Source organism: Streptomyces smyrnaeus (assembly GCF_017676345.1).
Lineage (GTDB): Bacteria > Actinomycetota > Actinomycetes > Streptomycetales > Streptomycetaceae > Streptomyces > Streptomyces smyrnaeus.
This window is the reverse complement of the sequence record NZ_JAFFZM010000013.1, coordinates 1-115,343: the sequence shown is the minus strand read 5'-3', so window position 1 is coordinate 115,343 and position 115,343 is coordinate 1. Positions and strand designations below refer to the sequence as shown.

General features: G+C 70.4%; 91 protein-coding genes and 5 pseudogenes. 62 read left to right on the top strand and 34 right to left on the bottom strand.

Going from position 1 to position 115,343, the window contains the following annotated elements; all coding sequences use genetic code 11:
• Positions 1 to 18 precede the first annotated feature (18 nt).
• From JW613_RS21515 to JW613_RS36445, 5 genes are all read right to left on the bottom strand, one after another.
• On the bottom strand, positions 19 to 1,332 hold the full coding sequence (locus tag JW613_RS21515) for a lanthionine synthetase C family protein (protein WP_209212485.1): 1,314 nt from the start codon (positions 1,330 to 1,332) through the stop codon (positions 19 to 21).
• Positions 1,329 to 4,445 (bottom strand): lantibiotic dehydratase, encoded by a 3,117-nt coding sequence (locus JW613_RS21510; protein ID WP_245226067.1) that lies wholly within the window; start codon positions 4,443 to 4,445, stop codon positions 1,329 to 1,331. The genes JW613_RS21515 and JW613_RS21510 overlap by 4 nt, the downstream gene beginning before the upstream one ends.
• A 134-nt stretch (positions 4,446 to 4,579) precedes the next feature.
• On the bottom strand, positions 4,580 to 4,741 hold the full coding sequence (locus tag JW613_RS21505; RefSeq protein ID WP_099886165.1) for a class II lantibiotic LanA: 162 nt from the start codon (positions 4,739 to 4,741) through the stop codon (positions 4,580 to 4,582).
• A gap of 437 nt (positions 4,742 to 5,178) precedes the next feature.
• Positions 5,179 to 5,265: an MbtH family NRPS accessory protein gene (locus JW613_RS36845; protein ID WP_504739760.1), complete on the bottom strand. Its 87-nt coding sequence runs from the start codon at positions 5,263 to 5,265 to the stop codon at positions 5,179 to 5,181.
• Positions 5,266 to 5,391: 126 nt separating this feature from the next.
• Positions 5,392 to 6,045 (bottom strand): thioesterase domain-containing protein, encoded by a 654-nt coding sequence (locus JW613_RS36445; RefSeq protein ID WP_280635206.1) that lies wholly within the window; start codon positions 6,043 to 6,045, stop codon positions 5,392 to 5,394.
• 599 nt (positions 6,046 to 6,644) lie between these two features.
• On the opposite strand from JW613_RS36445, the gene JW613_RS21490 reads away from it, so the two are divergent.
• Positions 6,645 to 6,932, top strand: coding sequence for a hypothetical protein (locus tag JW613_RS21490; protein WP_245226066.1), 288 nt, complete (start codon positions 6,645 to 6,647; stop codon positions 6,930 to 6,932).
• Between the two features lie 102 nt (positions 6,933 to 7,034).
• On the opposite strand, the gene putP is transcribed toward JW613_RS21490, so the two are convergent.
• Positions 7,035 to 10,628, bottom strand: a complete 3,594-nt coding sequence (putP, locus tag JW613_RS21485; protein WP_209212583.1) for a sodium/proline symporter PutP — start codon at positions 10,626 to 10,628, stop codon at positions 7,035 to 7,037.
• Positions 10,629 to 11,299: 671 nt separating this feature from the next.
• Between putP and JW613_RS21480 the strand changes: the two genes are divergently transcribed.
• Positions 11,300 to 12,151, top strand: coding sequence for a DUF4132 domain-containing protein (locus JW613_RS21480; protein ID WP_245226065.1), 852 nt, complete (start codon positions 11,300 to 11,302; stop codon positions 12,149 to 12,151).
• A complete protein-coding gene (locus JW613_RS21475; protein ID WP_209212482.1) occupies positions 12,141 to 15,830 on the top strand; it encodes a hypothetical protein in 3,690 nt (1,229 codons plus the stop codon). The genes JW613_RS21480 and JW613_RS21475 overlap by 11 nt, the downstream gene beginning before the upstream one ends.
• Positions 15,831 to 15,983: 153 nt before the next feature.
• On the opposite strand, the gene JW613_RS21470 is transcribed toward JW613_RS21475, so the two are convergent.
• Positions 15,984 to 16,910: an NADP-dependent oxidoreductase gene (locus JW613_RS21470; RefSeq protein WP_209212481.1), complete on the bottom strand. Its 927-nt coding sequence runs from the start codon at positions 16,908 to 16,910 to the stop codon at positions 15,984 to 15,986.
• A gap of 153 nt (positions 16,911 to 17,063) precedes the next feature.
• Here JW613_RS21470 and JW613_RS21465 point away from each other — a divergent pair, with 153 nt between their 5' ends.
• The 5 genes and pseudogenes from JW613_RS21465 to JW613_RS35900 form a co-directional block, all read left to right on the top strand.
• Positions 17,064 to 17,744 (top strand): TetR/AcrR family transcriptional regulator, encoded by a 681-nt coding sequence (locus JW613_RS21465; RefSeq protein ID WP_209212480.1) that lies wholly within the window; start codon positions 17,064 to 17,066, stop codon positions 17,742 to 17,744.
• Between the two features lie 120 nt (positions 17,745 to 17,864).
• Complete coding sequence (locus JW613_RS21460; protein ID WP_209212479.1) at positions 17,865 to 19,181, top strand: aminotransferase class I/II-fold pyridoxal phosphate-dependent enzyme; 1,317 nt, start codon at positions 17,865 to 17,867, stop codon at positions 19,179 to 19,181.
• A 110-nt stretch (positions 19,182 to 19,291) separates the two neighbouring features.
• On the top strand, positions 19,292 to 20,191 hold the full coding sequence (locus tag JW613_RS21455; RefSeq protein WP_209212478.1) for a dihydrodipicolinate synthase family protein: 900 nt from the start codon (positions 19,292 to 19,294) through the stop codon (positions 20,189 to 20,191).
• 51 nt (positions 20,192 to 20,242) lie between these two features.
• Positions 20,243 to 21,574 carry an MFS transporter gene (locus JW613_RS21450; protein WP_307865982.1) on the top strand — a complete coding sequence of 444 codons (1,332 nt, stop codon included), beginning with the start codon at positions 20,243 to 20,245 and terminating at the stop codon, positions 21,572 to 21,574.
• Positions 21,575 to 21,696: 122 nt separating this feature from the next.
• Positions 21,697 to 21,930 (top strand): annotated as a pseudogene (locus JW613_RS35900) (DinB family protein); the annotation flags it as partial.
• 171 nt (positions 21,931 to 22,101) lie between these two features.
• On the opposite strand, the gene JW613_RS21445 reads toward JW613_RS35900, so the two are convergent.
• Positions 22,102 to 22,467 (bottom strand): darcynin family protein, encoded by a 366-nt coding sequence (locus JW613_RS21445; RefSeq protein ID WP_209212477.1) that lies wholly within the window; start codon positions 22,465 to 22,467, stop codon positions 22,102 to 22,104.
• A gap of 152 nt (positions 22,468 to 22,619) precedes the next feature.
• Here JW613_RS21445 and JW613_RS21440 point away from each other — a divergent pair, with 152 nt between their 5' ends.
• Positions 22,620 to 23,570, top strand: coding sequence for a LysR family transcriptional regulator (locus JW613_RS21440; protein WP_209212476.1), 951 nt, complete (start codon positions 22,620 to 22,622; stop codon positions 23,568 to 23,570).
• A 170-nt stretch (positions 23,571 to 23,740) separates the two neighbouring features.
• Here JW613_RS21440 and JW613_RS21435 read toward each other — a convergent pair whose 3' ends face one another.
• The 3 genes from JW613_RS21435 to JW613_RS21425 all read right to left on the bottom strand — a co-directional run bounded on the left by JW613_RS21435 (position 23,741) and on the right by JW613_RS21425 (position 26,944).
• On the bottom strand, positions 23,741 to 25,228 hold the full coding sequence (locus tag JW613_RS21435) for a carboxylesterase/lipase family protein (RefSeq protein ID WP_209212475.1): 1,488 nt from the start codon (positions 25,226 to 25,228) through the stop codon (positions 23,741 to 23,743).
• Positions 25,229 to 25,359: 131 nt separating this feature from the next.
• Positions 25,360 to 25,896 (bottom strand): SRPBCC family protein, encoded by a 537-nt coding sequence (locus tag JW613_RS21430; RefSeq protein WP_209212474.1) that lies wholly within the window; start codon positions 25,894 to 25,896, stop codon positions 25,360 to 25,362.
• A gap of 52 nt (positions 25,897 to 25,948) precedes the next feature.
• Positions 25,949 to 26,944 (bottom strand): MBL fold metallo-hydrolase, encoded by a 996-nt coding sequence (locus JW613_RS21425; RefSeq protein ID WP_245226064.1) that lies wholly within the window; start codon positions 26,942 to 26,944, stop codon positions 25,949 to 25,951.
• Positions 26,945 to 27,315: 371 nt separating this feature from the next.
• On the opposite strand from JW613_RS21425, the gene JW613_RS21420 reads away from it, so the two are divergent.
• Positions 27,316 to 30,162 carry a helix-turn-helix transcriptional regulator gene (locus tag JW613_RS21420; RefSeq protein ID WP_307865981.1) on the top strand — a complete coding sequence of 949 codons (2,847 nt, stop codon included), beginning with the start codon at positions 27,316 to 27,318 and terminating at the stop codon, positions 30,160 to 30,162.
• A 287-nt stretch (positions 30,163 to 30,449) separates the two neighbouring features.
• Here JW613_RS21420 and JW613_RS21415 read toward each other — a convergent pair whose 3' ends face one another.
• Positions 30,450 to 30,644 (bottom strand): hypothetical protein, encoded by a 195-nt coding sequence (locus JW613_RS21415; protein ID WP_209212473.1) that lies wholly within the window; start codon positions 30,642 to 30,644, stop codon positions 30,450 to 30,452.
• A 140-nt stretch (positions 30,645 to 30,784) separates the two neighbouring features.
• On the opposite strand from JW613_RS21415, the gene JW613_RS21410 reads away from it, so the two are divergent.
• Complete coding sequence (locus tag JW613_RS21410; RefSeq protein WP_209212472.1) at positions 30,785 to 31,234, top strand: GNAT family N-acetyltransferase; 450 nt, start codon at positions 30,785 to 30,787, stop codon at positions 31,232 to 31,234.
• Positions 31,235 to 31,579: 345 nt separating this feature from the next.
• On the opposite strand, the gene JW613_RS21405 is transcribed toward JW613_RS21410, so the two are convergent.
• Complete coding sequence (locus JW613_RS21405; RefSeq protein WP_209212471.1) at positions 31,580 to 32,845, bottom strand: DUF6973 domain-containing protein; 1,266 nt, start codon at positions 32,843 to 32,845, stop codon at positions 31,580 to 31,582.
• A 19-nt stretch (positions 32,846 to 32,864) separates the two neighbouring features.
• Complete coding sequence (locus JW613_RS21400) at positions 32,865 to 33,314, bottom strand: hypothetical protein (RefSeq protein ID WP_209212470.1); 450 nt, start codon at positions 33,312 to 33,314, stop codon at positions 32,865 to 32,867.
• Between the two features lie 573 nt (positions 33,315 to 33,887).
• Between JW613_RS21400 and JW613_RS35895 the strand changes: the two genes are divergently transcribed.
• Positions 33,888 to 34,220: a hypothetical protein gene (locus JW613_RS35895; RefSeq protein ID WP_245226063.1), complete on the top strand. Its 333-nt coding sequence runs from the start codon at positions 33,888 to 33,890 to the stop codon at positions 34,218 to 34,220.
• 382 nt (positions 34,221 to 34,602) lie between these two features.
• Here the strand turns inward: JW613_RS35895 and JW613_RS36840 are convergent.
• Together JW613_RS36840 and JW613_RS21390 are read right to left on the bottom strand one after the other, a co-directional pair.
• Positions 34,603 to 34,716 (bottom strand): annotated as a pseudogene (locus tag JW613_RS36840) (transposase); the annotation flags it as partial.
• Between the two features lie 18 nt (positions 34,717 to 34,734).
• The gene (locus tag JW613_RS21390) at positions 34,735 to 35,142 is read right to left on the bottom strand and encodes a RidA family protein (RefSeq protein ID WP_209212468.1); all 408 of its coding nucleotides are present in this window, start codon (positions 35,140 to 35,142) and stop codon (positions 34,735 to 34,737) included.
• Between the two features lie 82 nt (positions 35,143 to 35,224).
• On the opposite strand from JW613_RS21390, the gene JW613_RS21385 reads away from it, so the two are divergent.
• Entirely contained in the window at positions 35,225 to 35,881 is a 657-nt protein-coding gene (locus tag JW613_RS21385; protein WP_209212467.1) for a TetR/AcrR family transcriptional regulator, read from the top strand.
• On the top strand, positions 35,772 to 36,248 hold the full coding sequence (locus JW613_RS36835) for a transposase (protein WP_372447975.1): 477 nt from the start codon (positions 35,772 to 35,774) through the stop codon (positions 36,246 to 36,248). The genes JW613_RS21385 and JW613_RS36835 overlap by 110 nt, the downstream gene beginning before the upstream one ends.
• Positions 36,249 to 36,294: 46 nt before the next feature.
• Here the strand turns inward: JW613_RS36835 and JW613_RS21375 are convergent, their stop codons facing one another.
• Positions 36,295 to 36,765, bottom strand: coding sequence for a MerR family transcriptional regulator (locus JW613_RS21375; protein WP_307865980.1), 471 nt, complete (start codon positions 36,763 to 36,765; stop codon positions 36,295 to 36,297).
• 28 nt (positions 36,766 to 36,793) lie between these two features.
• On the opposite strand from JW613_RS21375, the gene JW613_RS21370 reads away from it, so the two are divergent.
• From JW613_RS21370 to JW613_RS21350, 5 genes are all read left to right on the top strand, one after another.
• Positions 36,794 to 37,564, top strand: a complete 771-nt coding sequence (locus tag JW613_RS21370) for a methyltransferase domain-containing protein (protein ID WP_209212466.1) — start codon at positions 36,794 to 36,796, stop codon at positions 37,562 to 37,564.
• Between the two features lie 168 nt (positions 37,565 to 37,732).
• Positions 37,733 to 38,341, top strand: a complete 609-nt coding sequence (locus tag JW613_RS21365) for a GNAT family N-acetyltransferase (protein ID WP_209212465.1) — start codon at positions 37,733 to 37,735, stop codon at positions 38,339 to 38,341.
• A 945-nt stretch (positions 38,342 to 39,286) separates the two neighbouring features.
• Entirely contained in the window at positions 39,287 to 39,613 is a 327-nt protein-coding gene (locus JW613_RS21360) for a PadR family transcriptional regulator (protein ID WP_209212464.1), read from the top strand.
• Positions 39,610 to 39,966 (top strand): DUF1048 domain-containing protein, encoded by a 357-nt coding sequence (locus tag JW613_RS21355; protein WP_209212463.1) that lies wholly within the window; start codon positions 39,610 to 39,612, stop codon positions 39,964 to 39,966. Before JW613_RS21360 ends, JW613_RS21355 begins: the two co-directional genes overlap by 4 nt.
• A gap of 1 nt (position 39,967) precedes the next feature.
• The gene (locus JW613_RS21350; RefSeq protein WP_209212462.1) at positions 39,968 to 40,294 is read left to right on the top strand and encodes a DUF1048 domain-containing protein; all 327 of its coding nucleotides are present in this window, start codon (positions 39,968 to 39,970) and stop codon (positions 40,292 to 40,294) included.
• A 258-nt stretch (positions 40,295 to 40,552) separates the two neighbouring features.
• On the opposite strand, the gene JW613_RS36830 is transcribed toward JW613_RS21350, so the two are convergent.
• Both JW613_RS36830 and JW613_RS21340 read right to left on the bottom strand, forming a co-directional pair.
• Positions 40,553 to 40,753 carry a SpoIIE family protein phosphatase gene (locus JW613_RS36830; RefSeq protein WP_209212577.1) on the bottom strand — a complete coding sequence of 67 codons (201 nt, stop codon included), beginning with the start codon at positions 40,751 to 40,753 and terminating at the stop codon, positions 40,553 to 40,555.
• 467 nt (positions 40,754 to 41,220) lie between these two features.
• On the bottom strand, positions 41,221 to 42,483 hold the full coding sequence (locus JW613_RS21340) for an MFS transporter (protein ID WP_209212461.1): 1,263 nt from the start codon (positions 42,481 to 42,483) through the stop codon (positions 41,221 to 41,223).
• 110 nt (positions 42,484 to 42,593) lie between these two features.
• On the opposite strand from JW613_RS21340, the gene JW613_RS21335 reads away from it, so the two are divergent.
• The gene (locus JW613_RS21335) at positions 42,594 to 43,190 is read left to right on the top strand and encodes a TetR/AcrR family transcriptional regulator (protein WP_209212460.1); all 597 of its coding nucleotides are present in this window, start codon (positions 42,594 to 42,596) and stop codon (positions 43,188 to 43,190) included.
• 967 nt (positions 43,191 to 44,157) lie between these two features.
• Here JW613_RS21335 and JW613_RS21330 read toward each other — a convergent pair.
• Positions 44,158 to 45,033 (bottom strand): hypothetical protein, encoded by an 876-nt coding sequence (locus tag JW613_RS21330; protein WP_209212459.1) that lies wholly within the window; start codon positions 45,031 to 45,033, stop codon positions 44,158 to 44,160.
• A 4-nt stretch (positions 45,034 to 45,037) separates the two neighbouring features.
• Complete coding sequence (locus JW613_RS21325) at positions 45,038 to 45,709, bottom strand: papain-like cysteine protease family protein (RefSeq protein WP_209212458.1); 672 nt, start codon at positions 45,707 to 45,709, stop codon at positions 45,038 to 45,040.
• A 188-nt stretch (positions 45,710 to 45,897) separates the two neighbouring features.
• Between JW613_RS21325 and JW613_RS21320 the strand changes: the two genes are divergently transcribed.
• Entirely contained in the window at positions 45,898 to 46,839 is a 942-nt protein-coding gene (locus JW613_RS21320) for a hypothetical protein (protein ID WP_209212457.1), read from the top strand.
• 53 nt (positions 46,840 to 46,892) lie between these two features.
• Here JW613_RS21320 and JW613_RS21315 read toward each other — a convergent pair whose 3' ends face one another.
• Complete coding sequence (locus tag JW613_RS21315; RefSeq protein ID WP_209212456.1) at positions 46,893 to 47,519, bottom strand: hypothetical protein; 627 nt, start codon at positions 47,517 to 47,519, stop codon at positions 46,893 to 46,895.
• Between the two features lie 116 nt (positions 47,520 to 47,635).
• Between JW613_RS21315 and JW613_RS36435 the strand changes: the two genes are divergently transcribed.
• The 3 genes from JW613_RS36435 (at position 47,636) to JW613_RS21305 (ending at position 49,723) form a co-directional block, all read left to right on the top strand.
• Positions 47,636 to 47,761: a hypothetical protein gene (locus tag JW613_RS36435; protein WP_280635205.1), complete on the top strand. Its 126-nt coding sequence runs from the start codon at positions 47,636 to 47,638 to the stop codon at positions 47,759 to 47,761.
• Between the two features lie 351 nt (positions 47,762 to 48,112).
• On the top strand, positions 48,113 to 48,553 hold the full coding sequence (locus JW613_RS21310; RefSeq protein ID WP_209212455.1) for a MarR family winged helix-turn-helix transcriptional regulator: 441 nt from the start codon (positions 48,113 to 48,115) through the stop codon (positions 48,551 to 48,553).
• Between the two features lie 84 nt (positions 48,554 to 48,637).
• Entirely contained in the window at positions 48,638 to 49,723 is a 1,086-nt protein-coding gene (locus tag JW613_RS21305) for an FAD-dependent oxidoreductase (protein WP_209212454.1), read from the top strand.
• Between the two features lie 190 nt (positions 49,724 to 49,913).
• Here JW613_RS21305 and JW613_RS21300 read toward each other — a convergent pair whose 3' ends face one another.
• Positions 49,914 to 52,733 (bottom strand): ATP-binding protein, encoded by a 2,820-nt coding sequence (locus tag JW613_RS21300; protein WP_307865979.1) that lies wholly within the window; start codon positions 52,731 to 52,733, stop codon positions 49,914 to 49,916.
• A gap of 124 nt (positions 52,734 to 52,857) precedes the next feature.
• Here JW613_RS21300 and JW613_RS21295 point away from each other — a divergent pair, with 124 nt between their 5' ends.
• The 4 genes from JW613_RS21295 (at position 52,858) to JW613_RS21280 (ending at position 55,641) form a co-directional block, all read left to right on the top strand.
• On the top strand, positions 52,858 to 53,205 hold the full coding sequence (locus JW613_RS21295; protein ID WP_209212452.1) for a nuclear transport factor 2 family protein: 348 nt from the start codon (positions 52,858 to 52,860) through the stop codon (positions 53,203 to 53,205).
• Positions 53,206 to 53,280: 75 nt separating this feature from the next.
• Positions 53,281 to 53,922 carry a CatB-related O-acetyltransferase gene (locus tag JW613_RS21290; protein WP_209212451.1) on the top strand — a complete coding sequence of 214 codons (642 nt, stop codon included), beginning with the start codon at positions 53,281 to 53,283 and terminating at the stop codon, positions 53,920 to 53,922.
• On the top strand, positions 53,919 to 54,812 hold the full coding sequence (locus tag JW613_RS21285) for a Vgb family protein (protein ID WP_209212450.1): 894 nt from the start codon (positions 53,919 to 53,921) through the stop codon (positions 54,810 to 54,812). The genes JW613_RS21290 and JW613_RS21285 overlap by 4 nt, the downstream gene beginning before the upstream one ends.
• Positions 54,813 to 54,969: 157 nt before the next feature.
• On the top strand, positions 54,970 to 55,641 hold the full coding sequence (locus tag JW613_RS21280) for a DUF5701 family protein (RefSeq protein WP_209212449.1): 672 nt from the start codon (positions 54,970 to 54,972) through the stop codon (positions 55,639 to 55,641).
• A gap of 155 nt (positions 55,642 to 55,796) precedes the next feature.
• Here JW613_RS21280 and JW613_RS21275 read toward each other — a convergent pair whose 3' ends face one another.
• Positions 55,797 to 56,225: a MarR family winged helix-turn-helix transcriptional regulator gene (locus JW613_RS21275; RefSeq protein WP_209212448.1), complete on the bottom strand. Its 429-nt coding sequence runs from the start codon at positions 56,223 to 56,225 to the stop codon at positions 55,797 to 55,799.
• Positions 56,226 to 56,354: 129 nt separating this feature from the next.
• Here JW613_RS21275 and JW613_RS21270 point away from each other — a divergent pair, with 129 nt between their 5' ends.
• A complete protein-coding gene (locus JW613_RS21270) occupies positions 56,355 to 57,239 on the top strand; it encodes an MBL fold metallo-hydrolase (protein WP_209212447.1) in 885 nt (294 codons plus the stop codon).
• Positions 57,240 to 57,441: 202 nt separating this feature from the next.
• On the opposite strand, the gene JW613_RS21265 is transcribed toward JW613_RS21270, so the two are convergent.
• A complete protein-coding gene (locus tag JW613_RS21265; protein ID WP_245226061.1) occupies positions 57,442 to 58,707 on the bottom strand; it encodes a pyridoxal-dependent decarboxylase in 1,266 nt (421 codons plus the stop codon).
• Between the two features lie 360 nt (positions 58,708 to 59,067).
• On the bottom strand, positions 59,068 to 66,783 hold the full coding sequence (locus tag JW613_RS21260) for a non-ribosomal peptide synthetase (RefSeq protein WP_209212445.1): 7,716 nt from the start codon (positions 66,781 to 66,783) through the stop codon (positions 59,068 to 59,070).
• Between the two features lie 546 nt (positions 66,784 to 67,329).
• Here JW613_RS21260 and JW613_RS21255 point away from each other — a divergent pair.
• The 6 genes from JW613_RS21255 (at position 67,330) to mnhG (ending at position 73,596) form a co-directional block, all read left to right on the top strand.
• A complete protein-coding gene (locus JW613_RS21255; RefSeq protein ID WP_209212444.1) occupies positions 67,330 to 70,188 on the top strand; it encodes a Na+/H+ antiporter subunit A in 2,859 nt (952 codons plus the stop codon).
• Positions 70,185 to 70,643, top strand: coding sequence for a Na(+)/H(+) antiporter subunit C (locus JW613_RS21250; RefSeq protein WP_209212443.1), 459 nt, complete (start codon positions 70,185 to 70,187; stop codon positions 70,641 to 70,643). The genes JW613_RS21255 and JW613_RS21250 overlap by 4 nt, the downstream gene beginning before the upstream one ends.
• Positions 70,640 to 72,202 carry a Na+/H+ antiporter subunit D gene (locus JW613_RS21245; protein WP_209212442.1) on the top strand — a complete coding sequence of 521 codons (1,563 nt, stop codon included), beginning with the start codon at positions 70,640 to 70,642 and terminating at the stop codon, positions 72,200 to 72,202. The genes JW613_RS21250 and JW613_RS21245 overlap by 4 nt, the downstream gene beginning before the upstream one ends.
• Positions 72,199 to 72,807, top strand: coding sequence for a Na+/H+ antiporter subunit E (locus tag JW613_RS21240; protein ID WP_209212441.1), 609 nt, complete (start codon positions 72,199 to 72,201; stop codon positions 72,805 to 72,807). Before JW613_RS21245 ends, JW613_RS21240 begins: the two co-directional genes overlap by 4 nt.
• Before the next feature lie 130 nt (positions 72,808 to 72,937).
• Entirely contained in the window at positions 72,938 to 73,204 is a 267-nt protein-coding gene (locus JW613_RS21235; RefSeq protein ID WP_209212440.1) for an MrpF/PhaF family protein, read from the top strand.
• Positions 73,201 to 73,596: a monovalent cation/H(+) antiporter subunit G gene (mnhG, locus tag JW613_RS21230; protein ID WP_209212439.1), complete on the top strand. Its 396-nt coding sequence runs from the start codon at positions 73,201 to 73,203 to the stop codon at positions 73,594 to 73,596. The genes JW613_RS21235 and mnhG overlap by 4 nt, the downstream gene beginning before the upstream one ends.
• Positions 73,597 to 73,874: 278 nt before the next feature.
• Here mnhG and JW613_RS21225 read toward each other — a convergent pair whose 3' ends face one another.
• Positions 73,875 to 74,615, bottom strand: a complete 741-nt coding sequence (locus JW613_RS21225; protein ID WP_209212438.1) for a FadR/GntR family transcriptional regulator — start codon at positions 74,613 to 74,615, stop codon at positions 73,875 to 73,877.
• Positions 74,616 to 74,688: 73 nt separating this feature from the next.
• On the opposite strand from JW613_RS21225, the gene JW613_RS21220 reads away from it, so the two are divergent.
• From JW613_RS21220 to JW613_RS21205, 4 genes are all read left to right on the top strand, one after another.
• Complete coding sequence (locus JW613_RS21220) at positions 74,689 to 76,149, top strand: Nramp family divalent metal transporter (protein ID WP_209212437.1); 1,461 nt, start codon at positions 74,689 to 74,691, stop codon at positions 76,147 to 76,149.
• Between the two features lie 49 nt (positions 76,150 to 76,198).
• Positions 76,199 to 77,935: an IlvD/Edd family dehydratase gene (locus tag JW613_RS21215; protein ID WP_209212436.1), complete on the top strand. Its 1,737-nt coding sequence runs from the start codon at positions 76,199 to 76,201 to the stop codon at positions 77,933 to 77,935.
• Between the two features lie 41 nt (positions 77,936 to 77,976).
• Entirely contained in the window at positions 77,977 to 79,173 is a 1,197-nt protein-coding gene (locus tag JW613_RS21210; protein ID WP_209212435.1) for a fumarylacetoacetate hydrolase family protein, read from the top strand.
• A gap of 258 nt (positions 79,174 to 79,431) precedes the next feature.
• Positions 79,432 to 80,676: a hypothetical protein gene (locus JW613_RS21205; RefSeq protein WP_209212434.1), complete on the top strand. Its 1,245-nt coding sequence runs from the start codon at positions 79,432 to 79,434 to the stop codon at positions 80,674 to 80,676.
• 30 nt (positions 80,677 to 80,706) lie between these two features.
• Here the strand turns inward: JW613_RS21205 and JW613_RS21200 are convergent, their stop codons facing one another.
• The gene (locus JW613_RS21200) at positions 80,707 to 81,981 is read right to left on the bottom strand and encodes an NAD(P)/FAD-dependent oxidoreductase (RefSeq protein WP_307865978.1); all 1,275 of its coding nucleotides are present in this window, start codon (positions 81,979 to 81,981) and stop codon (positions 80,707 to 80,709) included.
• An 83-nt stretch (positions 81,982 to 82,064) separates the two neighbouring features.
• The gene (locus tag JW613_RS21195) at positions 82,065 to 83,315 is read right to left on the bottom strand and encodes a M24 family metallopeptidase (RefSeq protein WP_209212432.1); all 1,251 of its coding nucleotides are present in this window, start codon (positions 83,313 to 83,315) and stop codon (positions 82,065 to 82,067) included.
• Positions 83,316 to 83,670: 355 nt separating this feature from the next.
• Here JW613_RS21195 and JW613_RS21190 point away from each other — a divergent pair, with 355 nt between their 5' ends.
• The 4 genes and pseudogenes from JW613_RS21190 to JW613_RS21175 all read left to right on the top strand — a co-directional run bounded on the left by JW613_RS21190 (position 83,671) and on the right by JW613_RS21175 (position 86,479).
• Positions 83,671 to 84,693 carry a LysR family transcriptional regulator gene (locus tag JW613_RS21190; RefSeq protein ID WP_209212431.1) on the top strand — a complete coding sequence of 341 codons (1,023 nt, stop codon included), beginning with the start codon at positions 83,671 to 83,673 and terminating at the stop codon, positions 84,691 to 84,693.
• Positions 84,694 to 84,808: 115 nt separating this feature from the next.
• Positions 84,809 to 85,045: pseudogene (locus tag JW613_RS21185) on the top strand (SDR family oxidoreductase); the annotation flags it as partial.
• A gap of 32 nt (positions 85,046 to 85,077) precedes the next feature.
• The gene (locus JW613_RS21180) at positions 85,078 to 86,163 is read left to right on the top strand and encodes a type I phosphomannose isomerase catalytic subunit (RefSeq protein ID WP_245226060.1); all 1,086 of its coding nucleotides are present in this window, start codon (positions 85,078 to 85,080) and stop codon (positions 86,161 to 86,163) included.
• Positions 86,164 to 86,200: 37 nt separating this feature from the next.
• Entirely contained in the window at positions 86,201 to 86,479 is a 279-nt protein-coding gene (locus JW613_RS21175) for a hypothetical protein (RefSeq protein WP_209212429.1), read from the top strand.
• Positions 86,480 to 86,759: 280 nt separating this feature from the next.
• Here the strand turns inward: JW613_RS21175 and JW613_RS21170 are convergent, their stop codons facing one another.
• Complete coding sequence (locus JW613_RS21170) at positions 86,760 to 88,313, bottom strand: glycoside hydrolase family 32 protein (RefSeq protein WP_209212428.1); 1,554 nt, start codon at positions 88,311 to 88,313, stop codon at positions 86,760 to 86,762.
• Between the two features lie 158 nt (positions 88,314 to 88,471).
• Here JW613_RS21170 and JW613_RS21165 point away from each other — a divergent pair, with 158 nt between their 5' ends.
• Genes JW613_RS21165 through JW613_RS21150 form a run of 4 tightly spaced genes read left to right on the top strand, consistent with a single transcriptional unit; the run spans position 88,472 to position 93,104 of the window.
• Positions 88,472 to 89,875, top strand: a complete 1,404-nt coding sequence (locus JW613_RS21165; protein WP_209212427.1) for an extracellular solute-binding protein — start codon at positions 88,472 to 88,474, stop codon at positions 89,873 to 89,875.
• Positions 89,872 to 90,828 carry a carbohydrate ABC transporter permease gene (locus tag JW613_RS21160; protein WP_209212426.1) on the top strand — a complete coding sequence of 319 codons (957 nt, stop codon included), beginning with the start codon at positions 89,872 to 89,874 and terminating at the stop codon, positions 90,826 to 90,828. The genes JW613_RS21165 and JW613_RS21160 overlap by 4 nt, the downstream gene beginning before the upstream one ends.
• A gap of 15 nt (positions 90,829 to 90,843) precedes the next feature.
• Entirely contained in the window at positions 90,844 to 91,698 is an 855-nt protein-coding gene (locus tag JW613_RS21155; protein WP_209212425.1) for a carbohydrate ABC transporter permease, read from the top strand.
• A complete protein-coding gene (locus tag JW613_RS21150; RefSeq protein ID WP_209212424.1) occupies positions 91,695 to 93,104 on the top strand; it encodes a glycoside hydrolase family 32 protein in 1,410 nt (469 codons plus the stop codon). The genes JW613_RS21155 and JW613_RS21150 overlap by 4 nt, the downstream gene beginning before the upstream one ends.
• Here JW613_RS21150 and JW613_RS21145 read toward each other — a convergent pair.
• Together JW613_RS21145 and JW613_RS21140 are read right to left on the bottom strand one after the other, a co-directional pair.
• Positions 93,064 to 94,134: a LacI family DNA-binding transcriptional regulator gene (locus JW613_RS21145; RefSeq protein WP_209212423.1), complete on the bottom strand. Its 1,071-nt coding sequence runs from the start codon at positions 94,132 to 94,134 to the stop codon at positions 93,064 to 93,066. The two genes, JW613_RS21150 and JW613_RS21145, sit on opposite strands and share 41 nt — an antisense overlap.
• 75 nt (positions 94,135 to 94,209) lie before the next feature.
• The gene (locus JW613_RS21140) at positions 94,210 to 96,585 is read right to left on the bottom strand and encodes an Orn/Lys/Arg family decarboxylase (RefSeq protein WP_209212422.1); all 2,376 of its coding nucleotides are present in this window, start codon (positions 96,583 to 96,585) and stop codon (positions 94,210 to 94,212) included.
• Between the two features lie 391 nt (positions 96,586 to 96,976).
• Here JW613_RS21140 and JW613_RS36430 point away from each other — a divergent pair.
• The 4 genes and pseudogenes from JW613_RS36430 to JW613_RS21125 all read left to right on the top strand — a co-directional run.
• Positions 96,977 to 97,174: pseudogene (locus JW613_RS36430) on the top strand (helix-turn-helix domain-containing protein); the annotation flags it as partial.
• A gap of 66 nt (positions 97,175 to 97,240) precedes the next feature.
• A complete protein-coding gene (locus JW613_RS36425; protein WP_307865993.1) occupies positions 97,241 to 97,546 on the top strand; it encodes a cupin domain-containing protein in 306 nt (101 codons plus the stop codon).
• 225 nt (positions 97,547 to 97,771) lie between these two features.
• Positions 97,772 to 99,247, top strand: coding sequence for an NAD(P)/FAD-dependent oxidoreductase (locus tag JW613_RS21130; protein WP_209212420.1), 1,476 nt, complete (start codon positions 97,772 to 97,774; stop codon positions 99,245 to 99,247).
• 66 nt (positions 99,248 to 99,313) lie between these two features.
• On the top strand, positions 99,314 to 100,789 hold the full coding sequence (locus JW613_RS21125; protein WP_209212419.1) for a peptide MFS transporter: 1,476 nt from the start codon (positions 99,314 to 99,316) through the stop codon (positions 100,787 to 100,789).
• Positions 100,790 to 100,949: 160 nt separating this feature from the next.
• Here JW613_RS21125 and JW613_RS21120 read toward each other — a convergent pair.
• Both JW613_RS21120 and JW613_RS21115 read right to left on the bottom strand, forming a co-directional pair.
• Positions 100,950 to 101,252 (bottom strand): annotated as a pseudogene (locus tag JW613_RS21120) (GNAT family N-acetyltransferase); the annotation flags it as partial.
• A 107-nt stretch (positions 101,253 to 101,359) separates the two neighbouring features.
• Positions 101,360 to 102,850 (bottom strand): alpha/beta hydrolase, encoded by a 1,491-nt coding sequence (locus tag JW613_RS21115; protein ID WP_209212418.1) that lies wholly within the window; start codon positions 102,848 to 102,850, stop codon positions 101,360 to 101,362.
• 151 nt (positions 102,851 to 103,001) lie between these two features.
• On the opposite strand from JW613_RS21115, the gene JW613_RS21110 reads away from it, so the two are divergent.
• The 11 genes from JW613_RS21110 to JW613_RS21060 all read left to right on the top strand — a co-directional run.
• Positions 103,002 to 104,258, top strand: coding sequence for an ATP-grasp domain-containing protein (locus JW613_RS21110; protein WP_209212417.1), 1,257 nt, complete (start codon positions 103,002 to 103,004; stop codon positions 104,256 to 104,258).
• Positions 104,255 to 105,103, top strand: coding sequence for a Rossmann-like domain-containing protein (locus JW613_RS21105; protein ID WP_209212416.1), 849 nt, complete (start codon positions 104,255 to 104,257; stop codon positions 105,101 to 105,103). Before JW613_RS21110 ends, JW613_RS21105 begins: the two co-directional genes overlap by 4 nt.
• Complete coding sequence (locus tag JW613_RS21100) at positions 105,100 to 106,188, top strand: PLP-dependent cysteine synthase family protein (RefSeq protein ID WP_209212415.1); 1,089 nt, start codon at positions 105,100 to 105,102, stop codon at positions 106,186 to 106,188. Before JW613_RS21105 ends, JW613_RS21100 begins: the two co-directional genes overlap by 4 nt.
• Complete coding sequence (locus tag JW613_RS21095; protein ID WP_209212414.1) at positions 106,185 to 107,246, top strand: dipeptide epimerase; 1,062 nt, start codon at positions 106,185 to 106,187, stop codon at positions 107,244 to 107,246. The genes JW613_RS21100 and JW613_RS21095 overlap by 4 nt, the downstream gene beginning before the upstream one ends.
• Positions 107,230 to 108,507: an MFS transporter gene (locus JW613_RS21090; RefSeq protein ID WP_209212413.1), complete on the top strand. Its 1,278-nt coding sequence runs from the start codon at positions 107,230 to 107,232 to the stop codon at positions 108,505 to 108,507. Before JW613_RS21095 ends, JW613_RS21090 begins: the two co-directional genes overlap by 17 nt.
• Before the next feature lie 14 nt (positions 108,508 to 108,521).
• Entirely contained in the window at positions 108,522 to 109,340 is an 819-nt protein-coding gene (locus JW613_RS21085) for a class I SAM-dependent DNA methyltransferase (RefSeq protein WP_209212412.1), read from the top strand.
• A 78-nt stretch (positions 109,341 to 109,418) separates the two neighbouring features.
• Positions 109,419 to 111,014: an ABC transporter substrate-binding protein gene (locus tag JW613_RS21080; RefSeq protein WP_209212411.1), complete on the top strand. Its 1,596-nt coding sequence runs from the start codon at positions 109,419 to 109,421 to the stop codon at positions 111,012 to 111,014.
• Positions 111,011 to 111,964 (top strand): ABC transporter permease, encoded by a 954-nt coding sequence (locus JW613_RS21075; protein ID WP_209212410.1) that lies wholly within the window; start codon positions 111,011 to 111,013, stop codon positions 111,962 to 111,964. Before JW613_RS21080 ends, JW613_RS21075 begins: the two co-directional genes overlap by 4 nt.
• Complete coding sequence (locus JW613_RS21070) at positions 111,961 to 112,836, top strand: ABC transporter permease subunit (protein ID WP_209212409.1); 876 nt, start codon at positions 111,961 to 111,963, stop codon at positions 112,834 to 112,836. The genes JW613_RS21075 and JW613_RS21070 overlap by 4 nt, the downstream gene beginning before the upstream one ends.
• Positions 112,833 to 114,404, top strand: coding sequence for an ABC transporter ATP-binding protein (locus JW613_RS21065; protein ID WP_209212408.1), 1,572 nt, complete (start codon positions 112,833 to 112,835; stop codon positions 114,402 to 114,404). The genes JW613_RS21070 and JW613_RS21065 overlap by 4 nt, the downstream gene beginning before the upstream one ends.
• Positions 114,405 to 114,669: 265 nt before the next feature.
• The coding region (locus tag JW613_RS21060) for a hypothetical protein (RefSeq protein WP_209212407.1) at positions 114,670 to 115,343 on the top strand (674 nt) is incomplete at its 3' end.

Sequence of the window (115,343 nt, the reverse complement as noted above, 5' to 3'; positions counted from 1 at the left end):
GCGGGAGGGGGGCGGCCCTCAGGCCAGCAGCAGGGCCATGTCCCAGTCGGTCGTGGTGCGGCCGTCCGCGTAGGCGTCGAGGGCCAGGGCCGTGCCCGCGGCGCCTTCCAGGAACGCGGGGACATCGGTGCCCTGCGGGGCGCTCGTGAGGGTGGCTCGGAACCCGAAGCGGTATTCGGGACGGAACTCGGCGAGGGTTCGGGCCGCCATGCCGTCGACGAGGTCGGACAGACGCTTGTCGCCGATGGGCTCGTTCAGGACGGCGAGCAGGTGCATCATCCCGCCCCACCCGTGGCACAGGTTGGAGTTGTCGATGCTCCAACTGTCCGGATCGGTGGCCAGCAGCGGCAGCAGGGAGCGGTGGGCCAGTTCGAGCCACTCGGCACGGCCGAGTGCGAGCCCCGCGAGCTGTACCGCGCGGGAGATCCCCGGGGCGCCGTAGCACCAGGACGGTCGCTGGCGCGGCGGGGGGATGTCCGGACCGGCCACCCAGCGTTCGAGGGTCAGGTGCGGGGGCCACAGCAGTCCGCCCTCGCTCTCGTACGTCCACTGCTGGAGGAGGCGGACCAGTCGCTCGATGGCCTCGCGCTGCCCGTCGACGACCGCGCCCTGCTGCCAGGCCAGCGAGAGCAGGGCGAGCGGCCCCGCCACCCCGTGCGAGAGCCCGAGGTTCAGATGCCCGTCGGGCATCTCGACCTCCTGCCCCAGCTTGGGCGCTGCCCACGTCCACCAGCGGGGCACCTGATGGCCCCGGTGGGTGATCTCGCCGTGCGCCATGCGCGTCAGATACGTGAGGACGAGCCGCAGCTCCTCCTCGCACTGCTCCCGGCGCGCCAGCAGGTAGCGGCCGACGCCGCTCATGCCGCGGACCACCTCGAACTCACCGTTGGTCGTCGTCGGGGTGTCACGGACCTCGGGAAGCGCACGGTGGACCAGGCGGCGCTGATGCTCGTCGAGCCGGCCGAGGGCGGAGCGGTAGCCACCGGTGGCGCGGTGGGCGACGAGGACGGCGAAGGCCACGGCGCCCGCGCCGGTGTAGATGCCGCCCGGGGCGTGGGCGGTGGCGGCCGTGGCCCGCATCGCCCGCACGAGGTAGGCGTGCGCTCGGGCGGCGTCTTCGGGCCCAGGGGTGCCGCGGCCGGTGAACGCCAGGGACACTCCCGGATGGCCGCTGGAGAGGGCCAGGTCCTGCCAGAGGGGCTCGCGCAGGCTGATGTGCGAGGCGTCGCCCGGAATGCGGGTGTCGGCAGCGGTGGCGTCCGGATCGGCGAGCCGGTCGAAGACCTGCCGGGCGACGTCCCGGGCCTGGTCCGCGTGACGCGGGGCGGTCATCCGGTCTCCTTCCCGTCCCTGGCGTGGGCCAGGCGACCCTGGTGGTCACGGGCGACACCGCGCAGCACGGCGTAGCCGGTGTCCTCGCCGGTCCTGTCGATGCCGAGCAGACGGTTGTGCTGCATGTGCAGCAGCGCCATGACGGCTTCGGCGTGCTGTTCGGTACCGGGCGCCCGTCCTCCGTCGGACAGCAGCAGCGCACCGTACTTCCCGGTCTCGGGTGTGGTGCTCCACAGGGCCGCGAGGGGGGTGCCCAATACGGGGGCCGCGCTCTGTGCGGTACGCCCGGGCACGATCAGCGCTGTGGCCTGCTGCTGGTACTTCCGGTAGGCCGCGTGGGCGGGCCCCTTGGGCAGAGCGCGGCTGATCCAGGCCGACCAGTCCCAGTCGCCGAGCGATTCCAGCAGCAGCGCGTGGTTGACAGCGGCGAGCACGGGCGCCGGCACGGCCAGAGCGCCCCGCGCCCGCATTCCGAGCTGGGCCAGTGCCGACTGGCTGTCCACGCAGAACATGCGCTCCGCGTGGGCGAGGGCGTCGGGCCCGCCGTAGCGGTCGGTTTCGGGCCGGTAGGTGTCCAGGACCATGCCCCGGATCAGCCCTGTCTCCTGCCAGTGCCGGCTCACCGCCGCGAGCCGGGGCAGCGTCGTGGTCCGCAGGGTTTCGGCCTCGCCGTGCAGGCGGAGACGGATGTGGGGCTCGGGGTCGCGGTACCGGATGTAGTGCCAGCTGTGCAGGTCGTCTCCGACCTCGCGCACGAGCGTGGGCAGGGCGTGCAGCAACTCGTCGTGCGTGTCCTGGGTCGCGTAGAACTTGGCGTAGAGCCATTCCTCACCCGGCAGGTGCGCAGCGGTGTGGTCCGTGGGCCGGGGCGCGGTCACCGGGCGGCGCGGCCTGCGGGCGGATTCTCGTTGCCGGTCTTGTGCGGCCTCTTGGCGCCGGCCTTGTGCGGCTTCTTGGTGCCGGCCTTGCGCGGTTTCTTCGTACTGAACCTGTGTGGTGGCGGACCGGGCGAGCGGAATGACGACTTCGGTGCTGTGTCCGCCGGACCAGCCCAGTCCGCGTCCGCCGTCCGTGAGATCCTCCATGATCACCAGGGAGCCGCCGCCGCGGACTTCCTGGCGGAACACCTCCCGGCGCCAGGGGTCGGTGAGGTCCACCCGGTACATTCGGTCCCACCTGGCGAGGTTCACCTCGTCCGGTACGCGGTAGCGCTCCCGCCAGGCCTCGACCGCCTCCTCCCACCCGGATGTGCCGTCCGCCGCCGCGCGCAGGTGCCGGTCGGGCAGCCAGCGCCGGGGGAAGATCGTGACGCGGCCGTACGTGATACGGGGGAGGTAGGGCAGCCCCTCCAGCCCGCACCAGTTCCAGCCCGTCCACGTCCTGGCTCTGCCGGCGACGAGTTCCACCAGCAGCCGGGCGACCGGCGGCGCCTCCCGGTCGAGGGCCAGCATGTGCGGCACGACGGGCAGGACCTCGCGTCCGTCGTCCGGCAGAATGAGCCGCAGTCCCAAAGGCCCCGGCGTGACGAGGAGTCGGCGCCAGTCCAGTGTGCCGGGCGCGTCGCGGTCGGCGTACACGCCCACCGGTATCGAGTGCGGCAACAGGCGCGGAACCTGGGCCATGTTGAGCCCGCGCACCGTGTGCGGCCGGTACACCACCTGTGCCGGCACTGTCTCCGCATCGCCGAGGCCTTCAAGGAGCGACGCCAGTTCGCCTTCCATCCCGACGAGTTCGGCGAATCGTCCGACGGTCGCCCCGGCCACCCAGGAACCCGGGTAGGCCGGGGACAGGAGCCGGAAGTCACCCCGGTCGACGGCCTGTTCGCTCTCGGCCAGCAGATGGAAGCACAGCTCCAGCGACTTGGGCGCGGGGACCGCCGCTTCGCCCGTCCGGCCGGCGGCCAGCCGGTCGACGAGGCCGGGGGTGAGCCTGACCTCGTCGTCACCGCTCAGCAGTGCCTCCTGCACCAGGTCGTGGGTGAGGAGACGGCGTTCCTTGGGCAGCTGCTCAGGTTCCTGGGGGGCCGTGGGCTCTCCGTCGGGGCGCTCGCCGTAGCCGGGCGGGAAACCGATGCCCCGGTGCCGGTCGACGAGTTGCCCCATCGGGACCACACCGCCGGTGCCGTACGCCTCCAGGAACCGGTCCAGGTACGTACGCATGTGGGCGTGGGTCTGCCAGGCCCCGGACAGCTCCCACATGGCGGAGGCATAGCGGGCGGCCTCATCGGTCACCACCCGCGAGATCCGCAGGTCGGCGTCCATGCGCAGGTCGACGTGGATGGGCGGTCTGGCAGCGGTGCCTTCCGGGTCGGTCAGCCGCATCAGCCTGCGCCACTCCGCGTGGCCCTCGCCGGGCTTCGTCGTGGCGTAGGCGTCCAACGCCGCGCGTACGTCGTCGAGTTGAGCCGCAGCCTCCGGCACCGGGGCGATTGCCGCCGCGATGCGGTCGTACAGTGCGTCGTCCAGGGCCTGTGGGGTGATGGAGGTCAGCAGGAAGCCGTGCCGCACAAGTTCGAACAGCGCGGCGTCCACCTGGCCGCGGGTGAGGCTGGGGAAGGAAGCCGACGCTTGTTCCATGAGCACGGAGTAGCCGACCGGCTGCGCCGTCCGCTCGCGCACCCAGGCCACCAGGGCCGTGTTGCGCACGGAGGCCTCGCTGCCGTTGCGCGGGACGATCAGCCGCCCGCCCCGTGTTCGGCTCAGGTCGCTCAGTACGACATCGACGCCGCACCGGACCTCGGGCAGTTCGAGCCATTCGGTGACGCGCCGGGTCAGCCAGGCGGCGTCCAGCCGTACCTTCTTCCGGCCCGGTCCGGACACTCTCACCCGAGTGGTGTCCGCCGCCCGGGCGGGTGCGACACCGGCGAAGAGTCCGAAGGGCGTCGGTCTGGTCTCGGCCCGCAATGCGTACCGGGAGAGGGCGAGCGCCGTACGGCGCAGCCCCTTGGCCCCGAGGCCGGCCCCCGAGTCGAGCCGGTCGAGGCAGTCGGCGAGACTGCCGCTGGCGACCTGCAACGCCTCGCGGAACAGCGGGTCGGCGGCGGCTTCGCGCACCTGCGCAGCCGAATCGCCGAGGGCACGGCCACCCGGGCCGGTCCGGGAAATCGCCGTCATGCGTACGAACAGGCAGTCCTGCGGTGTGTAGTGATCATCCCGCACGTGTTCTGGCCCCCTCGATCCCGGGAACTGGCGCGACCCGCGCGGGGCGGGGGTGTCGACCCCGGCCCCGCGCGGGCGCGATGGGACGCTTACCAGCAGCAGAGGTTGCAGGGCGACCCGTACGTGCTGGGCGAGGTGTAGCCACCGGACGCGAACGCGGGGCCCTCACCTTCGGTCTCCGAGATCTGGATGTCGAGATCCAGCTCGGCGAGGTCGGTGGTGGTGTCTTCCAGCAGAAGGTTGGTGCTCATGAGACTCCTCCCGTTCAGTGGCTCGCCGATGTCGGCTGGACGTCGGCGAAATGCGGTGGTCCTGTTCGAACCAGACCGGAGCATATGCATGGCCGATGCCGAACACCGCCTGTGCGGCGGCAAGTTGACCGGAATTGGTGTTCGCTCACACAGGGAAGGGAAGCACTTCGCACGGCTCCACTCCTTGTGTGATGACCGGGCGTGCTGGCGTGACACATGTGCCTCGCGCGTCTCTGACCAACGGTGAATTCGCGCCATGATCGCCCAAGGCTCGGAAGCGCGCCGACGGTGCCCCCTGTCCCGGTGACGGTCATCGACGACACGGCCGCAACCGGAGCGTGAGCCCCGGTACCGAACCGCCGAGGAGGCATTCGTCCGATGCGGCCGCCAACCGCGGTGCATCGCCGAACCGCCCCCGCACTCAGCCGCCGCTGCGCTCAGCCAGGCTGCGCCGGGCGCATGTCCGTCCAGTGGCGCTCGATGTGGGCGAGGCAGATGGCGCGGTCGGACTCGGGTTGGGCCACGGCCCTGCCGGCCGGTACGTCGGCCCAGGCGGGCCACAAGGAGTGCTGTTCTCGTCGTACACGACCACCAGATAGCGGGCGTCTTCGTCCTCGAACGGGTTGGTGATCGCTGATCGTCTCCTTCGCTCAGGCGGCATGGGTTGGCAAGGGAGGGGCCCATTGCTCGAGAAGGTCTTTCGGGGCGCGGCCGATCTCCGACAGCGGGCCCGGGCGCGTCATGTGCTGATGTGCGCACGCGATCGGGTGGACGGTCACGGTAGCCGTCACGTAGGGGTGCCAGTGGGCAGCCGTAGGCGGGGGTGGTGTGCCGTTCTCGGTCGCCGCGAACAAGGTGATGTCCCCGTCGAAGGAGCGGCGTTCGAGACCGCTCGCCAGTCGGCTGTTGCTGCGGTAGACGGCGGTGCTCCCCCAGATCAGCCAGGGCGCTGTCGCCGCGGCGCAGAAACTCCGCGGCCTCCGCTTTGGTGGGTACGCCCTCGGCGCGTAGTGCGCCGGTGTCATAGTCGGCGGGCCCCAGGAGGACCAGGAGGAAGGGGCTCTCCTCCAGTTCGCCCTCCTCGGGCGCCTGGGCGCCGGGCGGTGCCGGGCCGAGGAGGTCCACCAGGCCGACCTCCTCGCCCTGTTCGCGGAGGCGGACAGCGGCGGCGTGGCCACCAGGCCACCGGGCGACCAGCCGATCAGGTGGTAGGGACCGGAAGGCCGGACCTGGCGGATCTGCTCGATGTAGTCGTCGGCCATCTCGGCGAGGCTTTGCGCCACCGGCTCCTCTTCGCCGAACAACGGGAGACGGCTGCCCCGGCTGCGCAGCGGCAGCAGGACGTCATAGAGCGCTTCGTGCCGGCCCCGAGCCTGGGGGAGACCTTCCTCGACCTGACCGACCGGGACACGCCAGAGCCGGTCACGAGAGGGAACGCACCCTGAGCAGCAGCGTCATCGAGCGCGCTTCCCGAAGTGACCCGTCTGTCCTACTGCACCAGTTCCACTACGAGCAGCTCACCTTCTGCCGCAAACGCAGAAGCCGGACCCGCAGTCGTGCGCTTCGTCCTCTTCCCGCTCGTGTTCATGTCCGGTACGTACATGCCCGTCCACAACGAGATCATGGAGAATGTCACCGGCGTGCCGCCGGTACGGCCGTTCGTCCAAGCCCTGCTGCAGGCAGCCGTCCCGGACGGCTGCTTCGCCTGGCGGCACCTTTTGGTACTGGTGATCTGGGGCGTCCTCGGAGCGACGGTCGCGGTCCGACGCTTCCGCTGGGACCCCCGGCCCGAACGACGATGCGGCTCGTTCCGATGCCCCTCGGCCCTGCCCGCCGCCGTACTTCGCCGCTCGACGGCAGGTACGCCCGGAGGGTTTCACAAAGCAACAGACAGAACCGACACATGGCGATCGAGAACGAGAACGGGGTGGTCAGAGTGGCAGGCCGAGCGCGTCGCTACCGTGGGCCGTGGCTGGTGTGGGTCGGCCCACGTCAACTGCACTGCCCGCTGTGCCGAGGCACGCTGTTCTGGGATCGGGAAGTGCAGCTCAACACCGCGGGCATGAGTTTCCTGAATCTGGACTGGGCGAACGCGTCGGCGACCGGCGTCCAGTGCGCCGACTGCTCACGCCTGGAGCTGTTCGCCGACAGCGGGCAGGTCCGCTTCAGCACTCCCGAGGCACAGCCCTGAGCTGCACGCTGCCGCGATCGGTGAAGAGGGCCGGCCCGCGTCCCGGGCGGGAAGCACGCGCCGGCAGCCGCCGCGCGACAGTTCGCCCTCCGATCCCACTTCCTAGACGTCCGGGCAGGTGGGGAGGGCCTGCTCCGTCCAGATGACCTTGCCGGTCGCCGTATGGCGGGTACCCCAGCGCTGGGCGAGCTGGGCCACGAGCAGCAGGCCCCGGCCTCCCTCGTCGGTGGTCCGGGCGTGGCGCAGGCGCGGTGATGTGCTGCTGGCGTCGGAGACTTCGCAGATCAGGCAGCGGTCGCGGATCAGGCGGAGGCAGACCGGCCCGGTCGCATGGCGGATGGCGTTGGTGACCAGTTCACTCACGATCAGTTCCGTGGTGAACGTCAGCTCGTCCATGCCCCACTCCCCCAGCTGCTCGCCGGCGAGGGTGCGTGCGCGGGCGACAGCAGCCGGATCGCTGGGCACGTCCCAGGAGATGACCTGGTCCGGGGCCAGGACACGGGTCCGTGCCAGCAGCAGGGCCGCGTCGTCGGCCGGCGGGCCGGTCACCAGGGCGTCGAGCGCGTTGCGGCCGGTCTCCTCCAGCGTCGGCCTGGGCGCCAGGAGGGCTTCACCCAGTCGGGCGAGCCCCACGTCGATGTCCCGGTCATAGGTCTCGATGAGGCCGTCGGTGTAGAGCGCGATGAGGCTGCCCTCGGCCAGCTCAAGTTCGAGGGATTCGAAGGGGAGGTAACCGAGGCCGAGTGGCGGTCCGGCCGGCAGGTCCAGGATGTCGGCGCTTCCATCGGGGGCGACGATCAGGGGCGGCAGGTGGCCGGCCCGTGCCAGGGTGCACCGCCTGCTGACCGGGTCGTACACCGCGACCAGGCACGTGGCCCCCAGGAACGCGGCGCGTGCGGTCTCGCCCTCGGCCGCCGTGGGTTCCTGAGACGGCTCCTCGCTGTCGGGCGCCTCCATGAGGCCGATGACGAGGTCGTCCAGATGGGCGAGCAATTCGTCCGGGGGGAGGTCCAGGTTGGCCAGGGTGCGCACTGCGGTACGCAGGCGCCCCATGGTTGCCGCCGCGTTGATGCCATGTCCGACCACGTCCCCGACGACCAGGGCGACCCGGGCTCCGGACAGCGGAATCGCGTCGAACCAGTCCCCGCCCACACCGCTGGGGGCATCTGCCGGCAGATACCACGACGCCACCTCCAGCGCGGATCCGGCGGTCAACTGCCGTGGCAGCAGAAAACTCTGCATGGAACGGGCGGCGGTGCGCTCGCGGGTGAAGCGGCGCGCGTTGTCCACGCACACCGCCGCGTGGGAGACGATTTCCTCGGCGAGACGCACGTCGTCCTCCTCGAAGGGCGCCCGGTCCTGCGACCTGGCGAACGTCGCCACGCCCATGGTGACGCCGCGCGCCCGCACCGGGATCACCATCAGCGAGCGGAAGTCGAACGCCCGGACGGAGGCACCCAGGGGCTGGTCCTCCATCACCCAAGGACTGGTGAAGGGGTCCAGGGTCCGTTCCACCAGCGTTCTGCTCTGCAGCAGGCAGCGGGTCACCGGCGACGACGGAGCACGCCGGACGGCTTCCCCCACGGCCCAGCTGGCCTCCGGGCAGCCCTCGCGCACCGACTGCTGCCCCGCGCGGCGCAGGACGGGCGTCATACCGACCGGTCCGGGGGCGGGTTCCTCACCCCTCATGACCGAGTCCAGTACGTCGACGGCGACGAAGTCGGCGAGCGCGGGCACGGCCTCTTCGGCCAGTTCCTGCGCCGTCCGCGTCACGTCCAGTGTGGTGCCGATGCGGACGGCGGCATCGTTCAGCAGGGCCAGCCGTTCCTGTGCCTGCCAGCGCTCGGTGACGTCGATGATCATGTACCAGATGCCCACATGTCGGCCCTGGCGGTCCTTCATGACGAAGAAGGACGCGGAGAAGGCACGCTTGCGGCGCGGGTCCGCGTATCGGGGGCCACGGAACTCGTAGTCCATCACCGGAGCACCGGTCTCCAGGACCGACTGCATCTTCTCCTCGAACGCCTGGCCTTCCTCCTTCGGCAGCACTTCCTTCACCTGTCGCCCCAGCCGCTGTTCGAGGGGGATCAGGCGGTCCAGTGGCTCGTTCACCCAGACGTAGCGCAGGTCCGTGTCCAAAACGGCCATGCCGACAGGCGCGTGGGTGAGAGACGGCACGAGCATCAGCTGGCTCACCCCGCCGCCGGGCATCCGCCAGAAGGCCCGCTTCGGCGGTCGGCCGACGAACCTGCCGAAGAACAGAGCGGCCCCCGTGGCGACGAGCACGCCCGGGACCATTTCGTAGATGCCTGACTCGAGTGGTCCGAGCAGCGGGTTGATCTGCTCCCAGAGAAGCACCGTGGCCGCGCCCGACACGATCCCGGCCATCGCCCCCGCCCAGGTCATCCGCGGCCAGTACAGCGAGAGGAGGACGACCGGCCCGAAGGCGGCACCGAATCCGGCCCAGGCATACGCGACGATGCTCAGCAGTCCGCCGGCATGGAGCGCGATCAGGAAGGCCACCACGATGACCAGGCCGACCGCGGCCCGGCCGACCCACACCAGGGCCTTGTCCGAGGCACGCCGGTTGAGGAACGCGCGGTAGAAGTCCTCGGTGAGAGCCACGGAGGACACCAGGAGCTGGCTGTCCGCGGTCGACATGATGGCGGCCAGCACGGCGACCAGCATCACCCCGGCCACCCATGGATCGAGCAGCGTCCGGCTCAGGACGATGAACACCGTATCCGGGTCGGACAGCGGCTCACCGAGCTCGGCGATGCCCACCAGTCCGGCGAGCGTGGCCCCGGCGAGTACGACCACGACCCACCCCGTGCCGATACGGCGGGCCGCCGGAACCGCACGGATACTGCGGATTCCCATGAAGCGGACCAAGATGTGCGGCTGCCCGAAGTAGCCCAGGCCCCAGGCGAGCAGCGAGACGATCGCGACGGCGCCCAGCCCTCCGCCTGCCGACCACTGTCCGTCGGCGTAGTCGACATCCGACCCCATGTCCAGCAGGCCCGGCCCTTTGTCGTCGAGGGCGGTGCCCAGTGCCCCGAAACCTCCGAGGACCGCGACACCCGTCACCGGGAGCACCAGCAGGGCGAGGAACATCAGCACGCCCTGCACCACATGCGTCAGGCTCACTGCGAGGAAGCCGCCGAGACAGGAGTAGGTGACGATCACCAGAGCCGTCACCGTCACGCCGAGCCCGAACCGGACATCGAATACCTGCTCGAACAGCACTCCTCCGGCCACCAGGCCGCTGGCGACATAGACGGTGAAGAACACCAGGGTGACCGCGGCCGAAACCATCCTGAGCATCCGGGTGCGATCCTCGAAGCGCTCCTCCAGATAGGCCGACAGGCTTACCGCGTTCCCGGCCCGTTCGGTGTAGGTACGCAGCCTGGGCGCGACAAAGAGCCAGTTGAGATAGGTGCCGGCCGCCAGGCCGACCGCGATCCAACTGGCACCGAGGCCGGCGGCGTACACCGCTCCGGGCAGTGCGAGAAAAAGCCAGCCGGACATATCGCTGGCTCCTGCGGACAGAGCGGCGACGGACGCGCTCAGCCTGCGGCTCCCGAGGGCGAAGGCGGCGAAGGTACGGGTGCGGGTGTAAGCCCAGACGCCGATTCCGACCATGGCGACCACGTACAGGGCGACCACGGTCACGATCGGCGTACTCAATTCGAACATGCTGTTCCCGCTGGAGAGGTTCATGAGCCCGGAGGCGACCATCGACACGCCTGGCAGTCGCACGCACTGGCGTCTCAATGTACTGAAACCGGTCGCCGGAACTTGACCACCGCATGTGTGTCGGCACGCAGGTCTCCATGCGCAGGTGCTTCGAAAGAGAGACCACCCGGCACGGATGTCGAGCGGTGCCCCTTCGGCGGCGGCGCGCTCGCCCGGCGGCATACGTCCGGGTAGAAGGCTCCCCCACCCCGGGCTCCGGCCGCCGCGCCGCCCCCGCCTGCGCCTGTGGCCGGACGGCATCGCTGGGGTCCTCTCGCCCCTCACGCAAAGGAGGGCACGCCCGTCCACGGCCACGGCCACGGCCACGGCCACGGCCACCTGGCATCGTTGCCGACGTCCTGGCCGGTGAACTGCCCGAGCCTGGACCAGCACATACCTGTCGACCGCGCACAAGACGGAACCGGCCCAACTCACCGAGCACATGCGGGGGCAAAGACCGGTTCGCCGAGACCGCCGCCCTCTCCCCCGGTCGACCGCAGTGCCGTATCGACCCACGCGGAAGACGGCAGCCGCCTCACCGTCGTCGGCCACCACAAGGAGCAGGGAGGGGTCCTCATCGCGACCCTCACTTCGCAGGCTGATTGTCACAGGGGACTGACATGATGCGGATCATGTCAACTCCCCCCGTGTGGCTGCCCGCCACCCATGGCCATGAACTGGCTCTGGACGGAACCACTCTCAGATGCCGTAAGACCGACGGCCAGGTGCTGCGGTCGGTCCCCAGAGCCGTGCGCAGCAGTTCGGTGGGCGAGAAGCTGTCCGAGTTGCGCGAGTGGTTGGTGCGGCACGAGGAGGAATGCCGGTCCACCGTGGAGTCCTGGCTGCTGGCCGGCGTTCCGGTGCCCCCCGCCCTGCTGGCCCGCGTGTGGCCGGACCCGAGCTGGCGGTCGGTCCTGGAGCACCTCGTGGTGGTCGTCGACGGGCGGACGGGCTTGTTGACGGAGGTCACCGAGGAGGGTCGCACTGTCTTGGTGGGCCGGGACGGTACTCCGCACACCTCCGTGGTGGGCCCCATTTCCCTGCCGCATCCGATCCTGCTGCCCGACGTGGAAAAGTGGCGGGAACTGCTCGCCAACCGTGGCGCCGCGCAGGGTGTCCCGCAGCTCGCCCGCGAGATCCACCACCGGCCGGACGATGTCGACCCCGAAGCCACCAGCCTTGAGGACTACGCCGGGGGCGGGTTCGAGGAGCTGCGTCACGCCACCGCCCGCGCCGCCCGGTACGGCTTCGTCATACGCGGCGGTTTCGCGATGCTGCGGATCGTTGACGGTGGCGTCGGTTTGCAGGCCCGCTACTGGCTGGGGGCCGACGATCCCGGCCTGCCCATCCAGACGGGACGACTGCTGTGGGTGGACGCATCCGAACGGCCCGTGGCGCTGGGCCAGGTCGGTCCGGTGGCCTGGTCCGAAGGCGTGCGCATGGCAGAACTGATCCATGCAGGAAGGACGACCGATGACCAGTGACCGGATCGCGCTGGACACGGGCCTGGCGCCCGCAGGTACTTCGGGCGGCGAGCCGGTCACCGCGCGCCGCTACACCCATCCGCTGCTCGGCACCCGCCCCGTGGTCCGGCTGACCGGGCAGGCCGCCGCGCCCGGCGAGGATCAGGTGCTGGCCGCCGCCGGATTCTCCGCACCCGATGCCGGCCCACCAGTGGCGGCCGGGTACCGCCAGGAGCCCGGCTACCCGGCGTGGGCCGTGCTCCACGACCCCGCCCACGCCGACGCGGCCCTCGCGGCGGCACCCGAGATGGCGCGCGCCGAGCGGCTGGCCGGTCCCAAGCCGGGGCCCGCGCTCGATCTGTACGGACAGATCGCCGCGACGCTGCCGAACTCCCACCTTCCGGCCTACTGGGAACAGGTCGGCCGGGCGTTCATCGCCGCCGGCCGCCTCCGGCAGGCTGCGATGATGTTCGGCCGGGCACGCCAGGCCGATCAGTACCTGCCGTCCGTCGATCCGACCAGGCAGCGCACGGTGTTCCTGGAGTTCGCCCTCGCCGGGGCACTGTCGGTCAAGGACATCAAGACCTACGTCGCGGACCTCGGCAAGCGCCGGGGCGACCCCGTCGAGGCCTACCAGGAGCTGCGGGAGCTGGCCGTCCGCCGTACGCTCGGCGGCCTGCCGCCCTGGCCCGAGGTGCTCAAGCAGCTCACCAAACTGGCCAAGGCCGCCGGCCTCGACGTGGCGGCCGAACACGGGTCCATGCTGGAACTCCTCGTGGAAGCACCGGCGCTCTGGCGGGCCTCGGACGGCTTTTGGACCTCGCAGCGCAAGACCTGGCTGGCCGCCGTCGCCACTTCGGACGCGGTGAAGCAGCGGCTGGTGTGGCAACTGGTCGACCTCCCGTATTCGGACATGGACGCCTGGTGGATCGCCTTCCTCGACGAAGCGGGCGCCTTCGACCAGCTCGGCGAGGACACCGGCCGCTGGCTCACTGCGATGCTGCGCCGCTACCGCGGACCCGGCGAACGTCCCCCCAAGGCCCCCAAGGAGCTGCTGGACCTGCTGCCGCGCCTGGCCGAACGGATCAGCCCGGAAGAGGGCCCGCTGCGCCTCGGCTACGGCACAGCGAAGGAGTACCGCATCGACGCGGGGGTCATCGGCGGCTGCCTGGCAGCGGGCATCCCGGTGCCGGACCCTGATCCGAAGCTGCTGCTGGGGCACTGGTGGGAGCACGACCGCGTCGATCTGGAAGCGCTGTCCGCCGACGACCGGTTCACCGACCTGCTGGTCCATTCCCTCCTCGAAGACAAGTGGTCCGACGAACGCTGGAAGAGGGAATGGGCGATCGAGCCACTGCGACCCTCTCTGCGCTGGATCATCGACGACCGGTTGAACTGCGCCACTTCCGGCACCCTGCAAAGCGCTCTCGACGCTTTCGACTGGCTCTACGCCACACTGTCCCGGCGGGCGGTGGCGGAACTGCCCGACCTCCCAGGCCGGCTCGCCCGCATCGACTTCGTGGCCCCGCTGACCAGGACGCTCCGCGCGGGCGTCCTCGACGAACTGGGCTGGGACGCCCTGGACAAGGCCGCCGGCGAGCTGAAGGGCGAGGACAACTGGTGCCGGGCCAGTTGGCCCATCCTGACCGTGCACGACCGCCGCAAGGCCATCGCTATCGGCCCCGGCGGCCGGATCGCGGAGCACCGGCTGGTGGTGCCGAAGGGCGCCGAACAGTTCAACTACGACGTCCGGGCGTTCTTCTCCGAAGGAGAGTTCCAGGTCTTCCACGCCGTCAACCAGGACCAGAGCGTGTACTGGTCCGGCGCACCGGCCGAGGTCCACACGGAGCGGGTAACCTCGTGGAAGTGGCGGTACGGCGAGAAGACGCGCTCCGGCTACACCTTTCTGGGCCCCCGCGCCCGGCGCTTCGTGGGCCACCGGCTCCTGACCGTGGGCGAACGCCGGGTCGGTCCTGAGGGCCACATGTTCCACGACGGCCGGACGTACTGGTGGTACACCGGCGTGGACAAAGAATCTCGGGTGGTGCGCCCCGTCGACCTGGCCACCGAGCAGCTCGGCGAGCCCGGCCTGCCCGCGTTCCTCGATCCGTCGCTGCTGGGTGAGGACGAGGGCTGGCTGATCGAGAATTCGTCGCTGGCCCCGGTCATCGCCGGCACCGCCACCTCGCCCCTGGGTACCGACGGCACCCATCTGGGCTTCAGGGTCGCCTACGACCGGTTGACGGGACAGGTCCGTTACCACCGTATCGACGGCGTTCACGGCACGGCTCTCCCGATGACCGGTTACCTGCCGCACGCTCGCTGGTCGTCCAAGCCACCCATCCCCTGGGGGCTGCTCGACGTTCCCGGCTCGGACCGACGGCTGCTGCTGGACGGCGGCTACGACGTCACCGCACGCGACCCGGAAACCGGTGCAGCACACTGGCGGGTCTACATGATGGACCAGGACTGGATCGTCAACCACCCGTCCCCGATGGCCGCGGGCACACGGCGCATGCCACCGAAGGCGTTCTGGCACTTCCTGACGCCGCGTGACCTTCCCGGCTCGCGGGCGCTGCGGGAGATCTCCGAGGACACCGTGCGGGCACTGCTGGCGGCGACAGCCACCTCCATCTCGGCGCTGCGGAAAGCCCTGGGTCTCCTGCTGCCCGAGGTCAGCCACCAACTGCTGCTGGACGGCCTGACGGGGTTCTTCCAGGAGACCAACCGCCGGATACAGCACCGGGACCGGCTCCTGAAAGTGCTCGATCGGCAGACCCCACGACTGCTGGAGGTTCCGGAAGCGGACCTGGACGGCGCTCTGGACGGGTTGGTCAGCTTCTACTCCGAGGGAACTGGCGGGACGGTACGGCAGATCGAGCTGGCCTCGGCGTTCTTCACCGGCTCGATCGACGGCGAGACGGTCATGGCCCACTGGTCGGTCCACGGGAGTCATTACGACTGGACGGAGCTCGTCGGCCGCATCGGCGGCCTCGGCATCCGCGCGGCCAGCGCCGTCACCCCTGCCGAGCACCGCACGGCCGTGATCGGGCTGCTGCGGTTCTGGGCTTCCTCGCCCCTGACCGATCCGGCACTGCACCGCGGCCTGTTGGACCCGGGAGAGGACGGGGACGAGGAACCCCCGGCGGCCCAGTCCACCGCGGAGGGCAAGCTGCTGCCGCTGGACATCGCCATGCACTTCGGCGACTGGGCCCGCTCGCAAGCAGCCAGGAACTACAGAATCAAGGCGTTTCTGCAACGCGGCGACCCACCCCGGCCGGAAGGATTCGTCGACATCCGGCCGGTGGCCCGAGGCTGGGCCACCGTCAAGCGGCTGCGACTGCTGGCCGACGAGTTGGAGCGACGCGAACCGGTGCCGTTCGACCCCGACGCAGCAGCCTGCCTCGCCAAGGCCGCCGACCTCGACCACGCGGAGGCAGCCTTGTGGCTGACCGGCCTGCCCGGAGTCGACTCCGGCGGTGTCCGCACCGACGAATGTCTGTCGCCCGACACCCGCGCCGCCTTGGGGCTGAAGGTGACCGAGGCGGCCGACGCGTGCGAAAGGCTGCGGCGAATGCCCACCGAAGCCCGCCTGGAGCTGTACGACGCGGCGATGCCCAACGACCCGGGACAGCTGTGGAACCAGCACATGATGGCCGAACGGCTGGCAGAGGCATTCCGACGGTCGCCGTCCGGATGACGGTTCCGGTTCGATCAGCGGTCGGCGGAAAGCGTCTCGCCAGCGCCCCCAGTAGGGGACGCGTGCGTACGGCGGCGCCGCGTCCCGGTAGCTCTGCGGCTGCGCCGCCCACCCCAACTGCGTGGATGGAAGGGGCGGTTCAAAGACGATCACTCAGGGCACGGTGATGATGATCTTTCCGCGTGCGTGGCCGGCGGCGCTGGCGTCGTGGGCCGCGGCGGTCTCCTTCAGCGGGAACGCGGCGTGCAGGGGGACGGTGAGGCGGCCCTGATCGGCCAGGTCCACCGCCAACGGCAGTCCTGCCCAGCCCGGTGACGCTCCTGCCTCGGAGCGGGAGAACCGCACTCCGTGCCGAGCGGCGTCGAAGTCCGCGATGGTCACCACGCGGTGCGGGTCGCCGACGATGGCCACCAGTTCGGCAAGGGAGCCCTTGCCCGCCGCGTCCAGAACCACGTCGACACCGCGCGGAGCCAGTGCAGCAAGGCGATCGGCCAGGCCCGGCCCGTAGGTGACCGGTACGACGCCGAGCCCCTCGAGGAAACCGTGATTGCCCTCGCTGGCGGTGCCGATCACGGTGAGGCCACGGGCCCGGGCGAGTTGCGCGGTGATGGTACCGACACCGCCGGCGGCACCCTCGATCAACAAGGTCATGCCCTCGACGGCGTCCAAGGCTTCCAGTACACGCGTGGCCGTGTCGATATTGCCCGCGGCGCCGCCCGCTTCCCCGAAGGACCACGACCGAGGCTTGGGAGCCCACGCCTCCAGCACGGCGTACTCGGCCGTGGCGCCACCCTGGTCCACGAAGGGAACGAGACCGAAGACCGCGTCTCCCACGGCGGTGCCGGTCACCCCCTCCCCCACCTCGTCGACGATGCCCGCGGCATCCATGCCCGGTATGTGCGGCAAGTCCAGGGAGACGAAGTCCCGCAGCTTCCCCGAACGCAGGTACCAGTCGGCAGGGGTGACACCGGTGGCACGCACGGCGATGCGGACCCGACCGGGCCCGGCGTGCGGCTCCTCGACCTCTTCGACGGCAAGAACCTCGGAACCGCCATAGCGGTGGTACTGCACAGCAAACACGGTCAGCCTCCATACACACGGCACGTCGTTCGACAGGAGAACCCGCAGCCGCTCATCTCCGCGCGGCCGGGAACCGGCTGCGGGAACCCGCAGCATCACGTACGCTAACCCGCTAAACGGTCGACCTCTTCCGTTTGTGCTTAAGTGGGAGACATGCCCGACCGACTGTCTCGGAACCCGTCCACCTCCCCCGCCGACACCCCCACCCGGAGACAGCGAGCCGACGCCCGGAACAACCGCGCTCGGCTCCTCCAGGCCGCTCGCGACGCGTACGCCCTCGACGGCACCGACGTGCCCTCCAGCGCAATCGCCCGCCGAGCCGGTGTGGGTGCCGCCACCCTCTACCGGCACTTCCCGACCCGCGACTCACTGATCGCGGCAGCGTTCGCCGAACAATTCGGCCAGTGCATCGCGACCGTCGACGAGGCACTCAAGGACGACGATCCGTGGCGCGGACTTCGCACTGCCCTCACCAAGGTTTGCCGGATGCAGGCGGAGGATCGCGGCTTCAGTGCCGCGTTCCTCGCCGAATTCCCCGACGCGCCCGAGGTCCGGCGTGAACGTGCCCGCGCGGAGTCGGGCCTCGCCCGGCTGATACAGCGCGCGAAGGACACCGGACAGCTGCGCAAGGACTTCGACAGCAGCGACATCACACTGCTGCTCCTGGCCAACAACGGCGTCCTGCAAGACTCCCCGGCGGCCTCCATGGCCGCGTCCCGTCGCCTGCTCGCCTACTTCTTCCAGTCCTGTCGGCCGACGGACGACACACCGCTGCCCGAACCCGCGCCACTCCGCCTCGACGATCTGTACAGGGCACCGCGTCGAACGGGATGACCGGACCGTCGAAGGCAAGTTCGGTGATCCTGGCATCGCCACCCGCGCTCGGCTCCAGAGCACTGCCGCACTCTTTTTGGCATAGGACAAACTGCTAGGGTGGCGTGTGGAGGTGATCGCGTGCCTACCAGCGGTACGACTGCGGCGGAGATCGCCGGCAGTGTGCGGGACCAGGTGGCATCGGGCGAGCTCGCACCAGGAGCGGTGCTGCCGCCGGTGCGGACGCTCGCCGCCGGGCTGGGGGTGAACCGGAACACGGTCGCCCTGGCCTACCGGCGGCTCGTCGAGGCCGGGGTGGCTGAGACCCGGGGCCGTGGCGGCACGGTGATCGCCGCAGTGCCGCAGCTCGCCCGCGAGGGCGTCGGTGTCGGCGGCGACTGCGTCGATCTGGCCAGCGGCAACCCTGATCCGCAACTGCTGCCGGACATCCTGGCCGCAGCCCGCAGCGGACACTACCGTCAGCCCCTGTACGGCATGCCCGCGATCGATGAGGCGCTGGACACGTGGGCCCGCGACGACTTCGCCGAAGACCTGGAGCAACCGTTTCGGACGCTGGTCGCGCACGGCGCGGTCGATGCCACCGAACGGCTCCTGAACGCCCACCTCGCCCGCGACGACACGGTGGCGGTCGAGGACCCCTGCTTCCTGGCGAGCATCGGCACGCTGCGGTTGAACGGCTACCGGCCGGCACCGGTCCCGGTCGACAGCGCGGGCATGCGCCCCGATGGCCTGCGGGCCGCTCTCGAAGGCGGTGCCCGGGCGGTCGTCTGCACGCCGCGAGCCCACAACCCCACCGGAGCGAGCCTGACTGCGGAGCGGGCCGCCGACCTGCGCGCCGTCCTCGCCCACCACCCCCAGGTCCTGGTGATCGAGGACGACCACTTCTCAGCCGTCTCCACCCGCCCGTACTGCCGGATCACTCCCACGACCACGGCGCGTTGGGCACTGGTGCGGTCCGTGTCCAAGTTCCTCGGCCCGGACCTGCGCCTGGCCCTGGTCGCCGCCGATACGCAGAGCGCGACGCGCCTGGAGGCCCGGCTCAGCGCCGGCACCACCTGGGTCAGCCGCCTGCTGCAGCACAGTGCCCGCGAACTGCTGGCCGATCCCGGCGTGCACGAACTCCACGAACGCGCCCGCGAAGCCTACGCACACCGCAGCGGCGTGCTCGTCCAGCAACTGCACGCCCATGGCATCGAGGTGCCCCACCGGCCTGACGGGCTCAACGTGTGGATCGAACTCGACGTCGACAGCCGAGCGGTGGTCCAAGCCCTGGCTGAGCGGGGCTGGGCCGTGCGCCCCGGCCACCTCTTCGTCCATGATCCGTCTTCCCACCAGGGCGCGATCCGGGTCACCAGCTCCACCCTCACCGAACCGCAGGCCGAGGCGTTCGCCGCCGAACTCGCCGCCGTCGTCACCTCCCTGCGCACCCCGCACTGACGAGCGGACCTCCTTCCCTCGTCCGCGACACCCCGCGGCACCCGACCGCGTGGTGTGCCGCCGCGCCACCGCCCGTAGTCATCACGCCCGCGTACCTTCGGAGGTTCCACTTGTTCACCGGTCTGAGCGCCTTCCCCCTCACCCCCGTCTCCGGCAACGCGGGCATCGACGAGAAGGCGTACGGCAGGCTCGTCCACCGGCTCGCCACCACCAGCGTCGACTCGATCGGGGCGCTGGGGTCCACCGGCTCCTACGCCTACCTGACCCGCGAGGAGCGGGCCCGCGTCGCCCGCCTCGCGGTCGAGCACGCCGACGGGGTGCCGGTCATCGTCGGCATCGGGGCGCTGCGCACCCGCCATGTGCTGGAAGCGGCCGAGGACGCGCAGAACGCGGGGGCAGCCGGTGTGCTGCTGGCGCCGGTGTCGTACCAGCCGTTGACCGACGACGACGTGTTCGGCCTGTTCGAAGAGGTCAGCGCACACCTCTCCGTCCCCTTGGTGATCTACGACAACCCCGGCACCACCCACTTCACCTTCACCGACGAGCTGTACACCCGCCTGGCGCACCTCCCGAACGTGGCATCCGTCAAGATCCCCGGCGTTCCCGCCGATCCTGAGGCGGCCCGGGCACGCATCGAGCACCTGCGGCGGCTGCTGCCCGCCACGGTGACCATCGGCGTCAGCGGAGACGCGACAGCCGCCAAGGGTCTGAACGCCGGATGCGACGCCTGGTACTCGGTGATCGGCGGCACGTTCCCCGAGCCGGCACTCGCGCTCACCCGGGCCGCACAGGCCGGTCAGCCCGAGCGGGCCGAACGGGACTCCCAGCGGCTCCAGCCGCTGTGGGACCTGTTCGCCCAGCACGGCGGATCGCTGCGGGTCGTCGCGGCAGCCGCCGCGCACCTCGGCCTCACCACGCCCCGCAACCTTCCCCTGCCGCTGCGCGGCCTCGGCGCGAAGGAACACGCCCAGGTCGCCGCAGTGATCGAGAAGCTGCAGCTCCATGCCTGACCACGTCACACGCTCACCTCACCGTTCTCCCGCCGACGGAAGGACGGTGACGTGAGCCGCTCCAGTCCGCCGTCCCCGGGGAAACGCACGGCCATACCCCGCAGCACCGAGAAGAACACCAGCAGTGCGGGCCGGGGCCCGCTCGCCCGCTACGTCATCGCGGCGACCCTGGCCCGCACCTCCGACGGCGGCGCGGTCGTGGCCATCGTGCTGATGGTCAACGCCGGCGGAGGATCGAGCTGGCTGGCAGGCGCCCTGGGCGCCTGCATCACCGCGCCTCACCTGCTGGGCCCCTTCGTCGCCCGCCGTCTGGACACCGCACGCGACGGCCGCACCGTCATCGCCGTGGCATCCCTCGCGCACGGCACCGCGCTGGCCGCCGGCGTCCTGCTCCACCCCCACACCCACCCGGCCGTCACCGCCGCCCTGCTGATCGCCTCCGGCCTGTTCGGGCCACTGCTCACCGGAGGCATCAGCAGCCGCCTGCCCGCCATCGCCGGCCACGGCCAACGGCGCCAACGCCGCGCACAGGGCTGGGACGTGGCCACCTACGGCATCGGCGGCACCGTCGGTCCCACCCTCGTCGCAGCTCTCTCCGCCTGGGCCTCCCCCACGACCGCCGCCCTCGTTCTGGCCGCCGGATGCTTCGTCGCCGCAGCCGTCATCCGTCTCCTGCCCCGCACCCCGGCCCCCGGCGTGGGCGAGGAGGTCCCCCGCCCGGTCCGCACCCTCATCACCATCGTCACCTCCGGGCCCCTGCGCCGGACGCTGTATCTGACCGTCACCGTCGCCTTCAGCGTCGCCGCCCTCCCCGTCACCGCCGTCTCCAGCACCCACACATTCGGCGTCGACGCCGCCGCGGCCGGCATCCTGACCGCCGCCTACGGCCTGGGCAACCTCGCCGGCTCCGCAGGCGTCATGATCCGTCCCTCGCGCACCGAAGCGGACCGGCTCACCACCCGCCTCGCCACCGCGGTCGCCGTCACCCTCCTGCTGATCACCCTCACCCCCTCCTTCCCGCTCGCCGTCGCCGCCTACGCCGCCGCCGGCATCGCCAACGCCTACTTCTTCGCCGCCACCCTCGCAGCCCGCAACGAATACGCCCCCGACAACGCCCGTGCACAGATATTCGTCTGGGTCGGCGCTTTGAAAATCACCGCCGGATCAGCCGGAACAGCAGCCGCCGGCGCCCTCATCGGCACCAGCGTCCTCCTCCCCCTCCTCCTGGTTACCGCCCTCGCCCTCACCAGCGCCCTGCTGTCGTGGGCCGAGCGCCGCCACCCTCGCCGTCGGCGCGAGCACCACCTGGGTGCTGCCCTCCCGGCGCCCGCCGCCTCGCCGACCGGATCCGAGAACAGACAGCCGAGCCCGCCTCGCGGCTGATCCGGTCCAGCACCTCCACCTGGACCGCGCCTTTGTGGCCGACTGTCCTGATACCGGCAACGAGCGACATGCTTCACGGAACACAAAGTCCGCCCCAAAGCGGCTGAGAAGGGCCTGTTGGCGACGACTTCCTGTGGGAGCCCACCACGAACTGCTGGACGATGCACCGGGCCGACGACGGGACATGGGTACCGGACTGGGCGGAGAGTGAGCCCGACCCCGTTCCTGTACCGACTGTCGGCTGGCTGAGCTGGCACATGGGTTGGTGGTGGAGCGTGGCCATCGATCACGCTCACGGCAGAGCGCCTCGGGAACGGAGCGAAGTCCTCTGGCCGGGCCCGGGGAACGCGCTGGTCACAGCCACTCGTTGAGGACTGCTTCCAGCACGGTCACCTCGCTGTCCGGCCGTGCGGTGGTTCTTGTCGAGTGCGGCAGGCGCGCCCGGGCGGGCGCGGGGCCGCCGGTAGTGGCGGCCCACCGGCCGCGGGTGACCGGTGGGCGCGGGGAGCGCCCGCCCGGGCGGCGTATCAGGTGCTGATGGTGGCGACGGGAGCGGTTCCGTAGGTGCGGGCGTAGCCGTTCTCCGTGCCGACAAGAAGGTCGACGACCTCGAAGTAGCGGTCCCAGAAGGGGGTTTCGCGGAGGGCATCGATGAGGAGCTGGTAGGCGTCGTGGTCGTCGGCTTCCCAGACCCAGACGTCGGTGACCCGGGTCGAATAGAACTCCGTGTCGTAGAAGCGCGACCTGACGCCGCTGGTCCTGGCCTTCACTGCGGGCATGACCTGGGTTTCGAGGGCGTTCACCCGTTCCTCGGGGGTCATGGCGAGCCACTCGGGCATGGTCTTGATGAGCATGAAGGCGGTGACCGGGGGTGCGGTGTCTTCAGTGGGCATGACGGGGTGCCTCCGGAATCGGCGGGTGAGGACGGCCGCGCGGATCGCGTGGCCGGTACCGGGGCGGTACGCAGACCATCCTGCGGACGATCTCGGTGTTGCCACAATGGGAACTTCAGCAACGGATCTTTGCCAGAAACGGAAAGCTGCTGGTGAACAGCACACAGCCCGCCATCGACGCCAATCTCGCCCTCGCGCTGGACGCCCTCCTGACCGAGCAGAGCGTCACCCGCGCCGCCGCGCGCCTGCACACGTCCCCCGCGGCCATGAGCCGCACCCTCGCCCGCCTCCGCCGCACCCTCCAGGACCCCCTGCTGGTCCGGGCCGGGCAGACGATGGTCCCCACCCCTCGCGCCCAGGCCCTGCGCGACGAAGCAGCCACAGTGGTGCGCCGCCTGGAAGAACTGCTCACTCCCAGGGGCGGCGTCGATCCCGCCACTTTGCGCACCACCTTCACCCTCCAGGCCGCCGACCTGGCCGGCGCGGCCCTGGGCCCCGGACTGCTGAGGCTGGTCCGGCAGGAGGCGCCAGGCGTTTCGCTGCGGTTCCGTTCCGAAGAGCTGGAGGGCGGACCGGCCCTGCGCGACGGCCGGATCGACCTGGAGATCGGCTCCATCGAGCACGTCGATCCCGAAACCCGGGTCGAAGAACTGGTCACTCTCCGGATGGCGGCAGCGGTCCGGCCCGGCCACCCCCTCACCGAATCCATCGTGACCCCGGCCCGGCTCGCCGCCGCCGAACATGTCGCGGTCAGCCGCCGGGGCCGGTTCACCGGCCCCCTGGATACCGCCCTGGCCGAGCAGAACCTCCGCCGCCGGGTCACCGTCGTCCTCCCCAGCCACCTGGCTGCCATGACCCTCGCCGCGCACAGCGACGTCGTCTGTCTCGTCCCCACCGACCCCTCCGGCAGCACCGCGCCTCCGCTTACCGACGCCGCCACCGCTCTCGGGCTGCGCCTCCTCGACATCCCCCTGCCGCTGCCGCCCGTGTCCATCGGCATGGCCTGGCACCCCCGTCACGCCGCCGACGGAGCCCACCAATGGCTCCGCGACGCCGTCCGCCGGACACTTGGCGCGTCCGGGGCCGGGGCGACGGCGGACTGATGCGATAGCGAGCCCCTCGGCCAAGGGCCTTGAGGGGCGGTCGGCGGCCGGTCGGGAGTCGGAAGGAGGTCCGGTGAGGCCCCACGGACAGGCTGCCGGGCCCCACCCGTGCCATACGTGCTCGCGCCATGATCCGCGCCGCCGCGACAGAGCCTGACTCGTCGCGGCCGTCAGTCAGCAGGCGGCACCGGTTCCGGTCGCCGTTCCGGGACGAGCTGCCAGTTCTCGGCGATGCGCATGAGGTGTCCGTCGGGGCCGGTATAGGGGCGCCAGCCCGGGTTCCCGGTCGTCGCGAAGGCGATCCAGGCCGCGTGCGTGCGGGCGGCGAGGCCGGCCGGGGGCGTCTGCGAACCGAGCAGGGCATCGGGTCCGCGCAGGCCGGGCTGGTCGGTCACGTCGAAGACGAACGGCACCTCGACGGCGTGCGCCGCGCCCAGTTCACCGTCCAGAGCGGGAGACCGCCAGGCGAACTCGTAGCAGTAGGTGCGGGTGTCGGGGTGTGCGGCATGCGCGTCGGCGAGGTCGCGGCTTCCGCCGATGAACAGGGCTTCCGACATCAGGGCGGAGCGCAGTTCGCCGTCCGTGGCATGCGGGCGGCTGCGGCGGAAGGCTTCGACGTATTCGGCGGGGTCCGGGCGGAACAGGGCTGCCGTGGCCTCCACGTCGGCCGCCGTCGACGTGGAGAGTGCGCCGAACGGAGCCAGATACAGGTGTGCCTCCTCCGCGTTCGTCCCGATCAATAGGTCGATGTCCGCGCCCCGGCCGTCGGCGACGGAGTCGGCGGGCTGGCGGCCGAGCACCACACTGAACGGGCTCAGCCCGATGAGTGGATCGCTGTCGGTCGCTGTCCGCAGGTCGATCCCCGTCAAGTCGGGCACGATGTCGACGAGACGTCGGTCGCTGATCCGCGTGAACGCCTCGACGTGCGGGGCGATGCCCAACGCCTCGGCCGCGGCAGCCGTCACGCGTGCGGCTTGTTCGGTGGTGAAGGCGCCACGTCCGCTGCCGCTCTGGACGATCGCCCGTCTCACGAGGCCCGTCGAGGCGGGATGGGCCAGGGCGGCGCCGGTGAGGGTGGCACCGGCCGACTGGCCGAACAAGGTGACGTTCCCGGGGTCCCCGCCGAAGGCCGCGATGTTCTCCCGAACCCAGCGCAGGGCCGCGAGGACATCGAGCAGCCCCCGGTTGCGCGGCGCTCCGGGCAGGTCGAGGAAGCCGGGGATGCCGAGCCGGTAGTTCACCGTCACCAGGACGACTCCGTCACGGGCGAAACGGCTCCCGTCGTACAGGGGCGATCGGGTGGAACCGGCGACGAATCCGCCGCCGTGCACGAACACCATGACCGGGGCAGCACACCGAAGGGTGCGGGGTGCCCAGATGTCGACGGTGAGGTAGTCGGCCCCTGGTACCCAGCCGGGCCCGAAATAGGCTGCCATGTCCAGCGCGCCCAGACGGCGCGGCCCCTGTGGCGCGGTCGGTCCCCCCTCCGTGGCGTCCCTGACCCCCTCCCATGGATCGTGCGGTTGCGGGGCGGCGAACCGGCCCCTGCCTATCGGCGGGGCGGCGTAGGGGATACCGAGGAACACGGTGTGGTCGTCGCCGTGTCTCCCGCGGACCGCGCCCTGCGCGGTCCGTACGACGATGTCGCGGTCGGTCAACGGGTCCTTCCTTGCTGTCGGTCGACGGGCAGGCGGCGTGCACGTCGGCGGCTCCGCCGCATCGACGGGTGGTTGAAGGTGGGGTGCCTGCCGACGGCCCCAGGGGGCCGTCGGGCGGGTGAGGGTGCGGTTCAGGCCGCGGGGTTGTCGGCGATCCAGCCGGCCAGCGCCACGAGGGTGTCTTCCATGCTTGCGGCGGTCTGGTCCCGCAGGGCGTCGAGTTCTGCGTAGGTGGTACCGAGAACGGGGTCGGCCTCAAGCAGCTGCCACGTATGGGCCAGCCGGGTCCCCTGCCCGTAGGGGGTGAAGGTCCAGCGCCAGCGCACGATGGGCACGGGCACCGAACCGAGGACGGTGTAGGTGAACTCGGCCCCGCGTTCGGCCTTCTGCACCTGCGAACGGCTGTCCCACTCCGTGCCCTCGCGCCGGTTACGGCCTGTGAACCAGGCTCCGGCCCATGGGCCGGAGCCGTCCTCGTACTGGGCGCGGATCGCGTTGGGGCTCCACAGAGCGATGTTCGAGACGGTGCTCAGCAGGTCGTACGCCCGCTTCGAATCGGTCGCGACCCAGGCTGGCCGGGTGATGCTGTAGCCGGACACGTCGAGGGACTTTGCCGGGTTCCCGGGGCTCTCGGGGCTCTCGGGCTTCTCGGGCAACGTGGTGGACATGTGGGTTCCTTTACCTTTCTTCTCCGTTGAGGCTGCGCGGTCGGATCAGGGATCAGGTGAGGGAGAACGGCGCCCAGTCGGTCAGCTGGAAACCGGACCCCTTACGGCGCAGCTCGAAGGCACCGTGGCCGGGAAGGTGGGCCGGGAGCACGAGAGTGCTGTTGTCGGCGGCGTACGCGAACATGCGCGCACGGCTGGCGCGGGCGCCGTCCTCATCCTCTTCGAAGCAGCTGTTGATGTGCGGCTCGTGCACCTGGATCGCACCGTGCAGCAGGTCACCGGCGAAGATCGCGCGGTCCCCCGCGGACTCCAGGTGGACGATCGACGCACCCGGCGTGTGGCCGGGCGTCAGCTCCAGACGGAGATTCGCGTCGATGGTGTACGACTCGTCCCAGGTCTTCACCAGTCCGGCCTCGATGACCGGGTCGATGCTGTCCTCGTAGACGTTCTGGTTTCCCCGTCCGAACACGGTGTTGTGGAGGTTCTCGGGTTTCCAGTACTCGAAGTCGCGATGCGGCATCAGGTAGGTGGCGTTGGGGAAAGTGGGGACCCAGTCACGGCCTTCGAGCCGGGTGTTCCAGCCGACGTGATCGTCGTGCAGGTGGGTGTTGACGACGATGTCGACGTCTTCGGGGCGTATACCGACAGCGGCGAGGTTCGCCAGGTAGTCGGTGCTCAGGTAGGACCAGATCGGCTGGAGGGGACGGTACTTGCCATTGCCCGCGCCCGTGTCGATCAAGATGATCTTGCCTTCGCTGCGCAGCACCCAGGACTGGGTGGCAGCACGGGTGAGGTCGGTCTCCGGGTCCCAGTGGTGGGGCGCCAGCAGCTCCGCGTGGCGCTGCCATTCCTCCGGCTTGCTGTCGGGGAAGAAGACATCGGTCGTCATCGGAGTGGTGTCGGAATACTCGATGACGCGGTGGATCTGCACATCACCGAGTTCGACGGTGCTGACCGTCGGCGTCCCGGCTCCAGGTTCGGACTCGGCTCGGTCGGACTCGACTGGGTGGGACTCGGACCGGGCTTCGGGGGAGGTGAGCGCGGACATGGTTCTCCTTTGTTCTCCATCGGGAAGTGCGGGCGTTTTCCAGCCTGCGAGCGGGGGTGCTGCGGGGGTATCGGACACCTGACTGCATTTGTCGGGCAGGAGTGGGAGGGCGGGGCCCCTACGGGGACGCCGAGCGGGCAGTTCCCGAGCCGCGCTGTGCACCGGGCGCGGGCGTGGCCGCCGGGTGCGGGCGGAGGTGGCCGCCTTCGGGCCATGGCCGCACGCGCTGATCGACGTCAGCGCCATCCGTCAGGTGACCGCACCTGGGCGGCACCCCAGGAGGTACCGCATATGCCCTGATAGCGTCGGTGGCCGGGAGGTGGTGACCGGAGGTGTCCGGTGCCGAAGGTCCCGCCACGTCTGGAGAACTGGTGGACGAGCACGCAGCGACTACCGCTGTCGACCGGGACAGCCGCACCGTGGTCAGGGAAGAAGAGCTGCACAGGCTTCTCGCTGCGGTGGGCCCGCCGCGCCCGGGGACGCGGCGGAAGGACGCGCTGCTGACCGTGGTGGGCATGCCCGGGGCGGGGAAGACCACGTTGGCGGAGGCCGTCGCGGACCGCTTCGCCGCGGACGGCGGGCGGGTGCTGAGGGCGGACTGCAGCCCGTCCGAGACCGACCTGGCCTTCTCCTGCCTGCACCAGCTGCTGCGGCCGATCCGCAAGGACATCGATGCCCTGCCCCCGCGGCAGCGCGAGGCCCTGCACACCGCTTTCGGCCTCACGGAGCGGGGCGAGGCGCCGGATCCGATGCTCATCGGGATCGCGGTGCTGACCATGCTGTCGGACCGGGCCGCCGAACAGCCGCTGCTGTTGGTCGTGGACGACGCCCAGTGGGCCGACAGCGCTTCTGTGGACGCCCTCTCCTTCGCCGCCCGGCGCCTGGCCGACGAACCGGTGACGCTCCTGGTCGCCACGCGGGACAGCGCGCTACGCGGCCTGGTCGCACGGGAGCCGGCCGTCACCCTGGAGCCGCTGGGCCGTGGCGCGGCGGAGCGGCTGCTGGACCTCCAGCCACAGGTGCCGACCGGGCTCACCCGGGTACGCGTTCTCGGCCAGGCCGAGGGCAACCCCCTCGCTCTGGTGGAGCTGGCCCGGGCCGCCGCGTACAGCGACGACGCCACCCGCGCGGCCGACGGCCCGCTGCCGGTCACCGACCGGCTGGAGCGGCTCTACGCCGGCCGACTGGCCGCCCTGCCCGAGGGGACCCGCCGCGCGGTGGTGCGCCTGGCCGCCGTGGACACCGAGGACCCCTCTCTCGCGGTGCTGTCCTGGCTGCCCGACATCGCCGACCCGGTGTGGGCGCCCGCCGAGGAGGCCGGGCTCGTCCGGCGCGGCGCAGGACGGCTGCGCCACGGCCACCCGCTGTCCCGCCTCGCGGTCTATCACGCGGCCCCAGCGGAGGAGCGGCGGGCGGCACACCTCGAACTGGCCGAGCTGTTCCGAGGTCAGGACCCGGACAGGCACGCCTGGCACCTCGCCGCCGCCACCGTCGGCGTGAGCGCGCGGGTGTCGGCCGTGCTGGAGGACAGCGCGGACCGGGCCCGGCACCGCAGCGGCTTCGCGGCAGCCGCGCACATGCTGGAAAGGGCCGCGGACCTGCACCCCGACCGGGGCCAGAGCACCCGGCTCCTGGGCGCCGCGACCAGGACGGCGGTCCTGACCGGCCGGCTCGACCTGGTCGAACGGCTGGCCGCCCGCACCCGCGCCGGCACCGACGACCCGACGGCAGCGGCGTACGCGGCGCTCCAGGTCGGTCGGCTCATGGCGCTGACCACCTCGCACAGCGCCGCCTTCGGTCAGCTGATGCGTTCCGCCGCCGCGCTGGCGGACCGGGCTCCCGGGCCGGCGCTGGAGGCCCTGGCCGCCGCCGCTGTGGTCCGCTTCTACTCCGGTGATGTGACCCAGCTGCACGAGATCGAACGCCTGCTGACCCGCACCTCGGCGCACCCCGGCCACGTGTACGGCGAGCGGGAGAAGCTCCTGGCGGGCTGGGTCGGGAGCGTCGCGCGCCCTGAAGCCGCCGAGCCGCATCTCGCCCTGCGGCTGCCCGCCCTGGCAGCGCGGGCGCGGGAGGAGCCGGAGACGCTGACCCTGCTCGCCGTCGCGGCCTGGCTGCTGGACGAGACGGAGCTGGCCGCCCGTACCTTCGACGACGCCTTCGCCTCGTGGACGTCCCACGGGCCGCTGCCGGACGGTCTCGGCGGGGTCGCTGCCCTCGCCTACCTGGAACAGGGCCGGTGGGCCCGCGCTCAGACCGCGTGCACCGAACTTGCGGCCGTCGCGTCCCGTGCCGGCCTGGACCATGCCTCGGCCTGTGCCGCCGCGACCGAAGCGCTGCTGCGCGCCCTGCGCGGTGACCTGGCCGGGGCCCGCTCCCGCGCTCGGTACGCCCTGTCGCTCGTCGATCCCCGGGAGAGCCGTTCCGTCCTCGCACTCGCCCATCGCGCGCTGGGTACCGCCGCCACCGCGGAGGGCGACCATGAGACCGCGTACCGCCACTATCGGGCGGTCTTCGACGACCAGGGCCATCCCGCCCACTACCACCTCTCCTACCCGGTGCTGCCCGAGCTGGCGGCTTCCGCCGCGCGTGAGGGCCGTCAGCAGGAGGCCACCCGCATCGTGGACGGAGTGGAGGAGTCCTTGGCGGACGCGGGCCTGCTCGCACCGCGCAGGACCGCACTGGTCCGGCTGAGCCGGGCAGTGCTCGCCCCCGCCGACGAGGCCGAGCGGCACTTCACCGCGGCGCTGGAGACCCCGGTGCTCGGCCGCCGGCCCTTCGAGCGCGCCCAGGCGCTGCTGGCGTACGGGGAGTGGCTGCGCCGCCGGCGCAGGATCGCCGATGCTCGTCCTCCGCTGATCGAAGCCGAGGCCGTCTTCCGTCAGCTGGCCGCGCAGCCCTGGGTGGCGCGGGCGCAGTCCGAACTCAGGGCCGCCGGAACCCGAAGCGGAACGGCGGCACCGGACGCCTTGGCCGCTCTCACCCCGCAGCAACAGCAGATCGTGCGGCTCGCGGCGCTCGGCCTGACCAACCGTGAGGTGGCCGAGAAGCTCTATCTGTCACCGCGCACGGTCAGCTCGCACCTGTACCGGGCGTTCCCCAAGCTGGGCATCACCTCACGGGCGCAGCTCCGGGACGTGGTCGAGGGCACCGTGTCGGGCGCCGACGCCGAGACTGGTCGGCAGCGTCCACCACTGTCCGCTCCTGAGGGCTCGTAACACGATCCTGTTGAGCTGTCCTGGTCGGGCGTGACCGGTCGGGTGATTCTGCCGTTCGGTGTGGGTGTGAGTACTCGGCCGCAGACCGCGGAGCAACCCGAAGCGATGACGCCGTCACCGCAGCTGTCTCCACTCGGGAGACGCACTGCCGGGAAAGGCTCAACGCAGGTCAAGCGCCTGTTGTCTCAGGGCTGCTACAGCCGCGTCGGTTTCCGCCGAACGCTGTTCGCTGGTCACGGCGATGGTCGCACGTCCCTGCCAGTGGCGGTCCTCGACCCGGACGATTCTCACGCCGACTGGGGCGGAGGAGAGACCGCCATACCCGGCAGCAGACAGACCCCCAGGCCGGCAGCCACCATTCCCAGGCGGGTGGACCATTCGCGCGCCCGATGGGCGACCGTTGGCCGAACAAGGGTGGGCCAGGCCCCGTAGTACGGGGTGTCGTAGCCGAGGGAAGCTGCCGCCTCGATACGCGACGACATCCACGAACCCTGCCTCACCCTTGGGAGCGCGCTGACCTGCAGGCAGCGCCTGAAGTCAGCGCACTTGGGCGTGTACCGGAAGTCGATCAGAGCCGAACAGGTAATAGGCTCTGCAGGTATTCGCTCCTATACTGCGACGGATGCAGTCCATGACGATCAGGCGCGCAGTCGCATCCGATGCAGAGCACCTCACCACACTGATCCACGATTCCAGCGCCTACCGGGGGGAGTACGCCTCGATCATCTCCGGCTACCGAGTCACCGCCGACTACATTGCCCGGCACCGGGTTTTCGTGGCCGTCGATGCGGTCGGGCGACTGCTGGGCTTCTACGCCCTGCTGGTGGAGCCACCGGAGTTGGACCTGGCCTTCGTGGCGGACAGCGCGCAGGGAACGGGCATCGGCCGACTCCTCATCGAGCACATGATCGACCAGGCCAGACAGGTCGGCCTGACTGACGTCCGTGTGGTCTCCCACCCCCCGGCCGAGGAGTTCTACCGGCGTCTGGGCGCCGAGCGGGTGGGGACGATCGCCCCATCGCCTCCGAAGGTTGCGTGGGAACGCCCGGAACTGCGGTTCACCACCGTCTGACGAGGCGCTGCCGCCCGGAGATCACAGCCACTCGTTGATGGCCGCTACGAGGACGGTCGCTTCGCAGCGGACAGCGGGCTTGTCGTCCTCGTGGCCATGGCGCGGTACCTCTTGAGGTGCTTGATGCAGCACTCGACCGTATGCCCTGCCTTGTGGTCCTGGGGGTCGAACCTCGGCGGACGGCCGGCGCGCGCGCCGCGGCTCTCGCCGTCGCTCGCCTGGCTGCGGCGTCGCCAGGACGAGCTGCTGCGGGCACATGTCGAGTGGTTCCGAGCTGCGGCGTATCCGTACGGCCGGTGAGCCCGACCGCCCGAGCGGGTTCGCTGCGGGCGCCGGGTCAGTTGCTCAGCTTCCGCTGTCTTCTCCGACTGCCGAGCCGCCGCCCAGGCTGCTGGACTTGCCGGGTTGTCCTCGCTCCGGGGGCTGGAGCTTCGGCTCGCCGGTCTCGCGGGAGCTGATCCGGTCGCTGAACGTGAGACGGCCTCCGCCGTGGTCGACCACGACCGTTTCGCCGTCTCGCACGGCCTTCTCCACCAGGTCGGCGAGCTCTTCTTCGCTCGCGTCGGGGTGGTCCTGGGCGATGCGTCTGCCGATTTCGTTGTTGTAGAGGTCCATGGCTTCGCGCTCGGGCTGGTTACCGGGCCGGGCCTCGTGGGTGGTGGCGTACTTCTCGGTCCACTGGGCGCCGTACTTCTTCGTCATCAGCGCGTTCCAGTAGGTGTGGCGGAAAGCGTCGTTGTGGTTGTCGTTCCGGTCCGGATTGCCGTTTCGTATGTCGGGCGCGAACCGGTCGTCGGCGGCGTCGAACGCTTTGCCCTTCACCTCTTTGAAGTCCTTCAACCCGCTGAGGCCCAGACCGTCGAGCATGTCCGCCTCCTGAGCCGTGACACTCTCGTTCATCTCCAGGACCAGGGCGCCTGCGTGCAGGACCCAGTTGCGGGGATACTCGACCAAGCCGCCCGCGTCCGGGTCGACCTGATAGTCGCGGAGGATCCGGTCCAGGTCCTGCCGGGTTCCCGGGGGCGTGTACTCGACCTTCTCGGGGTTGAACCCGTGTGCTCCGGCCGCGCGGCTATCGGGTGGCTCAACGGCCGCGATGAGGGTCTTCTTGATCGCGGCGTCCGTGTCGTTGACGGCTTCGACGGCCGCGTCGATACGGGACTGCCATTTCGCGACCTCTTCGTCGAGGGCCTCGGCGAAGGTGTTGTCGTGCCCTCTGGCCAGGCGTTCGCCCTCGCTGAGTTTGGTGGTGTCGAGCGTGACCCGGCCGTCGCCGTCCACACTCATCCTGTCCTCCTCAGCGGCCTTCACCCGCCTGCCGAGGGTCCGCTTCCTGTCCACCAGGTCGTCGTACGCCTTGGTCAGCAAGGTGGCGATGTTCTGCGCCTGGTGCTTGGCATCGCCGAACTGGCCCGAGGAGACACGCGCCACCTCGTCGTAGCCCACTCTCGCGAGGCCCTCCCAGGAGCTTCTGGCGACCTGGCCTCGCACGCGGGCGTCGTAGTCGGTGCGCAGCTCACCGAAGCGTTTGCCCATGCGCCGGAAGGCCGCCGCGGCATTCTCCAGTTCGGTCGCGTCGGCGGACATGATGTCGCGGAAGGTGAGCGTCATCGCCCGGACCCTTCTGCCCCTACCGGGCCGGGCGCAGGCCGGTGGGTTCGTTGCCGGGAAGAGTGGGCTGGTAGGGGTCCGTGCCGGTCAAGATGGAGTTGTGCACGAGACCGTCCCTCGACTGCAGGAGCACCCGCACTCCGCGCAGTGCGTCCCGCTCGCCTTGGAGGCGCTGTTCGAGGTTGCGGACCTGCTTGCCCCACTGTCGCAACACGTGTTCGACGCCCTCCCAGGCCTCCCAGGTATGCATCGTGCCGCCGGGTTGAGCGCGCTCGCTGCCCAACATCCCCGGCTGGGAGCCTTCGGACGGCTGCCCGGCCATGCGGCCCGCACTGCGCAGCTGCGGCAGCAGTTCCTCGTCGACATACTTCGCCGAAGCCTTCTTCGCCGCAGGGTCCGAGGCCAGCCGATCGGCACCACCCGGACCGGTGCTCCCGCCGCCCTCCGGAGCTGCGGAGTCGAGCCGCATCCGCGAATCGTGCCCCTCCTGCGCCCGCGAAACCAGCGCACCCCACTCCGCCTTGAACGAGTCCAACGCGCTCCCCAGCTCTCACCATTCGTGACGTTCCGTGACGTGGGCATGGTATCCCCGCACCGGTCGAGCACAGCACACGTGCACCTGCTGCCCCAGCAGCATCAATCCGCATCATTGCGCCTCCGAATCCCTGACACGAAGAGGCCCGAAGAGGCCCTGAGAGGCCCTGAGAATCGGACCATGCGCGAGAGCCGGAGACCTGTCACGGTCGCAAACGTGCCGGGGCGCCGAGCGAACGCGCAGAGCCGGGCCGTTGACGAGGAGCGTCGGTGGCTACGCTGAGCGCGAGCGTGCCAGGCGCATGACGGGAGCCTGCCGCACCGACCGTCTGTCGCATCGCCGACGAGGTGAGCCGTCAGGGAACCGACTGCGGGCATGAGACAGGCGCGCACCGTGCATCCGGGCGCGGGAAGCACTCGGCGGGGAGGAACACGGGCAATGACCAAGGCCGCAGCAACCGGAGCAGGACGAACAGCGCACCGGTGGAAGAGACTGACAGTGAACCTCGTGCTGTGGTCCATCCCGGTGTTGCTGCTCATGACCTCGGTCGTCGTGGTGCTGGTGCCCTTCCGTGCGAACGCGGATCCCGCCGATCCGACTGCGACGGTGCGGGAAGAGTGCGGATCCCTCCTCTCCCCCCGCACACTCAAGACCCCCTCAGGGGACCCCCATCTCACGCCCGTGTGCGAACACGCCCGCACTGCCCGGTGGAGCGGAGCCAAGCAACTGATGGCGTGGGGGGCCGGTACCGCCGTACTGGGCGGCGCCATACACGTGCGACGACGGCTGCGCCACCGGAGCGGACCGGCCGCGCAGCCGCGGCAGATCCGCAGCAGCTGAGACACCGGATGTGCACGGCCTGTCTTACAGGAGAGGCTTCTTGGAAGCAGGCGTGAGCGGTGGCCCACCGACGAAGGACAGGGAGCTGACGACGCCGGTGCCGGGCGCGCGTCTCTCCACCGTCGGTGGGCCACCGCGCATGCTGGGATGGCCCCGAGGCCTTGCGGTGCCACGTCGAGGTCCTGCGGTACCCCATGGACGACGGGGGTGTGTCGACGTGCACCGGAAGTGAGGAGAGACCGAGATCAAGGTCCGAGCCATCACTCGGACGGTGGCGTGCTGGTGAGCGCGCGTGCTGGTGGAGTCGACGTCGATGTACCAGTCGATGCTGGCTTCGGCATCGGCGGCGGACTGGACGTACCTCAGGAGCTCTCCAGGTTCCTTCCGCCGACCACAGCAAGTGCCGCTTGTGGATGGTCTGCCATGGGCCGAAGCGTTCGGGCAGTTCCCGCGACTGCGCCCCGGTGCCCAGATGGTGGATGGTCCCGTTGGCCACCTGCTCGCAGTGCTACGGCTATTCGATGACCGCGGTGGCTTCGACCTCGACCAGCAGGTCCGGTTCCCCCAGCGCCGCGACGCCCAGCAGGGTGATCGGCTTGACCGGGTCGATCCCCAGTTTCGCTGCCGCCCGGCTCACGCCCTGACCCAGCAGCGGCATCTTCTCGGAGCTCCAGTCGACGACGTAGACGGTCAGCTTCGCCACGTCATCGAAGGAGCTGCCGATCGCGGCCAGAGCGGTGCTGATGTTGAGGTAGCACTGCTCGACCTGCGCGGCGAAGTCCCCTTGGCCCACAGGGCGGCCGTCGGCGTCGCGGGCGACCTGCCCCGCGAGGAACACCAGCTTCGAACCGGTGGCTACCGACAGCTGCCGGTAGACCTCGGGCTTCGGCAATCCCTCGGGGTTGAGCAGCGTCACAGACATGAGCGACCTCTTCCTCGTGGCAGATGGAGCAGCAAGATCTCGGCACCCATCAAAGCATAGCGTTGCTATGTATTGTGGAGCCATGGCGAGGACGAAAGACCCAGCGGTCCGCTCCCTGCTGCTCGACCGGGCCGCACAGATGCTGCGGACGAGGCAACCGGTCACACTGCGCACCCTCGTCGCCGGAACCGGCGTATCGACGATGGCCGTCTACACCTACTTCGGCGGCATGGACGGCCTCTGGAAGGCACTGCGACAAGAAGGCTTCACACGCCTGGCCACCCGACTCGCAGCCGTCAAGATCTCCGCGGACCCGGTACGAGACCTCGCCGCCCTGGGCGCCGCCTACCTGGCCAACGCCCTGGAGAACCCCGACCTCTACCGCGTCATGTTCGACGCAGGCTTCGACCTCGAAGACGCCGGCGCCGCGGACGAAACCCTGCACCGTCTCGTCCGATCCATCGAGCGGGCCAAGGCGAGCGGGCGCTTCCGTGATGAGGTAGACCCGCTGGAACTGGCGACACAGAGCTGGACCATCGGCCACGGACTCGCCTCACTCGTCGCCACAGGCCCCCTGCCGCACCAGACCCTTGCTCACGGCGCACCCATGCTGACCGCACTGTTCACCAGTGCAGGAGACGAACCCGCCCGATGCCGCCAGTCGGTCGAGCAGGGCTGGGGCCGGCCACCCGGTGCGGTGGCGGACCGCCGAGCGGTTGTGCGAGGCGATCCGGCCTGAGGTGTGGGGCGTCGAGAACGTGTCGTTCCCCAAGTGCGGCACCGCTTCGGCCGGAGTGATCCGACAGCACTGCGGGGCCTTGGGCAAGCGGCCGTCCTCCCAGCCGCCGAACTGCAGCCGTACTGGCGGCGACGAATCGGATGAATGGGACGACGGAGTACCAGCCAGAGGCAGGAACACGGCCGCAGCCACCGGGCCGGAGCCGCTCGCCCCGCCGCTGTACCGCACCCCTGACCGGGCGCACGAGCGCACCACGCCCCCGCTGCTCTCCCAGCACCCGGTCGAAGGCGCGAGCGCCGACCAGCCACACCTCCAGCACGCCGCCAGCCCCGAGCACCTGTCGGGCGCTGGGTGTGCCTTCTCATGAGGTTGGCGCCACAGCGGTGATCATTGGCTCGTCGGCCGATCTGTGCTCAATCAGCCCGCGCAGCAGGCGGGTTCCCGTCTTGCGCCCGCCCGTGCGCCGGCACTCGGGGGCCGACCCGCTCGGCGATGAGCCGCTGGTAGTTCGGGCACTGGGTGATGTCCTCGTGCGCGCAGTTCAGGCCGCCCTCGATGAGCTCCAACGAGACCTGGGCCGCCGCGATTCTGGATCGGAGCTTCTCGGCCTCGGGATGCAGGATCTTGTGCCGGGTGGTGCGGTCGACGGTGGCGGACAGGCTCCTGATGATGTCCAGGCCGAGGCCGGCCTCCTTGGAGATGAGGATTGTCGCCACGCGGGTGAGGTCGTCGGCACCGTAGCGGCGGCGCCCGCCCGCGTCCCGATGGGGGTGCAGCAGGCCCATCGACTCCCAATGCCGCAGGACATGAGTGGCCAGGCCGAACCGTGCCGCAAGAGCGCCGATGCTCATCCCGGCGGCGCCGTTGTCTTCGCTTGACTTCACGCCGACATTAAGTCGCAGCCTGACGTCCATGTCCAGAAACCAGGAAGCGGTGGAAGAGCACCGCGACACCCAGTCCCTGCTGGCCGTCCTCGACGCGGCGGACCAGCTGCCCAGCGCCACCCGGCTGCGGGCCCGCTCCTACGAACTGCTGTCTCTCGTCCCGGGCTCGACTGTCGTGGACATCGGCTGCGGCGCCGGACGCGCCGTCGCCGAGCTGGCCGAACGCGGCATCCACGCGGTGGGTGTGGACCCCGACCCGGTGATGCTGACCGCGGCCCGGGAACGGTGGGCGGCGACCGAGTTCCGGGAGGCGGGAGCCGAGAATCTGCCGTTCGCCGACGGAAGCGTGCGCGGCTACCGCGCCGACAAGGTGTTCCATGTGCTTCGGGAACCAGGGCGCGCGATGGCCGAAGCCCGGCGCGTCCTTGCCCCGGGCGGCAGGGCAGTCCTGGTCGGGCAGGACTGGGACGCCATCATGATCGACTCGGACGACGCGGCGCTCACCCGCACGATCGTGCATGCCCGCGCCGACCTCCTGGGCACGCCCCGCGCCGGCCGCCAGTACCGCAACCTGCTCCTGGACAGCGGCTTCGACGATGTCACCGTCGAGGTGCACACCATCGTGTTCACCGACCCCGCGATGCTGTCGCTGCTCACCAGGCTCGCCGAGCCGGCCTGCATGAGCGGCGCCGTCGACCGTGATCAGGCCGACGAGTGGCTCATCGAGCAGCGCCGACGCGCCGAGGGCGGCCGCCTTTTCATCGCCATTCCGTTCTTCGTGGCCGCCGCCTCCGCCTAAGAGCCGTCCGGCCACCTGCGGGTGCCCTGCGCCCCGCCGGCCACAAGGGCTCTACCGTCCTCGCCGACCCTGACGGCCTTGACGGCCTGCGGCTGCTCCTTTCGGCCGCCCCACCACACCACCCCACCCCACCGGCGCATGTACATGCCGCGAAGAAGGAGAACACGGATGACCGATCGCGCACGTGCTGCCAACGGCCGCCTGCCTGCCGCCGTGAGCATCACCGGCCTGGGTCTGCAGTTGCGGGAGTGGGACGATGCCGATGCGCCGGTGATGGTGGAGTTGTTCGACGAACCCCAGCTCGACCGGTGGACACCCCTGCACCACCCGTTCGATCTTGCCGCCGCTCGCGCCTACCTGGACCAGGCCCGCACCCGCCGTGCCGAGGGCCGCAGCATCCAGTTGGCCATCACCAGCGGGGGGCCTTCCGCGCTCGGCGAGATCCTGTTGTTCGTCGCCGGCCCCGACGGGCCGCCGCAGGGCGGCCCGTACGCCGAACTCGCCTACGCCGTCGGCATCCGTCATCGGCGGCAGCACCTGGCCACCCGCGCGGTACGGCTGATGACCGACTACGCCTACCACGCCCTGGCCCTGCAGCAGGTCATCTTGCGCATCAACCCCGACAACGCGGCCAGCACGGCTGTAGCCCGTGCCACCGGCTTCCACATCACCAACGCCGCCCCGATCACCAGGGACCGCTCCGGGCCACTACTGACCTGGCGCCACCAGGCCCCCGGGTCGTTTCCTCGCCCTACGTACCAGGATCCGCAAACGTGAAGCCAGGGCGTCCAAGTGAGAGCGCCACCGGGCCCTCGCGGGCGACCCGTACTGCCACCACCCCGAGCGGCCGCGCGCCGCCCTCGAAGGCCGACCGCCGATCAGCCGAGCAACCAAAGACAGCTGCTACCGCGTCAGCCTCAATCAGGGCTCGGAAACACTCGAGACGTGCCCGCAGCAGCTCATGTTCAAGGACTTCGCGGAACCGACGTCCTGAGACACCACAGCCAGGTTTGACCTTGTAGACCTCGCGGTCGAAGGCCGGCGGCTTGGCCATACCGCAGGTAGCTCACCGCCGGGTTGTCCAGAAGGTTGAGTCTCAGCGCGACTTCGGTGAGTGTGCTGCCGTCGGCCAGGCTCTCAAGGGCACATCTCCCCTCGGGGCGACGCACCGGCGGGCAGCAAAATGCGACGTCGCCGAGGCGGGCATAGCCACCACGGCACCTGCCTCGCGCTAACAGCCCGGCGTCAGCCCGTACAAGCCCGTCCAGCCGCACCTGCGTTGCGCAACGCGGCCGACGCCACGATGCTCGACAACGACACCGGCTTCCGCTGCGTCAGCTTTCTGTGACCTCGGAACGACGTGTGCGAGGGGTGATTCGGGTCGTCACTGCTGCCGCTCGTACTCGTACCGGTGCAGGGTGATAGCCGAGCTAGGTGAGCGCCAGGACTCCGTCGCGTAGCCGGCACGGATCTGGTGGCGCGCCGTGGTTCAGCCCGGCCGAGCCATGGGGTCAGTCGCACCGGGACGATCGGTGCAGGCGTGCCCCTGCTTCACCTGCCGACCGCGCTCAAGGGCGTGAGCTTTCAACTCATCCGGAGAGCGCTTGAGTGCGTGTCCGTGTTCGCCGATCACTGACGTCCACTACTCGGTGATACCGTATAGTGGTACTCGGTGCTACGAGGTACCGGTGTGGGGGCCGTTGAGGCCGAGGAGGACTCGCGATGGACGACCTGACGGAGATGCTGAAAGGCACGCTCGAAGGGTGCGTGCTCGAAATCATCGGCGGCGAGGAGACCTACGGGTACGCCATCACCCGTCGGTTGCACGAGATTGGCTTCGCCGACGTCACCGAGGGGACGGTGTACACCATCTTGCTGAGGCTGGAGAGGAACAAACTCGTCCAGGTGACGAAACGACCATCCGGGGTGGGTCCACCGCGCAAGTTCTACGCGCTCAACGACGCCGGACGCGAGGAACTCGCGAAGTTCTGGGCGAAATGGCAGTACGTCTCATCACGCATCGACAAGCTCAAGGAGGGCGGGAGATGAACTTCTGGGAGAAGATCACAGGCAGCGATCTCACCCGGGAATGGAAGGCGTTCGAAGCCCGGGCCGAGGCACTGCCGGACGACTACCGGGCGGCGTGGGGACAGATCATCGCCCACCTCTTCCCCTATGGGGACTTCACCGGCCGCAACCTGTTGCCGATCCTCGACGCCGCCCTGGGGCTTCTAGAAGTAGCAGCGGCCGACGGGCAGAGCGTCCATGAGGTACTCGGCGACGACATCCCAGGCTTCTGCGCGGCGCTGGCCGGTGGCCAAGGAGCTCGCACCTATCGCGACCGGTGGCGCGAGCAGCTGAACAGGAATGTCGCAAAGAAGCTGAGCCGGCTGGGAGGCTGACGTGAGCATCCAGGACATCGTCGAAGGCAAGAAGCAGTGGCGGGCGCACCTGGCCCGGGTCAAGGCGCTCCCGCCGGACTACCAGATCGTCTACAAGGAGATGCAGAAGTACCTGTTCAAGGTCGGACCGATCGACCTGCCTGACGGGCCCCTGCTCCCCGGAATCGTCGACTTCTTCGAGGAAGGCGCCGCCGCGGGCAAGGGCGTCCTGGAACTCATCGGCACGGACGTCGCCGCATTCTGCGACGACCTGGTCAAGGACTCACGCACCTATGCGGACGTCTACCAGGAGTCCATCAACCGGGAATCCGGAACGGCCGAGCAGTAACCCACCCGTCGCCTCATACCAGCGCGCACAGCCCGCACACGCGGTTCGTCCGCCTCGGCGCAGCGCGAGCCGCCGCGGGCCGGTCGGCCGGCGGCTTCCAGCAGGCCGCGCCGGTAGAATGTCTCGGCGGAGCCGGCATTCAGGCCCCGCAGACCCAGCGGAAGCTCCTTCACAACACCCCGATCAGCCCCAGCGTGGGGGACCTGCTGGGGCAGGCCCTTTGGGGTCGCGGTCACCTATCCCCGCGGACGGGGTGCCTTACGCCGATACGAACAGCGGATCCGGGCCGGCGGCCAGGATCGGCCGGGATCTCGTCCGCGGCGATGGCCCGCAGACGGAAGTCGCTGAAGCGTTCACTGCCGATCGTTCCCCTGAGGGTTTCCGGCCCTCGGTGACGCCGTCGGTGCAGAGCAGGACGCGGTCGCCGCGCTGCAGACGGGCTTCATGGGCGGGGAGCAGCCATGCGAGAGCAGCAGCGGGGTATGGCGCTGTCTCTCATCGCCGAAACGTCTACTTGCCCTGGGACTCGTACTGGGCGCACGGCGGGAGCGGACCTCGGGCACAGAGCGGTGCCTCCCGTTGGCGCGGGAGGCACCGCAGGCGGCTCACAACAACACCAGCCGCCTGGCAGCCACGTTCGGCAGTGACCGGGCTTCCCACAGCCAGCTGGCCCAGGGGAAGCACCACGGCTCCACGGCTACCGTTCCGAACCGTGAAACCACGCCGCCGTTCCGCGGAAAGACGGGCTGCCTGAACTCAACGTTACCCCCGATCGAGGGAGCCGCGCCTGCCCCTGCCTCGCGGATCTGGTTGGTCGGCACCGTGGTTGGCGTGCCGCCAAGTGCTTGTTCGGGATGGCCAGGCCGCAGGTAGGCCGGGCTACCGCAGACGTGAAGACCTGCTGGGGGCAGGGAGGTCCGGCGTCGTCAGCTGGGAGTCGGGGTGGTTGACCGGGTTGCCAGTTGGTGGGCCAGTTGGGACAGACCGAGGGCCAGGGCGGCGAGCACGGCGGCGATGAGACTGAGGTTGTTGGTACCGACCCAGGCGATCCCGATGCCACCGACGGCTCCGGACAGGGCGATGGCCAGGTACAGGATGGCCTGGTTGAGGGAGACCAGCACCGAGGCGGAGCCAGGCTCGAGGGCGAGCAGGCGGTGCTGCTGGGGGGTCGTGATCGCGAAGGCCGCGACGCCGTAGCAGAGGATCAGCGCGATTGCTGCCGCGAAGTTCGAGGTGGTGAGCGGGAGAACGAGCAGGCTGACGGTCAACCATGCCAGCGCTGCCGCGACCACGCGTCGGCTGCCGATCCGGTCGGCGAGGGCACCGGCGGCGAGGTTCCCAGCCGTGCCGATGACTCCGAGTGCGAACATCAGGACGGACAGGCGGATGCCGTCGCCGGACGTCGCCGGCTCGAACACCGCTCCGATGTAGGTGTACGGAATGTAGACGGCGGTGAAGCCGACAAGGGTCGTGCCCAATGTGGCGAGGATCCGTCCCTGGGTGAGGGGCCGCAGCCGCTGCCGCAGTCCCGTAGGCGCGGGAACGGAGAGGTCACGGGGCAGCAGTGCCCGTATTCCGAGCATGCCGAGGGCGGCGAGCACGGCGGCGAACCACAGGGTGGCCCGCCAGCCGAGCAGTTCTCCCAGCATGGTGCCGAGCGGCGCCCCGAGCGTGACGGCGGCGGTGAACCCCGTGACGGTGGTGGCGATCGCCCGGCCGCTGCGTTCGGGCGGCACCAGCGCGGCGGCGGTGACAGATGCGGTCGGCACGAAGACCCCGACCCCGGTGGCCGCCACGATCTGCGCCGCGAGGACCACGGTGTACGACGGAGCCAGCGCCGTACCCAAGCTTCCGACGAGGTACGTGAGCACGGCGAGCAGCAGCACACGGCGTCGTGGCCACCTCGCCGTGAGGGTGGTGAGCACCGGAGCCGCCACCGCGCAGGAGAGGGCGAACACCGTGATCACCTGACCGGCCACGGCCATGGAGATGTCCAGTGACGCACTGAGCATGGGCAGCAACCCCGCCAGGACGAACTCCCCGGTGCCGACCACGAAGACGCCGACGGCCAGTGCGAGCACCCCCCAGCGGCCGGTGCCGGGGGCTGCCTGCGTCGGCGGTTGTGCCGCAGCGCCACCGGTCGGTGACAGTTCCGTGGACTCTGGAGGCTCTGTGGACTCGGTGGGCATGCTTCTTCTCGCTCCCTGGTCAATGACTCAAGACGGAACCGACCGGTTCCGAATCCCAGGACGGTACCGAACGTTTCCGTTTCTGGCCAATGCCGGGTACTCTCGGCCCCATGCCGACGAAAGCCCGGGAACGCCTGGTCGAGGCCGCGGAGAAGCTCTTCTATGCGGAGGGCATCCGCGCGGTCGGAGTGGAGCGGCTGCTGGCCGAATCAGGCGTCGGCCGCGCCTCGTTCTACCGACACTTCGACAGCAAGGACGACCTCGTCGTGACCATGCTGCGCGGCTACGACGAGCGCTGGCGGAGCTGGTTGGCGCAGGCGGTGGCCGACCGGGGAGGCTCGCCGCTGGCCGTGTTCGACGCGCTGGCGGAGAGCTTCGCCACCGAGGACTTCCGCGGCTGCGCCTCCATCAACGCCATGGTGGAGATCACCGACGCCACCAGCCCGGCCCACCGGGTAGCCGCCGAACACAAACGCTCTGTCACCGCCTACCTCGAAGAACTCCTCGCCTCGGCGGGGCACCCGGAACCCGCCGCGCTCGCCGAGCGGTTCATCCTGCTGCTCGACGGCGCGACCGTCACGGCCCTGCGCGAGCGCTCCGCCGAGCCCGCACGGCGGGCGAAGGAGATGGCGGCGATGCTGCTCGCATCCGCCCCGGCCGCCGAAGCGCCGGCCACGCGTCCCCAGCCGGCCCGGGGAAAACGGTGACGCGGGACGCGATCTTGGTCGGGTTGGGAAACGATCTTCAAAGCGTCGAGAACCCGCTGGCCAGAACCGTTCGTGAACCCCCCGAGGAGACGGAGCGCGTCAGCGGCGTGAAGTGGCGTGCCATGTCGGCCGACTTCCCGCCCTGGGACCGGGCGCATGCCTTCCTCCGCCGCTGGCCGATCCGGGCTGGTCGATGAATCGCACGACCGGCTGCGCGCGAAGGTTCGCGGGGTGCCGGGGCCGGGGCGGGGTGCCGAACCGAGTGCCAGGGCGACCCACTCGCAATCGGCCAAGTCGGACGCCGTCCCGGTCCGCCCCTGCGTGCGGGCGGCGGCAAACAAGTCACCGCCGACCTGCGCTTCGGCTTCGGCCGCCAGATGGACCGAAGCAACACGCAGCAGCCCCAAACGCGGACGCAGCAACACCCGCTGCACGGCCTCGGAGACCGAACGCACCTGGGTCATCTCCCGCTGCTGCCGCTCACGCAAGGCGACAAACACAGCGATCAGCGCGGTGACCATGACCAACGCGAGAATCTGCATCTGATGGTTGAGGGTCAGCCACCCGCGCCGTGTCACTCCGATCGTGGGCTGCGCTGCCGAGGCGACAGCTCCCACCGATGCCACGAGCCAGGGGCTGGCGGGCTACGTGCAGGAGTTGCAACGGGATTCGTGACGCCGGGTACGACGACGCCGAGGCCGAGCTCAACGAACTGTTGAGAGCACCGGCCTACGGGCATCGGGATCAAGGCTCCGCACGCTCGTAGCAGCGATTCAGCCTGCGGTCGTCGAGTTCGGCCATCCGGCACAGCCCGTCGGCGACACCTGCCGTCTGCGGGACCGTACGGAGAGGGGAAGGCCCGACGGTGGGCAGACGCACCGACCCCCCGATGGGCCGATCGGGCGATCGGTGCGGGCAGCGGAACGGGGCCGGACCGCTCGGCCCGGCCCCGGTGTGCAGCAGTCGGTCAGCCGTGCCGTGGGCGTGTGCGGCGCCGCACCAGCCATGTGCCGCCGGCTGCCACCGCGATGCCCGCCGCGCTCACCGCGACCAGGCCGAGCGCGTCGGTGGGCGGCTGTTCGCCGCTGCCCGATGCCGTGGGCACTGCGTTCTCCTCCTGTGTCACCTCCTGTTTCTCCTTCTGCGGGCCGAAGCCTCCCGCCAGGCCCTTCTTGTCGTAGCCGGAGCCCGGCAGCTTGTCGCCGTACGTCTCGTGCACCCGCGCGTGGTAGGCGCTCAGGCTCGTCCCCTCAGCGCCTACCGCCTTGCGCGCGTCGGGGTCGAGGGGCAGCACACGTGTCCCGTCCAGTACGTACCAGGCATCGATCTGCGGCTCTTCGAAAACTGTGCCGCCGGCGGCCTTGGCAGCGCCCTTGGCGGCGTAGCGTGTCTCGTCGTCACCGGTGGCGATGTTGACGACCTGCCAGCCGCGTGCGGTTCGCGCGGACATGAGGGAGGCTCGCTGCCCGTCGGACGAGATGGCCGTGGTGGCGAACGACTTCAGCTCTGCCACCGGCCGTGCGGTGGCCCGCGCGGCGGAGGGCGCGGCCACGAAGTCCGCCGAAAGGGCGTAGACCGGCACCGTCTCACCCTCGATACGTGGCTCCGCCCTCGCGGCGGTCACGGCACCGTCGCGGGCGAAGAAGCGCGCGAGGGCGTCGAGTGTCGCCTCGTCGGACGCCGCCTTGTGAGCGGCGTTCGCCGCTCCCTGCGGCGGTGCCGGGGGTTCGGCGGCGGTGTCGGCGTGCGCGTGCGGGGCGAGTCCCAGGAGCGCGACGGTCAGGGCTCCCGCGCTCGCGGCCGAGCGCAGGGAGGTACGCCGCGCGGAGAAGGCCTTCGTCATGACCTCACGCTCCGATCCGGTAGAGCGAGTGGGTCCACGAGAACTCGTTGTTGTCGATGTACCAGTTGTGCGACGCCCAGTTGTAGCGACTGTTCGACGGCCAGGGGTCGCCCCAGTACACCCAGCTCCTGCTGGTGTCGTAGCCGTACAGGACGTGCATGTGGCCGCCGCCCGAGCTCCACAGGATGCGCGTCTCGATGGGGCGGTTCGCATTGATCTCGTTCTGCACCGTGCTGTAGCGCAGCCATCCTGAGACGTACGAACCGGGGTTGATGCCCATCCAGTCGAGGGCGTTCTGCACATGGCCCAGTGTCGCCTGGCTGTTGGGGCAGGAGCTGCCCTGGCTACGGCCGAAGGCGGCGTTGCAGAAGGCGTTCTGGCTGTAGTTCTCGCCCGCGTAGTCGGCGATGGTGTTGCCTCCGGCCGCCCAGCACCAGTTGCTCATCTGCTGCGCCTGCATGGTGATGTCGAGCCGCTTGGCGGCGAGTGTGCGTGCTGGATCGGTCGTCGTCGGTGCCGAGCCGCCAGGAGCCGCCGCCGTGGCGACCGCGGTGGGCAGGGCGAGCAGGGCTGCCGCTGTGGCGGCGACCAGTGCGAGACGTCTGCGCCGGGTACGGCCGACGCCGTCGCGCGGCCGGTCGCCGTCGGCGCGACGGCGGAGAGTCAGTGGGGACATGGCGATCCTCCCAGGGAACGAAGGGGGTGGAGGAGCGCATCCGGATGCTGCCGTTGAGCATCGTGAGTTGTCGGTGCCTGGTCAACACGCTTCAATACGGCACGGGAACGAGCTGTGAACAGCGGGGGCGCGTATGTGAACGGCCCGGCTCACGGGCTGGCGAGGGATGGAAGGGCGGTGCTTCGGCTGTGAACGTTCACTCCGCGGACTCCGGCACCTCCGGCGAACTCGAACGAGTGCTGCACACCGGCCCCTTTCACCTCGCCCTGCGCGCTGCGATCGAGGCGCGCGGCCTCGCGCTGCACCGTGTGCGCCACCGGCTCGCGCTGCGCGGCATCAATGTCGGTGTCACCAGCCTCAGCTACTGGCAACAGGGCGCACGCCGCCCGCGCCGCCCCGAGTCGCTGAGTGCCGTACGTGCGCTTGAGGACATACTCGAACTGCCCGCCGAGTCGCTGCTGCGGCTGCTCGCCCGGACCGATGACGGAATCCAGGACCGGCCCGCTTCACGCTCGTACCAGACGCTGTTCGAACGCTCCGACGTGCTGCGGACGCTGCTGGCACAACTGGGCTCGCCGCTCGACGGAGGGCTGCACACCCTCGACCACTGGGAGCGTGTCCGGATCGGGGCGTGCCGCGAGTTGCTCTCCCGCTCCTCCCAGCAGGCCGTCCGCGCCCACCGCGACGGCGTCGACCGCTACCTCGCCATCCATCACGGCGACCCGGGCTGCGCGCCGGAGCGGGTCCGGGTGCGGGCGGGTGAGAACTGCCGGGTAGGACGCGTCCGCTGGAGCACGAGCGCCCAGCTCGTGGTGACGGAGTTGCTTTTCGACACCCGGCTGCGGTCGGGAGAGACCTACGTCTTCGGCTACGCCTTCGAGGACGGTACGGGAGGCGTCAGCCATGAGTATGTACGCGGCTTCAGCTTCGGCGGTGGCCAGTACGTGCTCCAGGTCGGCTTCGACGCGGCGCAGCTGCCCGTCCGCTGCCGCAGCTTCGCGCGTACGTCTGCCGGAGCGCGGCCGAGCGCGACGCAGGAGCTGACGCTACGAGGAGAAAGCCGTACGGTCCATCTGGTCCGGCACCCGGCAGGGCCCGGCATCCTCGGTATCGGATGGGAGTGGGCCTGACCCCCTCCCCCGGGCCGATCCACTGTCGGTGGGTGTTGGCGGGTGCAGGGCATTCAGAGAAGCCAATAACGGAAAGCTTCCTGCGTCGCGGCGCGGAGCAGTTCGTCCTCCACCGCGTTGAGGTGGGAGGAGCGGGGCGGCTGCGCCTCGGGCGGGATCGCCCGTGCTGCCCATACGCTGTCGGCCCCCGGCGTGGCAACAAGGCAATTGAAGCGCAGGTCTCCGGCGATCCACAGAACACCCCGGCCATCGGTCATTCCGTGCCACACGCTGTCGGGCATCTTCGTACGGAACTCCCGCGCCACTTTGCCGTCGGGAGCCAGGAGCAGGAGTCGCTTGGTGTTCCACCTTTTGCTGTCTTCCTCAGCCTGACACGGCCACACCTGGAAGGGGTGTTGCCGGGCGAGACGCATCAGCTCCGCCGCACCAGGCCAGCCAGCATCAGTAATGACTACCCACAACACGGTCAGGACGTACGGAGCGAGTAAAAAGGCACCTGCGAAAAGGAACAGGTGCGTTCCCGGGAACATCCATAACACGCCGACGCACGCCAGAACCGCGACTCCCGCAGCTCCGCGCTGAAGGCTCTTTCGTCGCCCGCTCCGAAGAAGTTCCATGACGCCGGGGAACTCCGCGGCCCGTCTGTCGGACACCTGGTAGCCGTACTCCTCAGCGAGCATCGTGTCACCCTCGTCTCCGGTTGTCCCTCGCCCTGCACACATGATGGCGTGCCACGCCGACAGGAGTAGGTGCGGTTCGCAGCCCTGTTCCGCTCTCCGACCGCTACGGACGGCGAATGCCGATCCTGCTGGGCACCGCGACGTGCGCCGTGGCCACGGCGCTGTGCGCGCTCGCTCCCCATCTCGGAGCGTTGATTGCCGTCGTCGGCGTCGGGGGCGGGGCCGTCTCCCCGTCGGCCTGAGGCAGCGGGATCCGCGCCCGGCCGGCCAGCGTGGTGATCTCCGTACGGAGCGGCGCGCGGCCCTGGTGAGGAAGGCGGCTTGGCGGGCGGCCCGGAGCTCGTGGTGCAGCACGGCGGTCTCCTTGGACGAGCTGATCTCTTGCTGTGCTTCCGACGCCGAGTCCCAAGTGGGGGCGCCGCATCGGGAGACCCGCACGTCTGTCGCGCAGCGGGTGACTTGGAGGCCCTCACAGAAGCGGGCCAAGGTCCCCGGTGTTGCTCGGGCGCCGTCCGGCCGTTCTCGACCTTCCGCAGTGGGGCGAAGCCCAAGGAAGCTTGATTGTTAGCCCTGCAACAGTTAGCGTGTTAACTATGGGCGGATCGAAGCGGGAAAGCACGTTGGAGCTGATGCGGTGGGTTGTGTGGGGGCAGCGACGCATCGCTGACGACTGGATACGGGAACGCGGCCTCACTCACGAGCAGAGCGCCGTGTTGGCGTACCTGTCGAAGAGCCCGGATGCCATTCAGCGTGACGTCGCGCGGGCCATGCGCACCAGCGCGCCGAGCGTCTCGCGGCTCCTGGCCGGACTCGAGCGGCGCGGACTCGTGGAACGCCAGACGCAGGAGGATGACACGCGCAGCCGCCGGGTGCATGTCACCCCGGCGGGCTCCGAACTGATCCAGGGTTTCGAAGAGGCCATGGACCGCGTCGAAGAGTCGATTCTCGCGCCGCTGGGCGCCGCAGAACAGGCCCAGCTCTACGAGTTCCTGGAACAGCTCGCCTCCCGGATCGAGCCAACCAGCTCCCCCTGACCCGGCCCTGCTGCTCCGCGCGGCGGCCGGAACCCTCTGCGGGCAGGACCGCCGGTCCGTCCGCCGGCAGTAAGGAACACATGTATGACTCAGATCACGATCCTCGGTGCCGGACTTGCGGGACTGACACTGGCACGGACCCTGGCGGTTCAAGGAATACCGTCCACGGTGTACGAGGCGGAGGCGTCTGCTCAGGCCCGGGGCCAAGGCGGCATGCTCGACATCCACGACTACAACGGACAGCACGGGATACGTGCCACCGGTCTGATGGACGGCTTCCGATCCCTCGTTCTCGAAGGTCGCCAGGCATCCCGCGACGTGGCACCTGACGGCACCGTCCTGGCGGATCAGCCCGATGACCCCGCCGGAGGCCGCCCCGAGGTGCAGCGTGGCGAGCTCCGACAGTTGCTGCTGGAATCCCTGCCTGCCGGCACGGTCGTCTGGGGCCACAAGACTCAGCACGTTCGGACCCTCCGGGACGGTCGTCACGAAGTGACCTTCGCCAACGGAGCGACGATTGTCACCGACATCCTCGTCGGCGCGGACGGCGCCTGGTCGAAGGTCCGACCGCTGCTCTCCGATGCCACGCCCGCCTACGCCGGACGCTCGATGGTCGAGACGTACCTGTATGAGAGCAACACCCGACACCCTGCCACCCTGGCGCTGGTCGGCGGCGGGTCGATGACCGCCTACGACGAAACGACCGGCACAGGTCTCGGCGTGCAGCGCGAGCGCGCGGACACCCTGCACTCCTACGCCATGTTCGACCAGCCGCTCGACTGGTTCGACGGCATCGACTTCCATGACGGGCCTGCGGCCGCCCGAACGGTCGCGGCGATGTTCGAGGGGTGGGCGCCGGAACTCGTCGCCCTGATCGCGGACAGCGACATCCCGCCGATCTTCCGCCCCTTGTACGGGCTACCGATCGGACACCGCTGGGAACATGTACCTGGGGTCACACTCATCGGGGACGCGGCCCACCTGGCACCGCCGGACGGCGAAGGGGCGAACTGGGCGCTCTTCGACGCAGGGCAGCTCGGCACCGCCATCGCCGAACAGCCCGAGGACATCGACGCGGCTATCCGCGCCTATGAAGCCGCGCTCTTCCCACGGAACATCGACACCGCAACCGCAGCCGCGGCCTACTACCCGGACTTCGAACCGCACTGACCACCGCAACTGGATGTGTCTGAGGTTCTACCGACCGACGCGCCGGCCACGGCCGGGGTCTTGTCCAGCATCAGGTGCAGTTGGTTCCACGCACCGATCTTGTTTCCAGGCAGCCAGGTTCCGCCAGCAGGCCACGAACCAACACCCCCAAGCCGAAGGCCACATGATCAGAAGCTTCCGTGAGGGCCTCTCAATGGTGCTTCGTCAGGTTGGGCGAACGCGCCTGCTGGTGGGCACGTTCTTGGGAGGGGGCTGAGGAAGGTGGAACGGCTCCGGGGTGCGGACGGTGCTCGACGGTGTCCAGGAGGTCGAGGGCGGCGAGTTCGGCCCGGGCGGTGACACCGAGTTTGGGGAAAGCTTTGTAGAGGTGGTATCCGACGGTGCGGGGACTGAGGAACAGCTGTGCGGCGATGTCGCGGTTGGACAATCCGCGTGCGGCCAGCCGGATGATCTTCCCCTCTTGCGGGGTGAGTACGGCCAGTGCTCCGTCTGCGGCCTCGGGCCGCGGGGCGACTTCGCCGGTCGCGTCGAGTTCGGCGCGCGCCCGCTGCGCCCAGGGGGTGGCGCCCAGTCTCCGGAACGTCTCGTGGGCGTCGCGGAGTTGGCCCCTGGCATCGGACTTGCGGCGCATACGGCGCAGCCATTCGCCGTAGAGCAGCGCGGTGCGGGCGCGTTCGAACTGTCTGTCGTCGGGGTGCAGCCGCAGGGCCGCCCGGTACAGCTCCTCGGCGTCGGCTTCCGGTGCGAGCAGGGCTCGGCAGCGGTGCACGTGCGCGTCGATCCATGGCTGCTCGGTTTGGCGTGCCCAGTCGTCGAGCCGGGCAAGGGGCTCGCGGGCGTCAGCCGGTCGGCCGAGCCGTACCGCTGCCTCGATCAGGTCGGGGATGCTGCGTAGACCGGGAAGCTGATGTCGTACCGGTCCGGCGTGCAGGGTTGCCAGCCGGTTGAGGGCGGCCTCCCAGCGGGAGTGGCCCAGCTCGAGCAGGGCCAGCGCCCAGTGTGCCCAGGGCGTGCCGGGTGCGGTGACGCCGGGTTCCGGTGCGGTGAGCGCTTCGTCCGCGAAGGCGTGGCAGTCTTGCGCATCCCCGCTCACCGCTGCCAGGTAGGCCAGTATGCCGGTGGTCTCGGCGATCCACTGCCGGTGCCGGAGCTCTCGTGCGAGCTGCAGCGCCTGGGTCGCCTCGTCCCAGGCGTCGGAGTGGCGGCTGAGGAAGGTCGACGCCCGGGCGAGACACGCCAGCACCGGCGCCGTCCGACCGAGCTGTCCCAGGGTGCGGCAGCGGGCAAGGAGTTCGCCGGCGACCTGGTGTGCCTCGGTGTCGTGGCCGGCGGCCTGGAGACTGGTGGCACCGACCAGGATGGTGTCGTGCGGTCCGCCGAATCCGGTCCGTCGGGCGGCGGCGATGAGTCGGGTGAGGTTTTGCGGTCGGCGGTCACCTTGTCCGATCGCGGAGCGCACGACCCAGGTCAGCAGGTGGGCGACGTGGGTGAGCGGGTCCTCGGGCGGCAACGGCAGGGCGTCCAGCTGGTCTGCGGTCTCCGCGATCTCGCGTTCGCCGAGGTACCAGGCGGCGTGCACCGCGTCGAGCATCATGTGAGCGGCCAGCGACGGGTCGTCGTCCCGGGTGAGCGCGGCAGCCTCGGCCAGCAGCCGGCAGGCCGTGCGCAGCGAACCGTGGTGGAACGCGGCGGCGGCGCGGATCCGGTTGGCGCGGACGGTCAGGGCCAGGTCGTCGGCGTGCGCGGCGCCGCGACGGGCGAGTTCTGCCATGCGTTCGACATCGCCTTCCTCGGCGGCCGCTTCGGCGGCCAGCACGAGTCGGCGGGCGTGGTCGGGGCCGGGCGAGGTCAGCTGTGCGGCCCGCTCGTAGGCGGCTGCCGCCGCGGCGTATCCGCTTCGCGCGGCGGCGCGCTGTGCGGTGCTCTCCAGTTCCGCGGCCACCTGCGCGTCAGGGCCCGTGGCCACCACGGCGCGGTGCCAGGCGCGCCGGTCGGCGTCCTCCGGCTGGTCGAGGACCTCGGCGAGGGCGGTGTGCACCACAAGACGCAGGCTGATCGGGGCCGCCTGGTAGACGGCCGACCGGACGAGGGGATGGCGGAAGCGCACGGTGCTGTTGTCCACCCGCAGCAGGTCGGCCTCCTCTGCAGGCACCAGGTCCGTCGGTCGGCAACCGAGGTCGGCGGCCGCGCGCAGGACGACATCGCGGTCGCCGGTGTCCTCGGCGGCCGCGACGAGCAGCAGGTGCCGGCTCGGCTCGGGCAGCCGCCGCACCTGGTCGAGGAAGGCCGCCTGGACCGTGCCGGTCATGGGCAGAGCCTGACCGGCGAGGACCGTCGGGTCGGCAGCCAGGGCGGCCGGCAGTTCGAGGAGAGCGAGCGGGTTGCCCTGGGCTTCGGCCAGCACCCGGTACCGGTCGACGGGCGACAGTGCGGCGGCGTGCTCGGCGAGGAGTTCGGCGGCGGCGGGGGCATCCAGCCCGGTCAGCGGTAGCTGGGCGAGTCCGGGCGCGGCGAAACCGGTCCGGGCGGCGACGATCAGCGCGATGCCTTCGGCGTCGAGCCGCCGCGCGGCGAACAGCAAGGCCTCGACCGATGCCCGGTCCAGCCATTGGGCGTCGTCGACGAGGCACAGGAGGGGGCCCTGGTCGGCGAACTCGGCGAGGAGGGAGAGGAGGGCGATACCGACGAGCATACGGTCGCCCGGTTCGGCTGGTGCGAGTCCGAACGCCCCCCGCAGGGCTCGTGCCTGCGGTGCGGGCAGCGCATCGATGCGGTCGAGAGCGGGCCGCAGCAGCAGGTGCAGACCGGCGAACGGCAGGTGCGCTTCGGACTCGATTCCGGTGCTGCGCATGACTCGCAGCCCCTCGGCCGCCGACGCCGCGTATTCCAGCAGTGCGGTCTTGCCCACGCCGGGCTCCCCGGTGATCGTCAAGCACCCGCTGCGACCGGTCCGGCAGTCCGCCAGCAATCGGTCGATGACCGATATCTCTTCACCCCGTCCGTGCAACACCCGACGATCGTACTTAAGTCGGCCACAAACTCCCTGGTCGACTACCGGCAGGTGACGGATTCGGCGTCCCCGTCCGCCGCCGTAGCGTGCTGACCACAGCGCACGACGGCCGAGGAGACCGATCATGTCCGACATCCAGGAGCTGGCCAGGCGGTACCTGGCGAGCTGGAACGAGCGTGCCCCGGCCAGGCGGCGGGCGCTCATCGAGGAGCTGTGGACCGACGACGCCCGCTATGTCGACCCGGTCGTGGCAGCCGAGGGCCGCGACGCCATCGACGCGGCCGTGGCAACGGCCCAGCAGCAGTTTCCCGGCCTGGTGTACCGAGCGGCAGGGCACGTCGACGGCCACCACCATGCGGCGCGTCTCGCCTGGGAGCTGGGGCCGGTCGACGGCCCACCAGTGATCATCGGGCTGGCCGTCCTGGTCGCCGAGCAGTCTCGGCTGTGCCGGGTCTACGGCTTCCTCGACTGACGGTTCCACGGCTCGGCCGGCCGAGCCGCGGCGAACATCCCTTCACCTCTGGAGTTGTACGTGCCACCTGATCCGATGACCCAGCACCCGCTTCCCGAGCATGAGCGGGTGGTGTTCCTCAAGCCGCTGGTCAGCTCGCCGAAGATCGTGGTGGGCGAGTACTCGTACTACGACGACCCGGACGGCGCGACCCGGTTCGAGCACCGCAACGTGCTCTACGCCTACGGGCCGGAGAAGCTGATCATCGGCCGATACTGCGCCATCGCCGCGGAAACCCGGTTCCTGATGGCCGGTGCCGAGCATCCGACGATGGGCGTCACCACCTTCCCGTTCACCATGTTCGGTGGTGAGTGGGCCGAGCGGACCCTGGACATCGTCACCGGTATGCCCAACCGGGGTGACACCGTGGTCGGTAACGATGTCTGGTTCGGCTACCGGGCCACCGTCATGCCGGGGGTGCGGATCGGCGACGGCGCGATCGTCGCCACGGGCGCGGTGGTCACCGGCGATGTGCCGCCCTACACGATCGTCGGCGGCAACCCGGCCCGCCCGATCCGGCAGCGCTTCGACGACGCCGACATCGCGCGACTGCGCCGCGCGGCCTGGTGGGACTGGCCGGTGGAGTTGGTCACCGAGCACGCCCGCACCCTCATGGCCGGCAGCCCGGCCGACATCGAACGCATCGCCGGCCGGCACGGATTGGGGAGCACGCTGTGACCCAGGTATCGCTACACAAGTACCCGGTGGCGGACGGCGGGCCGTACGCGCTCACCACCGGGCCGGACGGCGCGCTGTGGTTCACCATGGTCCGCGATGGCCGGATCGGCCGGCTGGTCCCCGGCCGGGAGGCCACATACCACCAGCTCGATCCGGAGTGCGGGCCCACGATCATCACCACCGGGCCCGACGGGGCGCTCTGGTTCACCGCTTACAAGGCGCACCACGTCGGGCGGATCAGCACTGCCGGGCACGTCACCGAGTTCCCCCTGCCCACCCCCGATTGTGGACCGTACGGCATCGCCGCCGGGCCCGACGGCGCACTGTGGTTCACCCAGACCGCCGCCGACCGTATCGGCCGCATCACCACCGACGGGAAGGTCACCGAATTCGCGCTCCCGGTCACCGGTGCGTTCCCCTCCGCGATCAGTGCCGGACTCGACGGGGGGATGTGGTTCACCATGAATCAGGCCAACGCCATCGGGCGGATCGGCACCGACGGAACGATCGCCGTTCATCCGCTGCCCACCCCGGCAGCAGCCCCGGTCGGCATCACCACGGCTCAAGACGGCGCACTGTGGTTCGTGGCGATCGCCACCGGGCAGATCGGCAGGATCACCGTCGACGGGCAGGTGACCGAGTTCTCGTTGCCCGACCCGGCCGGTAGACCCCATGCCATCACTCCGGGCACCGACGGTGCCCTGTGGTTCACCGAGTGGGGAGGCAACCGCGTCGGCTCCGTCACCGTCGACGGCGTGATCGAGGTGCACGACCTGTCCGCAGCCGGCTCGGAGCCGCACGGCATCACCCTCGGGCCGGACGGTGCCGTGTGGACGGCGCTGGAAAGCGGTGCCCTCGCGCGCCTCACCCGACAGCGGCACCGCGCCTGACCCCTCTCTCTGCCCATGACGTCTACCTGATCGACGACCTGTTCGAACGGCCACGTCCCGGAACCCGGTCCGTGCCCGCGCAGTGACTCCCTGCCCGTGTACCGGACCCTGCCCCTGTACTGCTGCTCATCGACCGAGCGATCCGAGAGGACCCACCTTGACAAGCACCGCCATCGACTCTGGTACCGAGTTCGACCGACAGGTCCGAAATCTCATCGAGCGGGACTACCCGGCGATGGCCGGTCTGACGGAGGAACAGTTCACCGCTGAGGTCGCGCCCCTGCGTGAACTCGTCACCGACCGGCAAGACACCTACGAGCCGGACACCGGTCGGCTGCCGTTCCTGCTGGTGGTCACCCGGCACCTCGTCGCGATCGAGCAGATGATGCCGCGCACCACCCTGGCCGGAAAGACCAAGCCCGGGTTCGTCGACCGCTCCTTCGAACCCGGCGCGCTCGAACGCTTCGTCGCCACCAAGGAGACCGAGCTCCCGAACCAGTCGGCCTACCTCCTGTTCGACATCGAACGCGGCGAGGAGTTCTGCGGCGCGGTGCCCAACGACGCCATGGACACCATCGCCGCCAGGGGCCGGACCCTGCTCACCATCGAGGAGGGGATCGCGATGATCACGCACTCCCCCGAGATCCTGGTCAAGAACAAGTGCTTCTCCCTCGGCGGCTCCCGTTCCGGCGACCGCCGTGTCCCGGCGATCTGGATCAGCCAGCACGCCCCCAAACTCGGCTGGTGCTGGGAACGCAACCCGCACACCTGGCTCGGCATGGCCTCGGCCGGTGACCGCCGGGGGTCATCCTCAGCGGGTGTTTCGTAGCGGGTCACCGGAGTGGCCCGACGGAGAGGTACGCGCCGCGCCGCCGGGGTGCCTGCGGCGTCGGCGCATCCGGCAGGTCGGCGTCCGACGTCGACCTGCTCGCCCCGCGGTTCGCCGCAGCCCTGCGGCCGGGTTGGCCTCTTGGCCGGCGTTGGTCACGGACGGGCGACTGCTTGCTCCAGGAGGCCCTGAAGGGCGCGCTGCTGTTCGGGGCTGAGGCCGGCCAGTGGAGAGTCCTGGGCGAGGAGTTCGAGGAGCTGCTCGCGGGCGGAGCCGCCTTGCGGGGTGAGGACCAGGTGCTTGGCGCGGCGATCGGTGGGGTGAGCGCGGCGCTCGACCAGGCCCTGCTTTTCGAGCTTGTCGATGACGAAGGTGGCGTTGGAGGGCTCGCAGCTCATGCGTTCGGCGAGCTCGCGCATGGTCATCGGTCCGGTCATTTCCCGAAGCGCGGTGGCCTGGGCGGCGGTGAAGCCGAGGGTGACGGCGCGTTGACGTACGTGGTCGGCGATGCGCTGGGCCAATCCGTTCACCAGCCCGCACAGCTCGCGCTCGGCGATGGCGGGCGGCTCCGGGGGCGTCGTCATGGATCCCATCCTAGCAAGTCCATCAAGCGAGAATATTTTGAGCTTGCATAGTTCTAACTTGATGCTTATGGTCGTCCCGACGCTCCGAGGAACCCGGCAACGACCCACCTGCAGAAGGAGAGATGGACCATGACGTACTCGGCGATCGACCGGACTGAGCGGCTGCGGCGGCCGGCTGGGATCCGTTCGCTGCAGCTGGGCGACACGAGAGTGTCCTACGTGCCCGACGGGGCGGTGCGGCTGCGACCACGCGATCTGCTCCCCGACACCGCCCATGGCACGGTGTGGGCCGACCACCCGGAGTACCTGGACGAGTCCGGCAATCTTGTAGCAAGCATCGGCGGCCTGCTGGTGGAGAACGGCGACCGCGCACTGCTGATCGACGCGGGGTTCGGGCCGCAGTCCTGGCCGCCCGCACCGGACGGCCCGCGCGGCGCGATCCACGGGGGCGCGCTCCTGGACAGCCTGGCCGAACTCGGCCGCGGGCCCGAGCAGATCGAGGCGGTGGCCATTACTCATCTGCACCCCGACCACACCGGTTGGGCCTGGCACCCCGCACCTGGCACCGGCCGGCCCGCATTCGCCCACGCGGACTATCTGGTGTCCGAACCGGAGTGGGCCCGGCGTGACCTGCTGGAGACGAAGGAGGTCACCGGGCTGGCGCCGCACATCCGCACGGTGGCGGACAGCCAGGAGATCTTCCCCGGCGTACGGATGCGGAGCGCCGCCGGCCACTCCCCCGGACACGCCGAGTACGTGATCACCGCGGGCGGGCAGCGGCTGATCGCCTTCGGAGACGCCCTGCACTCCCCGATCCAGGTCGACCACCCCGAATGGTCCACCACCTTCGACCATGACCCTGTCCAGGCCGCCGCACACCGCAGCCAACTCGTCGACGAGCTGGCGGAACCCGACACGATCGGCTTCGGTATCCACTTCGCCGATGTGGTGTTCGGGCAGGTCGAGCGGGACGGCGACGGCGCCGCCTGGCACCCCTTGGACCACGCACGGTAAGGGACGACCGCCTGGTGGCTCCGCCACTGAACCGGGCGACGTGCCGCATCACCGCGCCCATGCCTCCATGTAACGGCTGTCGACGACGCGCCCGCATGGCGGCGACGGCCTCCGCCGGCCGCACGCACGTGCCGTCGGGCGCGAGGCCGCCGTTCCCGGGCGGCAGGCCACCACACCTGCCGGGGCGTCTCGGCGATCGGGCTCAACTCTTCCCGTACTGCCCCGCGGCAGATTCGGACCGGTGGGCAGGCTCGTGCCGTGCCGCGACCACCCGGCGGGGCGGTAAGGGCAGCCGCTCACCCGCCGGCAACCAATCCGCGCACAACTCGTCGACAACGCGGCGCGTCACGTGCGGCATGGCGATCAACTGCGCCCGCTGCCCCTCGACCGTAAGACGCCAGCGTCGGCGCACCTCCTCCGGTGGCCGGTCGAACGTGACCGCAAGCGCGTGCGGCTGCCGCTGCGGGCGCGCCCCCACGGCGGCCAGCGACACCTTCGCGTACTCGGCGGTGTCCTGGCAGCGGTGCACCAGACAGCGCAACCCCGAGGTGCCCAACTGGCGCAGCCGCTTCCACAGCAGCACAGCAGCCAGCCCACTGCGGGAGCAGGCCAACGTGTGGTCACGGGCGCCCACATACTCGCCCACCGGAGAGCTCGGCAGCAGACTCCGCCGGGCCAGCACGATGCCGCACGGCACGGGGGCGCCGAGAAACTTGTGACCGCTCACCGAGACGCTGTCCGCGCCGTCCCGGAAGTTCCAGGGGGGCCGCGGAGAACTGAAGGCCGCCACGACGCCGCCCAGCGCCGCGTCGCTGTGCACATAGCAGGGCCCCGCCGCGCCGGCTGCCTCCCGGAGCGCCGGGACGTCGTCGTACGCTCCACCCATGGTCGTCCCGGCCGTGGCGAGCACCACCGCGCCCCGGGGCGAGCGTCCGGCCGCGGCGTCCTCACGGCGTTGGGCCCGGCACAGTGCGCCCAGCGCCTCCGCGTCCATGGTCCCGTCCGGCCCGCAGGGCACGGAGACCAGTCGCATCCGCAGCAGTTCGGCCGCTTTGCGCACGCTGTAATGCGCCTGCGAGGAGGCGTACAGAGGCGCGTGCTCGAACTGCTGGCGTCCCACGTACAGCCCGAAAGTGACGCCTTCGCTGCCACCGGTGGTCACATATCCGTACGTGGTGACCGGATCGCCCTGGGCCAGCTCGGTGAACCAGGCGATGACCTCCCGCTCGAAGTCCTTGGTGTGGACCCCCGAGGCGTCCTCGCTGTCGGGGTCGCCGACGTTGTTGGTGAGAGCAGCCAGCAGATGCCCGCTGTCGGAGTCGTCGAAGGCCATGTTGCCGGGGAAGCCCAGGTGGTTCTCCCTCGCTTGCGACAGCTGTCGGGACACCTCCAGCAGCGCCGACGCGGTCTCGTCGACGGGACAGGGCTTCTCGCCGATACTCAGGTTCGAGTGCGACAGTACGCTCAACTTCAGGTTCCTCGGGTCAGCGCCGGATCGCGGAATGCAGGGCCGGACATGGGTGGGTTCAGTGGTCACTGCTGTGGGTCGGGTCCCGCACGGCCGGGCGGCAGGCAGCCGGTTCCCGGGCGCCTCTTCATCGGCGTCGCACGGCGGCCGAGCGACCGCGCCCCGGCTCAGCGGCGGGTGCGAAGAGCTCACTGCTGGAAGCCAGGCGCACGGCCAAGGGCATGGTGAGTGCTGCACGGGGTGCAGGCCACGGACGCGGCGGATGGGCCACATCTGCGACCTGCGGGGCGTCGAGTTCAACCCGGGCGACGGGCAAGGCCCCCCGAGCGCCCGCAGGGAACCGGCCGTTCCCGCCGCTCTTCAGGGCGAGGGTGCATCAAGGTGGCTCAGCGGTTGGTCCGGAGCCTCTGCAGCGGCCGCCAACAGCCGTACCCAGCACGCGAAGAAGTCCTCGATCGTCTGGCGTTCGAACACATCGGTGCTGAATTTGATCATTCCTTCCAGACCGGCGGGGGTGCCGTCTGCACTGCGGCGTTCGGTCAGCCCGATGGAGATGTCCTCGTGCGCGGTTCCGGCGTCCACGGGGACTTCCCGCACCTGCAACCCTGGCGGCTCGAACCGGTCTTCCGGCAGGTTCTGCAGGATGAGCATGACCTGGTAGAGGGGGCGTTGGGAGAGGGATCGTGCGGGGTCGTCCCCCGCCACCAGATGATCGAAGGGCACATCCTGGTGGGCGTAGGCAGCCAGTGCCGTATCGCGGACCTGCTCGACGAGTTGGGTGAAGGTCGGATCACCGGAGGTGTCGCTCCGCAGAACGAGGATGTTGACGAAGTAGCCGACGAGGTCATCGAGCGCCTGGTCGGTGCGCCCGGCGACAGGGGAGGCCACGGGGATGTCGGTGCCTGCGCCGAGTTTGGTCAGCAGGGCGGCCAGACCCGCGTGCAGCACCATGAACAGGCTGGCGCCGGACCGGCGCGCCAGCTTTGTGAGAGCCGTATGCACCTCCGCGTCGATCCGGACCAGGGCGTAGGCACCGCGATGCGAGACGGCGGCGGGACGGGACCTGTCGAACGGAAGCTTCAGTTCGTCGGGCATCCCGCTCAACTCGCGCGCCCAGTGGGCGAGCTGGCGATTGCGAAGGCTGCCGGGGTCGGCGGGATCCCCCAGCAACTGCCGATGCCACAGCGTGTAGTCGGCATACCGCACCGGCAGCGGGTCCCATACCGGCTCCTCGCCCCGGCTCCGGGCGATGTAGGCGGTCGTCAGGTCCCGGGTCAGCGGTGCCATCGACCAGCCGTCGGCTGCGATGTGGTGGACGACGATCAGCAGCACGTGCTCTGTCGGCCCGAGAGCGAAGAGTTCCGCGCGCAGCTGCGGTTCGGTGGCCAGATCGAATGCGTAGCGGGAGGCTTCCGTCAGCCGTTCCGGCAGCTCCTTATCACCGACTGCGGTCATATGCAGTCGGGGCCGGGCCACTTCCGCGTCGAGTACGTCCTGGAAGGGCTCACCGCCGGCGTCGGGGAACACGGTGCGCAGGGGTTCGTGCCGGGTCACCACATCGGCCAGGGCCCGCTCCAGTGCTTCCTTGTCGAGCCGACCGGTCATGCGCAGTGCCAAGGGGATGTTGAACGTGGGGCTGGGCCCCTCCAAGCGGTGCAGCAGCAGCATCAACTGCTGCCCCGACGACAGCGGCACCCTGCCGGGATGCGGCATGGGGGTCAGCGGGCTGCGCGCGGGCTGCGTGCCGCCGTCGAGGCGCGCCGCCAGATCGGCGACGGTGGGAGCTTCGAACAGTGCGCGCACGGTGAGCTCCGCACCGAGCGTGGCTCGGATGCGGCTGGTCAAACGGGTCGCGAGCAGAGAGTGACCGCCAAGGGCGAAGAAGTCGTCGTCGACGCCGACGTCGGACACCCCCAGCACCTCGGCGAACAGCTCGCACAGCACCTGCTCTTTTGGCGTGCACGAACTGCGACTCGGCCCTGCAGCAGCGGTGGCGTCCGGTGCGGGCAGCGCGGCTCGGTCCAGCTTCCCGTTCTGCGTCAACGGCAACGCGTCCAGCCGCACGAATGCTGCCGGCACCATGTGGTCGGGGAGTCGCTCGCGGAGGAAGGTCCGCAGCTCGGCCGAAGCCGCCTCGGCCCCGGGAGCAGGCACGGTGTAGGCAGCCAGACGTACGTCGCCCGGGCGGTCCTCACGGGCGATCACGGCGGCCTGGGCCACCTGCGGGTGGAGGGTCAGCACCGTCTCGATCTCGCCCGGCTCGATACGGTGACCGCGCACCTTGACCTGGTCATCCACGCGCCCGGCGAATTCGAGCCACCTCTCTGGCCGCCGGCGGCACAGGTCACCGGTGCGGTACATCCGCGTCCCCGGCGGCCCGTACGGATCGGCCACGAAGCGCGCGGCAGTCGGCCCCGGCCGATGCAGATAGCCGCGCGCCAAGCCCGCACCGGCCACATACAACTCGCCGATCACGCCCGGTGGCACAGGCCGCAACGCCCCGTCCAGGACGTAGGCACGAGCGCCCGCGACCGGCAGCCCGAGCACCGGGGTGGCCGCATCGTCGAGCCGGGCGCGTACGGCGTCCACGGTGCATTCGGTCGGCCCGTACATGTTGTGGGCCGCCAGTCCCTCCACCGCCCGCAGCTCCTGCCACAGCCGCTCGGGCAGCGCTTCACCGCCGAGTACGGCAACGCTCGGCCGCCACCGCTCGCTCGTGAAGAGTCCGTGATCGATCAGTACACGCATGTACGAGGGCGTGACATCGACGGAGTCGATCCGGTGGCGGAGGAGCCAAGCTGTGAACCGCTCCCCGTCCGTGTAGGTCGCACCGTCGGCCACATGCAGTTCATGTCCGGTCATGAGCGCCGCCAGCTGGGCCCAGGACGCGTCGAAGGAGACCGAGGCGGTCAGCGCCACCCGCAGCCTCGCCCTTCCTGCACGCTCGGCCGCGGGGGTGAAAACCTGCGCGCCGTACTGGGCCACCGTTTCGGCCACGCCGGCGTGCCGGGCCACCACACCCTTGGGCTCCCCCGTCGTCCCCGAGGTGTAGATCACGTACGCCGGATGGTCGGGCAACAGCCCTGTGACCGGGTCGGCCTCGGACTGCGCCGCCAGCTCCCGGGCGGTTTCAGGCGCGTCGAGCAGCAGGTGCGGCAGACGGAACTCGGAATCCACGGCATCGACGGTGGCAGCGTCCGACAGCAGCAGCACGGGCCGCGCGTCGTCCAGCATGCCCGTGCGGCGGGCGCTCGGATGGTCGGGGTCGAGGGGGAGGTACGCGGCACCGGATTTGAGCACGGCGAGGATCGCCACGACCAGGTCGGCCGAACGCGGCAGAGCGAGAGCGACAATGTCCTCGACTCCGACGCCGCGAGCGGTCAGGGCATGGGCGAGCCGGTTGGCCCGGACGTTCAGGTCACCGTAGGTGAGGGCGGTACCACCGGCCACCACGGCGACCGAGTCGGGCGCGGTGCTCACCTGCTCGCGGAAGAGGTCGGGAAGTGTGCGCGCAGGCCCCCGCGTCACCGTCTCATCCGAGGTCCCGCCCAGGGCGCGGTGTCTCTCGTCGGCCGACAGGACGTCGATGTGGCTGATCGGCCGGTCCGGGTGCTGCACGGCTGCTTCCAGGAGCCGCGTCCAGCGCACCGCGATGTCGCGGACGGTGGCGTGGTCGAACAGGTCGGTGGCGTACACGATCGCCCCCGTCAGACCGAGACACTCGCCGTCCCCCGAGCGCTGCTCGGAGACGACGATGTCGAGGTCGAACTTGGCCGTCGGCGTCGCCACCGGTGCAGCGGTGGTTTCCAGACCTGGGAGGGAGAACGCATCGGCCTCGTCGGTGTGGATGGAGAGCATCACCTGGAACAACGGGTGCCGGGACGGTGACCGGGCCGGGTTGATCGCCTCCACCAGGTGGTCGAAAGGCACCTCCTGGTGGGCGAAGGCGGCCAGTGAGGTCTCACGAACGCGTTCCAGGAGCTGGCGGAAGGTCGGTGCGCCAGAGGTGTCGGTGCGCAGGACCAGAGTGTTGACGAAGAAGCCCACCAGATCGTCGAGCGCTTGGTCGGTACGTCCGGCGATGGGGCTGCCGACGGGGATGTCGTCACCCGCGCCGAGCTTGGTGAGCAGGGCGGCCAGTCCGGCGTGCAGCACCATGAACAGGCTGGCCCCCGAGTCGCGTGCGAGCTCGGTGAGAGCCGTGTGCAGTTCCGCGTCGATACCGAGGGGGACGCGAGCGCCGCGGTGCGAGGCGACGGCCGGGCGGGGCCGGTCGGTGGGGAGCGTGGTCTCGTCGGGCAGGCCGGCCAGCGCTCGTGTCCAGTAGGCAAGCTGACGGCTCAGCAGGCTGTCGGGGCCGGCGGTGTCGCCCAGCAACTGGCGCTGCCACAGCGTGTAGTCGGCGTACTGCACCGGCAGCGGCGCCCACCCCGGCTCCTCCCCCCGGCGGCGAGCGGCGTACGCCGTCGACAGATCCCGGGCCAACGGCGTCATCGACCAGCCGTCGGCGGCGATGTGATGGACCACGAGCAGCAGCACATGCGAGGTCGGGCTCACGACGAAAAGCTCGGCGTGCAGCGGAGGTTCGACACCGAGGTCGAACACGTGCTGGGCGGACTCCGCGAGCCGCGACGGGAGACTCTCCTCATCCACCTCGGTGACCGGAAGCAGCGGACACGCCGCCCGGGCCTCCACGATCTGTTGCCGAGGGACACCTGCGACTTCCGGACAGACGGTGCGCAAGGTCTCGTGCCGGGTGACAACATCCAGCAGCGCCTGCTTCAGCGCGTTCCGGTCGAACTCGCCGGAAAGCCGCAACGCCAGGGGGATGTTGTATGTCGCGTCGGGCCCCTGCATACGTTGCAGGAACAGCAACCGCTGCTGCGCGTACGACAGCGGCACGGGATCGGGTCGTTCACGGGCGGTCAGGGCCGGATACTTCTCCGCCGCGCTGTGCAGCCGGGCCGACAGCCGGGCGACGGTGGGTGCTTCGAACACCGCACGCAGATCCACGTCGGTGCCGAGGGTGGCCCGGATGCGGCTGCTGAGGCGGGTGGCAAGGAGCGAGTGGCCGCCGAGTGCGAAGAAGTCGTCGTCCACACCGACGGCGGGAACCCCCAGCACTTCGGCGAACAGCTCGCACAGCACCTGTTCACCCGGTGTACGCGGAGGGCGGCCGGTGGCTGCGGTCGTGGTGACGACCGGCGCGGGCAGCGCGGCCCTGTCCAGCTTGCCGTTCGGTGTCAGTGGCAATTCCTCCAGCACCACGAAGGAGGACGGCACCATGTATTCCGGCAGACGGTCCCGCAGGCGGTCGCGCATCGAGGCGATGTCCGCCTCGGCCCCGGACGTCGGCACCACATAGGCCACCAAACGCCCCTCCCGTACCTGGACGGTGGCGGAAGCGGCGTCGGAATCGCCGACAAGAGCGGCCTCTACCTCGCCGGATTCGACGCGGTGACCACGTACCTTGATCTGCTGGTCGCCGCGTCCGGCGAACTCCAGCAGTCCGTCGGAACGCCACCGGGCCAGGTCACCGGTGCGGTACATCCGGCTCCCCGGAGGGCCGAACGGGTCGGCCACAAAGCGTTCGGCGGTCATTCCCGGTCGCCTCAGGTAACCCCGCGCCAGCCCCACCCCCGTGATGTACAGCTCACCCACGGCGCCAGGCGGTGTCGGGCGCAGCGCGCTGTCCAGCACATGGACACGGGTGGCGGGGATCGGCGTCCCGATCGGTGGCGGGGTGTGGGCAGGGGTGAGCGGCTCGCTCATGGTGGCGCACACCGTGGCCTCGGTCGGTCCGTACGCGTTCACCATCCGGTGATTCACGGACCAGCGTTCCACCAGGCTCGCCGGACATGCCTCTCCCGCTACCACGAGGGTGCTCACGGAGGCCTGTGTTTCGTCCACCGCGGCCAGTGCCGAAGGCGGCACGGTCGCATGAGTGATCGACACGTCCGGATCGGTGAGGGCGGCCACCGGGTCGGCGGTGGGCGGGAGCACCAGGGTTGCACCGGTCAGCAAGGCGGTGAACAGCTCGGATACGGAGGCGTCGAAGCTGGGCGGGGCGAACTGCAGGACGCGGCTGTCGGCATCGATCGCGAAGCGCTCCGTCTGGGCAGCGACCAGGTTTCCCACGCCGGTGTGGGTGACCACCACGCCCTTGGGCCGGCCGGTCGACCCCGAGGTGTAGATCACGTACGCCGGGTGGAGCGGGTCCACCGGAATTCCCGGGTCGGTGTCGGGTCTGCCCTGAGCCAGTTCGGCCACCGTCCGCGGATCGTCGATCACCAGGGTCGGCCGCGCGTCGGTGAGCAGGTACTCGACCCGCGCCGCCGGATACGCCGGGTCCACCGGCAGGTAGGCCGCCCCTGCTTTGAGCACGCCGAGGATCGCCGTCACCAGTTCCTGGCCGCGTGGCAGAGCCAGGGCCACCACGTCCTCGGCCCCGATCCCCCGAGCGATGAGCGCATGCGCGAACCGGTTCGCGCGCGCGTTGAGCTCACCGTAGGTGAGGGCCGTATCAGCGGCGCACACCGCCACCGCCCCTGGTGTGCTGCGCACCTGCTCCTCGAACAGCGCCGGCACGGGAACGGCAGGAGCTCCGCGCACCGGTGCTTTCCCGTCGCCGATCAAGCGCTGCCGTTCGTCGGCCGAGAGGAGGTCAACCGTGCCGACCGGGAGGCCGGGGTCGCATTCCGCCAGGTCCGCCAGCAGACGCAGCAGCCGTCGCTGATGGTCCGCGAGGGCCGCGTCGTCGTACACCTCTGGAGCGCCGCGCAGTTGCAGTTGCGGGCCTTCGTCGTCCCGGCGGTCCCACACGGCGATCATCAGGTCTGCGAACAGCCCGGCGGATGTCTGGTGCGCGGTGCACCGGTGGCCGTCGAAGGTGAAGTCGTAGGGGAAGCCCATCAGATTCACCACGGGCGAGAAGGCCGTGCCGTCGTCGCGGGGCAGACCCAGCTCGCGATGCAGGTCCTCCCCGCGATAGCGCTGGTGCGCCACCGCCTCCTTCACCCGGTCGTCGACCTGGGCCAACAGGCTGTCCAGCGACATGTCGGGCCGCACGGTCAGCCGCAGGGGCACCCCGTTGGCCAGCATCCCAGGCGTCGCGCGGGAGGTGTGGTCAGGACGGCCGGAGACGGCCAGCCCCACGACGACGTCCCTGACACCGGTCAGCCGGTGGATGTAGAGCGCCACCGCCGCGATCACGAAGCGGCTCTGGGTGATGCCGGCGCGCCGGGCTGCCGCACGCAGGGCCCGGGGGCACAGGAAGGGATGTACCTCGGTCGTGCGCGCCGTCCCGGGAGCCGGGTGGTGGGAGGGCTGTTCGGTTCCCGGCACACCGTGCTCCGCTGCCGCGAAGCCGAGGCGGGGCGGGATCGTCGCAGCCCGCTGCCAGCCTGCCAACTGCCGAGCCCAGTACTCCCGGTCCTCGACGCACTCCGGGGACTCCCGGTACTTCTGATCCGCCCGGACCAGGACCGACAGCGGCCCGAAGGGACTGCGGCCGATCCCCCGTCCGCGGGCCAAGGCGGTGTACACCTCCGCGGTCCGGCGTGCCACGAGGGAGCGACCGAAACTGTCCATCACAGCGTGGTGGTACATGTGGGACCACCAGAACCGGTCCGGCGCCAATTTGAGCAGGGCGAAGCTGAACAGCGGGCCTTCCGCCAGTTCCATGGGCCGAGCCAGGTCCTGGGCGATCCACCCGCGTGCGGCCGCCTCCGGGTCGGGCTCGTCCCCGACATCGACGACCGACAGGGACCAGGGCAACTCAGCTTCCAGGGTCTGTACCGGGCCGTCGTCACCCAGCACCAGACGGGCCCGCAGCGCGTCGGTTTCCGCGACGACCTGGCGCAGCGCCGCCTCGAACACGGCCGGATCGACCGGCCCGCGGATCTCCAGGTACTCCCCGACGCGCAACGCGACGCCGGCCTGCGGAGCGTGCTGCTCGGACAACCAGATCTCGCGCTGGGCGGCTGTCAGCGGCAGGACCTCCGCCGACGGATCCGGCTGGTACTGCGCGACCGACGCCGGATCGTCCTCCACAGCGGCCAGCTCATGACGGGACAACGAGGCACCCTCCTGCAACGTCCGACGCCCTTCACCTACGCTCCGCACCCGGACGGGGCCGAGTCGGCCGACGGGCACAAGCAAACGCCCGCCGATCGTTCGGACAGACGACACCGCGTCCGGTCGACAGAACGACAACTGGCATGCGTGCGCTGCCCGTCGACGTCACCGGCTCTGTTTCAGCAGGCTCATCGTGCCAGCCGGAACCGCACGCTCCACCCGTGGTGGATCACTCCTACCCAAAGGGATGAAATCCTGCTCAGCGGCATTCCGCGCCACAGGACGAGTCGGACGTCCGCCGCGGACCTTCGCCCAATGGGCCGCCGCACACGCCGATGCCTTCCGTCCCCGATCTGGGGGTGGCAGGCCGCGCGGGGCGAGGCGGAGCAGGTTCTTCACCGTTCGGCGCGGCGCTGCCCTGTCGGGGGATTGACACCTGCTACACAGGGCACCCAGCACCGTCGAAGCCCAGATGTCCCAGCAGGACCCGCGCAGGGGTCAGCCGCGTGTCGGCGGTGTGGGACGCGTGGAGGAGTTGGTGCTGCTGTGCTGGTCCTGCTGGCTGCCCACCTGGGGGTCGCGGCGGCGATTCCCTGGTGGGCGCGGCGGCTCGGCCGCACGGTGTGGATGGTGGCCGCCGTGCTGCCGCTGGCGACGGTGGCCTGGGCGAGCGTGTCGGCGGGGCGGGTTCTGGACGGCGGTGCGTACCAGGAGTCACTGTCGTGGGCTCCGCGTCTCGGATTGGCGGTTGCCCTGCGCCTGGATGCGCTGTCGCTGCTGATGCTGTGGGTCGTGGCCGGTGTCGGTGCGCTGGTGCTGTTGTACTGCCGGTACTACGTGGAGCGGGACGCCGGCCGGATGGCTGCCCTGCTGCTGGCGTTCGCCGGAACGATGTCGGGTCTGGTGCTCGCCGACAACCTGTTCGTGCTGTACGTCTTTTGGGAACTGACCACGATCGCGTCCTTCCTGCTGATCGCGGGGCGGGGTGAGACTGCGGAGCAGCGGCGCGCAGCTCGGCAGGCCCTGCTGGTGACCGCGGCCGGCGGCCTGGTCATGCTGCTGGGTTTTGTCGTGCTCGGCCAGGAGGCGGGCACCTACCGGCTCTCGACGATCCTCGTCGATCCGCCGCGGGGCGGGCTCGTGCCGGTGGCGGTCGTGCTGGTGCTCGTGGGGGCGTTCGCCAAGTCCGCGCAGCTGCCGCTGCACGGCTGGCTGCCTGCGGCGATGGTGGCCCCCACCCCGGTGAGCGCGTATCTGCACGCGGCAGCGATGGTCAAGGCGGGGGTCTACCTGGTGGCGCGGTTGGCGCCCGCCCTGGCCGAAGTGGACCCGTGGCGGCCGATGGTGCTCGGGGTGGGCCTGGCCACCATGGTGCTGGCGGCGTGGCGGGCGCTGCGTGCGACCGATCTGAAGCTGCTGCTGGCCTATGGGACGGTCAGTGAACTCGGCCTGCTGACTGCTGTGCTGGGGATCGGCACCCGGACCGGGGCACTGGCGGGGGCAGCGATGCTGCTCGCGCACGCCGCGTTCAAGGCGGCGCTGTTCCTGTCCGCCGGGATCGTGGAGCATCAGACGGGCACCCGCGACATCCGGCAGTTGACGGGGCTCGGGCGCCGCCTGCCCGTGCTGTTCGGCGCCACCGCGCTCGCCACCGCGTCGATGGCCGGTCTGCCGCCGCTCCTCGGCTACTTGGGCAAGGAAGCAGTCCTGGAGGCGTTCTGGCACGGCACCGTACCGGGAAACATCAACCACCTGACCACGGCCGTGCTGGTGCTCGGTTTCGCCCTGACGGTGGCCTACGCGGCGCGGTTCCTGCACGGCGCCTTCGGCGGGCCGCCCGGCCGTCCGACAGGTGCACCACGCCGTCCTCAGGTGGGGTTCGTCGCGCCGGTGGCCGTGCTCGCGGGGGCGGGCCTGGTGCTCGGTGCGGGGTACGCGGGTACGGCGACTGTCGCGAACGCCTATGCCGAGGGCTATCCGGCGGGGCCGCAGGGCTCGTACGCACTGTCCTTGTGGCATGGATTCACGCCTGTCCTCGGCCTGTCGGCGCTGTCGCTGATCCTCGGCGGTTTGCTCCATGCGGTCCGGCGCCACACCCTCGCGGCGGCTGCCACCGTACCGCGCCTTCCGGACGTGCAGGGCGGCTACGACCGTGCGGTCGCGGGCGTGGACCGACTGGCGGTGGCGGTGACCCGGCACACGCAGGTCGGCTCGTTGCCGGTCTACCTGACCGTGCTGCTGGCGACCGTGGTCCTGGTGCCCGGCGCGGCGCTGGCGGCTGCGGCACCGTCGCTGGGGTCCCCGCCGCTGTGGTGGTCCCCGGCCGAGCCGCTGCTCGCTGTGGTGGTGGTGACGGCCGCCGCAGCGGTGGTGGCCGCCCGGCACCGGCTGACCGGCATCCTGCTGGCGGGGGCGGTCGGCTACGGGGTGGCGGGAGTGTTCCTGGTGCGGGGCGCACCGGGCCTGGCGCTCACCCAGTTCCTGGTGGAGACGATGACGCTGGTCGTGGTGGTGCTGGTGCTGCGGCGCATGCCGGCCCGGTTCGTGCACGGCCGGACGCTCCCGCGCGCCCGGCTGCTGCGGGTCGCGGTGGCCGGGGCAGTCGGGGTGCTCGTCACCTGCTTCGCCCTGGCGACATCCGCCGCCCGCACGGCCCCTGCAGTCTCGTCCGGGTATGTGCGCCGGGTGGCGGAGACGGGCGCCCACAACGTCGTCAACGCGATCGTCGTCGACTTCCGCGCCCTGGACACGCTGGGTGAGATCTCGGTGCTGCTGGTGGCGGCGGTCGGGGTCGTCAGCCTCGTCCGCAACCACAGTCACAAAGGGGCGGCGGACGGCGGCAGCGGCGAGGGCCGACGCGGCATATTCCCCACGGCACACTGGGACGAGCCCCGGCAGACGTGGCTGCCGGGAGCCGACGAGCGGCCCGGCGGTGAACGCTCGGTCCTCCTGGAAGTGGCCACCCGGCTGCTGTTCCCCTCGATCCTGGTCCTGTCGCTGTTCCTGCTGTTCTCCGGGCACCACCACCCCGGCGGGGGGTTCTCCGGCGGGCTGGTGGCGGGCCAGGCCTTCGTCCTCCGGTACCTGGTGGGCGGACGGGCCGACCTCGGGGTCGCCGTTCCCCTTCCCGCGGGCGCGGTCGCGGGCGGTGGCCTGCTGCTCGCGGCCGGCATCGGCCTGCTCCCGCCGATCCTCGGCGGGGTGCCGCTGGAGAGCGCCGTGGTGACGTGGCACCTGCCGGTGGTCGGCGCGGTGAAGTTCGCGACCAGCCTCTTCTTCGACGTGGGCGTCTATCTGCTCGTCGTCGGCGTCACGCTCAAGCTGCTGTCCGCAGTGGGGGTCTCGCTCGGCGACGCCCCCGCCGGAGCCCTTGGAGCAGACCGGGAGGAGGAAGGCTCTCGATGAACAGCGCACTGGGCACCACGGCCAACACACTCGATGTGACGATGGCTCTCGCGGTCGGCGCCCTGTTCGCCGTGGGTTTCTACCTCATGATGCAGCGGTCCTTGATGCGGATCGTGCTCGGCTTCGTCCTGCTGGGCCACGGCACCAACCTGCTGCTGCTGGTGGCCGGAGGCACGCCCGGCCCACCACCCGTGGTGGAGGGGAAGACGCCGCATCCCGAAGTGGCCGACCCGCTGCCCCAGGCCATGGCACTGACCTCGATCGTGATCACGTTCGGTCTCACGGCCTTCCTCACGGCCCTGGCCTACCGCTCCTGGCGGCTGTCCCGACACGACGAGGTACGCGACGACGTGGAGGACCGACGTATCGGCACCGCACAGGAACGCGCCGAGACCGCCGACGACACCGGCCGGATCCCCGGCGACGCCGCCGCCCGGGCGGAGGGCCGGCAATGACCGCGTTCCTGCTCGCCGTGCCCGTACTGCTGCCCGCGCTCAGCGCCGGGGTGACCTTGCTCGGTCTGCCCCGTTCGGTGGTCCGCACGCTCAGCATCGTCGTGCTGACGGGTGTCCTGGCCGACGCGGCGGCACTGTTCGTACGCGCGGACGCCCACGGACCGCAGGCGCTGAACGTCGGCGACTGGTCGGCGCCGCTGGGTATCACGCTCGTGGCCGACCGGCTGTCGGCGCTGCTGCTCACCGTGTCGGCACTGGTGGCGCTCGCTGTACTTCTCTTCGCTGTCGGGGAGGGCGCCGCCGAACGGCTCCAGGGGCCTCCCAGGGTCTTCCACCCTGCCTACCTGCTGCTCGTCACTGGTGTGAGCCTGGCATTTCTCACGGGTGACCTGTTCAACCTCTTCGTCGCGTTCGAAGTGATGCTCGCCGCTTCGTACGTTCTGATCACGCTGGACGCCGACGAGGGCCGCACCCGGTCGGGCATGACGTATGTGATCGCCGGCCTCACGTCCTCGCTGCTGTTCATCACCCTGGTCGCCCTGGTGTACGCCGCCACCGGCACGGTGACCCTGGCTCAGCTCGGCCCCCGACTGGCTGAGCTTCCGGACGGCCTGCGCGGCGCCCTCGCCCTGCTGCTCCTGGTCGTCCTGGGCGTCAAAGCGGCGATCGTGCCGCTGCACCTGTGGCTGCCCGACAGCTACCCGACCGCGCCCGCGCCGATCACGGCCGTGTTCGCCGCCCTGCTCACCAAGGTCGCCGTATACGCCCTGCTGCGCACCCAGACGCTGCTGTTTCCCCGCACCGGGGTATGGACTCTGCTGGCGTGCGCGGCGATCGCCGCCATGGTCGTCGGCATCCTCGGTGCCCTCGCCCAGGACGACATCAACCGGCTGTTGTCCTTCACGCTCGTCAGCCACATCGGCTTCATGCTGTTCGGACTGGCGCTCTTCGACGCGCGCGGTCTGTCGGGCACCATCCTGTACGTCGTCCACCACATCGCTGTCCAGGCGGCGCTCTTCCTCACCGCCGCTCTCGTCGTACGTCGCGCGGGGACTGCGGCACTGCGCCACATGGCCCGGTGGCCGCCACCGGGGGCGTGGGCCGCCGCACTGTTCGCCCTTCCGGCTCTGAGCCTGGCGGGCGTCCCTCCGTTCTCCGGCTTCGTGGCCAAGCTGGCCCTGCTGCGCGCCGGAACCGCGCAGGGCGGACCGGCGGCCTATGCCCTCGCGGGGACTGCTCTGCTCACCAGTCTGCTGACGCTCTACGCCATGACCCGGGTGTGGACATCGGCTTTCATGAAACAGCAATCGGACCCGTCCCACGGCGAGACGGACCCGCCGAAGCCGTCGCCGCCCGCGTCCCCATGGCCGCGCGAGCACCGTCGGCGCACAGGGCGCGGAACCGGGCTGATGACCGCAGCGGCAGCCGGTGTGACGGCGACCGGTCTCGTCATCGCCGCCTGCGCCGGCCCGCTCTCCATGGTCAGTGAACGAGCCGCACACGACCTGCTCGACCCGCAGGCGTACCGCTCCGTCGTTCTCGGCGAGGAGGACCATTGATCCGCCACGAACGCGCCCGCCGCGGCCTGCGGCACCTTCCGATGATCGCCTGGCTTTGGCTGCTGTGGATCCTGCTGTGGGGGTCGGTCAGTTGGGTGGTCCTCATCGCGGGGCTGCTCGTCGCCGCCACCGTCGTCGCGGCCTTCTCCCTGCCCCCGGTGCTGCCGGGGGCCGTGCCCCGGCTGCTGCCGATCGGGCATCTGCTGGTCCACTTGCTGACGGACCTGATCAGATCCGGAACAACAGTCGCCTGGCAGGTCCTCCGGCACGGCAGAAACACCTCTGCGGCAATCATCGAAGTCCAACTCCGCGTCGACAGCGACCTGCTGATCATGGCGGTTGCCGAACTCACGACCATGACCCCCGGCACGCTGGTGGCCGAGATCGACCGGCGCCGACAACGCCTCTACGTCCATGTGCTCCCGGCCCGCGACCCGGCCGACATCGCCCGCCACAAGGACGCAGTGCGAGCCGTGGAGCGCCGGGTCGCACGTGCGGTCGGCACGGCGCCGGAGGTCGGCGTCACAGGCCGGCCCCCGATTGCTGGGGGAGCATCCGGCGACACCTCCCAAGGAAGGGAACATGACCAGGGAAAGGGAACATGACCAGCGAGAACCGTGACAGCCGCACCGAGGACAGTGAGAGCCGTACCGGGTGCGCGTACGCCTGGTACACCTCCGCGGGCCGGTTCCGGAAACGGCCCGCTCGGCGCGCCGCCCGCCGCAGGAGGCAGCCATGACCGCCCTGTACCTGGTCACCCTGGCCGGTGTGGCTGCGGCCGGACTGCTCACCCTGCTGCGCCTGGTACGCGGCCCCCGGGCGCTCGACCGAGTCATAGCGCTGGACGTCCTGGTGACGATGGTCATCGCCGGAACCGCCGTACGGACAGCCATGGACAAGGACACCACGGCCCTGCCCGTACTCCTCGTCCTCGCTCTGCTGGCGTTCACCGGATCGGTGACGGCCGCTCACCTGATCGAGAAGAGAGAAGGTATGCGGTGACTGCTGTGCGCGACGTGATCACCGCCGTGCTGCTGCCGACCGGCGCGGCCTTTTGTCTGCTCGGAGCTGTGGGCCTGCTCCGTTTCCCGGACATCGGGAGCCGGCTGCACGCCGCGGCCAAGGCCCAGACCCTCGGTCTGCTGCTCATCCTGGTCGGAGCGAGCGTACAGATGCCCCTGCACTATGCGCCGGTGCTGCTGCTCGTCGCGCTCTTCCAACTGTTCACCACCCCGATCACCAGTCAGATCATCGGCCGCACCGCCTATCGCACCCGTGGGCTCGACCACCGTCTGCTGTTCGGGGACGAACTCGCCGAACGCCTCGCACGGGACGGCACCCCGGTCGACGAGACGAACGGGACGCCGCCGCAAGAGGAGGACGCTGAACGGTGAGCTTACGGACGTGGAGACCGACAGCCCGCCTCCCCTGACGACGACCGGGCCACTCCCCTCCCCCCGGCTACGGTCGCGCGGGTGGTCATGCGGCAGTTCGTTGTGCGTCCATCTCGGTCTCATACGGGGGTCGCGGTGTACGAACCGCCCAGCGCGGCACACTCATACTGGTCAACCGCACCAGCGGAGCGTGAGGGCACGAGCGCGGAACCACCGGCGCGAGCCCCACGGCCGGCTCCTCTCGTTCGCAGGCGGGAGACACAGTGCGGCAGTCGTGCTCACTGCTGCGGTGGGCGGCCGGATGACTGGGCGATCTCCCGCTCGGCCGCGTCGATGATTGCCAGTATGGCGGCGGACGCGGCTGCGGGATCGTTGCCTTCGACGGCTTCCACGATGGCGCGGTGGGCCGGCAGTGAGGCTTCGACCGCACCGGGTGTCCGCGTACTCACGGCGAAGCTGTGTTCCAGCGCGACGTCCACCGCGCGGCCCAGTGAGCCGAGGAGGCGGTTGCCGCTCGCGTCCAGCAGGGTGCGGTGGAAGGTGATGTCGGCCTCGACGTAACCGCGGCGTCCGGGACGCACCGCTGCGGCTTCCATCTGTGTCAGGGCGTCGCAGAGGGCACGTACCTCATCGGGCCCGGCGCGGCCGGCTGCCAGCCGGGCGGCCTCGGGCTCGACGATCCGGCGCAGTTCACCGGTGTCGCGCAGCAAGGCCGCGGAATCACCGGACTGTTGCCAGCGCAGCACGTCGCGATCCAGGTGGTTCCAGTGTTCCGGTGGCAGCACGCGGGTGCCCGTGCGCGGGCGTACGTGCAGCATCCCCTTGGCCGCGAGGGCCTTGACCGCCTCTCGCAACGCGCCGCGGCTGACGCCGATTTCGGTGGCGAGCACATCTTCGACCGGCAGCGACTGCCCCGGCTGCCATGTGCCGCCCACGATCCGTCGGCCGAGCTCCTCGACCACCCGCTGATGCATGGTCCGGTAATGCATCACGATCTTTGTTCGCCCCCTGGACGCCAATCATCGAATCATTCAATGATTGCTCTCATCGTACAGACCCGCGAGCTCGACCAGCCGGAGAGAGGCGTTCCCCATGACGCACGCGGACGACGGCGTCGGCACTCCCCACCATGCCGAAGCTCCCTTCCCTCTGAACAGCCGCCGACTACCGCTGCCCGAAGTGCGGACGCTGCCGGCCCCGCCCCGTAAGCCCTGGCGGATCATCGGGCCGGGCATCGTCGCAGCCGGTGTCGGGCTGTCCTCGGGCGAGTTCATCCTCTGGCCCTACATCGCCTCCCAGGCCGGGCTCGTCTTCCTGTGGGGCGCGGTCGTCGGCCTCGTCACCCAGTGGTTCCTCAACATGGAGATCGAGCGCTACACGCTCGCCACCGGGGAGACGGCCATGACCGGCTTCAACCGCTACTGGCGGCACTGGGGGGCGGTGCTGGCCGCGCTGACATACGCGGCGAACCTGTGGCCGGGCTGGGCCACCAGCTCCGCCGCCATGCTCTCGTACGTCTTCGGCGGCGAGCCGACCGTCATCGCCGTGGGCCTGCTGCTGCTCATCGGCGCGATCCTCACCCTCGCCCCGGTCGTGTACACCGCGCTGGAGCGGCTGCTGTTCGTCAAGGTCGCGCTGATCGGCGGATTCTTCGTACTCGCGGTGATCTTCGTCATCAAGGCGGCGAGCTGGAAGGAGCTGCCGCAGGCCGCCACCCACGTCGGCCAGTTCCCCAGTGAGCTCGGCATCGCCGTGCTGATGGGGGCGCTCGCCTACGCCGGGGCCGGCGGCGGGCAGAACCTGTGCCAGAGCAACTGGATACGTGACAAGGGCTTCGGCATGGGCCACTACGTGCCCCGGCTGGTCAGCCCGGTGACCGGCAAGGAGGACGCTGCCTCCGGTCCGGCCACCGGATACGTCTTCGTCCCGGAGGGAGAGAACCTCGTGCGGTGGAAGCGCTGGTGGCGCTTCGCCAACACCGAACAGGCCGTGACGTTCGGCCTCACCACCGTCGTGACCATCGTGCTCGCCTCGCTGATGGCGCACTCCACCCTCTTCGGCACGCCCGGTCTCGCCAACGACGTCGGCTTCGTGCGGGAGGAGGGCGAGGCGCTCAAGTCCCAGGCCGGCAGCTGGTTCGGGGTGCTGTTCTGGCTGATCGGCGCCTTCTCGCTGTTCTGTGCGGCGACCGGCATCGTCGACTACACCAGCAGACTCGCCGCGGACGTCCTCAAGTCGACGTATCTGCGAGGCGCTCGGCACTCCGAGAGCCGGCTGTACTTCTGGCTGGTGTGGGGGCTGGTGGCCATCGGTGTCGCCATTCTGGCGCTCGGCTTCGACCAGCCGCTCGTCCTGCTGGTCATCTCCGCCTGTGTGGCCGGGCTGATGATGTTCGTCTACTCCGGCCTGCTGCTCTTCATGAACCGCAAGGCGCTGCCCGCGCCGCTGAAGGTGCGCAGCTACCGGGCGGCCGCTCTCGTGTGGGCGGTCGGCCTGTTCGGCGTGTTGTCCGTGCTGACCGTACGGCAGCAGATCCAGGATCTCTTCGGCTGACCCCCTCACCCGACCGGACCGAACGGCTCACGAGCCACAGGAGGCACTCTTGACGGACGAGAAGCAGACGGCCCGCCGCAGCCAGGCGTGGTTCGGGGCGAGCGGCCGCAGTGGGATGTTGTACCGGTCCTGGATGCGCAACCAGGGCTTCGGGCACGAGGTGTTCGACGGGCGCCCGGTCATCGGCATCGCGACCAGTGCTTCCGAACTCGCCCCGTGCAACACCCATCTGACCGGCGTCGCCGAGGCGGTCAAACGCGGCGTATGGCAGGCCGGCGGCTTCCCGCTCCAGTTCCCGACCATGGCCACCGGCGAGACGCTGATGCGCCCCACCGCCATGCTCTACCGAAACCTGATGGCGATGGAGGTCGAGGAGCTCGTCCGGGCCAACCCGCTCGACGGCGTCGTGCTGCTGTCCGGCTGCGACAAGACCACGCCCGCCATGCTCATGGGCGCCGCCAGCGTCGACCTGCCCGCCCTCATGGTCACCGGCGGGCCGATGCTCAACGGCAAGTACCGGGGCGAGGAGGTGGGATCCGGCACCCATGTGTGGAAGTTCGAAGAGGACCTGAAGACCAGCCGGATGACGCAGGAGGAGTGCTTCTTCGCGGAGGGCTGCATGGCCCGCTCGGCCGGCCACTGCATGACCATGGGGACGGCCTCCACGATGGCGTGCATGGCTGAGGCGCTCGGCATGCAGCTGCCGGGGTCCGCGACCTGGCCGGCCGTCGACTCCCGGCGGATGGAGACGGCGCAGGCGGCGGGGCGGCGCATCGTGCAGATGGTGCACGAGGAGCTGCGGCCCTCGCACATCCTGACCCGGGAGGCGTTCGAGAACGCCATCCGCACCAACGCAGCCATCGGCGGCTCGACCAACGCCATCATCCACCTCACGGCCCTGGCCGGGCGGGTCGGCGTCGAGCTGGCCCCCGAGGACTTCGACGCCCTGGCCCGTGCGGTGCCGACCCTGGTCAACCTGATGCCCAGCGGCAAGTACCTGATGGAGGACTTCTGCTACGCGGGCGGGCTGCCCGCGGTCCTGGGCGAGCTCCTGCGCGGCGGAATGCTGCACGGCGAGCAGATCACCGTCACCGGCCGCGGCATCGCCGAGAACGTCGCGGACGCCGAGCGCATCGGCCCGGAGGTCATCACCGGCCTGGAGGCGCCGTTCCAGCCGGCCGGCACCGGCACCGCCGTACTGCGCGGCAACCTGTGCCCCGACGGTGCGGTGATCAAGCAGTCCGCCGCGTCACCGCGGCTGCTCACCCACCGCGGTCCGGCGCGCGTCTTCGACTCCCCCGAGTCGTATCACGCGGTCTGCGACGACCCGGACCTCGACGTGGACGAGGACACCGTGCTCGTCATCCGCAACGCCGGGCCCAAGGGCTACCCGGGCATGCCCGAAGTCTCCAACGTCCCGCTGCCGACCAAGCTGCTGAAGGCCGGCGTCACCGACATGGTGCGTATCTGCGACGGCCGGATGAGCGGCACCGGGTACGGCACCGTGGTCCTGCACGTGGCACCGGAGGCCGCCGTCGGCGGGCCCCTCGCCCTGGTGCGCGACGGCGACCCGGTGGTCCTCGACACCCCGAACCGCACCCTGCGCCTGGACGTGGACGACGCCGAACTCGAACGGCGCCGGGCCGCGTGGACGCCGCCCGCCCCGCAGCACACCAGCGGTTACGCCTGGCTCTACACCCAGCACGTCGAACAGGCCGACCGGGGCGCCGACTTCGGTTTCCTCCGCGGCTGCCGCGGTTTCGGCGTGCCCCGCGAGTCCCACTGACGCGTGCCCGGCAACATCCCGTCGAGCTCAGGAGGAACGCCGTGGACCCGGCAGCCCAACCCCGTCCGGCCCTGTCGTGCGGTTCGGTTCTGCCCAAGGACGCCGATCGAGCGGCCCTCGTCGCCCGTGTGTACGAGCCGGAGTGGCGCGGCCCGTGTGTGGCCGCGGTGCGCGGCGAGTACGCCGTCGATCTGACCGCCCTCGCTCCCACCGTCTGCGACCTGCTCGAACGCGAGGACCCGGACACCGTCGCCGCGCTCGTGCGCGAGGCGCCGGGCGGACGCACATGGCGGCTCGGCGAGCTGCTGGAGTCCACGGCGGCCGGCCGCCGGGATGTCCCGCACCTGCTCGCCCCCGTCGACCTCCAGGTGATCAAGGCAGCGGGCGTCACCTTCGCCCGCAGCCTGCTGGAGCGGGTCATCGAGGAGCGCACCGGCGGCGACCCTGCCCTGGCCGCCCGGGTGCGCGAGCGGGTCGTGAGTGCGGTCGGGGGCGCCCTCGGCCAGGTGCGTCCCGGGTCGCCGGAGGCCGCGAAGGCCAAGGAGCTGCTGATCGCCGAAGGGCTGTGGTCGCAGTATCTGGAGGTGGGCATCGGCCCGGACCCGGAGGTGTTCACCAAGGCGCCGGTGCTGTCCGCGGTGGGCACCGGAGCCGACATCGGCGTCCTCGCCGCATCGGTGTGGAACAACCCCGAGCCCGAGGTCGTCCTCGCCGCGGACTCGCGCGGCCGGCTGCGCGCCGCCACGCTCGGCAACGACGTCAATCTTCGCGACGTCGAGGGGCGCAGCGCGCTGCTGCTGTCCCAGGCCAAGGACAACAACGCCTCCTGCGCGATCGGCCCCTTCCTCCGCCTGTTCGACGACGGCTTCGGCCTGGACGACGTGCGCGGGCTGGACCTCGAACTGCGGGTCGAGGGCCGGGACGGCCATCTGCTGCACGGCAGCAGCTCGATGCGGGAGATCAGCCGCGACGTGCTCGACCTCGTCGCCTCCGTGCACGGCCCGCACCACCAGTACCCCGACGGCTTCGTGCTGTTCACCGGCACGCACTTCGCGCCCACCGCGGACCGCCACGCCCCCGGCGCGGGCTTCACCCACGAACCCGGCGACGTGGTACGGATCTCCAGCCCCCGGCTCGGTGCCCTGGTCAACACCGTCACCGTCAGCGAGCAGGCCGCGCCGTGGGAGTTCGGGCTGCGTGCGCTGATGCGCAACCTGGCCCAGCGCGGCGTGCTGTGACGCCGGGCCTTGTTCGTCGTCCGCCCCGTTTCGTGGGAGGTTGCACGATCACGGGTGAGCACGGTGTCGGAGGGCCTAGCGCGCACCCGATCGTCGCCTTGATGTGGCCGCGAGCCTTCCCGGTGTTCACGGCAGGGCCGCAGAATGATCGCTGATGTTGCAGTCGGTCGGTGGTCTGCCCGCCCCGGGGACAGATGCCCTGCTGGGAGCGAGGGTTGGGGACGGCGGCCGTTCGAAGTACTGGGAAGGCGGGACGGGATGAAGGTGCGGGAGAAGACGGCCGGGCGGGGCCGGTCGTCCGGGCGGCGGACCGGCAGACGGGGCAGCGCGCTGGCGGGTGCCGCCATGGTCGCCACACTGCTGGGGTCGGTTCTGATGCCGCAGACCGCGTCCGCCGCCGGGGATGCGGAGGAGGATGTCCGTGGCGGGAAACGGCTGCCGGCGGTCATCGACGGTGGCGCATGGGACGCCGGACACGTCCAGGGCATGGCCCTGGACCGCAAGGGCGGCCATATGTACTTCTCCTTCACCAACCTCCTGGTCAAGACGGACCTGCGCGGCAACCCGGTCGGCTCCGTCACAGGGTTCACCGGCCATCTGGGCGATCTGGACTTCAACGAGCGGGACGGCAGGCTCTACGGCTCCTTGGAGTACAAGGATGCCGAGTCCTTCTACATCGCCGTCTTCGACGCCGACCGCATCGACCGGATGGGCATCGACGCCGAGACCAGCGATGTCGTCTCGACGGTCTACCTCAAGGAGGTCGTCAAGGACTACACCGCCGACATGGACGGCAACGGGGTCTTCGACGGCGACACCGCCGACACGCGGGACCACCGTTACGGGTGCAGCGGCATCGACGGCGTCGCGTTCGGGCCGGACCTCGGCGGACGCGGCGAGCGCAAGCGCGGCGCCCCGCTGCTGACCGTCGCCTACGGGATCTACTCCAACAACGCGCGCTCCGACAACGACCACCAGGTGCTTTTGCAGTACGACGTGCGCCGGTGGAAGAAGTACGAGCGTCCGCTGAGCGAGTCGGCCCCGCACACCAGCGGCCCGGCGCACACCGACGGCAAGTACTTCGCGTACACCGGCAACACCACCTACGGTGTGCAGAACCTGGAGTACGACGCCGCCTCCCGGAACTGGCAGCTGGCGGTGTACGAGGGGAAGAAGCCGGAGTTCCCCAACTACTCCCTCTTCACCGTCGACGGTACGAGGCCCGCCGTGCGCGGCCCGGTGCGCGGTCAACCGGAGCCGGAGCAGGGCAAGTTGCTCACCCTCGCGAAGGAGGGCCTGCACGATCCGGCCACGGGTGTGCGTGGCTGGCAGGCTCCCGGCGAGTACGGCCTGGTCTCCTTGGACGACGGGCGCTACTACGTCGCGGAGTCCGGCACCGTCGAAGAGAACGGCGTCGAGAAGCAGACGGGGCGCGCCGTCCTGCACCGCTGGACGGGCCGCACCCCGAACCCGCTCGCTCCCGTACGCGGGGCGACGCGCTAGTCCTGGTGCGCCGGTGACCGTGCCCGGGGCTCAGCGCAGCGGGTCGAAGTGGCGGATGAGTGGATCCTCGCCGTTGCCCGTCATGGCGTCGGCGAGGAGCCTGCCGGTGAGCGGCCCGAGCACCATGCCCCACATCCCGTGTCCCCCGGCGATCTGTACCCGGGGCGAGCGGCTGGGACCGACCAGCGGCAGCCCGTCCGGGGTGCAGGGGCGCGAACCCACCCACTCCTCGTGGCGGTCGTTCCAGTCGATACCGGAGAACATCGGCCGCGCGGATTCGATGATGGTGCGAATACGCCGAGGATCCAGCGGCGCGTCCGGCGCGCGGAACTCCATGCTGCCGGTGACCCGGAAGCGGTCGCCCAGCGGATTGCAGGCAATTCGCCGGCCCGCCAGGTAGATCGGATGTGTGGGCATCGCCCGCGGTCGCACCGTGAAGCTGTATCCACGTCCTGCCTGCACCCGCATTCTTACGCCGAAGGGCTGTGCCAGGTCGTTCAGCCAGGCCCCACCGGCGAGTACGGCGGCGTCGGCACGCACCGTGTCCCCCGCCTGCGAGGTGCCGGAGGAAAGCAGTTCGACGCCTGCCTCACCCCGCTCGACGACCCGGGCCACGGGGAAATTCCCGACGATGTCGCCACCCCGGTCGTGCACGGCTTGCGCGAGACTGCGCACGAATTCCGGTGGGTTGATGAAGCGTTGCCCGTGCACCCGCAGTCCGGTGCGGACTTCGGCGCTGAGAACGGGTTCGAGTTCCCGCAGCTGATCACCGGTGACGGTCTCGAACCGGGCCTCGTCGCCGCCGCTCGCGCTCATCCGCGCGAATTCCTCAAGTACGTGCTCCCGGTCGTGACGGTCCCGGCAGGCGATCACGAGCGGGTCGGCGTTCGTCACGGGCGCGCTCACACCGCCCTCGGTGAGCTGCTCGAACGCCGCGAGACAGCCGCGGTTGAGTTCGTTGAACACCGCCATCGCTCGCCGCCATCGCCGTGCCGTGCAATTTCGCGCGAACGACAGCAGAAACGACCACAGTTGCCGGTCGACCGTCGGCGGTATGGACACCGGGGAGGAGCGGTCGAGGAACGACCTGAAGCCGTACCGCAGCACGGAAGGCTCCGGAAGCGGCACGGTGAACGCGGGATTCAGCATGCCGGCGTTCCCCCAGGAACTGCCCGCGGCAACTCCCGTACGGTCCAGTACGGTCACGCGTACGCCGCGTTCCTGGAGAAACCACGCGGTCGAGAGTCCGGCCATGCCGGCGCCGACGACGGCAACATGCTCGGGAGAGGTACGGGCTGTGTTCACGATCACCTCGAAGGTCAGGCAGAACGCGGAATGCTGGGGGGTTCCGACGCGCGGGCGCCGGAACGGTTCGGGTCAGCGCGGATTCACACTTCGATGAGGTCCGCCGGGCCGTGGGTGAGGACACGGGTGCCGCGCTCCTCCACCACGAAGGTCTGACTCAAGCCGACCCCGGAGCTGCCGAAGGAACGGAACGAGCCGGGAATGTGGAACACCATGCCGCTCACCAGAGGTTCGTGGTTGTCGGGCGTGAGATAGAACGGGGCGCCGTCCATCCAGTGCGGTTTGTGGGCCAGGCCGACGGGATATCCGAAGAGCTGGTGAAACATGACGTCGTCCGGGAGCGGGCCGAGGGCCTTCCCCGCCTGGACGGCGACCTGCGAGGCGGTGACGCCGGCTGCGGCGGTCTCCAGCACCGCGGCGACGGCAGTACGCGCCAGTTCGGCCAGCCGCTGGTCGGCGGCGCCCAGCGCTCCGTCCCGCACCACGGTGCGCATGACCGGCGCGTGGTAGCGCGCCCGGGTGCCGGCGAACTCCATGAAGGTGGGCCCGCTGCCCAACTGACGTCCCACCCAGCTGGAGTGCGGGATGCCCGCGCGCTGCCCGGTGGCGACGACCGGCCCCCACGCGGAGGGTGAGTCGGCCTCTCCGTACAGTGCCGCAGCGATCGCGGCGGCCACGGAGGAGTCGGTGGCGCCGGGGACACGGGTGGCCGCCACTCCGGCCTCCACCCCCTTCTGCGTCACCGCGGCTGCCTCCTCCACCCGGCACAGCTCGGCGGCGGAGAGCACCAGGCGGGCCCGTTCGACGAGATGGTCGGGGTGCTCGACCACCAGCCCGAGACCACGCAGGATGTCCAGCGCGCGCGGGGGTGTGGAGGCATGCCCGATCTCGACGCCCACGCGAGCGCCCTTGGGGAGCACCGATGCCGCGTGCTGGAGGAACAGGTCAAGTCCGCGCAGCGCGTCCGCGTAACCGCAGAAATGGAGGTTCCCGGCCACCGAGCTGGCCAGCGCCCTGCCGACTTCCAGGTCGGGAAGGTAGAGGTGGGTCTCGGAGGCGGTGACCAGCAGCGGCTGGGGCGCTGTCTCCGCCGTGTGATAGCCGCACAGGTACTCCACGCTGGAGGGGCGGAAGACCAGCATCGCGTCCAGCGGCAGCCGGTCCATGCGCATGCGCAGTTCGCTCAGCCGCGCAGCGTACTCGGCCTCGTCGAAGGCCGGGCTCTCGGCCGCCCGTACCGACGCCGCGGATTTCTCGGTGAGCCAGTCCGGCGAGGGAGCGCTACCGAGCCGGGTGATGTCGGGGCCGTTTCCGCTGTGCTCCGTGGTGCCCATGTGAGCCTCTTCCTGACGAAGGATTTCCCGTGGATCGCGCGGTGACCGCCCACGCCGCCTCCGCGGGAGGCGCGCTGCGGGAGGCGCGCTCCTGCGGGACGTTCGGGCGGCCTGGTGCTGGTGCTGTTCTGGGGTGCGGCAACGGGCCGGGCCGCGTCCGGCGGACTTCCGGGCCGTGCCTGCTGTGCGGATGTATGCGAAGGACCGGTGTGCTCGCTGCGACAGATGGACGACTGGGATCGGACTGCGGGGCGAGGTCGGCGGACTTCCGCTGCTCACTTCGCATGCAGTCTCGTGCACCGAATTCCTTCACGTCTATTGGGAAATCCTTCAGCGAATACTTAACGTTCGGTTAATGGAACTCTCGCTGAACCGCCTGCGGATGCTCCGTGAGCTGTCCCGCTGCGGCACCATCACCGGAGCGGCGGCGGCGCTCCACTACACGCCGTCCGCCGTCTCGCAGCAGTTGGCGGCGCTGGAGCGTGAGGTGTGCGTACCGCTGCTGGAGCAGGTCGGGCGCCGCGTGCGGCTGACGGAGACCGGGCGGGTGCTCGCGCAGCACGCCGAGGAGATCCTGGCGGCCGAGGAGCGCGCCCGGATCGCGCTCGAACAGGCACGGGAAACCCTGACCGCCGACCTCACCGTTGGCGTACTGGCGACCCTCGCGGGCACCCTGGTGCCGCCCGCCCTGGCAACCCTCGCCGAACGGCACCCCGGCGTGCGGGTCAAGACCAGGGAGGTCGTTCCGGAGGAGACGCAGTCGGCCGTACGGGACGGCGACCTCGACCTGGCGTTCGTGCTGGACTATCCGGCCGCGCCCAGCTCCGGCGCCTGGGACAACAGCGCCCTGGAGTGCACGCTCATCGGTGTGGAACAACTCCACCTCGTCGCCCCGCGCGGGCGCCTGAGCACACCGGCGGATTCGGCGGGGTCCGCGGAAGGCCCTCCCCCGGCTGCCGCTGTGCCGTCGCATACCAGTGCGGACCGGATGTTCTCAGGCGCCCCTGTGGAGCTCGCGGACCTGGCCGGGTGTTCCTGGGTCGCGTCCGGGACCGACACCGAGTTCGGCCGTGCCCTGTGGTCGGTGTGCCGTGCGGCCGGATTCACCCCGCACATCGCACATCAGATCGACGAGCAGGCGACCGCGATGGCGATGGTGTCGGCGGGCCTCGGTGTCACCCTGGTCGCCGAACTCGCCTTGCCGCTACGGCCCGTGAGCGTCGACGTCTTCCGCTTCCGCGACCCCATCCGGCGCCGGATCACCGTCATCCGGCGTACGTCCACCAGGGACCGCCCCTCGGAGCAGGCCTTCGTCCGTGCCGCTGTGGACACCGCTGTCTCCCTCGGACTGCTCGACGACCCGGCCGGCCAAGGCTGAACCGGCGCGGCCGTGCCTCGACGGCGCCGCCACGGCGGTTGACGTGCGGTGTCACCTGCACGGATTCGTCGCATGACACCGTGGGCGGTGAGTGGCAGCAGCTCAGGAGTTCGATCTGGAGGGTGCAAAGATGATCCGCGCCAACGGTGTCGCCCCAGGACCCATCTGGGCACCGCTCATTCCGGCGACCACGCCGCCCGAGCAGGTGGAGACGTTCGGGTCTCAGGTACCGCTGGGCCGGCCGGGACACCCGGCCGAGCTGGCACCGGTCTATGTACCGCTCGCCTCGGACGAGGCCGGCCGTGTCTCCGGCGCCGGCATCGCGGTCACCGGCGGGCAGCCGATCCTGTGAGCGCGCACCGGACGGGCGGAAAGCGACCGGGCTTGTACCCGCTGCGGCTGACCGTCACGGCGAAAGTACTGGTGTTCGGCGGGCACGCGATCGCCCGCCGCCTGGGCAAGACCGGCCTGCCGGACCGGAGTATCGCGGAGACATGGGAGTGCAGCGATGTCGAGGGCTCCGGCAGCGTGGTGGCCGACGGACCCCTGGCCGGTGTGCCCTTGCGCCAGCTGGTCCTCGACCAGCCCGAAGCGCTCATGGGCGCCGGGTGGTCCGGACGGCACTTCCCTGTACTGACGAAGTTCATCGACGCTGCCGGTGCCCTGCCCGTGCATCTGCACGCCGACGACGAGGCAGCTCAGCGCCTGGAGGGGCAGCCCAACGGCAAGACCGAGGCATGGCACATCCTTGACGCCGCGCCCGGCGCGACCGCCCTGTGCGGTGTCAAGGACGGTGTGAGGGCCGACCAGCTGCGCGCCGCACTGGAGGCGCAGGACTTCGACGCGGTGCTGCGGCGCCTGCCGGTGCGCGCGGGAGAGACCCTGTATGTTCCCGGCGGGACCCTGCACAGCTTCGGTCCGGACACCCTGGTCTACGAGATCGAGCAAACCTCCGACATTCAGCAGCATGCGATGCGCTGGAACATGGAGGACGGCTCTCCGGTGGGCGACGCGGAGTTCAGTTCGAACCTCGACATGCTGATGCAGCAGGTCGACCTGGACGCCAGGCCGGATTTCACACCTGGCCTGAGGGTTGCTGTCGGCGACGGGGTGGAGCGGGTCTTCTTGTGTGCGGGCCCGTATTTCGCTCTCGAACGCTGGCGGGCCGGGACGGCGGAGCCGTTGCGTCACTCGTTTGCCACTGCTCAGATTCTGTCCAATGTCGGCGCCCCCGTGCGGGTGCGGGCGGGTGACTGGAGTGGAGAGCTCGACCGGGCGGAAACGGTGCTGCTGCCCGCGGTCTGCGGAGAGGTCGAGATCACCGGGCCGGCCGATGTCCTGTTCGGTCACCTGCCCGACCTCGACCGTGACGTGCGCCGCCCACTGGTTGAGGCCGGCTACCCCCTCCAGGCCATCGCTGCCCTCGGCGCGGGCGCGCGCGGGGTGGAAACCCGGGAGTCACGAACCTAGTTGTTGCGGGTCAGGACGTTGGTGACGGCCCATAGTGGTGGGCAAGATCGGTAGCGAGGTCGCGGAGGTGAGCCTAGACTTCGGTGGGGCCGTGCACAGTGACGGCGCTGCCGAACGGCAGCAGCGCTCGCACGTCCTCCAACTGCAGGAAGCTGATCGTCACCTTGCGGCCGGTGGCGGATTCTTCATGGCCGTCCCGTACGAGTCGTCGGCCGAGGAGCCGTCGCGCTCGCTCGATCTGGGTCTCGTCGATGGTGGCGCCGACCTCGATCGCGAGGCCGTGTTCCTCGCTTGTACGGCGACCTCCTCGGCATGATCCCCTCGTTCGGGACTCCGGGATACAACACCGTCGACCGGTCGACCCGACGAGCTCAACGCGGCCTTCGAGCAGTGGCAGTCCAAGGGGCTCACGATCCTGCGCGGGCCTCATTACGGGGTTCGGGCCGACCTTCCTCGCAGCCGATCCTGACGGGAACCGTATCCGCGTCGCACCGCAGGACTGAAAGGCCGCGGTGCGGCAGGCGCGCCCCATAGGTGTCGCGCCTGCCAACCGGTCATCGCGACCGCAGTACAGGTTCCCGGCATCGCGACCGCCGTCACACCGTGAACTCCCGGATCACCACGTCCCGGAAGACCGCTCGCCCATCAATCGTGAACAGCGCGAGACCTGCGTCGATCAGGTACGGAAACGCCTGCGAGGAGTGGACGTAGCGGCCGTCGCCGACGAACAACTCCACCGACGTCCGGTCCACCAGGATCCGCAGCCGTACACGCCGCGCAGCCACATCGAAGGGACTGTGGCTCTCCTGCCACTTTCCAGAGGTGTCGGGATTCCGCACGTTGCGGCGGTTGAGGAAGGCGTAGTCCCGATACACTCCGGCGTCGACATGGCGACTCCCGTCACCGGAGCGCCGCAGTTGGAGTCCGGCACCGGCCAGTTCGTCCCAGGTGATCTCGCAGGTCACCTCGTACGCCGTGCCCGAGTAGTCCAGTACCCGAGTTCCGTCGACCTCCAGATCGCCGAGCCGCACCGTACGGGAGACGTACTCGTCCAGTGCGGGCACCGGCCGTGATGCCAGGTAGTAGGCACCGGACGACGTCGACTTGAGGGTGACCTCCCGGACGATCGAGTCGGTTCCGTTGAAGCCGTCGCTGTCGATCGTGGGTGTGGAGTTGGCGTAGTCCCAATTGTTCAGCCAGGCGATCGCGTGACGGACGCGTTCGTCGACGCGGCCGGCCGCGTCCCGCTTCTCGAAGGTGACGGCGCCGTACCAGTCCCAGCCGTGGTCCAGCCACTGGGGGTCGGCCGCGTCCGGTGTGAAGGTGGTGCCGTCGAAACCGCCGGTCCAATAGGCGTAGGTATTGGGCTGCCCGGATGCCTTGCCGTTGGCGCTCACGCCCAGCACCCACTTCGCCGTGCCGTTCTCGGCGGTGATGCGGAACAGATCGGGGCACTCCAGGACGCCGATCCCCTCCTTGACGAAACCGCCGACGTACTTCCAGGACTTCAGGTCCTCCGAATGGTAGAAGCCGACCTTGGTGTGCTCGGCCAGGGCCATCACCCATCGGCCGCGTTCCTCGTCGCGGATCACTTTGGGGTCGCGAAAATCGCGCACGCCCGGATTGGGCAGGACCGGGGTGGTGCCGTGATGCGTGAAGGTGCGGCCGCCGTCAGTGGAGTAGTACAGGTACTGGGCCTGGCTGTTGGCGTTCTCGACGGGCTCCATGGTGGCCAGGGCGACGACCGCGCCCGCACCGAACCCGGCGGTGTTGCCGGTGTCCACCACCGCCGATCCGGACCACACGTCGCCGTTGGGCGTGGTGTCCTTGGGCACGGCGATACCCCGGTCGGTGAACTTGACGAGGTCGGTGCTGGTGGCCAGCCGCCAGGCGGTACCGGCCGCGGTGCCGCCGGTGAAGTAGTCCGCGTTGTACAGGTAGTAGTAGTGGTACTCGCCGTCGATCCAGACCGGACGCTGCGGGTCGTTCTTCCACTGGTCGGGGACCGTGAAGTGGTACCGGGCGCGGTAACTGGCGCGGTCGGTGGTCCCGTGCTTGGGCTTCGCTGCCGCAGATCCGGTGGACAGCAGCGCGGCGGTCGCTCCTGCTGCCGTGCCGGCCAGTAGCACCCTTCTGGAGACTCCGGACATCACACATCGATCCCTTCGTGCGGATGGGCGGTCGTGTGGGGCAGGACTGTAGACCTAACTCGTTAAAGGTCAAGCCGTGCGCGACCCTTGACATCTGCGCCGAGCGGTTCTCATGATCTGGGTCATCAGCTTTCGGCTAACACGAGTTAGGGCCGCCGATGCACCATTTCGAGCGCCGCGCGCTGTTGCGGTACGGCGCCTACGGAGCCGGGGCCGCCGCGCTGGCCGGCACCGCCGCCAGTTGGGACCGGCTCACCGGAGCCGACATCCCCGGCCGGAACGACGGATCCCTCGTCGTCGCCACCCTCGGCTCCGCCTTCGACCAGGCCGCCGTCCGCTTCCTCGGCGAGGGTTTCCGCGAACTCCATCCCGACATCAAGCTGCGTGTGAACGCCGTACAGGCAGTCGACTGGTCCGACTTCTTCGCGAAGATCCTCACCCAGATCGCCGCGGGCACCGCACCCGATCTGGTCTACGTCGCCACCGAGGGCGTGCAGCTGTTCGCCCAGCGCCTCGGGGTGCCGCTGGACCGCTGGGTCAAACGGGATGCCGCCGAGCTGCGTGAGTACTTCTCCGACGTCCACCCCTCACTGGTGGAGTCGATGATGTACGAAGGCAGCCTCTACCAGTTGCCGGTGGAGTTCAACGCCGCCGACATCTACCTCAACCGGCAGGTGCTGCGCCGGGCCGGCGCGGACTTCCCACCGCCGGACTGGACCCGCGACGACTTCACCGACCTGCTGCGCAGGATGAAGCGGACCAGCGACTCCCACTTCACCCCCTACTTCTGGACCAACCGCCTGTGGGGCGGAGTGGTCCCGTGGCTGTTCGCCAACGGCACCAATCTCCTCGCTGAGTCGAAGGCCCCCGGCGGCGACTGGCTGTGGGACAGCTTCTACCCGGCCGGTCGGCGCCAGGGCCGCGGGGGAGGATTCCGCTGGACCACCCCACAGGTGACCGACGAACGGGTGGAGGAGGCGTACGAGTACCTCGCCTCCCTGATCAGGGACGGGCTGTGCACCCGGCCCGAGGGCGGTAACGGCAACAACCTGGTCGGTGTGTTCTCCACCGGCCGGGTGGGAGTCACTCCGGCGGGCGGCTTCTGGGCCGGCGGCCTGAGCCTGGCCGGGATGAAGCCGACCGGCTACGACGTGCAGTACTTCCCGCGCTGGCGCACCCAGCGCCACCAGTTCGGCGCGGCCGGCTACGCCATGCTGCGCACCTCGAAGCGGCAGGACGAGGCGTGGGAGTTCATCAAGTACGCCGCCCGCAAGGACACCCTGACCCGGCTGTTCCGGGCCAATCAGACCACCCCGGCGCGCCGCTCGATGCTCACCGCGGAGCGCTACCGGGAGAGCGGCCCGAAACACTGGGAGGCCTTCTACGGCACCCTCGACCAGTTCCCCGACACCGGCCCGATCCCGGCGCCGCCGCAGGTCGCCGGGGTCGAACAGGTGCTGCTCAAGCACACCGGAACCGCCCTGGCCTCCCCGCGTTCGGTGCGCCCCGCGCTGCGCCGGCTCCAGAGGGACCTGGAGAAAACCATGGAGCGTGACGCATGACGAGCACTCAGGCCCCGACCGTACGGCCGGATCGGGCCGCCGATCCCCCAGCCGGGGACCGGCCCCGGCCCTCGGCGCGCGAGCGCGGCGCCCGTTTGCTGGCGGCGCTGTTCCTCGCACCCACCATCGTGGGCATCGTGGTCTTCACCGTCGTACCGATCGCCGGCTCGGTGGTGCTCAGCCTCTTCCACTGGAACGTGATCGACTCTCCGCGCTTCGCCGGCACGGCGAACTACCGCGAGGCGTTCACGGACTCCACCGTGCTGGTGTCCTTCGGCAACACCCTGGTGTTCATGGTGCTGGCGGTGGTGTCGCAACTGCTGATCGCGCTGATACTGGCGCTCGCTGTGAACGGGCGAATGCCGGTGTGGCTGCGCTCGGCGTTCCGGTCGGCGTTCTTCTTCCCGCTGGTGCTGTCCGCCGCCTCCATCTCGGTGGTGATGAAGTACCTGTTCAACCAGGACTTCGGAGTTGTGAACTGGCTGCTCGGCCTGGTCGGCATCGCTCCGGTGCCCTGGCTGACCTCGGAGAACGGCGCCATGGCCGCGGTGATCCTCGTCTACGTATGGCAGCAGTTCGGCTTTTCGTTCCTCCTGTTCGTCGGCGGCCTGAACAACATCCCCAAGGAGATGCACGAGGCCGCCTCCCTCGACGGCGCGACCGGTCTGCGCAAGCACCTGCACGTCACATTGCCGCTGCTGTCGCCCACCCTGCTGGTGGCGTCCGTGGTCGGCATCATCAACGCCCTCCAGGTCTTCGAGCAGCCGTACGTGCTCACCAACGGCGGCCCCGGTGACTCCACCCGCACCGTTGTGATGGTCATCTACGAGACCGCCTTCGAACAGCTCCGCTTCGGTACGGCGTCCGCGGTGGGCGTGCTGCTGTTCGTGTTGATCATGGCGGTCACCGCCTTCCAGTTCCGGCTCAGCCGGCGTTTCGTCCACTACCAGTGAGCCGGGTGCGAGTCCATGAGCCAAGCATTCCTGACCGCCAGCCGTGTCCGGCGCTCACTCGCGCCGTCGGCACGGGTCGCCGCACTGACCGTGTGCGCACTGCTCACCCTGGGCCCGGTCATCTGGACCGTGTCCACGTCGTTGCGCACCCCCGCCGAGTCCTTCGACCTGCCCCCGAAGATCGTCCCGTCCAGCCCGACGGCCGAGGCCTACAGCGGCGTCTTCGACCAGATCGACATATGGCTGCTCGCCCTGAACTCCACGCTGGTGACCGCGCTGATCGCGCTGGGACAGATGGTCACCGCGGGCCTCGCCGGGTACGCCTTCGCCCGCTTGGACTTCCGCTTCAAGAAGGCCCTGTTCGCCCTGGTGCTGGCGACCATGATGGTGCCGCTCCAGGTCACGATCGTGCCGGTCTTCCTGGTGCTGAAGTCGATAAGTCTGACCGACACCCTGCTCGGCCTGATCGTTCCAGCGTTCCCGACCGCGTTCGGGACGTTTCTGATGCGCCAGTACTTCCTCGGCATGCCCAAGGACCTGGGCGAGGCGGCGATGCTCGACGGGGCAGGCCCCTGGCGGGTCTTCCGCTCGGTGTACGCCCCGCTGGCCGCGCCAGGCCTCGCGATCGTCGGTGTCCTGGCCTTCAACTACCACTGGAACGAGTTCTTCCGCCCGTTGATCCTCGAGACCTCCAGCCAGAACTACACACTGCCGCTGGGCCTGGTCTCGTTGCAGGGCAACCTCGGCACCGGCTCCATCTCGGTGGTGCTCGCCGGCGTCGTGCTGTCGATGATTCCCGCCGTCGCCGTGTTCGTCGTCGGCCAGCGCCCTCTCCGTGAGGGCATCACCTCCGCAGGAGTCAACCGTTGAGCCTCGCCGCTCCGTCCCACGATCCGAACGCTCCGCGCTTCCGGATCCGCCCGCCCGCGAACTGGGTCAACGACCCGAACGGCCCGTTCCATTGGCGCGGCCGGTACCACCTCTTCTACCAGCACAACCCCGACGCCCCCGTGCACGCCAACGTCCACTGGGGCCATGTCTCCAGCCCCGACCTCGCCCGCTGGCGGCACCACCCCGTGGCCCTCGCGCCGACCCCGGGCGGTCCTGACGAGGGAGGCTGCTGGTCCGGCTGCGTGGTCGACGACCACGGTGTGCCGACCGCTGTCTACACAGGCGTCGACCGCGACCACACCGGCCTGGGCACCATCTGCCTCGCGTCGGCCGCGGACCCCGACGACGAGACGTTGACCGAGTGGAAGCCGCTGCCCACACCGGTGGTGACGGGCCCTCCGGACGGGCTGGACGTGGTGATGTTCCGCGATCCGTTCGTCTTCCGGCACGGCGGCCGACGCTGGGCCCTGGTCGGTGCGGGACACGCCGACGGCACGCCGTCGGTGCTGCTCTACGACTGCGACGATCTGTCGCACTGGCGATTCGCCGGAGTCCTGATCGACGGCGCCGACCCCGTCGCGGCAGCCGCGTTCGGCGACACGGCGGTCGGCTGGGAATGCCCGCAGTTGTGCGAGACATCGGGCGGCGACTGGGTGCTCGTGGTGTCGCTGTGGGACAAGGAACCCCGCAGTACGGGGTACCTGACGGGACGCCTGGACAGCGTCGCCGACGGCGGTTGGCGTCTCGTGGCCCGTGCCGGGGGCCGTCTGGACCACGGCCGCGACTTCTACGCACCCGCAGTACTCCAGGAAGCCGGTCGCACTCTGATGTGGGGCTGGTCCTGGGAGGCCCGTGCACAGGCCGAGATCGACCGGGCAGGCTGGGCCGGCGTGCTGACCGCGCCCCGCGTCATCGACGTGGCCCCGGACGGAACCCTGCGGGTCGCGCCGGCCCCCGAGGTCCGGCTCCTGCGTGCCGCCGAGCCCTTCACCACGAGCCCGGGTCCGGCACCACTGCCGCAGGCTTACGACCTGACCGTCACCGCCCGCGCTCGCACCGCCGTGCGTCTGCTGCGCTCGGCGTCGGGTGCGGAGCTGACCATCCGCGTCGACCCCGTACAGGGCACGGTGACCCTCGACCGCAGTGGCTGGCCCCGCACGGCCCACCTGGACGACACGGCCGTCGAGGTACGGGTACCAGCGGGGGAGGAACTCACGGTGCGCGTCCTCGTCGACGGATCGCTGTACGAGGTGTTCGTCGGCGACCACGCCATGATCACCGAGCGCGTGTACCGCCGGCCGGACGACGTGCCGGAACTCCTCGTGACAGGCGACAGCGCGTCTGTCACCGCCTGGGAGCAGGCCCCACCGACTCCCGGTCGATGACGGGACAGGCGATACGCCGCACAGCGGGTCTCGGCACCTGTCCCGCACCGATGGCGCCCAGCACCAACCGGACCGCTGCCTCGCCCATCGCCCGGTGCGGCAGCGCCACCGTGGTGAGGGGCGGGGAGAGAAAGGCCGCCATGTGCTCTTGATCGTCGTACCCGATCACGGACAGGTCGCCGGGGACGGAGAGTCCCAGCCGGGCCGCAGCATGCAGGGCACCCGCCGCGACCCTGTCGTTGTAGCAGAAGAGCCCGGTGGGACACCGCCCTGCGGCAGCACCGTCGAGCAGCCGCAGGGCACCCTCGTAGCCACTGGAGATCTCCCCGCCCGTGCGGACGACCCACTCCCTGGGAACCGTGACCCCCTCGGTGCGCAGCGCGTCGCGGAAGCCCTGCAGACGTTCCACGGAGGCGATGTCCGCCTCGCCACCGACGACGGCGACTCTGCGATGCCCCTGCGCGAGCAGCAGCCGCGCCGCCGCACGGCCGCCCGCGCGTTCGGCGGGGATGACAGCCGACAAGGAGCCGTCCTCGGGCAGGCAGTTGGCGAGGACGGAGTGCGTACGGTGCAGCCCTTCGGGGACACGCACCCGGCGCAGGGACATGGCGGCGTAGATGATGCCGTCGACCCGCCGGTCGAGGAGCTCGGCAACAGCCGCGTCCTCCTTGGCCGGGTCGCCGCCGGAGTCGATGGTCAGCACCAGGTGCTCACTGTCCCAGGCGGTCTCCATCGCACCACGCAGCAAACGCCCCGCAAACGGGGTGGAGGCGATCTCGTCGGTGACCAGTCCGATCACGGCGGTGCGACGGCTGCGCAAGCCACGGGCCACAGGATCGGGCCGGTAGCCGAGCTGGGCGGCGGCTTGCCGGATACGCTCCTGGGTGGCGAGGGAGAGGTTGCCCTCGGCCCGGCCGTTGAACACGAAGGAAACGGCCGTGTGCGACACGCCGGCGAGCCTGGCCACGTCCCGGGACGTGGGACGACCCGGCCCTGACCCTGATGTGTGCTTCTCCTCCGAGGCTGCCATGCCTCCCGCCGGCCTCCTCCCGCCGCGTCCGCCGACCAGTGCTCACCCTATCCGCCTGTTGCGGTCCACAGTCGGTCAGGAGTCCGCTGGTGCGGACGCACCCTGCGTTCGGTCGGCGGTGCGGTGGGGTTGCTGGGCGGGGATCCGGCGTACGCACTCGATGAGGTAGTCACCGGTGTCCGGATCGAGGGCGACACCGTGGGTCTCGCTGTGGAAACCGGGGAACCGTCGATCGAAGCTTTCCAGGGCCGTCAGATAGCGCAGCAGCGGACCATCGGGCTTGCCGATGTTCTCGCCGGGCATCAGGACGGGGATGCCCGGTGGGGTGACGGTGACCATGGCGGCGGCGGTTCGGCCGGCCGCGTCGGCAAGCCGCACTCGTTCGGTGCCGCTGCGGATGAGGCGCTCGTAGCAGTGCTGAGGTGGGGCGACGGGCTCGGGGAGTTCCTGGAAGGCGGTGTCGAGCAGTTCGACCAGCCGGGCTTCCCGGAGGTGGTCGTGCATCTCCTGGCACAGCGCGCGCAAGGTCTGACCGGTGTAGCGCCGGGGGTGGGCAGCGACCAATTCGGGCAGCAGGCGCTCCAGCGGCGCGTCCTCGTCGTAGAGCGCCTTGAAGTCCATCAAGGCGTCCATGAGCGTCCCCCACTTGCCTTTGGTGATCCCCATGGAGAACAAGATGAGCGTGGTATAGGTGTCGGTCTTCTCCACCATGATGTTGCGGGTGGCCAGGTAGGCCGTGAGGACCCGGGCGGGGACGCCCCAGTCGGCCATGCGCCCGTCGGCGTCGATACCGGGGCAGGTGAGGGTGACCTTGACGGGGTCGAGCAAGCAGTAGCCGTCGGAGAGCCCGGCGAAACCGTGCCAGTCGGCGCCTGGCTCCAGCTGCCAGCAGGAGGGTTCCCCGCGCAGCAGTTCCACGGGGGCGTCGGCGAAGGGCAGCCGCTCGCCGGAGGCGGGGTCGACCACGGTCTCGGGCTGCCAGACGCCGAAGAACCAGCCGGGCCGGTCACCGGCGGCCGCGATGCGTCGGCCGACGCGTACGACCGTCTGGCGGAAGCGGATGGCCTCGATCACCGACTCGTCGACCAGCCAGCGGCCCTGCGGCCCGTCCATCATCGCGGCGGCCACGTCCAGCGAGGCGATCATCGGGTACATCGGCGAGGTGGTGCCGTGCATCATGAACGCCTCGTTGAACCGGTCGTGCTCCACCGGTGCACGGGGCGCGGGCTTGACGTGCACCATTGCGCTCTGCGACAGCGCGGCCAGCAGTTTGTGCGTCGACTGGGTGGAGAAGACGGTCGGGCGTTCGGGCCCGGGGAAGGTGTCGGGACCCACCGACATGCCGAAGCGTCCGGCGTAGAGGGGATGGAAGCGAGCATAGGCGAACCAGGCCTCGTCGAAGTGCAGCCGCGGAGTGCTGGGCGCGAGGGCGTGCGCGACCTGGAGGGCGTCGTAACACAGCCCGTCATAGGTGGAGTTGGTCAGCACCGCATATTGGGCCTGGGGCGTGCCCGCATTCCGGGCGAGTGGATTGCGGGCGATCCTGGCTGCGATCGCGTCCTCCCGGATCTCCGAAGGTGGCACAGGGCCCGCCAAGCCGTAGCCGTTGCGGGTGGGGACCAGGTAGACCGGCCGGGCGCCGGAGAGGACCAGGCCGTGCAGCACCGACTTGTGGCAGTTGCGGTCCACCAGCGCGATCTCGTCGCGGGTGAAGCTGAAGTGGCCGACCATGCGGTTGCAGGTCGAGTCGCCGTGCAGGACGAAGTAGGTGCGGTCGGCGCCGAAGACTTGGGCGGCGTTGCGCTCCGCCGCACCGACCGGTCCGGTGTGTTCGAACAGCGAGCCGAGTTCCTCGACCGAGATGGACAGGTCGCTGCGCAGCAGCCGTTCGCCGAAGTAGTCGTGGAAGGCCCGTCCCACCGGTGACTTGAGGAAGGCGACGCCGCCGGAGTGGGCGGGCGTGTGCCAGGAGTACTCGTGCGCGTCGTCGAACAGGCGCAGCGCTCGGAAGAACGGCGGCAGGAGCTCCTCCTGATAACTGCGGGCGGCGCGGGCGACCCGTCCGGCGATGAAACGCGCCGTGTCCTCCAGGGGCCAGATGTAACCGACCACGGTCTCCGCCACCCACAGCGGCAGCTGTTCCAGATCCTCACCGGTCATGACCAGGAAGACCGGCAGGCCCTGGAAACGCCGTCCGACCTGGCGTAGCGCTTCGGCGCCACCCGGTTCGTCGGCAACCGCACCGTCGTGCGGAAGCCCCCAGTCCACCACGGCGGCGGCCAGCCCCGCCTCGGTGCGCAACACCGCCTGCGCGTCCCCGCTCGTCGACGCCCAGCGCACCTCGAAGCCGCGGTTCTCCAGGTCCTCGCTGATCCTGCGCAGCTGTTCGGCGCCGGCGCCCCCGTCCGCAGGCAACTCGGTCACCGCGAACAGAACTGTTCCCTCTGCCATGCTGCCCCTCCGCGACTCGCTGGAGACCCGCACATACAGGCCTGGAGAGAGTGAACGGGACCCTCACCGAATACGCCCCCGGCCCACGTCGAAACCACTCGGAGGGGCGAATCGCACGCCGATCGGAGAGAGGCGCACGGTGCTCCGCACACATCGGGAAACCGAGCGTCCGGGGGTTGCGAGCGGACGGAGACGGGCCAGGGAGCAGCTGACGACCTGCCGGTCCCGTGCACACGTCGGGCACAGGGCGGGTTTCGTGGTCGCTGCCGTGCTCAGTCCGTTCGAATCGCTCGCCCAGAACCGGTTCGCCGTCTGACCTCGCCCAGTAAAGTTTTCTATGCTGCAGTCCAAACTATTGAGGTACCACTCAAACTGAGTTAGCTTCTCCGGCGTGAACACCGAATCCGGAACAGCCCAGACCCCGGGCGCACGCCTTCGCCGGCGTCGACGAGCACTGCAACTCACCCTCAGCGACGTTGCCGCCCGTGCGGAGGTCACCGAAGGTCACCTCTCCTCGATCGAACGGGGCCGCTCGAACGCGAGCGTGTCGACCCTTCAGCGGATTTGCTCGGTGCTCCGCCTCAACGTCGGTGACCTCTTCGCACAGGCTGCGTCCCCGACCCAACCGGTACTGCGCTTCCAGGACGCCAAAGGTGTGGCTTTCGGTGAAGGCGCCTCGAAGATCAAGCTGACACCGGCACACTTCGACCACCTCGAACTCCTCCTCGGCCACTTCGAGCCGAGCGGATCAACAGGCGTCGAGCCCTACACCCACGGCGATTCCGAGGAGGTCCTCCTTGTCATCGCCGGCGATGTCGAGGTCACGATCGACGGCGAGACCCATGCCCTGACGGCCTTCGACTCCGTTCACTACCGCAGCAGCCGGCCGCACCGTGTCGCCGAGAGCACAGGCACCGCCGAGGCCCGTGTCCTGTGGGCGATGTCCCCTCCGACCTACTGACCGTCCCCGCCCGCGTCCCCCGAACACGTCCCCGCCCGGACCGTGCCCGCGCACGCCACCACCCGCACATGTGCAGCGACGCGTGGCCCACGGGCACCCCTCGCGCGGGCGCACGGCACCCTCACGTCCGAGCGCCGACCACCCCACCTCGTCGCCGACCGCGCCGTCAGCGCGCGGCCCGCTCGGCCGGGCACCGGACTTTCGAAACCGCCGAGGAAACATGCAATGACCACATACCGCAATGGCGAGATCTCGCACTGGATGCGGGATTCCATTCCTCCGGACCTGCCGGGGCACAGCTCGGCCGGAGACACCGCGAACACCCCTGCCCGCGACGCCCGCTCGCCGGCCCCCTTGCCGACCGAGGATCAGGACCTCGTCATCGTCGGCGGCGGACTCACCGGACTATGGGCGGCCTACTACGCCTCGCTCGAACACCCTGACCGGGCGATCACCGTCCTGGAGGCGGATGAGATCGGTTACGGCGCGAGTGGCCGCAACGGAGGCTGGCTCTCGACCCTGATTCCCGGCAACCGCGCCGTCTACGCCAAGTCCGTCGACGCGGTGGGCGGGCACGGTATCGAGGCCGTCCGCGCCTTTCAGCAGGCCATGTTCACGGCGATCGACGAGACGCTGACCGTGCTCGACACCGAGGGCATCAACGCGCATCAGACGCAGGGCGGAAATCTCAAGATCGCCCAGACACCGGCCGGGATGGAACGCATCCGCACGACCTACCGGAGCGACCTCACCTACGGCTACTCGACCGATGACGTCCGGCTCCTCGGCGCGGCCGAGGCACGGGCCCGCGTCAATGTCGAAAACGCGGTCGGCGGCATCCTCTACGCGCGCACCACAGCTGTCGATCCCGCGCTGCTCACCCGGGGGCTCGCCGAGGCCGTCGCCGCGCGGGGCGTACGGATCTGCGAGGGTACGCGGGTCAGCCACATCGGTGCCGGGTCCGTGGTGACCGACCGCGGACCGGTGCGCGGCGCCACGATCCTGTCCTGTCTGGAAGCCTACTCCGGCACCGTCACCGGGGACGCGCCCGGCCTCGGCGCACGGCAGGTGATACCCGTGAACTCATCGATCATCGTCACCGAGCGCTTGCCGGAGAAGACCTGGGCACGCATCGGCTGGCGGGGCCGGGAGTGCCTGAGCGACGCCGCCCACACCTTCGTCTACGCCCAGCGCACCGCCGACGGCCGGATCGCCATCGGCGGGCGCGGCTCGCCCTACGCATACAACTCGGGTACGCCCGGCAGCGGCGCAGTCGACAAACGGACCGTAGCGCAGCTGCGAGGAAAGCTCGATGCTCTCTTCCCCGGGTTCGACATGCCCATCGCTCATGCCTGGCGCGGAGTCATCGGCGTCACCCGCGACTGGTGCGCCGGGATCCACTTCGACCCGGACACCCGTATCGGCGTCGCCCGTGGCTACGCCGGACACGGGGTGACGGCGACCCAACTGGCGGCCCGCACGCTCCTCGACCGTGCGGAGGGCCGGACGACCCCGCGCACCACACTGCCTTGGAACGACCACGACTCCGGGCTCTGGGAGCCCGAACCCCTCCGCTGGCTCGGCGTCCACGCGATGTACCGGCTCTTCGAGGTGGCCGACGGCTGGGAGCAGTCCCGCCGTGCCGAGCGGACCTCGCTGATCGCCCGCTTCGGCTCCCGGCTGGCAGGACTCCACGAGTAGCAGGACCCGACCGCGCCTCTGACATCTCCACCACGAGCCGTCAGCTCACCACTGCGAGGTACCACCATGACATTGACGCCGCCGCGGCTCGCCGCGCCCGCCGAGAACCGCGCCGTGCCTCGCCGCATATGGAGCATGGCGTTCACGGAGCTCTGGGAGCGCTTCTCCTTCTACGGCCTGCAGGGAATCCTGTCCTTCTATCTCCTGTACTCCCTCGACAAAGGCGGACTCGACCTCGGACCGGCCGCGTCGTCAGGAATCGTCGGAGCCTACGGCGGCGCCGTCTATCTGGCCCAGTTGGTCGGCGCCTGGGTCGGTGACCGGCTCGTCAGCCCAAAATATGTGGTGCTCTGGGGCGGAATCGTCATCACGTTCGGGCACATCGCCCTGGCGGCCGTGTCCGGGCTGGCGGGCCTCGGCGTCGGTCTCGTACTCATCATCCTCGGTACGGGAGCCCTCAAGACGAACATCACCTCGATCGTCGGGTTCATGCTCGACGGCCACACCGACGCCAAACGTGACGCCGGATTCTCCTACTTCTACATGGCGATCAACGTCGGAGCCGTCATCGGTCCGCTGTCCACCGGATTCGCCCAGAGCCAATGGGGATTCCACTACGGATTCGGCCTCGCCGCGGTGGGCATGTTCGCCGCCCTCGTCCAGTACGGCTTCTCCATGAAAAGGCTGCCCGAGCGGGCGGGAAAGGTGAACAATCCACTGCCCGCCAGGCAGCTCCTCGCCCCGGCCGGGTACGCGGTCACCACGCTCGCCGTCATCGCGGTGTGTTCGCTGAGCGGGCTGCTCAGCGCAGGGAACATGTCGAGCATCGTCACGATCGCCGCGCTGGTCGCCGCGGCCGGATACTTCGCACTCATCCTCTCCTCCGCAAGAGTGACGGGAGACGAGAAGCGGCGGGTGAGCGCCTACCTGCCGCTGTTCCTGCTCTCCGGCGTCTACTTCGGTTTCCTTTTCCAGAAGTTCACGGCGATCTCGATCCTCATCACCGACCGGGTCGACCTGGGGGTCGGGGCGTGGACGTTCCCGGTCGCCTGGATCACGGCGGTCAGCCCGCTCTCGGCCGTCTTGATCACGCCGCTCATCGCACGCCTGTGGAGCCGTCTCGGGGAGCGACAGCCCAAGCCGGTGGCGAAGTTCGCAATCGGGCTCATCCAGATCGGCCTCGCGTACTTCTACCTCCTCGTCGTCTCGACCGCGACCGGGAACGCGACAATTCCGCTCCTGCTCATCCTCCTCTTCATGGCGCTCGCCGGGTCGTCCGAGGTCTACGTCGGGCCGATCGGACTGGCGCTCGCGACGAAGATCGGGCCGTCCAGGTTCAAAGCTCAGATGGTCGGGTTGAACTTCCTCACCCTGGCCCTCGGCTCGTCGCTGTCCGGCCTCCTCGGCCAGCTCTTCGCCGCGCTCCCGAGTGCCGCGTACTTCACGATCGTCGCGGTCTCCTCAGTCGTTCTCGGCGGGACACTGCTGCTCGCCCGGAAGCCGCTGAACCAGCGGCTGGACGCGGGGCTTCAGGCGGAATAGCCCCGCGCCGGGCTCCCGGATCTGTCGAGTACGGCCTGACGCACCCGGGCGGACGAGGGGGCGTCGCCGCGGGGTGGGGTGGTGCGGGCCGTCGGCCGGGCAGCCGCAGGGGCCGGCGACTTGGTCGTCGTGGTGGCGTCGGGGTATGGCGGCAGACGGCGTCGCATGCCGCGTCGACCAGCGCGCGGGCGAGGCCTCGGCGCCGGTGCTCGGGTCGCACGTAGACGCGGACCAGTTGGGCGGTGGTTCCGGACGGGTAGGCTTCGGCGAGCCGGCGGGGGTGCGGCGGGTGGTTGGGGCCGTGTGACCGTACGCCGGTCGTGCCAACCACCTCGCGCCCGTGCACGGCTACGAGCAGTTGGTGCCGAGGGTCGTCGAGATACGTCCCCTTGAGGTCCACCACGTCGTGATGCCACCGGGGAACGTACCCGTAGCCGAACTCCTTGTAGAAGGTGTCGAGCATGACGCGGCGGGCGCCGTCGATGTCGGCCGGTGTCGCGGGGCGCACGGTGTAGTCGGGGTGCACGGTCCCAGTCAATGGAGCTCCTCACTCGGGGGGGGGGGGCGGCGTCACGGCGCCTCGGGCAGACCCGGCCCTGCGCATCGTCGATCCGTCGGCGGCACGGTCCCTTCGACGAGGTACGCGGCCACATTGTCGTCCACGCAGGCGTTGCCCCGGCTGGCGAACACGCCGTGGGAGTAGTCGTTGTCGAGGGTGATCAGCCGGGAGCCGGGCAGAAGCCGACGCAGTTGCCGTGCCCCTTCGGCGGGCGTGACGGGATCGTGTGCGGAGGCCACCAGCAGCACGGGCGGTGCCTCGGGGCTGCCCAGCCGGGTCCGGTGGGCGGGCCGGTGGTGCCAGTAGGCGCAGCTGGAGGCCTCCATGCCGGTCAGTACCGGCTGAGGGTCGATGCGGCGGGTACGGCGGATGTCCGTCACGATCTCCCGGGGCGTGGGCCCGGGGCCGTCGGCGCACTTGACGAGGCGGTTGGCCGCTTCGTAGTTGCGTGAGGCCGGGCCGTCGAAGTCGGTCTCTGGGCGGAGTCCGTCAGTGCTGCCGTCGCGCAGGTAGGTGCGCAGGCCGTCGGCGAGGCCCGCCCAGCGTTCGGTGCGGCCGAGGGCGCGGTAGACGGCACGGTCGAACTCGGCCGGACCGAAGGCCTGCACGGGCTGCTCGGCGAGCCGTTCGCGTACCCGCAGATAGGCCCGGCGCACCGCCGCCGCGCTGTGCCCCAGACCGAAGCGGTCCCCGTGGGTGGCGGTCCAGGTGAAGAAGGTGTCGCGCTGGCGCAGCAGCGCCCGGCTCTGCAGCACATCGAAGTCGTACCAGTCCCGGGGGCCGACGACGCTGTCGAGCACCATCCGGCCGGTGTGGTGCGGGAAGCGGGCGATGTAGGCGGCTCCGAGGTAGCTGCCGTAGGAGACGCCGAGAAAGTTGGTCCGGCGCTCACCGAGTGCGGCGCGTATCGCGTCCATGTCCCGTGCGGTCTGCTCGGTCGACAGGTGCGGCAGCCGGTCGCGGGCGGCTGCCGCGCAGTCGTCGGCCAGGTCCCGGAGTGATGCGAGGTAGGTCCGCTCCGCCACCGGTCCGGTGGGTACGGGGTCCGCTCCCGGGCTGTCGAACAGGCCGCCCATCGGGCCGCAGTCGGCGGGTGCGCTCTTGCCGACGCCGCGCGGGTCGAACCCGATGACGTCATAGGCGCGCCGCACGCTCTGGGGGAGCTTCGCCCGCTTGGTGACGGCGTAGGGGAGGCCGGAGCCGCCCGGGCCGCCGGGGTTGACCAGCAGACTGCCGCGTCGCTCGGCCGGGGAGCCCGAGGCACGCACCCGTGAGACGGCTATCTCGATGTGCGGCCCGCCCGGATGGGCCCAGTCCAGTGGCACGCTCAGCCGCGCACATTCGACACGCTCCGGCGCCGGCGGGTCGGGAACGGAATCGGGGCAGGCCCCGAAGCGCAGGGCGGGCGGCGGGGCGGCGCGGGCGGGAGCGGCGGGCAGGGCGGTCGCGGTGAGCGCCGCCAGAGCGCACAGCAGAGCACGGCGGTGGACGCGTGCGGTCACGGAGTGTCTCCCATCGAGTCCGTTGAGTACTGATGACAATGAAAATGATTACCGATAGCGTTGTTCTCCGTAAAGCCCGGCCCGCCTCCCGACAGAGGCGCCGGCGGGCTGCCTGAACCGCACCGCACGCGACGGGATGAAAAGGGGACCTGTGGCTCATCTGTTGGTGGTCGAGAGCTGGGTCGGATCGATGAGCAGACTGCTGCCGCGGGCGATCCGCGAGGGCGGGCACGAGTTCACCTTTCTCACCCGCGACCTGCATCACTACCTGCGCTCGGCGCCCGAGGGCACTGCGCACCCGCTGCTCGGCGCCCGCAACGTGATCACGGCGGACACCAACGACACCGAGGCCCTGCTGCCTCAGGTCGAGCGGCTGCAGGCGGTGTTCGGCTTCGACGGGGTGATCACTGCCTGCGACTACTACCTGTCCACGGTGGCGCGAATAGCCGGGCGCCTCGGTCTGCCCGCAGCGAGCCCCGAGGCGGTCCGGAACGCCTGCCGCAAGGACGCCACCCGCCGTGTCCTGGCCGATGCCGGGGTGCCCGGGCCACGCTTCGCCGTACACGGTGAATGGGCCGGCATCGCGCGGGCAGCGCAGGAGATCGGCTACCCGCTGGTGGTCAAGCCCGTCGACCTGTGCGCGGGCATGTATGTCCGGCTGGTGGAGAACGAAGAGCAACTGTCCTCCGCCGTACGGGCGATGGCCGACTTCCCGGTCAACGCGCGCGGGCAGCGGCGGCCACCCGAGGTGCTGCTCGAAGAACTCCTGGACGGCCCCGAGGTGAGTGTGGAGACCGTCTCGCACGCGGGCGCGGTCCATGTGGTGGGTGTGACCGACAAGAGCATCGGCGGAGCGCCCGCGTTCATCGAGACGGGCCATATGTTCCCCGCCGCGCTGTCGGCCGCGGACACCGAGGCCGCCGAGCAGACCGCACTCGGCGCACTCAAGGCGCTCGGGCTGACCGAAGGCACCGTGGCGCACACCGAGATCAAGCTCACCTCCGCCGGGCCGCGCGTGGTCGAGGTCAACCCCCGCCCGGCCGGTAACCGCATCACCGAACTCATACGCCACGTCACCGGCATCGACCTCGCCGCGGCCTTCGTGGACGTCTCCCTCGGCCGCGCACCCGATCTGCGGCGCACCGACACCGGACTGCGCAGCGCCGCCATCGGCTTCCTCGTGACGCAGACCCCCGGCACGCTCGAAGCGCTGGAAGGCGGCCGACTGCGCAATCTGCCGGAGGTTCTGGAGGTGCAGCTCGCCGAGCCCGGCAAGCAGGTCAAGGCCGCGGGCAGCAACAACGAGTACCTGGGACATGTCATGGCGGGTGACACCGAGGGCACAGGCGCCCGCGAACGGGTCGAAGCCCTGCTCGACGAGGTGCGATCCGGGCTGGTGATCCGATGACTCCCGCCACCTCGGCACCCACCCGTGTGACGACGTACGGCGAACTCGCGGCCCGGGCCCGCGCAGGCGAGCTCGGCCCGGACCCGGCAGCACAGCGGATCTCGGTTGCCTTCACCACGCGGCAGGCCGTACGGCACGACGGGCGCGGTACCGGCTACCGCAACGAGGTGCTCAGTCTGCGCCTCGCCGAGGCCGTAGGCTCGTGCGCGGTCGAGCCCGGCACGCTGTCGGACAGCGCGGTCGACGACTGCGCCGGCGCCGACGTGGCCCGGCTCCTGGACCATCCGCTGCTTCCGGTGCGCGTAGCCGCACTCGACGCCTATCTGGCCCACATCTCCCCGCACACCCCGGGCAACGGGGCGCGGCCCGTGCCGCTGCCGGCCGGGACGTCGCTGGAGAAGTCCCGTGCCCGCGCGCGTGCGGTGGTCGAACTGCTCGATCTGCCACCGGGCGCGACCGTGCTGGTCGTCGGCGTCGTCAACTCCCTGCTGGAAGCCCTCCGTGCACGCGAACTGGGCTACGTTCCATGCGACCTCAAGGGCGGGGTCACCGAGTGGGACGAGACCGTTGCCACCGACGCGCTGTCCGAGGCCGAACGGTGCGACGCGCTGCTCGTATCCGGGATGACGCTGGGCAACGGGACCTTCGAACCACTGCGACAGCACGCGTTGCGGCACGGCAAGCAGCTGGTGATGTTCGCCCAGACCGGCAGCGCCGTGCTGCCCCGCTTCCTGGACTCCGGGGTGAGCGCGGTGTGTGCGGAGCCCTACCCCTTCTTCTGGCTGGAAGGCGGCCCAGGCACCGTCCACCGCTACCGCGCCGACCGTCCGGGAGACGCCCGTTGACCGCGACCGCCATACGCCCAGCCGCCCGCCCGGAACTGCTCACCCTGCTCGGCCGTACGCCACTGGCCCGCATCACCGCCGGTCTACCGGAACCGCACCCCGGTTTCTGGGCCAAACTCGAAGGGCTCGCCGCGGGCGGTATGAAGGCGCGGGCCGCCGTATCCATGCTGCTCGGCGCCCGCGAGCGCGGCGAACTGCGGCCGGGGGCCGCGGTGGTGGAGTCCACCTCCGGCACCCTCGGCATCGGGCTCGCCTTCGCGGGCCAGGCTCTCGGCCATCCCGTCGTGCTGGTCGGGGACGGTGAGCTGGAGCCGTCCATGCGGCAGCTGCTGCGCGCCCACGGCGTACGGCTGGAGATCGTGGACCGACCGGCCTCCCAGGGCGGCTGGCAGGCCGCACGCCTGGCCCGGCTGCGCGAGCTGCTCGCCGAGTTGCCCGGCGCCTACTGGCCCGACCAGTACAACAACCCCGACAACAGCGCCGGTTACGCCTCCCTGGCCGCCGAACTCGCCGCCCAGCTCGACCACCTGGACATCCTGGTGTGCAGCGTCGGAACCGGCGGCCACAGCACCGGCATCATCGGCCCGCTGCGCCGCCACTGGCCCGCACTGCGGCTGATCGGTGTCGACTCCACCGGCTCCACGATCTTCGGCCAGCCGGCCCGGCCGCGGCTGATGCGCGGTCTGGGCAGCAGCATCCACCCGCGCAACGTCACCTACGGCGCGTTCGACGAGGTGCACTGGGTCGGCCCGGCCGAGGCCGTGGACAGCTGCCGCCGCCTGGCCCGCGGCAGTTTCGTCAGCGGCGGCTGGAGCACCGGCGCCGCCGCCCGGGTCGCCGCCTGGGCGGCCCGCGTCCACCCCGGTGCCGTGGTCGCCACCGTCTTCCCCGACGGCCCGCACCGCTACCTGGGCACCGTCTACGACGACGACTTCGCCACCGCTCACGGCCTCGACCCGGACACGGCGGCCACCCGGCCCGTCCAGATCCCGCACCCGTACGCGGCCGAGGCCACCGGCTGGGTCCGGTGCACGCGCGTCACCGACCCGCTGACGGCCGTCCCCTCTTCGGAAAGGAACCCGTGAAGGCCAGCCGGCGCACCGTACGCCTCGGCCTCGCCGAGCCGCTGCGCATCTCCCGCTCCACCATGACCGCACGCGACGCCGTATGGCTGAGCATCGAACACGAGGGCACGACCGGCCACGGCGAGGCCGTCAGCAGCATCTACTACGGCCTCGACGCCAAGACCCTGGAACGACTCGTCGCCACCGTCGCCGCGGACCTGGTCCGCTTCCCCGACCCCGAAAGCGCCCTGGACGCCCTGCGTGCGGGCGAGGTGATCGACGAGGGCACTCCCCCGGCCGTGACCGCCGCCGCCGAGGCCGCTCTCCTCGACCTCGTCGGCAAGCGCGCGAACAGCCCCGTGCACCGGCTCCTCGGCACGCCGGAAGCTCCGGTCGCGGCCACGGCCCGCACCATCGGCCTCACCTCCCACTTCCATGCGGCAGCGCAGGCCCGCTGTCTCGCGGCGAGCGGATTCGAGGTCATCAAGGTGAAGGCGGGGTCCCCCGAGCCCGAGGACGATGTGGAGCGCATCCGCGTCATCCGCGACGCCGCCCCCCGCGCCCGGCTGCTCCTGGACCCGAACGGCGCGTGGACCGTGGCACAGGCCGAAGCGCTGCTGCCCCGGTTCGCGCACCTCGGTGTCGAGGCGGTCGAACAGCCCTTGGCCCCCGGTCACCCGGAGGCCCTGGGCGCGTTGGCCGAACGCTCACCGCTGCCGATCATCGCCGACGAGGACGCCGTCGATCTGGAGGACGTGCGCCGGCTGGCCGGACGGGTGCACGGCGTCAACGTCAAGCTCGCCAAGTGCGGCGGCGTCCATGCGGCCCTGCGCATCGCCGAGTTGATCCAAGGCAGCGGCACCCGGCTGATGCTCGGCTGCATGACCGCCAGCAGCCTCTCCCTCGCACCCGCTGTGCACCTCGCCGACCGCGCACGCTGGGTCGACCTGGACGGGCATCTGCTGCTGGCCCGCGACCCGTGGAGCGGCATCGGGGGCGAGGACGGCTTCGTACGGACGAGTGCCCTGCCGGGGCTGGGCGTCGAGCCGCGGGAGGTGCGCTGTGAAGACGTGGCGTGAGATGCGCCGCTTTCCGCTCGCGGTCCAGCTCCTGCTGGTCAACCAGCTCGGCGTCAACACCGGCTTCTACCTCCTCATCCCCTACCTCGCCACCCACCTCACCGAGAACCTGGGCATGTCCGCCGCCGTCGTCGGCGTCGTCCTGGGTCTTCGCAACCTCAGCCAACAGGGCCTGTTCATCATCGGCGGCTCCGCCTCCGACCGGCTCGGCGCCCGCGGCGTCATCATCGCCGGCTGCGCCCTGCGCACCCTCGGATTCGCGCTCTTCGCGCTCGGCGACAACCTTCCCGTACTGCTCGCCGCCTCCATGCTCAGCGGCTTCGCCGGGGCACTGTTCAATCCCGCCGTACGCGCCTACATCGCCCAGGAGGCGGACGAGCGCAAGGCGGAGGCGTTCGCCCTGTTCAATGTGTTCGCCACCACGGGAGCGCTGGTCGGTCCGCTGGTGGGCAGCGCACTGCTGCTGGTGGACTTCCGCACCTCGGCGCTGACCGCCGCCGCGATCTTCGCGCTCCTCACCGTCGCCCAGGCTCTGGTCCTCCCCGCCCGGAAGGTGGAGCCGAACAAGGGCACCGTCCTCGCGGACTGGCGGGAGGTCCTCCGCAACCGGGCCTTCCTCGCCTTCGCACTCGCCATGGTCGGCATGTTCTCCCTGGAGAACCAGCTGTACCTGCTACTGCCCGACGGAGCGCGGCAGGCCACCGGCTGGGACGGAGCGGCGGGACTGGTGTTCCTCATCGGCACCGTCGCCAATCTCGCGCTCCAGCTGCGCATCACTCGCGGCCTCAAGGAGCGCGGCGACCGGGCCGGCTGGATTGCCGCGGGGCTGGGCCTCATGGCGCTGGCATTCCTGCCGCCCGCCCTGGCCGCGGGCATGTCCGGACCGGGTACGTCCGGCGGCCCGGACGGCGCCGCCGACGCTGCGCTGCGTGCTGCACCCGTACTGGCGGGAGCCCTGCTGCTGTATCTCGGGGTGATGGTGGTCCAGCCCTTTGTGATGGAGCTGATCCCCGGCTTCGGCCGCTCCGAGCTGACCGGCACCTACTTCGGGATCTTCTACGTCCTCTCGGGCATCGCCGCAGCCGTCGGCAACACCGTCGTCGGATGGGCCATGGACACCGGGGAGCGGAGCGGCGCGGGCTGGCTGCCGTGGCTGTGCTGCGCCCTGTTCGGGCTCGCCTCCGCGCTCGGCGTGGCCTGGCTGCGCCGGCTGCGGTCGCTGCCGGAGCCGTCGAAGCCTGCCGTACCCGTGAAGGCCTGAGACAGGAAGCCGATATGACCTCTGCGACGACCGGGAGTACCCGCAACCTGCTCACGGACAGCCCCGAGCTGTACGAGGCGCGCTTCCCCGACCCCGGCCGGCTGTCCGCGCGGTGGGCGGAGGACTGCCTTCGGCGGCACGGGGCGGGCCCGCGCGTTCTGGACATCGGCTGCGGTACCGGCCGGGACGCCGCCCATCTGCACGGCATCGGCCGCACGGTGACCGGCGCCGACATCTCCCCGGCGATGCTCGACCACGCCCGCACCCACCATCCGGGGCCCGCATACGTCCGCGCGGACCTGCACGGTTTCGATCTGGGGCGGGCCGCCTTCGACGCGATCAGCTGCCTGGACAGCGCCATGCTGTACTGCCACACCAACGATCAGCTCGACGGCTTTCTGTCCTCCTGCCGTCACGCGCTCGCGCCAGGCGGGCTGCTCGTCACGGAGATGCGCAACGGCGCGTACTTTCTCGGCCGTACCGACCTGTTGGACTCGCCCACCGTGAACGAGTTCACCTGGCGGGGCGCCACCTACCGGTCCACCACCACTCTCACGGTGGACCGTACGGCCCAGCTCCTGCGCCGTTCACGTGTGTGGATCGCGGACGACGGAGCGGAGCCCGTCGAGCAGCGCTCCGCATGGCGGCTGCTCTTCCCGCAGGAGCTGCGCCACCTGCTGGCCGCACACGGCTTCGAGGTCCTGGAGCTCCACGACGGTCCGGGACCGCGTACCGAGCCGCCCTGGCAGGAAGGTCTGCTCCCCGGCCGCACCACCGACGCCGACCGACTGCACCTCGTGGCCCGCGCGACCGGGCCCGACCCCGCGTCCTGACGCCTCCGCACCCTGACGCTCTCTCCCCTCCCCGCACCCCCCGCACCGGCATTGTCCACTCCACCTGAGGAAAACCGCATGCACGACGAATCCCCCCGGCAGCTCCCCTCCCAGGACCGCTTCCCCGGTCTGCGGCGCCGCGGCTTCCTCGCCGCCACGGGCGCCGCCTCACTCGGCGCGATCGCCCTCACCGGATGCGGTGGCCCCGACAGCGGCGACAGCAAGGGCGACGGCACACCGAAGCGCGGCGGGCGGCTGCGTGCCGCGTTCGCGGGCGGCGGTGCCGGCGAAACCCTCGACCCTCATCTGTCCAACCTCTTCGCCGACGTCGCCCGCGCCAAGGCGCTGTTCGACAAGCTCGCCGACTACGGCCCCGACCTGTCGGCCCGGCCCCGGCTCGCCGAGAAGTGGGAGCCGAACAAGTCCCTGGATCGCTGGAAGGTCACCCTGCGCAAGGCCACCTTCCACGACGGCAAGCCGGTCACCGCGAAGGACGTCCTCTACAGCTACCGCCGCATCACCGACCCCGACAAGGCGTTCCGGGCCAAGGCATCCCTGGAGCCCGTCGACCTCGACGCCAGCCGTGCCACAGGTGAGCGCTCCATCGAATTCGTGCTCAAGCGCCCCACGGCCGAATTCCCCAACGTCCTCGCCGCGTTCGGCGCGTACATCGTGCCCGAGAACGCCTCCGACTTCGACAAGAAGCCCATCGGCTCCGGCCCCTTCCGGTTCGTCTCCTTCACCCCCGGCCGTTCCGCCGTCTTCCGCCGCAACGACGACTACTGGGACGGCGCCCCGCACCTGGAGGAGCTCGAGTTCGTCATCGCCAACGAGGAGTCGGCGCGCGTCAACGCCCTGCTCGGGGGGCAGGTCGAGTACGCGCACGAGCTCAACCCCACGACCGCCCGTGCCCATGAGAACAAGGGCCGGATCGACATCGTCCGGCTGCCCAACAGCGCCATGCAGGCGTTCTGCATGAAGACCGACAGGCCGCCCTTCGACGACAAGCGGGTGCGAGAGGCCTTCTTCCTCATCGCTGACCGCAAGGAACTCATCGACGGCGCGCTGTCCGGCGCCGGGGAGATCGGCAACGACCTGTTCGGCAAGGGCTACGAGTACTACGCAGACGCCCTCCCCCAGCGCGAACAGGACCTCGACAAGGCCCGCGCCCTGCTCAAGAAGGCCGACGCCGAGCGCCTCAAGGTCACCCTCGACACCTCGGCCGTCGCCGCCGGGTTCACCGAGGCCGCCAGCATCTTCCGCGACCAGGCCAAGAAGGCGGGCGTCACCATCGAGGTCAAGAAGGGCAGCAAGGACTCCTACTGGAACGACATCCTCGACTCCGGCACCCTGTGCTGCTACCGCTCCGGCGCCATGCCCATCGAAACCCACATCTCCCAGCGCCTCCTCACCGACTCCACCACCAACGCCACCAAGTGGCGGCACAAGGACTTCGACGCCCTCTACCAGCAGGCGCAGTCCACCCGCGACAAGACCGAGCGCGCCGCTGTATACGCGCGCATGCAGCGCCGCCTGTACTCCGAGGGCGGCTTCCTGGTCTGGGGCTTCGCCGACTGGATCATCGGCACGCTCCCCCGTGTGAAGGGGGTCGAGACCAAGGCGCCCGCCAACACCCTCGACTGGGCACGCTTCGACAAGGTGTGGCTCGGGTGAGCGGAGTGCGCTCCTTCGTCGCCCGGCGGCTGCTCCTCGGTGCCGCGCAGACCGTCGCTGTTGTGCTGCTGGTCTTCGCGCTCACCGAGGCGCTGCCGGGCGACGCCGCTGTCGCCCTGGCCGGTGACCAGCCCGACCCGGCCCGCGTGGCCGCCATCCGGGAGGCCATGAATCTGGACCAGCCCGCATGGCAGCGGCTGGCCGACTGGGCGGCCGGGCTGCCGCACGGCGACCTCGGTACGTCACTCGTCTCCGGCCGCCCGGTCAGCCAGTACATCGCCGACGGCTTCGCCCCCACCCTGCTGCTGGCCGCGCTCACCGTGGCGCTGCTGGTCCCGGTCGGCTTCGGCCTCGGCGTGCTGGCGGCACGCCACGAGGGTCGGCTCGCCGACCGGCTGATCAGCTCGGTGACGCTGGCCGTGTACGCCGTTCCCGAATTCGCCCTCGGAATACTGCTGGTGACCGTCCTGGCGATCCAGCTGGGCTGGCTGCCGCCGACCGCGGTCGGCTACGGCGCCGACCTGCTCGGCCACCCGGCCGCCCTCGTCCTGCCCGTCCTGGTCCTGCTCGCCCGGCCCGTGTGCTCCCTGGTCCGCCTGGTGCGTGCAGGCATGATCGACGCTCTCGCCTCTCCCTATGTCGCCCAGGCACGCCGCTACGGAGTCCCCCGCGCACGGCTGCGCTACGCCCACGCGCTCCCCAACGCCCTCGCCCCGGCCGCCCAGCAACTCGCGCGCACCGTCGACTGGCTGCTGTCCGGCGTCATCGTGGTGGAGGCCCTGTTCGTGATCCCCGGACTCGGCACCGTGCTGCTGAACGCCATTGCCGAACGCGACGTCCCCGTTGTCCAGGGCCTCGCCGTGGTGTTCGGTGCCCTGACGGTCGTACTCAACCTCGGCGCCGATCTGGTGGCGCTGCGCCTCGCGCCCCGGACGGGGGTGGCCGCGTGAAGCAGCTGCGCGCCGGCCGCTTCGCACTCGGCCTCACCGTCGTCGCCCTGCCCCTCGCCCTCGCCCTGCTCGGACCGGTGTTCGCGGGCGAGCCGGGCCCGCGGGCCGCGTCCTTCACCCTGGGCGACGGCCACTGGCTGGGGACGGACTTCGTGGGCCGCGACACCTGGCAGCAGGTGCTGCACGGCGGCCGGCCCGTCGTGCTGACGGCCCTGGCGGCGACCGCCCTCGCCTACCTCGTGGCACTGCCCATCGGGCTGGTCAGCGCGCTCACCCATCGCCGCTGGCTGGAGGAACTGCTGATGCGGCCCCTGGACGTGCTGCTGGCCGTCCCCTCGCTGCTGCTGATCCTGCTGGCGGCCACAGTGTTCTCCCTCGGTGCCTTCGGTCTCGCCATGCTGGTCGCCCTGGTCAATGTGCCCGACGCGGCCCGCCTCGTACGTGCTGCCGCCGCGGAGGCCGCCGCCCGGCCCGCGGTCGAGGCGCTGCGGATGCAGGGGGAAACGTGGTGGCGAATGGCCTTCGGCTATGTCGGCCGCTCCATGTTGCGCCCCCTGGCGGCCGACGCCGGTACCCGGCTGACCGGGGTGCTGTATCTGGTCGCCACGGCCGCCTTCCTCGGCGTCGGTGTGGCACCCGACGCGGCCAACTGGGCGGTCATGGTCGACCGCAACCGCACCGGCCTGTTCGTCCAGCCCTGGGCGGTGGTCGTCCCGGCCCTGCTGATCGTCGGTCTGACGATGGGCGCCAACCTCCTCTTCGACGCCGCGCTGGACAAGGGCGGAAGACGAAGGGCCCTCCCCCGCGCAACCGGGTCCGAGACCGGAGAGGGACCCGTGCGGCGCCGGACAGAGAAGGAAGCACGTCCATGAACCACACCTGCGGCACACCCATGGATCCCGTGGCGGAGATCCGCGGGCTGCGCGTCGAGATCGGTGGTAGGTCGATCGTCGACGGAGTCAGCCTCAAGGCCCTCCCCGGCAAGGTCACGGCCCTGGTCGGCGCCTCGGGCAGCGGCAAGACCACCACCGGCCTCGCCCTGCTGGGCGAGTATCCGCCGGGCGCCCACGTCAGCGGTGACGTGCGGCTGGCGGCCCAGGGCCTGGCCGGCTACATCCCCCAGCACCCGGCGTCCGTCCTCAACCCCGCCCGCCGTATCGCCGCCCTCCTCACCGACATCGCCCGCTCCCAGGTACGCCGGCTGCCCCGCGGCGAGCGCCGCGCGGCGGCCCGCGAACGCGTCCTGCACGCCCTGGCCGAGGCGCAACTCCCCGACGCCGAGACCCTGCTGCGGCGCTACCCCCATCAGCTCTCCGGCGGCCAGCAGCAGCGCGTCGTCCTCGCCCAGGCCCTGCTGCTCGGCGCGCGCGTCATCGTCGCCGACGAACCCACCACCGGCCAGGACGCCCTGACCAAGAGGCGCATCGTCGACCACCTCGCGGCCGTCGCCGCCCGCGGCATCGCGGTCGTCCTGCTCAGCCACGACCTCGACGTCGTAAGAGCCCTCGCCGACGAGGTCCACGTCATGCGTGCGGGGCGGGTCGTCGAGTCGGGTCCCGCAGCACGCGTATGGCTCGCGCCCCGGCACGAATGGACCCGCAAGCTGCTCAGCGACCAGCCCCGGCGCAGCGAACCGGACGGTCCGGCCGGCACCGGGCAGCCCGTCCTACGGGTACGCGACCTCACCGCCCGCCACCGCGACGGCGACCGCCGAACGGCCGAGGTGCTGCACACTCCCGAACTCGATCTGTACCCGGGCGAATGTCTGGCCGTCGTCGGCCGCTCCGGCAGTGGAAAGACCACACTCGGCCGCTGCCTCGCCGGACTCCACCGCGACCACGACGGGCGGATCCTCCTCGACAGCACCCCGCTGCCGCGCAGCCTGCGCAACCGCTCCCGCAGCCAACTCGCAGCCGTGCAGTACGTCTTCCAGGATGTGCGCGCCGCCTTCGACGGGCACCGGCCCGTGCTGCACCAGGTGGCCCGCACCGCGACACGGCTGCACGGCACCGACGAACGCGCCGCCGTCACCGAGGCCCTGACCACCCTCGACAGCCTCGGCCTCCCGGAGGACCTGGTGCGCGGACGCCCCGGTCGGCTGTCCGGAGGCGAACTCCAGCGCGCCGCCCTCGCCCGCGCGCTCCTCGCCCGACCCCGCGTGCTGATCTGCGACGAGATCACCTCCGGCCTGGACACCGTCACCCGCCGCGACATCCTGGGCATCGTCACCTCGCTGCTCCACGACCGCGGCGACCTGTCCCTGGTACTGATCACCCATGATCTGGACACCGCGGCCCTCGCCCACCGCATCGCCGTCTTCGACGCGGGTGAACTCGTCGAGCAAGGCCCCGCCCGGTCCGTCCTGACGGAGCCGAGCCACCCCTTCACCATCTCGCTGCTGGAGACCACGGCACGTCTGGAGGCGGGGGTCGCCGAGTAGGAACGAGACTGTGGAGTCCTGGAACCCGGCGCCCGCCCGATGCGAGGCAGCCGGACCACCGACCTGCCCGGCCGCGGCCGAGACCAGGCCGGCTTGCGGCTCCGCGACGGGCGGCGATGGCCGTTGTTACCAAGTGCGGACACAATCCGGTGAACAACTCCTGCTCAGGCGCCATCTCACGGGGTGCAGCGAACAGCAGCTGCGACCGGTGCCCCGCTGAGGAAGGGGAGGTACCGGATCCCGACACCCATGGGGGACTCGCATCATGACCATTCGCCGTACTCCTCGTACCGTCCGCGCCGCCGGCCTGGTTGCCGTCGCCGTCGCTGCGGCGCTCTCGCTGACTGCCTGCCAGGGCGGGGACAAGGAATCCGCCCAGGAGAAGAAGGACTCCGCATCCTCCTCCGCCTCCTCCACCAGAGGCGGAGGAGGCGACAGCGAAGGTGCCCGGTCCGAGACGGGCAAGGACCGGACCGGCGAGCAGAGCGCGTCGCCCGCCGCGGACGCCGGCACACCGTCCACCACCTCCAAGGCGGGAGCCCCGGACCGCACCCAGAAGCTGGCGGACGGCAGCACGGCCAAGATCTACGAGCTCGGCGACCAGCACTACCGTGCCAAGATCGTCAGCCGCGGCTCGGTCCTGGCCACGCTGGAGACGAACAAGCACGACGCCGGGCTCAACGCCAACGACATGTCCGTCGTGCTCACCCTGGGCGGCGAGGTCCACTCCTGGATGGGTGGCGGACAGCAGGGACCGGGCACCTTCCAGCTCGCGGGTGGCTGGACGGCCAAGGTCAAGAAGCTCGGCGAGCTGCGGTACCGGGCACAGATCATCGGAAACGACGGGGTGGCCGCCACACTGGAGACGAACGGGCATGATGTCGGGCTCGACGCCAACGGCTCGTACATCGTGCTCAGCAGCGGCGGCGTGATCAGCGC

Bases quoted from the DNA above. Each gene is read 5' to 3' on its own strand.
- JW613_RS21515 (WP_209212485.1), bottom strand. From the start codon at position 1,332: ATGACCGCCCCGCGTCACGCGGACCAGGCCCGGGACGTCGCCCGGCAG.
- JW613_RS21510 (WP_245226067.1), bottom strand. From the start codon at position 4,445: ATGACGGCGATTTCCCGGACCGGCCCGGGTGGCCGTGCCCTCGGCGAT.
- JW613_RS21505 (WP_099886165.1), bottom strand. From the start codon at position 4,741: ATGAGCACCAACCTTCTGCTGGAAGACACCACCACCGACCTCGCCGAG.
- JW613_RS21490 (WP_245226066.1), top strand. From the start codon at position 6,645: ATGGCGATCGAGAACGAGAACGGGGTGGTCAGAGTGGCAGGCCGAGCG.
- putP (WP_209212583.1), bottom strand. From the start codon at position 10,628: ATGTTCGAATTGAGTACGCCGATCGTGACCGTGGTCGCCCTGTACGTG.
- JW613_RS21480 (WP_245226065.1), top strand. From the start codon at position 11,300: ATGTCAACTCCCCCCGTGTGGCTGCCCGCCACCCATGGCCATGAACTG.
- JW613_RS21475 (WP_209212482.1), top strand. From the start codon at position 12,141: ATGACCAGTGACCGGATCGCGCTGGACACGGGCCTGGCGCCCGCAGGT.
- JW613_RS21465 (WP_209212480.1), top strand. From the start codon at position 17,064: ATGCCCGACCGACTGTCTCGGAACCCGTCCACCTCCCCCGCCGACACC.
- JW613_RS21445 (WP_209212477.1), bottom strand. From the start codon at position 22,467: ATGCCCACTGAAGACACCGCACCCCCGGTCACCGCCTTCATGCTCATC.
- JW613_RS21430 (WP_209212474.1), bottom strand. From the start codon at position 25,896: ATGTCCACCACGTTGCCCGAGAAGCCCGAGAGCCCCGAGAGCCCCGGG.
- JW613_RS21425 (WP_245226064.1), bottom strand. From the start codon at position 26,944: ATGTCCGCGCTCACCTCCCCCGAAGCCCGGTCCGAGTCCCACCCAGTC.
- JW613_RS21415 (WP_209212473.1), bottom strand. From the start codon at position 30,644: ATGTCGTCGCGTATCGAGGCGGCAGCTTCCCTCGGCTACGACACCCCG.
- JW613_RS21410 (WP_209212472.1), top strand. From the start codon at position 30,785: ATGCAGTCCATGACGATCAGGCGCGCAGTCGCATCCGATGCAGAGCAC.
- JW613_RS21405 (WP_209212471.1), bottom strand. From the start codon at position 32,845: ATGACGCTCACCTTCCGCGACATCATGTCCGCCGACGCGACCGAACTG.
- JW613_RS21400 (WP_209212470.1), bottom strand. From the start codon at position 33,314: ATGCGGCTCGACTCCGCAGCTCCGGAGGGCGGCGGGAGCACCGGTCCG.
- JW613_RS21390 (WP_209212468.1), bottom strand. From the start codon at position 35,142: ATGTCTGTGACGCTGCTCAACCCCGAGGGATTGCCGAAGCCCGAGGTC.
- JW613_RS21385 (WP_209212467.1), top strand. From the start codon at position 35,225: ATGGCGAGGACGAAAGACCCAGCGGTCCGCTCCCTGCTGCTCGACCGG.
- JW613_RS21370 (WP_209212466.1), top strand. From the start codon at position 36,794: ATGTCCAGAAACCAGGAAGCGGTGGAAGAGCACCGCGACACCCAGTCC.
- JW613_RS21365 (WP_209212465.1), top strand. From the start codon at position 37,733: ATGACCGATCGCGCACGTGCTGCCAACGGCCGCCTGCCTGCCGCCGTG.
- JW613_RS21360 (WP_209212464.1), top strand. From the start codon at position 39,287: ATGGACGACCTGACGGAGATGCTGAAAGGCACGCTCGAAGGGTGCGTG.
- JW613_RS21355 (WP_209212463.1), top strand. From the start codon at position 39,610: ATGAACTTCTGGGAGAAGATCACAGGCAGCGATCTCACCCGGGAATGG.
- JW613_RS21340 (WP_209212461.1), bottom strand. From the start codon at position 42,483: ATGCCCACCGAGTCCACAGAGCCTCCAGAGTCCACGGAACTGTCACCG.
- JW613_RS21335 (WP_209212460.1), top strand. From the start codon at position 42,594: ATGCCGACGAAAGCCCGGGAACGCCTGGTCGAGGCCGCGGAGAAGCTC.
- JW613_RS21330 (WP_209212459.1), bottom strand. From the start codon at position 45,033: ATGACGAAGGCCTTCTCCGCGCGGCGTACCTCCCTGCGCTCGGCCGCG.
- JW613_RS21325 (WP_209212458.1), bottom strand. From the start codon at position 45,709: ATGTCCCCACTGACTCTCCGCCGTCGCGCCGACGGCGACCGGCCGCGC.
- JW613_RS21315 (WP_209212456.1), bottom strand. From the start codon at position 47,519: ATGCTCGCTGAGGAGTACGGCTACCAGGTGTCCGACAGACGGGCCGCG.
- JW613_RS36435 (WP_280635205.1), top strand. From the start codon at position 47,636: ATGCCGATCCTGCTGGGCACCGCGACGTGCGCCGTGGCCACGGCGCTG.
- JW613_RS21310 (WP_209212455.1), top strand. From the start codon at position 48,113: ATGGGCGGATCGAAGCGGGAAAGCACGTTGGAGCTGATGCGGTGGGTT.
- JW613_RS21305 (WP_209212454.1), top strand. From the start codon at position 48,638: ATGACTCAGATCACGATCCTCGGTGCCGGACTTGCGGGACTGACACTG.
- JW613_RS21295 (WP_209212452.1), top strand. From the start codon at position 52,858: ATGTCCGACATCCAGGAGCTGGCCAGGCGGTACCTGGCGAGCTGGAAC.
- JW613_RS21290 (WP_209212451.1), top strand. From the start codon at position 53,281: ATGACCCAGCACCCGCTTCCCGAGCATGAGCGGGTGGTGTTCCTCAAG.
- JW613_RS21275 (WP_209212448.1), bottom strand. From the start codon at position 56,225: ATGACGACGCCCCCGGAGCCGCCCGCCATCGCCGAGCGCGAGCTGTGC.
- JW613_RS21270 (WP_209212447.1), top strand. From the start codon at position 56,355: ATGACGTACTCGGCGATCGACCGGACTGAGCGGCTGCGGCGGCCGGCT.
- JW613_RS21250 (WP_209212443.1), top strand. From the start codon at position 70,185: ATGAACAGCGCACTGGGCACCACGGCCAACACACTCGATGTGACGATG.
- JW613_RS21245 (WP_209212442.1), top strand. From the start codon at position 70,640: ATGACCGCGTTCCTGCTCGCCGTGCCCGTACTGCTGCCCGCGCTCAGC.
- JW613_RS21235 (WP_209212440.1), top strand. From the start codon at position 72,938: ATGACCGCCCTGTACCTGGTCACCCTGGCCGGTGTGGCTGCGGCCGGA.
- JW613_RS21220 (WP_209212437.1), top strand. From the start codon at position 74,689: ATGACGCACGCGGACGACGGCGTCGGCACTCCCCACCATGCCGAAGCT.
- JW613_RS21205 (WP_209212434.1), top strand. From the start codon at position 79,432: ATGAAGGTGCGGGAGAAGACGGCCGGGCGGGGCCGGTCGTCCGGGCGG.
- JW613_RS21195 (WP_209212432.1), bottom strand. From the start codon at position 83,315: ATGGGCACCACGGAGCACAGCGGAAACGGCCCCGACATCACCCGGCTC.
- JW613_RS21190 (WP_209212431.1), top strand. From the start codon at position 83,671: ATGGAACTCTCGCTGAACCGCCTGCGGATGCTCCGTGAGCTGTCCCGC.
- JW613_RS21170 (WP_209212428.1), bottom strand. From the start codon at position 88,313: ATGTCCGGAGTCTCCAGAAGGGTGCTACTGGCCGGCACGGCAGCAGGA.
- JW613_RS21165 (WP_209212427.1), top strand. From the start codon at position 88,472: ATGCACCATTTCGAGCGCCGCGCGCTGTTGCGGTACGGCGCCTACGGA.
- JW613_RS21160 (WP_209212426.1), top strand. From the start codon at position 89,872: ATGACGAGCACTCAGGCCCCGACCGTACGGCCGGATCGGGCCGCCGAT.
- JW613_RS21155 (WP_209212425.1), top strand. From the start codon at position 90,844: ATGAGCCAAGCATTCCTGACCGCCAGCCGTGTCCGGCGCTCACTCGCG.
- JW613_RS21145 (WP_209212423.1), bottom strand. From the start codon at position 94,134: ATGGCAGCCTCGGAGGAGAAGCACACATCAGGGTCAGGGCCGGGTCGT.
- JW613_RS21140 (WP_209212422.1), bottom strand. From the start codon at position 96,585: ATGGCAGAGGGAACAGTTCTGTTCGCGGTGACCGAGTTGCCTGCGGAC.
- JW613_RS21130 (WP_209212420.1), top strand. From the start codon at position 97,772: ATGACCACATACCGCAATGGCGAGATCTCGCACTGGATGCGGGATTCC.
- JW613_RS21125 (WP_209212419.1), top strand. From the start codon at position 99,314: ATGACATTGACGCCGCCGCGGCTCGCCGCGCCCGCCGAGAACCGCGCC.
- JW613_RS21105 (WP_209212416.1), top strand. From the start codon at position 104,255: ATGACTCCCGCCACCTCGGCACCCACCCGTGTGACGACGTACGGCGAA.
- JW613_RS21085 (WP_209212412.1), top strand. From the start codon at position 108,522: ATGACCTCTGCGACGACCGGGAGTACCCGCAACCTGCTCACGGACAGC.
- JW613_RS21080 (WP_209212411.1), top strand. From the start codon at position 109,419: ATGCACGACGAATCCCCCCGGCAGCTCCCCTCCCAGGACCGCTTCCCC.
- JW613_RS21065 (WP_209212408.1), top strand. From the start codon at position 112,833: ATGAACCACACCTGCGGCACACCCATGGATCCCGTGGCGGAGATCCGC.